This window comes from Diaphorobacter sp. LR2014-1, assembly GCF_002916785.1.
Lineage (GTDB): Bacteria > Pseudomonadota > Gammaproteobacteria > Burkholderiales > Burkholderiaceae_C > Diaphorobacter > Diaphorobacter nitroreducens.
In genome coordinates this window covers 169979-280162 of sequence record NZ_MTBE01000003.1, presented here as the reverse complement: position 1 = coordinate 280162, position 110184 = coordinate 169979, and the positions used below count along the sequence as shown (strand labels likewise).

Genomic DNA, 110184 nt, shown 5'->3' with positions numbered 1-110184 from the left:
TGGGCACGGGCTTATGACAGCGCTCGTACGTCCACCGTACCCGAGGATCTGTTGGCCGCGTTGGAAATCGATCCAAAGGCAAAAGCCTTCTTTGCAACGATCAATGCGGCCAATCGTTACGCGGTACTGTGGCGTATCCAGACAGCCGTGAAAGCAGAAACGCGCGCCAGACGAATCGCCCAGTTGGTTGATATGCTCGCACGCGGCGAAACCATCCACCTTTTCAAAGCTCGTTCTCGCGCCGGACAGTGAATGCCACGCGCATGGCGCGACGGCTTGCTGTCGGCACCAGTCCTTCAAGCACTACCTGACCCCAATGTCACACCCCGCTATCGCGTTGATAGCGGGGTTTTGTCTTTTCGTCTGCGATCAACGTGACAGCGGTCGGCTGCGCGACTGCTTTGTTCGGAAATTGCATTACGCGCAAATAGGCCGTTGCCTACGGCGCGGGATCGGTCCGCCTCACACCATGGGCTTCTCTTGCATTCCAATCCCACAACCTGGAGAAGACCCATGCCCAAGCCACGTTATGACGAAGCCCAGCTCAAGGATCTGCTGTTGCAGATGATGGAAACCGAGCTGGGTGGTGAGCAGGTGTACCGCGCGGCGATCGACTGCGCGACCAATGAAGACCTCAAGAAGGAATGGGAGGGCTACCTCGACGAGACGCTATCGCACCAGAACGTGGTGCGCACGACCTGCGAAAACCTGGGAATCGACCCCGACGAGGTGGTGCCTTCGCGCCTGGTGGTCAAGCACATCGGTGATTCGCTGGTCAAGGCGATCGAGTTGGCCCGGCAGGCCGGCAATCCTGCGCAGGCCCAGTTGGTCGCCTGCGAATGCGTGGTGCATGCCGAGACCAAGGACCACGCTAACTGGGAACTGCTGGGCAAGGTGGCAGAGGTAGCGACCGGTGATGTCGGTCGCGCCTTGAAAGATGCCCACGAGCGCGTGGAGAAAGACGAGGACCACCACCTGTACCATACCAAGGGCTGGTGCCGCGAGCTGTGGATTGCAAGCCTGGGCATGCCGGCGGTGCTGCCTCCGCCGGAAGAGGTCAAACAGGTAGAGACGGCCATTGGCGCGTCGCGCGCGGAGCAGCAACGCGACGCGATGCTCTGAGGAGGCTGCGTGGCGCGCCCCGTTGCATTGCGCCGCACGCCGCTGCCGCGCAGCAAACACGTGCTGCTGTTGGTGGATGTGATCAATCCGTTGAATTTCCCTACAGCGGCAGACCTGCTGCCCGGAGCGGTACGCGCCGCGAACGCCATTGCGCGGCTGAAGACACGCCTGGCGCGGCGCGGGGTCACGGCGATCTATGCCAACGACAACTACGGCACGTGGCACAGCGACTTCCGTGACATTCTCACCGCCTGCCGCGCGCTGCCGGGGGCGCGCGGCGAAATGGCCTGCCTGCTCGCGCCCGCGCCGCAGGATCTGGTGATCCTCAAGCCACAGCATTCGGCGTTCCATTCGACTCCCTTGCAGCATTTGCTGGACAAGATGCAGACCGAGCAGCTGATCATCGTGGGCCTGGCCGCCGACATGTGCGTGATGCTGACGGCCACCGATGCGCGCATGCTGGGCTACAAGGTGTGGGTGCCGTCGGATTGCACCGCCGCGGAATCGGAACACCGCAAGACGGAGGCCCTGCGGCAATTGCATGAGGTGTTCAAGTGCGCCGTACGGCCTGCGGTACGGGCGGCTGCACGCTGACTGACCGGAGCGACCGCTATGTTCAACCTGGACTTACCCGCCGCGGAGCTGGTGCTGCGCGCCGCCATGGTCTACGGCCTGCTGCTGGCGCTCATGCGCGTCAGCGGCAAGCGCACCGTCGGGCAATTCACGCCGTTCGACCTGCTGGTGGTGATGCTGGTCAGCGAGGCCGCGGGTCCGTCCATGACGGGCAAGGACCAGTCGCTGTGGGGCGGTCTCATCGTCTGCCTGGTGCTGATCGGATTGAACATCCTGGTGGGGGTACTCACGGCGCGTTTTCGCATGGCCGAGAAACTGCTGGAGGGCGAGGCGATCCTGCTGGGGCGCAATGGGCATGTCTTTGACACGGTGCGCAAGCGGCATCGCGTATCGGAGAACGACGTGGAGCGGGCGTTGCGCGAGGCCGACTGCGACAGGAAGGACATGCGCTACCTCTTCCTGGAAGCCGACGGCAGCTTGAGCGTGCAAAAGCACCGCGAGGGCTAGCCCCGTCGCCGCCAGGTTACCGATGGTGACGGCCCGTGCACCGCGGCTGCGGTATGGTGCTGCATTTTTCGGAGCAGGAGGCAACAGGCATGCGTTATTTCTTAAAGGCAGGCGGCGCCGTGGCCGTGGTGGGGCTGATGATGGCAGGTTGTTCGTCGATCGGACCGGGCAGCAGCCCGGCGCCCGCGCCCATTGGCGCCAGCACGGCCCCGGTGGGCGGTGAATGCAACGCCCAGGGCGCGCAGGCGGCGGTGGGTAAAAATGCCACGGCCAAGGTGGTGGAGGACGCGCGCGTGCGCTCCGGCGCGCGATTGGCGCGCGTGCTGCGCCCGGGCCAAATGATCACCAAGGAGTTCGATGGTCAGCGTCTCAACCTGGAGGTGGACGCCAGCGGCAAGATCACTGCCGTGCGCTGCGGCTGATCAGCCGGAGGAATGTGGCGCCGATGAAGTGTGCGCGGCTGTGACCGGGCACGCTTCGTCGGTGTGCTTTCGGCGCCCGCTCAGTCCGCCAGGAAGAGCGCCTGCAGGTCGCTCAGAAAGTCAAAGCCCCGCTGCGTGGGACGCACGCGCTCCATGTCGCGCGTGATCAGGCCCTGCGCCTCGGCCTGCTGCAGGCCAGCGGCTATGGCCGTGATCGCCAGGCCCGTACGGGCGGTGAAGTCCTGCAGCGCAAAACCCTCCTGCAGCCTTAGCGCATTGAGCATGAACTCGAACGGCAGGTCCGCGCGGCGCACGTCGTCGTCTTGCGCGATGGCGCGCCCTGCGAGTGCTCCGGCCATGTAGAGCTGCGGATCGCGCAGGCGCACCTGGCGCACCACCCGGTGCGCAAAGCTGAGCTTGCTGTGCGCGCCCGCGCCAATGCCCAGATAGTCGCCAAACTGCCAATAGTTGCGGTTGTGCACGCATTGGTGGCCCTCGCGTGCATAGGCCGATACCTCGTAGCGTGCAAGGCCTGCCGCGCCCGTCAGTTCGGTGATGCGGTCGAGCATGGCATAGGCGGCATCGTCCTCGGGCAGCGGTGGGGGGTACTTGGCGAAGTAGGTGTTGGGCTCGATGGTCAGGTGGTAGATGGAGATGTGCGGCGGCTGCAGCGCGAGCGCGGTGCGCATGTCCTCGTCCAGCTCGGCCGGCGTCTGGCCGGGCAGGGCGTACATGATGTCGAGGTTGAAGGTGTCGAAGGCCTGTGCGGCCTCTTCCACCGCGGCCAGCGCCTGTGCGCGGTTGTGCACGCGGCCCAGCGCCTGCAGGTGCCGGTCGTTGAAGCTCTGCACGCCGATGGACAGCCGCGTGACCCCCGCGCCGCGGTAAGCGCGAAAGCGCTCCTTCTCGAACGTGCCGGGGTTGGCCTCCAGCGTGATCTCGCACCCCGCGTCCAACCGCAGGCGCGCGCGGATGTCGCCCAGCAGCCGGTCGATGGACTCGGGCGCAAACAGGCTGGGCGTGCCGCCGCCGATGAAGATGCTGTGCACCGTGCGGCCCCAGATCAGCGGCAGGGCGGCCTCCAGGTCGGCCAGCAGGGCGTCGATGTAGCGCGCTTCGGGCACGCCGCCATCGCCGCCCATGCCGCCGCGCGCCTCGTGCGAGTTGAAGTCGCAGTACGGGCATTTGCGCAGGCACCACGGCAGGTGCACGTACAGCGACAGCGGCGGCAGGCTGGGCAGCTGCAGCAGGCCGGGGCGCATGTAGTGCTGCACGTCGCGCAGCGGCGCGCCGGACTGCGCGGCAGGGAGGATGGGGATGGTCATACGAGTCTAAAAACCATAGCTGCTGGCGCTTGCCTGACAACCGTTTCAGTATCAAAAGACATTGAAACCCTTATCTGGCAAGCGCTAACCGCTCACCTTTCTGAGGTTCCGGCAAACCAGTGCTCGCGCATCAGCTCCAGCATCTGGCGCGATGAGCGGCCGCGGTGGCTGTGGGCGTTCTTCACCTCGGGCGGCAGCTCGGCAAAGGTCTTGCCGAAGGCGGGCAGCACCATCACCGGGTCAAAGCCGAAGCCGCCCGTGCCGCGCGGCGCGCGTGCAATCTCGCCGGCCACGCGGCCCACGGCGATCAGTGGCTCGGGGTCCTGCGGGCTGCGCACGGCCACCAGCGTGCTGACCATCGCGGCGCGGCGGTCGTCGATGCCCTGCATCTGCTCCAGCAGCGCGCGCACGTTGTTGGCGTCGCCCTTGTCGTAGCCGAACTGCGTGGCGTAGTAGGCCGTCTGCACGCCGGGCTGACCGCCAAAGGCCTGCACGCACAGGCCGGCGTCGTCCGCCAGCGCGGGCAGGCCGGTGTGGGCGCTGGCAAAGCGGGCCTTGGCCAGTGCGTTCTCGACGAAGGTGTGGAACGGCTCCTCGGCCTCGCCCACGCCCAGTTCGGCCTGGGGAATGAGCTGCACGCCCAGCGGGGCCAGCATGGCCTGCAGTTCGGCGAGCTTGCCGCGGTTGTTGGAGGCGAGTACGAGTTTCATGGTCAAAAAGATCTTTAGCGCATATCAGTCAAGCGCAAACAGCTATCAATTGCGTAGCGACTGCCGTTGCAGGGCGACCAGCTCGGCAATGCCCTTCTCGGCCAGCGCCAGCAGTTGGTCCATTTCCTGGCGCGAAAAGGCCGCGCCCTCGGCCGTGCCTTGTACCTCCACATAGTGGCCGGCGCCGGTCATCACCACGTTCATGTCGGTGTCGCAGGCCACGTCCTCCACATATTCCAAGTCCAGCAGCGGTTGGCCCCGCACGATGCCCACGGACACGGCGGCCACCGCCCCGGTGAGCGGCGATGCGCTGATCTTGCCCGCAGCCAGCAGGGTGTTGACCGCGTCCTGCGCCGCCACCCAGGCGCCCGTGATCGCGGCGGTGCGTGTGCCGCCGTCGGCTTGGATCACGTCGCAGTCGATCTGGATCGTGCGCTCACCCAAGGCTTTGAGGTCAAAGACTGCCCGCAGGCTGCGGCCGATGAGGCGCTGGATCTCCTGCGTGCGTCCGCTTTGCTTGCCGCGCGCGGCCTCGCGGTCGCTGCGGGTGTGGGTGGAGCGGGGCAGCATGCCGTACTCGGCCGTCACCCAGCCTTCGCCGCTGCCGCGCTTGTGCGGCGGCACCTTTTCCTCGACCGACGCGGTGCACAGCACGCGCGTGTTGCCGAACTCGATGAGTACCGCGCCCTCGGCATGCATGGTGTAGTGGCGCGTGATGCGGATGGGGCGCAGCTGGTCCAGGGCGCGGCCGCCGCTGCGGGCAAAGGGGGTGGTGGTCATGGCAGGTCCAGGTCAAAGAAGGGGCTCCCCGCGCTCCTGGCGGAGAGCGGAGGAGGCGGTGCGCCCGGGCCGCGGCCTACAGCTTGCGCGCGGCAGAGCGCCGGATGGCTTCGTTGATTTCGGCGATCGAGCGTTCGATGGTCTCGTCGTCCAGGTCGTCCGCAAAGCTCTCCAGCGGGCCAGCCTGGATGGTGGAGGCGAACACGTCGTCACTGATGCTGTCGGTGGAAATGCCCTGGGTGGACTCGAACGTGTCGGGTGTTTCCCACTCCATGGCCACCACGGTCACGTTGTCGCTGCCGTCCCCGGCCTTGCGCAGGGCGTCCTCGACCAGGTCGGGCACGGCGTTGGAGACGGTCTGGCGGCCCAGCTGGCGTGCGATGGTCTCGTCGTCCAGCGCGCCCCACAGGCCGTCGGAGCACAGCAGGATGCGGTCACCCTGCTCCAGCAGCACGGGGCCGGCCACGTCGTACAGCGGCTTGGTGGGAGAGCCCAGGCAGGTGAACAGCACGTTGCGGTTCACGCGCTCCAGCCCGGCGATGGCGGCGTTGCGCAACTCCAGGTAGGAGTGGTCACGCGTGCGCATGAGCAGCTCGCCCCCGCGCACGAGGTACAGGCGCGAATCGCCGCAGTGGATCCAGCTGGCGCGCCCGTCTTGCACCACGGCGATCACCAGCGTGGTGCGCGGCGTGTCGAGCATGTCCTTGGTGGTGCCATAGCGCAGGATCTGGTGGTGCGCGCCCAGCAGTGCGGTGGAGAGGAACTCCTGCACATCCTTCAGCGTGGGCTTGGCCTGGCGCTGGAACATCGCGGAGACCGTCTGGATGGCGATCTGCGCGGCGATCTCGCCCTCCGGGTGGCCGCCCATGCCGTCAGCCAGCACGAACAGCACCGACTCGCGCGTGTAGCAGTACCCCATGCGGTCTTCGTTCTTCTCGCGCCCGCCGCGGCGGCTGATCTGAAAGACAGAGAACTTCATTTAGGCCGCGCTCCCAGACCGGTGGCTTCGCCCACCTTTTGCACGTTTTTCTTGGTGTCCGACACCAGGGTGTCGAGCTGCATGCGCATCTTCTCGGCCACCGACAGCTTGGTATAGCGGCGTTCGCCCTCGCGGCTCAGCTCCTTTTGCAGCGCGAACACCGATTGCGGGCGCGACAGCGGATCGAGCGCCATGCACCATTCGACCACCTCGATCAGGTTGTCCGAATACACGCCGCGCAGCTTGTTCAGCGCCAGCGACAGGCGGTCCTTCTCCTGGCGCTGCGGCGCCTCGTTGGGCGGAAATCCCTGCATGCACGCATAGATGCAGGCGCCAACGGCGTAGATGTCCGTCCAGGGGCCCATCTGCGAGTCGCGGCGGTACATCTCGGGCGCAGCAAAGCCGGGGGTGTACATCGGGCGGATGAAGTTGCCCTCTTTGGAGAGTACCTCGCGCGCGGCGCCGAAGTCGATCATCACCGCGCGGTTGTCGTCGGTGATGAAGATGTTGGCGGGCTTGATGTCCAGGTGCAGCATCTTGTGCTGGTGCACGATGCGCAGGCCGCGCAGCACCTCATCGAACAGTGAGCGGATGGTGGACTCGCGGAACACCTTCTGCGTCTTGAGGTCGCGTGCGGTGATGATGAAGTCCTGCAGGGTCGCGCCCTCCAGGTAGTTCATCACCATGTAGACGGTCTCGTTCTCGCGGAAGAAGTTGAGCACGCTCACCACGGAGGCGTGCGAGATCTGCGCGAGCGAACGGCCTTCCTCGAAGAAGCTCTTGAGGCCCAGGCGGTAGAGCGAGAGCTTCTCGGGCGGCACCTTGGGCAGCAGTTCGCCCGGTGCACGCGTGGCCAGAGAAGCGGGGAGGTATTCCTTGATGGCCACCTGCTGGCCTTCGGCGTCAATGGCGAGGTACACCACGCCAAAACCACCGGAGGACAGCCGTCGCACCACGCGGTAGCCGCCAATGGCGGTATCGGGGGGCAGGGGGGCCGGCTTGATTTTTGACATAGGAAGCGAAGGCAGTCGTGGGCGCGGGTGGGGAACCCGGATAATCGCTGGATCGCAAGCAACCAACCACCGAAAAGTCCAATGGCAGTTTACAGCATGACCGGATATGCCAGCGTGCAGCGCGGCGTGGCTACTGCAGGGGACGACAAGGACGGGCCCGTACGGCGCCTGGGCCTGGAAATACGTGCGGTCAACAGCCGCTTTCTGGACCTGTCTTTCCGCCTGTCCGATGAACTGCGCGCCCAGGAGCCGGCGCTGCGCGCCCTGCTCACGCAGCGCCTCAAGCGCGGCAAGGTCGAGGTGCGCGCTTTCGTGGACAACGACGACTCCGCCGCGCTCGCCGAGCCATCCCCGCGCATCTTGCAACGGGTAGGCGCGGTGCAGGATGCAGTGCGTTCGTGGCTGCCCGACGCCAGGCCGCTGTCGGTGGCCGACGCGCTGCGCTTGTGCGCCAATGCCGGTGCTCCTGCGCTGGACTGGAGCGAAACGGCAGCGCGCGCGGCCGAGCAGGCGCTGGACGACCTGGTGGCCGCGCGCCAACGCGAGGGCGAACGCCTGGCCGCCATGCTGCAGGAGCGCATCGCGCAGTTGCGCGAGCTGGCCCGCCAGGCGGTGCCGCTGGTTCCGCAGCTCGTGGAGCAGCAGCGCCAGCGCTTCATGGAGCGCTGGAAGGAGGCCATGTCGCTGGCCGAAGGCGCGGTGGTGCCCGAGGCGGCCCAGGACCGCGCCCTGACCGAGGCCACGGCCTTTGCCATCCGCATCGACGTCGCGGAGGAAGTCACGCGGCTGCAGTCGCACCTGGACGAGATTGCCCGCCTGCTCAAAAAAGGCGGCGAGGTCGGCAAGCGGCTGGACTTTCTGATCCAGGAACTGCACCGTGAAGCCAACACGCTGGGCTCCAAGTCGGCCGCCATGGACCTCACGCGCATCAGCGTGGACATGAAGGTGCTGATCGAGCAGATGCGCGAGCAAGTGCAGAACATTGAGTAGTGATTCAGGACGGTTCAGGACGTTCCACAAAGACGGCCATCACCCTGTAAAGCCCCGAAATACGGGGCTTTTTTCATTTCATGAGCTACCATAAGACACCACAACATCAAGCGATTTTCTCGTACCCCCTGTTGTACCCGTAAAGGAAACTTCGGAAAAGTACGGGTACAAGGAATTGAGGGCCGACATGGGCAAACTGTCAGACGTGCAAATACGGGCCTGGATCAAGGCCGGAGAACGATTCGAGGGGCGTGCCGACGGCGACGGCCTGTACCTGCGCTGGCGCCCCAGCGTGCCGACGCCAGAGTGGAGGTTCCGCTACCAGTTCGACCGCAAGCCCCGCGTGATGAGCCTGGGCACCTACGGCGTGCTGTCCCTGGCCGAGGCACGCCGCACCGCCAAGGAACTCTCTGCCCGCGTAGCCCTGGGGTACGACGTTGCCAGTGAAAAGCAAGACCGTATCCGCGAAACCGCCGAGCGGATAGAGGCCGACCGCAGCGCCTGGACGGTGGCCGACATGGCCGACGCCTATTTCCGCGACAAGATCATGGGACACTGGAAGCACCCCAACATCGTCCGCTCGCGCATCGAGAACGACATCAAGCCGCGCATCGGCAAAATGAAGATCGAGGACGTGACGACCACGGACATTGATGACGTGCTGAAGTCCATCATCAAGCGCGGCGCGCCGACCGTCGCCAGCGACGTGCTGCGCTGGCTGAAGCGGATGTTCAACTACGCGATCAAGCAACGGCCCAAACAGCTCCAGCGCAATCCGGCTCTTCCCTTCGATATCAACGACGCCGGCGGCAAGGAAGAAAGCCGCGACCGTTGGCTGAGCCGGGATGAACTGTGCCGGCTGTTCGAGGCAATGAGGGAAGCCGCTGGCCGGTTCACCATCGAGAACCACTGCGCCATACGTCTGCTTCTGCTGCTGGCTGTTCGCAAGGAAGAATTGCTCGCCGCCCCTTGGGCCGAGTTCGACTTGGACACCGGGGTATGGCACCTGCCCGCCGGGCGCACGAAAACCGGCGCAGCCACCGACATCCCCTTGTCTCCCTATGCCTTGGAAATCCTGCGCGAGCTGCAACGGCTGGCCGCCGGTAGCGCCTGGGTATTCCCTGCCGTGAAAATGCAAACCCGGATGACGCCGCACCGCGACCCCAACACATTGAACGCGGCCTTCTCCAAGCACATCCGCCCCTTGCTGCCTGACGTGCCGCACTTCGTCATCCATGACCTGCGGCGCACGGCCCGCACGCACCTGTCGGCGCTTGGCGTAGAGCCGCATATTGCCGAGCGATGCCTCAACCACAAGCAGAGGGGCGTGAAAGGCATCTATGACCGGCACGCCTACTTTGACGAACGCAAGGCGGCACTGAACGCATGGGCTTCCCTGCTTCAGCAGATCGAAATGGGCAACGTGCAGCCTAACGTGCTTCCCTTGCGAAAGGCTGCGGCATGATTCCCGCAGCCCTGATCGCCCACTACCAGCAGTTGATCGCCGGCACATCGCGCCGCGTAGTCAAGCAAGGCATCAGTGTGGGCATGTCAACAGCATGGGAATTCGGCACAGGCGACCTGGAAACGATGAAGCGCTTGATGGACAGGGACGTTACCGGGCAGAGCTGGCGCGACCTCGAAGCCGAGATTGGGGCAGATTGGTTGCCTCGCGTCTTCGATGCCTTGTGGACTTCAAACCACGATTGGCTATGGGTACGCAATGACGGGCAAAAGACCCGGAAGGCCCTCGCCGCTGCCAAGATTACTCAGATCAAGAGTGCAACGGAGAAGCTGGGACGGCTCTTGGATGAGTTTCGCAGCATCGTTGCCCCTACTGGCGCCGGCCCAGGTCAAAACCTAGACGCTTGGCCCGATAGCCCTGCACTGCGCAACGCGCTCTCATCATTGACCGAAAGATGCGAACGTTTCGATTTGGCGGGCATGCGACACAACCCTGCTGCCAACGCAGTCCTGTCCGCGAGGGAGTCCGGGCGGGAGTACCTGCGCGCACTCGTGGCAACACTCGATGGTATGGAATTTCGGTTCGGGGAGAAACGAACTCCCAGCAAGGCGCTGATCGACTTGGCTGACATTGCGGCCGGCACTGAGGGCGCAATAGATTACGACGCCTTCTATGCAGTCTTGCAACCCGAGAAGAAAAGCAGACGCCAGTAGCAAGTACAACGGGATTTCGGCTCTATAGCCTTTGCCATGTTTCATAAATCACCAAGAGGGTGCATGACATGGCGAAAGCGAGCGATGGAAAAGAAAAACGCATCCCTGATGCGCTGAGGAATTTTGACCAACTGCCCGACTCGGCCAACGTCGGGTTCGATATTGCCGCCGCGCTTTGCGGCGTGTCCGTCACCACTGCGTGGCGCATGGCCCGCGACGGGAATCTCCCCAAGCCCAAGCGCATTTCCCCTCGCCGTACCGTTTTCAACGTGGGCGAGCTGCGCGCGCACTTGGCAACCCTGTAACCGGGGCTGCCATGTCCACCAACCGCACTCCCGCATCGTACGCCCGCGCCAAGCTCGCCGGCGAACGCCAGCAGGCGTTTACCACGGCGATGACTTACGCACGCGCGTTGCGCGACCTGACGCGCCCCGGCTCTGTGAGTCCTCCGCCGCCCCGCCGGCAGCTCGCTCCGCTGGTTCACGCCTGGGCCGAGGCAATGAAGCACGTCCTGAACGCTGAGGAATAGCGCGCCATGCAGCAGCCTCCCTATCCCTCCACCACCAGAGCCGGCGGCTTCCGGTTCGAGCTGGATTGCGAACGCATCGCCCAATCCGATACCTGGGCGCTTGCCGACGCGCGCCAGCGCCCCCTGCTGCTGATGCTCTGGTTCATTGCCTGGCAGCAAACGCCTTGCGGTTCCCTGCCCGGTGAAGACGCCATCATCGCGGCTCGCCTGGGCCTGTCGCTGGACGAGTTCCTGACGGCCAAACCGATTTTGCTGCGTGGCTGGTCGCAAGCTAACGACGGGCGCCTGTACCACCCTGTGCTGACCGAGCTGGTGCTGGACATGATCGGCCGCAAGACCCGTGAAACCCAGCGCAAGGCCGCCTACCGCCAGAAGCAGCGGGAAGCCCGTGATGTCGAGTTGTCCCGTGGGACACATGCGGGACAGTCCGGGGACGGACAAGGGAACGACACGGAAGCGACGCGGGAATCCGGTGGGAGTGACGACACTACCACCACCACTACCACCATTAAAAAGAAACCCATTCCTGACGGAATGGGAGGGCATCAGGCCGAGCCTGACGCCCCTGCGTGCCCGCACCAGGAAATCCTGGCCTTGTACGCCAAGCACCTGCCTGGGCTGCCCCAACCCCGTGTGTGGGACGGCCAGCGGGTCAGCAGCCTGAAGGCGCGTTGGCGCTGGGTGCTCACCGCCAAGAAGCCCAACGGCGGGCGCTACGCCACCGACACGGCCAGCGGGCTGGACTTCTTCGACCGCTTCTTCGGCTACGTGGCCGAGTCCGACTTCCTGATGGGCCGTGATGGGAAGTGGAGCGGCTGCAACCTCGCATGGCTGGTCAAGGCCGAAAACTTCGCCAAGGTGCTGGAAGGCCAGTACGAGAACCGGAGCGTCGCATGAACGCCTACGACGACATGAGCGGCCTGCGCCTGCCGCCGCACAGCATCGAGTCCGAGCAATCCGTCCTGGGCGGCCTGCTGCTGGACAATGGCGCCTGGGAGCGCCTGGACGGGCAGCTCACCGAGGGCGATTTCTACCACGCCGACCACCGCCGCATCTTTTCCTGCATCGCGGCCATGCTCGACCGAGGGCAGCCCGCCGACGTGGTGACGGTGTACGAGGCCCTGCGCGCAGCCGGCGAAGCCGAGCAGGTGGGCGGCCTGGCCTACCTCAATGCGATGGCGCAGAACACGCCTTCGGCGGCCAACATCCGCCGCTACGCGGAAATCGTGCGCGGCTGCCGTGTGCGCCGTGACGTGATGGCGCTGGGCCAGGACATTGCCGCGCTGGCTGCCGAACCCTCGCGCGCCAATGACACCGCGGGCTTGGTGGAGCAGGTCACGGGCATGGTCATGGCCTTGGCCGACACCCGCCATGCTGGCCGAGAACCCCAGACCATCGGCGAGCTGCTGCCCGGCGTGCTGGACGCCATAGACCAGCGCATGAACGACGGCGGCGCCGTGTCCGGCCTGGCCACCGGCTTCCGCTTGCTGGACGAACTCACCTGCGGCCTGCAAGCCGGCGACCTCATCATCGTGGCGGGCAGGCCAGGCATGGGCAAGACCACGCTGGCAGTGAACATCGCCGAGAACGTGGCCTTGGCCGGGGGCGCGGCCTTCGTTGTGTCGCTGGAAATGTCCGCAGCCCAGCTTGCCGAGCGCAGCGTCGCGCGCTTCGGCGCCATCGACACGCAGGCCCTGCGCTCCGGGCGCATCAGCCAGGACGGCTTTACGCGCTTGTCGGCCGCCCTGGATCGCCTGCGCAATCAGCGTCTAGTCATTGCCGATGATCCGGCACTTGCCAGCGTGGCACGTATCCGGCTTGCCGCGCGCAAACAGAGCCAGCGCCTGGGGGCGCTCGACCTCATCGTGATCGACTACCTGCAACTGATGCGTGGCGACGGCGCCAACCGCAACGACGAACTGGGCGGCATCACGCGCGCGCTGAAGCTGCTGGCGCGGGAGCTGGCTTGCCCGATCATCCTGCTGTCTCAGCTCTCCCGCGCCGTGGAGGCCCGCCCGGACAAGCGGCCCATCTTGTCCGACCTGCGCGAATCCGGTGCCATTGAACAGGATGCCGACGTGGTGATGATGGCCTACCGCGATGGCTACTACCGCCCGGACGGCCCGTTGCAGGGGTTCGCCGAAATCCTGGTGCGCAAGCAGCGCATGGGGCCGACGGGCGACGTGCCGCTGATCTTCCAGGGCTGGCACTCCCGCTTTCTCGATGCCGACGTGCGCGACTTCGCTGCCGCCAAGGCCAAGGGCGAAGCACCTGCACGCGAAACCCGGAGGGGATTTGGTGACTGACCTTCCGCCCCTGTTGCCCCTGCTGCGGGCGCTCTCCCAAATCCCGGTGGCCTGCTGGCGACTTCAGCCCGCCCCCCAACCACAAAGCAAGGACGAACCGATGGCCGATGCCACGACCGAAACCGAGATGCCGAACGCCACGCACAGCGACTGGCTGGAAAACGTGCTCATGGCTGAAGACGGCCCGCTGCCGGCGCCCGTTCTGTTCGCCAGCAGCCCGAAGGTGGAGCAACTGGAATTGGTGCGCGTGATCGGAGACAGGCTGCGCCAGGCCCGCGAGCTGTGCAACCTCTCCCAGAGCGTGGCCGCGCAGCGCCTGGGCTACTCGAACTCGTCCAAGCTCTCCAAGGTCGAGGGAGCGACGGACACCAACAGCGTGCCCCTGTGGCTCATCCTGCGCGCGGCCAAGGTGTACGAGGTCAGCATCGACTTCCTGTTCGGCGTCACCGATGACTGGGAAGTCGGCGCGCCGCGCGGCACGCAGGAATGGTTGCTCAACGTCTGGCAGAAGCTGCGCGAGCGCGACATGGCAGCCCTCGATCACCTGCACCGCGAGGTTCTGGCCGTCAGCCGGCATACGGCGGCGCTGGTCGCCGGCGTGCGCGAGGTCGCCGAGGGCTTGAGCACCTACCGCGCGCGCAATCCGGGGTTCGATGAAACGCCGGCGTCCGCCACCCTTGCCGGCCGGCTCGAACGGTTGCAGGCTGGCGCCCGCGATGCAGACACGGCGCTGAAGCGGCTTCACCTGGGGGTGGCCGGCGGTGCAAGCGAGGCTGCCCGATGAACACGAAGAATCGCCCGCTCGGCAACGTTCGGGGGCACATCGGCGAAGCCGCGAAGCTCGCCAAGCAGGACGCGGCCCAGCGGAAGGCGGCAGAAAAGGCCGCCAACAGCATCATCCTTTCCAAGCAGGATGTGCAGGGACAGTACGACGCCTATCGCGCGTTGAAAACGACCCTTGGGGGCGTGCGCCGCGACATCACGGCCGCCGACCTCGGCACGTTCCGCCGCAACATGCAGACGGTGCAATCGCGCATCACTGCCGCAGGCATTACCGCCCAGCAGGTGATCGACCTGGCGGCCAGCAACCCGCTCAAAAACCCCCGGAACCCCGGCGACGAAGGTGACCTGGGCCGCGCCCGCAAGGAAATCCGCATGGCCGTTCCCGTCAGCAGCATGGTGTCGGCACGAGAGCGAGATAGCCTTGATGTCCGCTTCCTGACCGATGCCAGCCCGGACTCCGACGCAACGCGGCATCACGTCCTTGTGCGGTTCCGTGCATATGGCGAGATGGCGCGCCAAATGATGGTGACGCCCACGACCACGGAGGGGAAGAAGACGCCGAAAGCCCTCACCCCGAAACAGGCGGCCACCAGGATGCGCGAGGGCTACCTTGCCTTCGATTGCGATTGCGGAAGGACGCAATTTTTCCTGCGCTACCTGGCGACCATCGGCGGGTACAACGCCGGGCGCGATGAGCATGGCTATCCGAAGATTCGCAACCCCGGATTGCAGGGGGTGGCCTGCAAGCACGTCCTGCGCGTGATGATGGAAATCGTGCAATCTGCGGCCGTGCTCGGTTTTCTTGAGCGCGTCATGGCAAAGGCGCTTGCCAGCGCCGACAACAAGGTGCGGCACCAAGCCACGCAGGCCGAGGCTGATGCGTTGGCAGCCAAGCAGGCCAAGCGGCCGCGCGCTATCAAGACCAGCGAGCAGCGCGGCGCCGAAGCTCGAAAGGCTCAGGAGAAAGCCGCGCTCGCCCGCGCAGCGAAGGTGGCCGCCACCAAGCCGCCCAAGAAGGTCGCGGCGGCATCGCGCCGGGCCGCCAAGACGGCCGCCGAGACGCTGGGCAAGCAATTCAACCTTTCGCCGGATCAGGTTTCGGCGATTCGGGACATTCTGGCCCAGGCCGGCCAAGGAGGGGCGGCATGAAAGCGATTGTCCAAGACATCAAGATCAACCGCCTTGCCGCCAGGTGCGAGGCCCTGGCGCGGGAAATCGGCGCTTATCGCCCTGCGGCAACCTTCGTTCATGCTGCGATCTTTGCCGCGCAGGGGGAAGACCGGCTGCGCGATGAGGATGGCAAACCACTTGTCGGCGCCGTCGAGCTTGAGCTGCTGGGCCAGCGTGACGCCTTGCTGATGGCCGCATGCAAGGCTCGCGGCGTCAATCTGAAAGACCGCCACCTCGACCGCATCGCGCGGGAATATGGCAACGACCTCGCCCCCTGAACCCATCACCAACCGAAAGGAACCAGACCATGCCCAACAACACCCCGAGAGAATCCACCTACGCCCTGGAAACGGACGGCATCGTTCACGGTATCGCCTTGGCGTGCGTCAACACCCTGGCCGAAGCGGCCGCCGTCGCCACGCCGGAGAAGTTCATCCACTTGGCCGCTCGCCAGTTGGTCGAGGCCGGCCAGAAACCGACCGCCGCGCGTGTGGCGGAGCACCTTCACCAGACGCTCCGGGCCTTCGATGCAACCGTGAAAGAACTGACCGCAATCTAGGCACCAAAGCCGGAAAAACGTGCATTTATCCCGGTTATGCCGTGCAGACAATGCCGTATCGACTTTGGAGAAACCCATGACCTGCCCGCCCTTGCCCAACCTGGAAGACCTGATGGCCTTTCGCAATGACCCCGACGCCGTGCGCATCGCTCGGAAGCTGAAGGCCGACATTCGGCGCGCGGCGGATTCTGTCGCACTGGAAGCTCTGTACGCTGCGGCGGCGCACCGCTTCCCCAACGATGCGCCGATGCAGGCCCTTCAGAAGCTGGGCCTGGAAACCACGGCCTTGCTGCGCGACCTGGGCCGCCTGGGCGAAGATGCCCGTTCCGTGCAGGACGCCGAGCGCGCCAGGCTGGAGCCGCTGACGCGAGCGGCGACGAAGCGCATGTTCGCGGCCATTGAGCGGCTGGGTAGCATTCCGCGCATCGTCGCTGCGTATGAAGGCACTGCGCGGGAAAAGCGCCGGGAACTGAAGCTGCTGGGTGTCGAAGATCAGGCCATCATCGAGCGCGTGGCCCCCATGCCTGACCGCGAGCAGTTCGAGGCTGAAGAGAATGCGCTGAAAGCGGAGATTGCCGCGCTGGAGCGGTTCATCCGCACCGGCGACGAATCCGACCTGCCGCCCGGTATCGAGCCGGAACCCATGCGGGTGGCGGAGATGCGCCACATCGAGCAGAAATCGCGGCTTGCTCAGTTGGCGGAAGAAGTCGCCGCGCTACTGGCGGCGCCTGCCCGCCGCTGACCGATCAATGGCCGGGCGCAGAGGGGTCAATGCAACACCGATTCCAGTCTCGGAAATAGCCCCCGCGTCCCAACGCGGAACGCTCATTGAGGCCCGGCCGCCCTTTTTTTGGAGATAGCGATGCAATCGACTTCCAACACTCCTGTGAAACGCGCCCCCAGCATCGTAGGCATTCGAGCCAGTGCCGCCCGACACGCCCGCATTGCCGTGGAAACCCTGGCCGAGGTGGCGCGTGATGCCAGCGCCCCGACCGCCGAGCGAGTGAAGGCCGCCGAAACGCTGCTGGCGTATTCGACCGTGCCGAAGGTGGAATGATGGTGACCACCCTCGCACCCATCACCGTCACGGCCAGCGCCGACACCAATGCATTGACATCGCTCTGGAATGGCCTTTCTCCGCATCTGATTGCCAGCTTCTGGGAAGTCAAGCGGGATGGTTCTTCCAAGGATGGCTACTGGAGCCAGGTTGATGGCAGCCCCATCGTGCGCGCACCCTTGAGCGATGCGAATTTGGAAATGCTGCTCAACTGGCAAAGCCCGTTCGAGAACGCCGGGCCGGAAACGCGGGCACCGACGATCTTCGCCATGCTGCAATCGGGCACGCTCCAGCCCGTCATCGACGCGCTAAATCCGTTCAAGAGCGACAAGCAGACCTCCGGCAAGTTTGAAGCCGGGGCGGGTACGCTCAAGCAGTTCGAGGGGCGCACCGGCATCACGAAGCTGAACAGCACGCAGGTTTTCAACGGAATGCCGCCCGTCAAGATCACGGTGACGGCGCTGTTCCGGGCCTGGCGCGATTCGGCCAGCGAGGTCGAAGCGCCCGTCAACCAGTTGATGCAATGGGCGCTGCCCGTGCATTTGGACGAGAACAGCACCATCCTTTCCCGTGCCGCAGAAGCCGCCAAGGGCAGTCGGGAATGGGTGGATGCCTTACTGCCGTCCACGTCGCCCGTGAAGATCGCCATGATGTACAAAAACCGCATCTTCTCGCCGATGGTGATTGAGGCTATCGGCGTGCCCCTCAGTTCCCCCGTGGATGCCAAGGGGCGGTTCATTGAGCTGACCGTCCCCCTGACCTTGTGCTCGCTCACGGGCATCGACCGCAAAGACTGGGTGAACGCTGGGGATTCGTTGTCTGGCTTTGAGGGGTTCCGGACGTGAGCCTGTACAACAACGTGGCGGAAAGCCTCTCCAGTCAAGGGTTGCTCGGCTCCATTCGCTCCGGCCTGAACGCGGCCTTGGGCGGCGTGTCGGACTCGGCCACGCAGATGCTGGGCGGTGGCAAGCTCGCCCAGACCGTGGTGAGCATGGGCAAGAGCGCAGCCGAGAACGCGGGCCTGGGCTTGGTGAACAAGTACATCCCCATCCAGGCGCAGCGTGCGATCAACGTGGGCGCGGGCGCCGTGGGCGACCTCATGAACGGAGATTGGAACTCGGCGGGCCTGCGCGTGCTGGATTCCGGCCTGCTCAACGAGCTGCTGCCCGGCTTCGGCGGCGGCGTCGCCTCGCAGGTGGCGTACTGGGGCGCGGCCACGCCGCTGCTGGGCGGCATCAGCGCACGCGAGGCCAAGCGTATCTACGACCAGGTGCGCGGTGAGCGCCTCGCCAAGAAAAACCTCTGGCTGCTGGAGGTGACAAGCGCACTGAACAACGGCAGCATGAATATGCCTGACCGCTTCAACCTGTTCGCCACCGAGGTCGAGTATTCGCCGTTCATCATCGCCGGCGACAAGCGGCGAGTGGGCGGCGCCGTGGTTGATGCCGTGCAGGGGGCGGAGCCAATCGAGCTGCGCATGACGACGCTGGATGACCAGGCCGGTTCCCTGAAGATGTGGTTTGAGCATCATGCGGCAGCCGTGGCGGCCAAAGATGGCACTGTCGGTGTGCCTGCCAATTACGCCATCAGAATCAAGCTGGTGCATTCGTTCATCACGCCCGAAAGCAACCGGGGCGGGTACCAGAGCATCGGCCTGTTCCGCCCGATCAGCCTCGACGTGAGCCTTTCCCGCCGCGAAGACGGCTTGCAGGAGTTGGCGATGGCCTTTTCGCAGCTCGACACCTTCATGATGCCCTGACCAGGAGGAGCCATGCCGACCAGCAATCAGCAACCGGGCAAGCCGGACACCATGACCCGCGTTCTCTACATGCTGGAAACCATTGGGCGCGCGCATCTGCGTGGCGGCTTGCACATTTCTGAGACGCTGCCGCTCGTTCAGCAAAGCGAAGTCGGGGCCATCTTGGATCACTTGGCCGAGTTCGCCGCCAAGATCGACATCGTCCGGCAAGAACGTCATGAGCGCCCCGAATAAGCCGCCCCGCCCTCGCAAGTCCGGCAAGGCCCAGGCCACACCGGCACCGGCGCGCGGCCGCCCGACTCTCTACCGGGCCACCTACGCCGAGCAGGCCCGTAGGCTGGCGCTGCTGGGCCAGACCGATGCCGAAATGGCCGCGTTCTTCGGCGTGTCCGAGGCGACCTTTCACCGCTGGAAGAAGGCTCACAAGGATTTTTGCGAGTCCATAAAAGAGGGAAAGGCCGATGCCGATGCGAAAGTGGCCGCCGCTTTGTACCAGCGCGCCGTCGGCTACTCGCACCCGGACGTGCATGTCAGCAACTACCAAGGCGAAATCACGGTGACGCCGCTCACCAAGCACTACCCACCGGACACGGGGGCGGCCTTCATCTGGCTGAAGAACCGCCAGCCCGACAAGTGGCGCGACCGCATCGAGCACCAGGCCGACGTGACGGTAAACGGGCCGGACGGCGCCGCACTGGCGCGCCTGTTCGATGACCGGATGCGGCAGTCGCGGGAGCGGCAGGCGGCCGTGATGCGTGAGCGTGAGCTGAAAGATGAGTGCGATGACCAAAGCTAGGGGTGACAGCGGCCACCGGGAGCAGTCAGGCGTCATGATCGACGCGGCGGCCGATACCGAGTAGATCAGCTCCCGCCCCGCCTGCTACGATAGCCCCGTGCCTTGTGACCCAGCCGGAAGGGGGCTGGGGAACGTGGTTCCTCGGAACTGCACGGCCGTGGGCGGCTTGCTCCGTGCCCGGCTCAGTGCGCGAAGCCGTGACCCGCCCCCGGCGCTCTAGGCGCTGCCACGGCGGAGAGCAACCCTGGACGTTCGCTCCAGGCGCAGGGCACCCCCGATCAGGTGGCATCCATCTGGCCGCTGCTTTTCTGGCCCAGCCGATGGCGCCCGCCCCGCGCCAGGGCGCCAATACCGCGCCGTGGCCGAGCTGCGTGCCACGCGCCAAGCCGTCACGCGCGCGCCGGCGCAGCCGATGGGCCGCGACAGCCGGGGCCGGTTCGTGCGCGGCGCTGCTGCTGCCCGGCCTGCCGGCGGCGGACGTGACGCTGGCCTACGGATGCTACGATGCCTCTACGCCTCGGGAGAACCGCCGGAGGGTGGGACAGCACGCAGTGACCCGTTGCCCAGCGCCGCAAGGTGATCGCTAGCGGAGAGCGAACCTGGGAGAAGGCTACCCAGACCGAGGCGCCCCATTCCCCAGAAATGACAAACCCGGCGCGCGGCCGGGCATGTGGAATTTCTGGGTGGGGCAGGTGCCTACCTCATAACAGCCTACCCCCCTCCATTCACGACCTTGAGGCCCCTCCAGTCTTTGGCCTTTTTGGCACGCGCACGCGCCTTGCGCTGGGCCTGGATATATTTTTGGGCACGCTCTTTGAGCAACCCGATGAGCTTCATTCCCATGTCGTCCAGCCACGGCGGAGGCTCCGACCCATCGGGCAGCAATGCGGCTTCGACCACGGCTACCGTCACTTCGTCGGCATCCCAGACTGTCGCACCGGCATTCCGGATTGCCCGGCAACGTGCATCTTCGTCTTCAACCAGCGCCGAAGGCTGATCCTTGGCTGGCAACAGTGCGAGCGCATCATTGCCCGTCGTCGTCATGCTCTTTCCTTTCGTATTTCGCATAGATGTCCACGCCGAAGTATTCGCCGGCGGTCTTCTGGTGCTCGTTCTCTCCCGCGCGCAGCCACGCCATTTCGAGTAGGCGCGTGGTGGTCAGGTCGCTGCCGTTGTCACGGTCACGGATTGCCGACAGAAGCGCGAACACGTCCCTCTCTTGCTCAAGCAGGCACTCAAAGGCGAGGCGTGCTTCCAACATCGTGACCGCCGGGGCGTCGGGAGTGGATTGCGTCACGCTCACGCCGCACCTCCTTCCCTGGCCGCCAGAATGCACGCCTGCAACTCGTCGGCCGGCTCGCCGATGATGCTCACCTGGTAGTCGGCAGCGACGTAGGCCCCGAGCGACGACAGGGATTGGATAAGCGCGGTGCTTTGGGCACGGTCGCCGCTGTTGTTTGCTTCCTCGATGCACTGGAACAACGCCCCCAGCCAGTTGAACGCCTCGACGGAACGGTGCAGCGGCTGGACGATGTTCTCCGGGGAGCGGCCGAAGAACGCCTGAACGCCCTGTTCGGCATGGGTGACGGCTTGGCTCGCCGACCCTGCTTGTTCCAGCGCCTGAGCGCCTTCTGAAATGCTCTTGCTTCGCGCCATGTCAGGCTCCTTTGTGGTTGATGTATGTCTATGGTAGGAACTGGCATATATTGTTGTCAAGCACTTCCTAGAACTGCCATACTTCAGCCTACGAACAGTGATGGCGAAACCAATGACGAAATCGAAGACACAAGGTGCCCTGGAGTTGATCGAGAAGGGCACGACCCCCTATGCGGCCGCTCAGAAGATGGGGATTTCTCCCAGCACGGTGTATCGGGCGATGGGCCGCCGGCAGGACAAGAACGTGTGTCCTTGCTGCGGCCAGGTGGTGCGCGAGGGGTTCGAGATCGACCGCGCCGTGCTGAAGACTCAAGACTGAGCGGGGGCGCTGGCATGAAATACCTGTCCTTCGCACTCAACATCATGTCGGCCGTCTTCGCCTTTGCGGCGGCTATCCTCTGGTGGCTGGCCTCTGTTCGAGTGGTGCGTTCGGACTATGACGGCCCGATGGAAAGCGCGTATCAGGGCTTCATGGGCGGTCGGGATTCCGTCGGCATGACGCCCGATGGCGAGCGTTTCGACCTCATCGCTACCCTGAACGCGCAATCGAGGCTCAACTCCTGGGCGGCCAGGGCGGCAGCGGTGGCCGCCGTGCTCCAGAGCCTCAACGTGCTGATTGCCGGGTATGGTTCGCCTTGAATAAGGTAATCCATTGGATTAGAATAGGCCATGAATGAAGCCCTGCACGGCATCGCCGAGCTGCCCACCTATACCCGACTGGCCGACAAGCTACTGAGCGCGGAAGAGCGCCAAGACCTGATCGACTACTTGGCCGAACACCCCAAGGCCGGGGACATCATGGAAGGCACGGGTGGCGTGCGCAAGCTGCGCTGGCGCCGTGGCGGACAAGGCAAGAGCGGCGGTGTGCGTGTCATCTACTACTACCACGACGACCTCATGCCGCTGTACCTGCTGACGCTGTTTGCCAAGGGCGACAAGGCCAACCTGACCAAGGCCGAGCGCAACGACCTGGCCGACCTGGTTGATGTGCTGGTCGGAATCTGGAGAGGAAAGACATCATGAGCACCGCATTCGAGAGCATCAAGCAGGGCCTGCAAGAGGCCATCGCCCACGCCAGGGGCGACGAGAGGGGCGTGCGCGTGCATCGCCCGCGCGCCATCGACGTGAAGGCCGTGCGCGCCAAGGTGGGCATGACCCAGGAACAGTTCGCGGCCCGCTTCGGGTTCTCTACCGCGACGTTGCGGCACTGGGAGCGTGGCGACCGTACCCCGCACGGCCCGGCGCTGGTGCTGCTCAACGTGATCGAGCGCAACCCGCAAGCCGTCATCGAGGCTCTGGCCTGACACCGGGCACCTCGAAAAATCTTGTACCCGCTGCTGTACCCGCTGAAAGATCGCATTGGCTCAGAGCCTTGTTCCATGCGGGTTCCAGCGACGTACTAAAGATTCAAGTGCAACATCGAGTGATAATCCTGTTTTGATAGCGGCTCACGCACACTCCATATGGACTATCCCGGAAATTTGTTTGTAGTCTCTGCCCCCAGCGGGGCGGGTAAATCCAGCTTGGTCAAGGCCCTGCTGGAGCTGGACTCACATGTGCAGCCCTCCGTGTCGCACACGACCCGCGCGCCGCGCGGGCAGGAAAAGCACGGCCGCGAGTACTTCTTCGCTTCCGAGCAGGAGTTCGACGCGATGGTGGCGGCTAACGGCTTCGTCGAGTGGGCGAACGTCCATGGACGCCGTTATGGAACCTCCCGCAAGGTGATCGAGGAGCGCGTGGCCCAGGGGGCGGACGTGGTCTTGGAAATCGACTTTCAGGGCGCGCTGCAGATCAAGCAGGCCTTCGCGAACGCCGTGCTGGTCTTTGTGCTGCCGCCCAGCTGGGACGAGTTGCGCGCCCGGCTGGAACGCCGGGGCGAAGATGCGCCTGACGTGATCGACCTGCGCCTGGAGAACGCGGCAGAGGAAATGGCGCAGGCCAGCAAATTCGACTTCGTTATAATCAATGAGGTCTTTGAGCGAGCGCTTTTCGACCTGAAAACCATCGTTCATGCCCAGCGTCTCAAGTACGCAGCCCAGCGCCGCGCCCGGGCCGAAACCTTCGAGTCGCTCAATATTCCCTGATCCCTGGAGAACACCATGGCCCGCATTACCGTGGAAGACTGCCTCGAGCAGATTCCCAACCGTTTTCAACTGGTGCTCGCCGCCACCTACCGTGCCCGCATGCTCAGCCAGGGCCACGCCCCCAAGATCGAGAGCCGCAACAAGCCAGCCGTGACGGCTCTGCGCGAAATCGCCGCCGGCAAGGTCGGCCTGGAAATGCTCAAGAAGGTTCCGGGCTGAGCGATCGTCAGCCTCCGGTGATCCCGGTAAAAGAGCACCGCGTGGCGGTGCTTTTTTTTGCCTGCGCTTGCCGCTCGGGCGGGGCGCGCTACATTTAAGCCATGAACGTCGTGTTGAACAAGGCAGCTGTTGACAATCCGCAGGCCGTCCCTGTGGCGGTTGACAGTTCTTCTGCTGCGGCCGCCAACGCCGCGGCGGCGAGCTTTGCTGCGCTGCTGGAAAAACTCGACTACCTTGACGAAGCCAGCGTCGAGCAGGTGCGCCAGGCGTACCGTTACGCCGATGAAGCGCACTTGGGGCAGTTGCGCAGCAGTGGCGAGCCCTACATCACGCACCCGATTGCCGTGGCGGCGCTGTGCGCGAGCTGGAAGTTGGATGTCCAGGCCCTCATGGCAGCCTTGCTGCACGACGCCATGGAAGATTGCGGCATCACCAAGTCCGATCTCATCGACCGGTTTGGTGCGCCTGTGGCGGAACTGGTGGATGGTCTCACCAAACTCGATAAGCTGCAGTTCAATACCCGTGAGGAGAACCAGGCCGAGTCGTTTCGCAAGATGCTGCTGGCCATGGCACGCGACGTGCGCGTCATCCTCATCAAGCTGGCGGACCGCACGCACAACATGCGCACGCTCTCCGACATGCCGCGCAGCAAGTGGGGCCGCATTTCGTCGGAGACGCTGGAGATCTATGCGCCCATCGCGCATCGATTGGGGCTGAACCAGACCTACCGCGAACTGCAGGACCTCGCCTTTCGCCACCTGCATCCATGGCGCTATGCCACGCTGTCCAAAGCGGTCACGAAGTCGCGCAACCGACGCCGCGACATCGTGCAGAAGGTGCAGACGGAAGTGGATGCCGCATTTGCGCGGCTGGGCATGCACGTGCGGCTGGCGGGACGTGAGAAGACACTCTTTGCGATCTACCAGAAGATGATCACCAAGCACCTGAGCTTTGCGCAGGTGACGGATCTCTATGGCTTCCGTGTCATCGTGCATTCGGTGACGGACTGCTATACCGCCTTGGGCGTATTGCACCAGATGTACAAGCCGGTGCCGGGCAAGTTCAAGGATCACATCGCCATTGGCAAGCTCAACGGCTATCAGTCGCTGCACACGACGCTGGTGGGACCTGCTGGCCTGAATATCGAGTTTCAGGTTCGCACCGAGGAAATGCACATCGTGGCGGAAGCGGGTGTGGCGGCGCACTGGCTCTACAAGGCGAAAGATGCGGATGGCGCGGTGGCAGAACGCCTGGGCACCAAATGGCTGCAGTCCTTGCTCGACATCCAGAATGAAACGCGCGACGCGGCCGAATTCTGGGACCACGTCAAGGTGGACCTATTCCCAGATGCAGTCTATGTCTTCACGCCCAAGAGCCAGATCATGGCCTTGCCCCGCGGAGCCACTGCGGTGGACTTTGCCTATGCGATCCACAGCGACGTGGGCGACCGCACCACGGCGGCGCGCATCAACAACGAACAGGTGCCCCTGCGCACCGAACTCAAGAACGGGGATGTGGTGGAAATCGTTACCACCCAGGGCGCCCGGCCCAACCCGGCTTGGCTGGGGTTCGTGCGCACAGGGCGCGCGCGTTCCAAGATTCGCCACTATCTCAAGACGCTGGCGCAGAACGAGTCGGCGGGCCTGGGCGAGAAACTGCTGACCCAGGCGCTGCGCGCCGAGGGCATCGAACAACTGCCTGACGTGCAGACCCAAGCGCCCATTTGGGAAAAACTGCTGCGCTTTACGGGCAATCGCAGCCGCGCGGAACTCATGACCGATGTGGGACTGGGCAAGCGCATTGCCGGCATCGTGGCCAAGCGCCTGGTCGTGTTGCTATCGGAAGATGGCCAGCGGCCTGATGCATTGCTGCTGACCCGCGAGCGCTACAGCTCCCATGAAACAGTCTCGCAAGGGAGTATCACCCTCGACGGCGGCGAGAATGCATCTGTTCAATATGCAGCGTGTTGCCGCCCGGTGCCGGGCGATCCCATCGTGGGATACCTGGGCCGCGGCGAGGGCCTGGTGGTCCATCACGCGCAATGCGGTGTAGCCAAGAAACTGCAGCACAAAGATGGCGAGCGTTTCATTGCCGTCGACTGGTCCGATGAGCCTACCCGCCAATTCGAGACCGGTATCACCGTGACCGTGACCAATGGCAAGGGGGTACTGGCTCGCATCGCATCCGAATTTGCCAACTCAGAGGCAGATATCGTCCGTGTGGACATGGACGATGCGATGGACACCACTGATCTGCGTTTTGTGGCAGCTGTGCGTGATCAACACCATGTAGAGGCCGTGTTGCGCAATCTGCGCCGCACGCATTCCGTATTGCGAGCGTTCCGCGTGCTTCCCCAGCCCGCTTGAGGGCCTGGGTTCGTCACCGAGGCGCCGCGACAGGGTATTCGACACGCTGGATTTCCAAGGTACGTAGGCCGGCGGGAGTCTGCAGGGTCACTTCGTCTCCCTCCCGGGCTTTGAGCAGCGCGCGCGCCACGGGAGAAATCCAGCTGATCTGCTGCAGGCTGTTGTCGGCTTCGTCAATGCCCAGAATCGTCACCGTGCGCTCCATGCCGTCCTCCTCGGCGTAGGTGACCGTGGCGCCGAAGAAGACTTGGTCACTGCCCGCGTGTACCGATGGGTCCACGACATCCGCGATTTCCAGCCGTTTCGTCAGGAAACGGATGCGCCTGTCGATCTCGCGCAGCCTTTTCTTGCCGTACAGGTAGTCGCCGTTCTCCGAACGGTCTCCGTTGCTGGCAGCCCAATGGACAATTTCCACCACCTTGGGGCGCTCATCATCGATAAGGTCCAGCAACTCGCGGCGAAGGCGCGCATATCCCTGGGGTGTGATGTAGTTCTTGCCGGGCCCCACCGGCGCCTGCGGGGGGAGGGACGGTTCGTCGTCGGTATCGGTTTCTTTGGTGAATGCCTTGCTCATATGCTTATCGTGCCTGAAAGGGAGCAAATGCCAAAAACGAAAAAGCCCTGGAACCTTGCAGTTCCAGGGCTTACCGTTTGGTGCGGCTGGCAGGAATCGAACCCACGACCCCTTGGTTCGTAGCCAAGTACTCTATCCAGCTGAGCTACAGCCGCTAAGCTTTGAATTATAGCACGAAGTTTTCAAGCTATTTCAAAAAATCGTCACTGGTTAATTAACTAACTCAGTCGATCAGCGCATTGTGACGATGGCGTGATTGTAGCGGAGTTTTCGCCCGGTTTTGCGAAATCGCTCGATGTTGCTCACTTGCGTGTGTAGCCCAGGCAGGCGCCTGCGTTGGGCATGCCCTTGCACTCCCGGTAGAGGCGCCGGTCGCGCTCTGCCTGGCTTTCGCCGGAATGGTTCTGCGTGTGCTTGATCCGGATGGCTTTGGACCTCTTTGAAGCGCTGGCTGCCTTCTCGGGTGTGGCTGCGGCATGGCTGTGAAGTGACGTAAAGGACAACAAGAGCGCGGTCACGCCGACACCCACTGGCAGGGAAAGAGACCGGCGGACAAACGTATCCATGAAGCGCATAGTGGTCTTTCAGAAAGGGCGTTGCAACGTTTTGCAGTACGGTTTGCATCATGCCCGAAAGCCTGCTGCACAGGGGTTGGGCGGCGGCGAAGAAGTGGGGAAAAGCGCAGCGGTATAATCTCAAGGTTTTGCATGGTGCAAGACGCACGCTGTCGACCCTTCCAGTCGCGGCGCAAGTACAACCAGAGCCATAGGCAGTTGGTGCAGCAATGCGGCTGCCTGCTTGGGCTCTTCTATCAAGGAAAAAACATGATCGCATCATCCGTCAAGGCCGAAGTCGTCAAGGCCAATGCCCGTTCCGCCAACGATACGGGTAGCCCGGAAGTCCAGGTGGCACTGCTCACCGCCCGCATCAACGAGCTGACTCCTCACTTCAAGCAGCATGCCAAGGACCATCATGGCCGCCGTGGTCTGCTGCGCATGGTGAGCCGTCGTCGCAAGCTGCTGGACTACCTCAAGGCCAAGGACGCCGACCGTTATACGGCACTGATCGCCAAGCTGGGCCTGCGCAAGTAAGCGCGCCGGCATGCCGAGACGCCTGGGTTAGCTCTGTCTAGCTCAGGCGTTTTTTACTTCGGAGACGCAACTGCAGAGCGAAGCTGTGTCATTCCAGGGGCCTTGCCTTCCGATGGGCAGGGCAGGGCCGCTGGAATGGCATCGTGTTCTGAATTGCGCTCCAAGCCTTGCTGGTACAGCGTTGCCAGCTATTATTTTGAGAGCAAGGAGTCATTATGAGCATTTTTAACAAGGTCACCAAGTCGTTCCAGTGGGGTGACAAGACCGTTGTCATGGAAACGGGTGAGATCGCCCGGCAGGCCTCAGGCGCCGTGCTGGTGAACATTGACGACACCGTGGTGCTCGCTACCGTGGTGGGGTCCAAGCAGGCCAAGCCTGGCCAGGACTTCTTCCCGCTGACGGTGGACTACATCGAGAAGACCTACGCCGCCGGCAAGATCCCCGGCAGCTTCTTCAAGCGCGAGGCCAAGCCCAGCGAGTTGGAGACGCTGACCAGCCGCCTGATCGATCGCCCGATCCGCCCGCTGTTCCCCGAGGGCTTCTACAACGAGGTGCATGTGGTCATCCACACCATCTCGCTGAACCCCGAAGTGGACGCTGACATCGCCGCCATGATCGCCGTGAGCGCAGCGCTGTCCGTTTCCGGTATTCCGTTCAATGGCCCCATCGGCGCCGCACGCGTGGGCTACGTCAATGGCGAATACGTGCTGAACCCCGGGCAGACCGCGCGCAAGAGCTCGCAACTGGACCTGGTGGTGGCGGGCACCGAGGCCGCTGTGCTGATGGTGGAGTCCGAAGCGCAGCAGTTGTCCGAAGAGATCATGCTGGGCGCCGTGGTGTTCGGCCACGAGCAGGGCAAGGTGGCGATCAACGCCATCCATGAGCTGGTGCGCGACGCTGGCAAGCCCGTGTGGGACTGGCAGCCGCCTGCCAAGGACGAGACTTTCATTGCCAAGGTCACGGCCCTGGCAGAGGACAAGCTGCGCGCGGCTTACCAGATCCGCAGCAAGCAGGCCCGCACCCAGGCCTTGCGCGAGGCGTCGGCCTCGGTGCTGGAATCGCTGAAGGGCGAGGGCGTGGAGTTCGACGCCGTGAAGGTCGAGGCCCTGCTGTTCGACATCGAAGCCAAGATCGTGCGCAGCCAGATCCTGGCCGGCGAGCCCCGCATCGACGGCCGCGACACGCGCACCGTGCGCCCCATCGAGATCCGCAACTCCGTGCTGCCGCGCACCCACGGCTCCGCCCTGTTCACGCGTGGCGAGACCCAGGCGCTGGTGGTGTCCACGCTGGGCACCGAGCGCGATGCGCAGCGCATCGACGCACTGGCCGGCGAGTTCGAAGACCGTTTCATCTTCCACTACAACATGCCTCCCTTCGCCACGGGTGAAGTGGGCCGCATGGGCTCGACCAAGCGCCGCGAAATCGGCCACGGCCGCCTGGCCAAGCGCGCCCTGGTGGCTTGCCTGCCGAGCAAGGACGAGTTCCCCTACACCATCCGCGTGGTGTCGGAGATCACCGAATCCAACGGCTCCTCGTCCATGGCATCGGTCTGCGGCGGCTGCCTGTCGCTGATGGATGCCGGCGTGCCCATGAAAGCGCACGTGGCCGGCATCGCCATGGGCCTGATCAAGGAAGACAACCGCTTCGCCGTGCTGACCGACATCCTGGGCGATGAGGACCACCTGGGCGACATGGACTTCAAGGTGGCTGGTACGACCAACGGCATCACCGCCCTGCAGATGGACATCAAGATCCAGGGCATCACCAAGGAAATCATGCAGGTCGCCCTGGCGCAGGCCAAGGAAGCACGTATGCACATCCTGGGCAAGATGCAGGAAGCCATGGGTGAAGCCAAGACCGAGATCTCGTCCTTCGCGCCCAAGCTCTACACGATGAAGATCAACCCCGAGAAGATCCGCGACGTGATCGGCAAGGGCGGCGCCACGATCCGTGCCCTGACGGACGAGACCGGGTGCCAGATCAATATCGAGGAAGACGGCACCATCACCATCGCAGCCACCGAGGCTGCCAAGGCTGATGAAGCCAAGCGCCGCATCGAAGAGATCACGGCCGAGGTTGAAGTGGGCAAGGTCTACGAAGGCCCGATCACCAAGATCCTGGACTTCGGCGCGTTGATCAACCTGCTGCCCGGCAAGGACGGCCTGCTGCACATCAGCCAGATCGCCCACGAGCGTGTGGAAAAGGTGGGCGACTACCTGCAGGAAGGTCAGATCGTGAAGGTCAAGGTGCTGGAGACCGACGACAAGGGCCGCGTCAAGCTGTCCATGAAGGCGCTGGCTGACCGCCCCGCTGGCGACAGCGGCCGTCCCGCCCCTGCGGAGCGGGGCGAGCGTCGTGAGCGCCGTGATGGCGGTGCTTCCGAGCAACAGCAGCAGTAAGCCGGGGGTGTTTCTTCGGGAACGCCTGTTTGCTATTGAAATGAGAGCTGCTAACGCCCGGTGGACGGGTGCTAGCGGCTCAAATGATTCAAAACTGCCATGAATGACGTGATGCAGGCCGTAGAGATTGCGGCGTTTGGCCCGCCTGAGGGGCTGCGTCTCGCCGAGCGCCCGGTGCCGCAGCCGGGAGACGGCGAGTTGTTGATCCGCGTGGCGGCCAGCGGGGTGAACCGCCCCGACGTGCTGCAGCGCAAGGGCAACTACGCGCCGCCCGCGGGCGTCTCCGATCTGCCCGGGCTGGAAGTGGCGGGCGTTGTCGAGTCCGGCGATGCCGCCGCCATGGCGCAGGCGGGCCTTCGCGTGGGCGACCGGGTGTGCGCTTTGGTTGCGGGCGGCGGTTATGCGCAGTGGTGCGTCGCGCCTGTTGCGCAATGCCTGCCGGTGCCGCAGGGCTTGAGCGACGTGGAGGCGGCCTCGCTGCCGGAAACCTTCTTTACCGTCTGGAGCAATGTGTTCGACCGCGGCCGCCTGCAGGCGGGAGAGGTCCTGCTGGTGCAGGGCGGCAGTAGCGGCATTGGCGTTACGGCTATTCAGTTGGCGCGTGCACGCGGCGCCACGGTCATCGTCACGGCGGGTTCGGACGAAAAGTGCGCAGCCTGCCTGGCGCTGGGTGCGCACTACGCGATCAACTACAAGACACAGGACTTCGTGGCCGAGGCGCGGCGCCTTACCGATGGGCGTGGCGTGGACGTAGTGCTGGACATGGTGGCCGGCTCCTACGTGGCGCGCGAGGTTGAGTGCCTAGCCGAGGACGGCCGCGTGGTCATCATCGCGGTGCAGGGCGGGCTGGATGCGCAGTTCAATGCGGGGCTGGTGCTGCGCAGGCGGCTGACCATCACGGGCTCCACGCTGAGGCCGCGTCCCGTGGCGTTCAAGGGCGCCATTGCGCAGGCATTGCGTGAGCATGTCTGGCCGCTGCTGGCGTCGGGCGCGGTGAAGCCGGTCATCCATGCCACCTTCCCGGCCGCGCAGGCCGCGCGGGCGCATGCGCTGATGGAATCCAACCAGCACGTGGGCAAGATTGTTTTGACATGGACGACATGACACAGAAAAAGAAACTCATTGCCGGCAACTGGAAGATGAACGGCAGCCTGCAGGCGAATGCGGCGCTGCTGCAGGCGTTGCGTGATGGCTTGGGCGCGCCCGGTTGCGGCGTGGCGGTGGCCGTGCCGGCGCCCTACCTGGCGCAGGTGCAGGCCTTGGTCGCGGGCAGCGAAATCGCTCTGGCCGCCCAGGATGTGTCGCAGCATGAAAGGGGCGCGTTCACCGGCGAGGTCTCCGTGGGAATGTTGCGCGACTTTGATGCACGCTACGCGCTTGTGGGGCACTCCGAGCGTCGCCAATACCATGGCGAAACCGATGCCGTGGTCGCGGCCAAGGCCCAGCGGGCGCTCTCGGGCGGCGTCACGCCGATCGTATGCGTGGGGGAAACCCTGGCGGAGCGCGAGGCGGGCCAGACCGAGACCGTCGTCAAGCGCCAACTGGCGGCTGTGATCCATGCCGTGGGGCACTGCGTGAGCGAGATCGTGGTGGCCTACGAGCCTGTCTGGGCCATCGGCACCGGCCGCACGGCAACGCCAGAGCAGGCGCAGCAGGTGCATGCGGTGCTGCGCGCTCAGCTCGCCGCCGCGACCGAGAGCGCGGATCGCGTGCTCATCCTGTATGGCGGCAGCTTGAATGCTGCCAACGCAGCCGAACTGCTGGCGCAGCCGGATATCGATGGGGGCCTGGTGGGCGGTGCGTCGCTCAAGGCCGCGGATTTCTTGAAAATTATCGCTGCAGCGCATAGCTGACAAGCGCTGGTAGCTATTAAATTAGGAGTGATGGGATTATGGGACTGGTTGTGAACGTGATTCTGGCGGTGCAGATGCTGACCGCCCTCGGGATGATTGGGTTGATCCTGATCCAGCACGGTAAGGGTGCGGACATGGGGGCAGCCTTCGGTAGTGGCAGTTCCGGCAGCTTGTTTGGGGCCAGCGGCAGCGCCAACTTCCTTTCGCGCACCACGGCGGTCCTGGCGACGGTGTTCTTCGTGGCAACCCTGGCATTGGCATACTTTGGCAACCAGCGTCCGGTGAGCACTGGCAGTGTTCTGGAGACGCCCGCAGCAGCTGTCCCCGCCTCGACGGCGCCTGCGGTCGATGCCTCTGCGGCAGCTCCAGCGCCGGCGGTGGAGCCTGCCTCCGGCGCCGCTCAGATCCCGACCAAGTGAACGTTTGAGGCGTCGCAAAAAAACGCCTCATCCGTTTGTGACAGGGTTTTTCCGGGGTAGAATCCCGAATTGTCTGGAAAGCCAAAACCGTTATTTCCGGTCCTCATGCCATCCAGATGCATACAGCAGCCGTCGTGGTGAAATTGGTAGACACGCTATCTTGAGGGGGTAGTGGCGAAAGCTGTGCGAGTTCGAGTCTCGCCGACGGCACCAATCACAAGAAGCCGCCTCCCTGGTCCGCGTTGCGGGGCATGCGAGGCGGTTTTTCAGCGGTGAGCACATCTGCCAGATGAACCTCGATCAATACCTCCCTGTCCTATTGTTCATTCTGGTCGGCATCGGTGTCGGTGTGGTGCCGCTTCTTCTGGGCTATGTGCTTGGCCCCAATCGCCCGGATCCGGCGAAAAACTCCCCCTATGAGTGCGGCTTCGAGGCATTTGAAGACGCGCGTATGAAGTTCGACGTGCGCTACTATCTGGTGGCCATCCTCTTCATCCTGTTCGACCTGGAAATTGCCTTCCTCTTCCCTTGGGCGGTGACTCTGCAAGAGGTGGGGGTGACGGGCTTTGTCGCTGTGCTGGTTTTCCTGGCCATCCTCGTGGTGGGCTTTGCCTACGAATGGAAAAAAGGCGCCCTCAACTGGGAATGAGCCGCCGCTCAAAGGAATGACGCAATGATTGAAGGTGTGATGAAGGAAGGTTTCATCACCACGAGCTATGACTCGGTGGTGAATTGGGCCAAGACCGGATCCCTTTGGCCCATGACCTTCGGACTGGCCTGCTGCGCTGTCGAGATGATGCATGCTGCCGCCGCACGTTATGACCTGGGGCGTTTTGGCGCGGAAGTGTTCCGGGCGAGCCCGCGACAGTCGGACCTGATGATCGTGGCCGGCACGCTGTGCAACAAGATGGCGCCCGCTCTGCGCAAGGTGTACGACCAAATGGCCGAGCCGCGCTGGGTCATCTCCATGGGCTCTTGTGCCAACGGCGGGGGCTACTACCACTACAGCTATTCGGTGGTGCGTGGCTGTGATCGCATCGTCCCTGTGGATGTGTACGTTCCGGGTTGTCCTCCGACGGCCGAGGCGCTGATCTACGGGATCATCCAGCTGCAGCAGAAGATCCGCCGCACCCACACCATTGCGCGCGCCTGAAGGGACGAAGATGACTGCTATTGCCATTCACCCCGAGAGCCTGCGGGACGTGGTTGCCTCCGCTCTGGGTGACCGCGTGCGCCAGATCTCGGTGGCGCTGGATGAGGTGACCGTGGTGGTGTCCGCTGCGCGCTATCTCGAAGCCATGCAAATCCTGCGCGATGCGCCCGATTGCAAGTTCGAGCAATTGATTGATCTGTGCGGCGTCGACTATTCTGCCTATGGCGCCACGGGCTCGGAAGGACCGCGCTACGCCGTGGTTTCCCATTTGCTCTCCGTTTCCCTCAACCAGCGGTTGCGCGTGAAGGTGTTCTGCTCCGACGACGACTTCCCCATCGTCGCCTCGGTTACCGACATCTGGAACTCGGCCAACTGGTTTGAGCGCGAGGCATTCGATCTGTTCGGCATCGTGTTTGATGGGCACAACGATCTGCGCCGCATCCTGACCGATTACGGATTCATCGGCCACCCGTTCCGCAAGGACTTCCCCTTGTCCGGCTATGTCGAGATGCGCTATGACGCCGACCAGCGTCGCGTGATCTATGAGCCCGTGACCATCGAGCCGCGCGAAGTGACGCCGCGCGTCATCCGCGAAGACAAGTACGGAGGCCTGCACTGAGGCGGCATGCCGCTGGGTGATCGACCATGGCTGAAATCAAGAACTACTCCCTGAACTTCGGACCGCAGCACCCGGCAGCACACGGCGTGCTGCGCTTGGTGCTGGAACTGGATGGCGAGGTCGTACAACGTGCCGACCCGCACATCGGGCTGCTGCACCGTGCCACCGAAAAGCTGGCAGAGCACAAGACCTACATCCAGTCCTTGCCCTACATGGACCGTCTCGATTACGTGTCCATGATGTGCAACGAGCAGGCCTACTGCTTGGCCATCGAGAAGATGCTGGGCATCGAGGTGCCGCTGCGCGCGAAGTACATCCGAACGATGTTCGGCGAAATCACGCGCCTGCTGAACCACCTGATGTGGCTGGGTTCGCACGGCAACGACTGCGGCAGCTCCACGATCCTCATCTATACCTTCCGTGAGCGGGAGGACTTGTTCGACATGTACGAGGCCGTTTCTGGCGCTCGCATGCACGCGGCCTACTTCCGTCCGGGAGGCGTGTACCGGGACCTGCCGGACAGCATGGCCCAGTACAAGGTCAGCAAGATCAAGAACGCCAAGGCTATCGAGGAGCTCAACCGTAACCGCCAGGGTTCGCTGCTGGATTTCATCGACGATTTCACGCAGCGCTTCCCCAAGTGCGTAGACGAGTATGAGACCCTGCTGACAGACAACCGGATCTGGAAGCAGCGTACGGTGGGTATCGGCGTGGTGCCGGCTGAGCGCGCGTTGAACCTGGGCATGACCGGCCCGATGCTGCGCGGCTCGGGCATTGCATGGGACCTGCGCAAGAAGCAGCCGTATGACGCTTATGACCGTGTGGACTTCGATGTGCCGGTCGGGGTGACGGGCGATAGCTATGACCGCTATCTCGTTCGCGTGCAAGAGATGCGCGAGTCCAATCGCATCATCAAGCAGTGCGTCGATTGGCTCAGGGCCAACCCCGGCCCCGTCATCACGGACAACCACAAGATCGCGCCGCCCTCGCGCGAGGCCATGAAGTCCAACATGGAAGAGCTGATCCACCATTTCAAGCTCTTCACGGAAGGCTTCCGCGTGCCGGCCGGCGAGGCTTACGCGGCCGTTGAGCATCCCAAGGGGGAGTTCGGTATCTACATGGTGAGCGACGGTGCGAACAAGCCCTACCGCCTGAAGATCCGCGCACCCGGGTTCGCGCATCTGGCCACACTCGACGAAATGGCGCGGGGCCACATGCTGGCCGATGCCGTGGCCATCATCGGCACCATGGATATCGTGTTCGGAGAGATTGACCGATGATTACCGAAGCGACCAAGCAACGTTTTGCCCGCGAAGTGGCGAAATACCCCGCAGACCAGAAACAGTCTGCGGTGATGGCGTGCCTGTCCATCGTCCAGCAGGAACAGGGCTGGGTCAGCGCCGAGAGCGAGGCCGTGATCGCCGAGTACCTGGGCATGCCCCAGATCGCCGTGCATGAGGTCACCACGTTCTACAACATGTACAACCAGCAGCCGGTGGGCAAGTACAAGCTGGCCGTCTGCACCAATTTGCCGTGCCAGCTGCGCCGTGGGCAGGATGCGCTGCACCACCTTGAGAAGAAGCTGGGCATTTCCATGGGCGAAACCACCGCCGATGGCCTTTTCACCTTGCAGCAATGCGAATGCCTGGGGGCCTGCGCTGACGCGCCCGTGATGCTGGTCAATGACCGCAACATGTGCAGTTTCATGGACGACGACAAGCTCGACCAGATGGTGGATGGCCTGCGCGCTGCGGAGGGCAAACAATGACCACGGCTGCACAAGTGCTGTCGCAGTTTCAGGCGACGGGCGTACAGACCTGCTTCCATGACCGCCATATCAATCCGCAGATCTATGCGGGCTTGAACGGCAGCAACTGGAGCCTCAAGGATTACGAGGCCCGGGGAGGCTACCAGGCCCTGCGCAAGCTGCTGGGCAAGGATGGTGGTGAAGGCCTGACCCAGGACCAGGTGATCGCCACCATGAAGGAATCCGGTCTGCGCGGCCGTGGTGGTGCGGGCTTCCCGACTGGCCTGAAGTGGAGCTTCATGCCGCGTCAGTTCCCTGGCCAGAAATACTTGGTCTGCAATTCCGACGAGGGGGAGCCGGGCACGTGCAAGGATCGCGACATCCTGATGTACAACCCGCACATCGTGATCGAGGGCATGATCATCGCGGCCTACGCGATGGGCATCTCTGTGGGCTACAACTACATCCACGGCGAGATCTTCCAGGTCTACGAGCGCTTTGAAGCGGCGCTGGAAGAGGCGCGCGCTGCGGGCTATCTGGGTGACAACATCCTGGGCAGCAGCTTCAGCTTTCAGCTGCATGCGCACCATGGCTTTGGGGCGTATATCTGCGGCGAGGAAACGGCGTTGCTGGAATCGCTGGAAGGCAAGAAGGGCCAGCCGCGTTTCAAGCCCCCATTCCCGGCCAGCTTTGGCCTGTACGGTAAACCCACCACGATCAACAACACCGAGACGTTCGCCGCGGTGCCGTGGATCATCCGCAATGGCGGTCAGGCATACCTCGAGTGTGGCAAGCCCAACAACGGTGGCACCAAGATCTTCTCGGTGTCCGGCGACGTAGAGCGTCCAGGCAACTATGAAGTGCCCCTGGGCACGCCATTTGCCAAGCTGCTGGAACTGGCGGGTGGCGTGCGCAAGGGTCGCCAGCTCAAGGCGGTGATTCCGGGCGGTTCTTCCGCTCCCGTGTTGCCGGCGTCCATCATCATGGAATGCACGATGGACTACGACTCCATCGCCAAGGCCGGCTCCATGCTGGGCTCGGGCGCCGTGATCGTGATGGATGACTCCCGCAGCATGGTCGAGAGTCTGCTGCGCCTGTCGTACTTCTACCAGCACGAGTCCTGCGGCCAATGCACCCCTTGTCGCGAAGGCACGGGTTGGCTATGGCGGCTGGTTCACCGCATCCAGCACGGCGAAGGCCGAGCCGACGACATTGCCTTGCTGGATGATGTGTCTGTGAACATCATGGGGCGCACCATCTGCGCACTCGGCGACGCGGCGGCCATGCCGGTGCGCGCCATGATCAAGCATTTCAGGCCCGAGTTCGAAGCGAAGATCCAAGCCAAGAACCAAGCTGTTTCCCAGAAGGCCTCTGGCTGATCGAGAGAAGACAATATGGTTGAAATTGAACTCGACGGACAGAAGGTGGAAGTTGCCGAAGGCTGCATGGTGATGCACGCAGCCGAGAAGGCAGGCACCTACATTCCGCATTTCTGTTACCACAAGAAGCTGTCCATCGCCGCCAACTGCCGCATGTGCCTGGTGGACGTCGAAAAGGCGCCCAAGCCCATGCCGGCCTGCGCCACTCCGGTCACGCAGGGCATGATCGTGCGCACCAAGAGCGACAAGGCCATCAAGGCCCAGAAGTCGGTCATGGAGTTCCTGCTCATCAATCACCCGCTGGACTGCCCCATCTGCGATCAGGGCGGCGAGTGCCAGTTGCAAGACCTGGCCGTGGGCTATGGCGGTGACTCCTCGCGCTACGGCGAGGAAAAGCGCGTCGTCGCGCACAAGGACGTTGGCCCGCTGATCTCGATGGAAGAGATGAGCCGCTGCATCCATTGCACCCGCTGCGTACGCTTCGGCCAGGAAATCGCCGGCGTGATGGAGCTGGGCATGGTCAACCGCGGCGAGCACTCGGAGATCACCACGGTGATCGGCGACACGGTCGATTCGGAGCTTTCCGGCAACATGATCGACCTGTGCCCGGTGGGCGCACTCACCAGCAAGCCCTTCCGCTACAGCGCCCGCACCTGGGAGCTGTCGCGCCGCAAGTCCGTGAGCCCGCATGACTCCACGGGTGCCAACCTCATCGTCCAGGTCAAGAACCACAAGGTGATGCGCGTCGTTCCGTTCGAGAACGAGGACGTCAACGAATGCTGGCTCGCCGACCGCGACCGCTTCTCCTACGAAGCCCTCAATTCGCCCGACCGCCTGACCCGTCCCATGCTCAAGCAGGGCGGGCAGTGGAAGGAAGTTGACTGGCAGACCGCGCTGGAGTACGTGGCCAACGGCCTGCGGGGCATTCAGGCCGAGCACGGCGCGCACGCCATCGGCGCGCTCGTCAGTCCGCACAGCACCGTGGAAGAACTATTCCTGGCGGGTGCGCTGGTGCGCGGGCTGGGTAGCGACAACATCGACCATCGCCTGCGCAACGCCGAATTCGGCAGCGCGGAAGGCGTGCGGTGGCTGGGCACCTCGATTGCCTCTTTGAGCAAGCTGCAGTCCGTGCTGGTCGTGGGGTCGAACCTGCGTAAGGATCATCCGCTGTTTGCACAGCGAATTCGGCAGGCAGCCCGCCATGGCTGTGCGGTGAGTGCTATCAATTCAATAGTATCCGATTGGGCCATGCCCGTGGTCCATACCCGCGTCGCGCCTGCCAGCGGCTGGGGCACGGCGCTGGCCGAGGTGGCTGCGGCCGTTGCCGGGCACAAGGGCGTGTCCGCGCCCGTGCCAACGGCGGCCATCGGTGACGATGCGCGTGCCATTGCGGCGTCGCTGCTGGCCGGGGAGCGCAAGGCCATCCTGCTGGGCAACGGCGCGGCTCACCACGCCCAGGCGTCGGGTTTGCTGGCACTGGCGCAGTGGATCGGCGCGCAGACGGGGGCCACGGTCGGTTACCTGACCGAAGCGGCCAATACGGTCGGCGCGCAGTTCGTCGGCGCGCAGCCGCAAAAAGACGGCCTGAACGCAGCCCAGATGCTGGGCGGCAAGCTCAAGGCGGCGCTGCTGCTCAATGTGGAGCCGGTGCATGACTCGGCCTTGGGTGTCGCGGCCGCGCAGGCTTTGTCCAAGACCGACATGGTCGTCACCCTGAGTCCCTTCAAAGCCAATCTCGAATTCAGCGACGTGCTGCTGCCTATTGCACCGTTCTCCGAGACATCCGGCAGTTTCGTCAATGCGGAAGGCCGACTGCAGAGCTTTCATGCCGTCGTCAAACCTGCCGCTGACGCCCGCCCTGCATGGAAGGTGCTGCGTGTGCTTGGCAACCTGCTGGGATTGCAGGGCATGGACTACGAAACCTCGCAGGACGTGCTGTCCAGCGCCATGGGCAAGCCTGCGGGCGAATCGGCGTGCGATGGCACGCAGCTGCCAGCCGAACGCCTGAGCAACGCCACCAAGGCCGAGGCCGGGTTGTCTGCGGGCGAGTGCGGTGAACCCGTCGTGGCCGCCATCTACCAGCTCGACAGCCTGGTGCGCCGCTCACCCTCGCTGCAACTGACGGCCGACGCGCGTGCGGCACGTGAAGGAGTCGCCGCATGATCGACGCAATCTACAACGGCGGCCTGAATCTGGTGGCTGCCCCATGGTGGACGGGCGCAGCCTGGCCCGTTATCTGGAACCTCATCAAGATCGTCTGCGTTGTGTTGCCGCTGCTGGGCGCCGTGGCCTACCTGACGCTGTGGGAGCGCAAGCTGCTGGGCTTCATGCAGGTGCGGCTCGGCCCCAATCGCGTGGGCCCTTTCGGCTTGCTGCAGCCTATTGCTGATGCGCTCAAGCTGTTGACCAAAGAGCTGATTCAGCCCACGGCGGCTGCGAAGGGCCTGTTCTATCTCGGACCGGTCATGGCCATCATGCCGGCGCTGGCCGCCTGGGTGGTGATTCCCTTCGGCCCGGACGTTGCACTGGCCAATGTCAACGCAGGCTTACTGCTGGTCATGGCGATTACCTCCATCGAGGTGTATGGCGTGATCATTGCGGGCTGGGCGTCCAACTCGAAGTACGCTTTTCTGGGTGCCTTGCGGGCTTCGGCCCAGATGGTCAGCTACGAGATCGCCATGGGCTTTTGCTTCCTGGTCGTCATCATGGTTTCGGGCAGCATGAACCTGACCGAGATCGTGTTGAGCCAGGGTAGGGGCATGATGGCGGGCATGGGGCTGGACTTCCTGTCATGGAATTGGCTGCCCTTGCTGCCCATCTTCATGGTTTATCTGATTTCGGGTGTGGCCGAAGTGAACCGTCACCCGTTCGACGTGGTGGAAGGCGAAGCGGAAATCGTGGCCGGCCACATGGTCGAATACTCTGGTATGGGCTTTGCCATCTTCTTCCTGGCCGAATACGCCAGCATGTGGTTGGTGTCCATTCTGGCGGTGGTGATGTTCCTGGGAGGCTGGCTGCCGCCCGTCGATGCCCTGAGCTTCATCCCCGGATGGATCTGGCTGGGGCTCAAGACCTTCCTGGTGGTCTCCATGTTCATCTGGATTCGCGCGACATTCCCGCGCTTCCGTTACGACCAGATCATGCGTCTGGGCTGGAAGATCTTCATTCCGGTCACTCTGGTGTGGCTGGTGATCGTGGGCGGCTGGTTGCTGTCGCCCTGGAACATCTGGAAATAAGCGGGGACATCCATGGCTGCTGTTGCTGCTTCTGCATCCTTTTCCATCAAGGATTTCATCAAGAGCTTCATGCTCTGGGAACTGGTCAAGGGCATGGCCCTGACGGGTCGTTACGCCTTTCGCCGCAAGGTGACTGTGCAGTTCCCTGAAGAAAAGACACCGCTGTCACCACGTTTTCGCGGCCTGCATGCTTTGCGTCGTTATGAAAACGGCGAAGAGCGCTGCATTGCCTGCAAGCTGTGCGAGGCGGTTTGCCCGGCGCTGGCGATCACCATCGAGTCCGACGTGCGTGACGATGGCTCCCGCCGCACCACGCGCTACGACATCGATCTGACGAAGTGCATTTTTTGCGGTTTCTGCGAAGAAAGCTGTCCTGTGGACTCCATTGTTGAAACGCAGATCTTTGAGTATCACGGCGAGAAGCGCGGTGATCTGTATTTCACCAAGGACATGCTGCTGGCTGTTGGTGACCGCTACGAGCCCGAGATTGCTGCCGCCAAAGCGGCAGATGCCAAGTACCGTTGATCGGGTACCAGTACAACGTCTGAACTTTTGAAAAGACCCGATTCATGGACGCCAAGACCGGTTTCTTCTACTTATTCTCGGCAGTGCTGCTTTATGCAGCCTTCCGGGTGATTACGGCGCGCAACCCTGTGCATGCCGTGCTGCATTTGATTCTTGCCTTTTCGCAAGCTGCCGGTATCTGGCTCTTGCTGAAGGCGGAGTTTTTGGCCATCACATTGATCCTGGTTTATCTGGGGGCCGTGATGGTGCTGTTCCTGTTCGTCGTGATGATGCTGGACATACGCATAGACGCGGTGCGCAGGGGCTTCTGGAAGCATTTCCCGGTGGCCGCCCTCATTGGCGCCATCGTGACGTTTGAAATGGCGGCTGTGCTGATGACGGGCTTTCGTGGCATGGAGGAGCCCAAGGCCATCGCGGACGTGATGGTCAATGCGGCGGGGCAAACCGTGCCGTACTCCAACACCAAGGCTTTGGGCAAGCTGCTCTATTCCGAATACCTGTACCCGGTCGAGGTGGCAGCCGTCATTCTGCTGGTGGCGATGATCGCGGCCATTGCCCTGACGCTGCGCCAACGCAAGGACTCCAAGGCCATCGACCCCGCCGAGCAGATTCGCGTGCGCGCCGCTGATCGCGTTGTCATGATGAAACTACCGGTGACCGAGCAACCGGCCGCAGAGGCCGTACCCGCACCCGCTGCCGAGGAGAAGAAGCAATGACACCGACGCTGGGCCACTTTCTTTCACTGGGCGCCATGCTGTTTGCGATGGCGGTGATCGGCATCTTCCTGAACCGCAAGAATCTCATCGTCTTGCTGATGGCGATTGAGTTGATGCTGCTCGCGGTGAATTTCAACTTCGTCGCGTTCTCGCATTACCTGGGGGATATGCACGGACAGGTATTCGTGTTCTTCATTCTCACCGTGGCGGCCGCTGAGTCCGCCATCGGCCTGGCCATCCTGGTGCTGCTGTTCCGTAACAAGTCCAGCATTGACGCGGAAGACCTCAACACCCTCAAGGGTTGACGGGTCACCGGTATTTGCAAGGTTCTCAAGAATGAGTCAAACCCTTTCTGCTTCGATGCTGCTTGCGGTGCCCCTGGCGCCTCTGGCTGGCTCCGTGCTCGTCGGCGTGTTCGGTACCGCATTCGGCGGTAACTGGATCGGCCGCCGCCTTTCCCACTCCCTGACCATTCTGGGGGTGCTGGTCGCCTTCGTGCTGTCCGCCATGACGCTCAAGAGCGTCATGCTGGATGGCGCGGGTTTCAACGAGACGATCTACACCTGGATGGTCGTGGGTGGCCTGAAGATGGAGGTCGGTTTCCTGATCGACAGCCTCACGGCCATGATGATGTGCGTGGTGACCTTCGTGTCCCTGATGGTTCACATCTACACCATTGGCTATATGGAAGAAGACGACGGCTACAACCGCTTCTTCTCCTATATCTCCTTGTTCACCTTCTCCATGCTCATGCTGGTCATGAGCAATAACCTGCTGCAGCTGTTCTTCGGCTGGGAAGCCGTGGGCCTGGTGTCGTACCTGCTGATTGGCTTCTGGTACAACAAGCAGACGGCGATCTTCGCGAACATGAAGGCATTCCTGGTGAACCGGGTGGGGGACTTCGGGTTCATCCTTGGCATCGGTCTGATTGGCGCCTACGCGGGTTCTTTCAACTACGCAGAGATCTTCGCCAAGGCCAATGAACTCGCGGCAATCGGCTTCCCCGGCACCGACTGGATGTTGATCACCGTGATCTGCATCTGCCTGTTCATCGGCGCCATGGGCAAGTCGGCCCAGTTTCCGCTGCACGTCTGGCTGCCGGATTCGATGGAAGGCCCCACGCCCATTTCGGCGCTGATCCACGCAGCGACCATGGTGACCGCCGGCATCTTCATGGTGGCGCGCATGTCGCCGTTGTTCGAGCTGTCCGATACGGCCCTGAACTTCATCCTCGTCATTGGCGCCATCACCGCGCTGTTCATGGGCTTCCTGGGCATCATCCAGAACGACATCAAGCGGGTGATCGCGTACTCCACGCTGTCCCAGCTGGGTTACATGACGGTGGCCCTGGGCGCGTCGGCCTACTCCGTGGCTGTGTTTCACCTGATGACCCACGCCTTCTTCAAGGCGCTGTTGTTCCTTGGCGCGGGCTCGGTCATCATCGGCATGCATCACAACCAGGACATCCGCTGGATGGGTGGCGTGCGCAAGTACATGCCGATTACCTGGATCACCTTCCTGCTGGGTTCGCTGGCGCTGGTCGGTACGCCGTTCTTCTCGGGCTTCTATTCCAAGGATGCCATCATCGAGGCGGTGCACTTCAGCCAGCTGCCGGCCGCCGGTTTCGCACATTTCGCCGTGCTGGCCGGTGTGTTCGTGACGGCGTTCTATTCATTCCGCGTGTATTTCCTGGTTTTCCATGGCAAGGAACGCTACGACCAGAATCCCGACGCCCACCACGACGATCATGGCCATGGGCATGGTCACGATGCCAAGCCGCACGAGTCGCCTTGGGTGGTCTGGCTGCCATTGGTGCTGTTGGCCGTTCCGTCCGTAGTGATTGGTGCCATGACGCTGATGCCCATGCTGTTCGGTGACTTCTTCAAGGGCGTGATCCACGTCGATGCCGCGCGCCACCCCGCCATGGCGGAGCTGGCCAAGACCATCCACGGCTGGATGGAAATGGGCATGCACGGATTCGTTGCCGCGCCGTTCTGGTTGGGGCTGGCGGGAGTTGCTCTGGCCTACTACATGTACATGGTCAATCCGGCCCTGCCGACCGCCATCAAGCGGGCTTTCCAGCCGGTCTATACGTTGTTGGAGAACAAGTATTACCTCGACTGGCTCAATGAGAATGTCATTGCCCGGGGCGCACGCTGCCTGGGTACCGCCTTGTGGAAGGGCGGTGACCAGGGAGTGATCGACGGCGCTATCGTGAATGGTTCGTGGAAGCTCGTCGGTCGCATTGCCGGACTGGTGCGCTGGTTCCAGTCGGGTTACATCTACCACTATGCGCTGGTCATGATCCTGGGTGTGTTCGCACTCATGACGTACTTCGTCTGGCTCAACAAGTAGAGGGAAAACAAAAATGGGTTTGTTGAGTCTTGCCATCTGGGTACCCATCGCATTCGGTGCCCTGTTGCTGGCGTTGGGGCGCGATGAGCATGTGAGGGTGGTGCGCTGGCTGGCGCTCATTGGTGCGTTGGCGGGATTTGCCGTCACCCTTCCGCTCATCAGCGGTTTCGACAATGGCAGCGCTGCCGCGCAGTTCGTCGAAAAGGCCATGTGGATTGAACGATTCAACGTTCATTACCATCTTGGCGTGGATGGGATTGCATTCTGGTTCGTGCCGCTGACGGCCTTCATCACGGTGATCGTCGTGATTGCCTCCTGGGAGGCGATCACGGAGCGGGTGAACCAGTACATGGGTGCATTCCTGATTCTGTCGGGGTTCATGGTTGGCGTGTTCAGCGCCATGGACGGCTTGCTGTTCTATGTGTTCTTCGAGGCCACGCTCATCCCCATGTACCTGATCATTGGTATCTGGGGCGGGCCGAACAAGATCTATGCGGCCTTCAAGTTCTTCCTGTACACGCTGCTGGGCTCGCTGCTGACGCTGGTGGCTTTCATCTATCTGTACAACCAGTCGGGCGGCAGTTTCGATATTGCCACCTGGCACAAGCTGCCCCTGTCCAGCACGGCGCAGACCTTGCTCTTCTTCGCATTCTTTGCGGCGTTTGCCGTGAAGGTGCCGATGTGGCCCGTGCATACCTGGTTGCCCGATGTGCACGTCGAAGCCCCGACCGGTGGCTCGGCAGTGCTGGCGGCCATCATGCTGAAGCTGGGGGCCTATGGCTTCCTGCGCTTCTCGCTGCCGATTGCTCCCGATGCCTCCCATGAATGGGCATGGCTGATGATCGTCCTGTCGCTGGTGGCCGTCATCTACGTGGGGCTGGTGGCGATGGTGCAAAAGGACATGAAGAAGCTGGTGGCCTATTCATCGGTTGCGCACATGGGTTTGGTCACCCTCGGGTTCTTTGTGTTCAATGACATGGGCGTATCTGGCGGCCTGGTGCAGATGATTGCCCACGGGTTCGTCTCTGCCGCCATGTTCCTGTGCATTGGAGTGCTGTATGACCGCGTGCACTCCCGTGAGATCGCGGCCTACGGTGGCGTGGTCAACACCATGCCCAAGTTCGCGGCCTTTGCGCTGTTGTTTGCCATGGCCAACTGCGGCTTGCCGGCGACGGCAGGGTTTGTGGGTGAGTGGATGGTGATCATCGGCGCCGTGAAGTTTGATTTCTGGGTGGGCCTGGGCGCTGCCACGAGCCTGATTCTGGGGGCAAGCTACACCTTGTGGATGTACAAGCGCGTCTATCTCGGCCCCGTCACCAATGACAACGTGCGTGGTCTTGTGGACATTAACGGGCGTGAATTCCTTGTCCTGGGCCTGCTGGCGATTGCCGTGCTGTACATGGGCATCTATCCCAAGCCCTTCACGGATGTGATGGATGCCTCCGTGGCCGACCTGCTCAGGCATGTGGCGCAATCCAAGCTCAACTGACCAGACTGAATTGAGAGAAACGAGATGATTGACAACATCAGCTGGCTGGCGATTTACCCTGAGATCGTGTTGCTGGTCATGGCTTGCGTGATAGCACTGGTGGATCTTGGCGTAACCAGCACGCGTCGCACCGGCACTTATGTGCTCACCATGCTGACCCTGGCGGTGGTAGCCGCCTTGCAGGCCATGTATGCCACCAGCGGCAATACCTTTTATGCCTGGGGCAACATGGTGGTCAGCGACGCCATGGGTAACTGGCTCAAGTGCTTTGCCACCGTGGCCGTGATGGTCGTGCTGGTTTACGGCCGCCCCTATGCTGCGGATCGTGACATGTTGCGCGGTGGTGAATTGTTCACGTTGACCATGCTGGCCCTGCTGGGCATGTTCGTGCTGATTTCGGCCAACAATTTCCTGCTGATCTACCTGGGTCTGGAGCTGATGACGCTTTCCAGCTACGCGCTGGTAGCCATGCGCCGCGACAACACCACGGCGACCGAAGCCGCCATGAAATATTTTGTGCTGGGTGCGATGGCCAGCGGCTTCCTGTTGTATGGCTTGTCGATGCTCTACGGTGCCACAGGTTCGCTGGACATCGGCCAGGTGTTCAAAGCCATCAACGCAGGGCAGATTCGCCACCAAGTGCTGGTTTTCGGGCTGGTTTTTGTGGTGGCTGGCCTGGCCTTCAAGCTGGGTGCCGTTCCTTTCCACATGTGGGTGCCTGACGTTTACCAGGGTGCGCCCACTGCCGTAACGCTGTTCATCGGCAGTGCTCCCAAGCTGGCGGCCTTTGCCATGGTGATGCGCCTGCTGGTGGACGGCCTGCTACCGCTTGCTATCGACTGGCAGCAGATGCTGGCAGTGCTGGCCATCGGGTCGCTGCTGGTGGGCAACCTTGCGGCGATCATGCAGACCAACCTCAAGCGCATGTTGGCGTACTCCACCATCTCTCAGATGGGCTTCGTGCTGCTGGGCCTGATGTCGGGTGTGGTGCATGGCAACGTGGACGCCACCGCTGTGGAGAACGCCTACAGCTCCGCCATGTTCTACGTGGTGACCTATGTGCTCACCACGTTGGCGGCCTTCGGTGTGATCCTGCTGTTGGCGCGCGAAGGTTTTGAAAGCGAAGAAATTTCCGACCTGGCCGGTCTGAACCAGCGCAGCCCGCTGTACGCAGGCGTGATGGCCGTGTGTCTGTTCTCGATGGCCGGTATTCCGCCGCTGGTCGGTTTCTATGCCAAGCTGGCCGTGCTGCAAGCGCTGGTTGCGTCCGGGCAGGTACTGCACATCGCCTTGGCGGTATTCGCCGTCATGATGTCGTTGATCGGCGCGTTCTACTACCTGCGCGTGGTGAAGGTGATGTACTTCGACGCACCATTGACTGCTACCAGCGTGTCCGCACCGTTGGACGTGCGTGTGGTGCTGACCATCAATGGCGCTCTGGTCCTGGTCCTGGGACTGCTGCCGGGTGGGCTCATGGCCCTGTGCGCCGATGCCATCGTGCGCGCCCTCGCCACCTGACCGGGCGTCGCGGCTGCCATGACCCAGACGGGGGCCATCTGGCTGGTAATTTTGGCCGCCCTTGTGGCGGCCAATCTCCCTTTCATCAATGACCGGTGGCTGGTCGTCGGCGCACGTGCCCGGGAAGGCAAACCCTTCTTCGTCCGCGCGCTGGAATTGGTGTTGCTGTACTTCCTGGTCGGTGGTCTGGCGTTGGCGTTCGAGAAACGGGCAGGGCAGATTGCGCCCCAGGGCTGGGAGTTCTACGCGGTCACCGGGGCGTTGTTCGTGACGCTGGCATTTCCGGGGTTCGTCTACCGCTACCTGATGCGTCGCCGCGACCGCAGTGCCGCCGAGGACTGATGAGGGTTGGCCTTGAAGGTACTCGACCTGCTGTGTTCGCTCGACCACACGTTTGAAGGCTGGTTTGCGAGTGAGGGCGACTTTCACAGCCAGCAGGCGCGTGGCCTGGTGCAGTGTCCGATGTGCGGGGACTCGCAGGTGCGCAAGGGGGTCAGCGCTCCCCGCTTGAACCTGAGCACCGGAGCTTCCACATCGCGGGAAGCCACTGCGACGGTTCCCGCTCCCGTTCCGCCAGAGGGGGTATCTGCCGCCTTTCAGACCGCATGGCTTGCCATGGCGCGCCGGGTCATGGCGCAGACCGAGGACGTGGGAGACCGCTTCGCATCCGAGGCACGCCGCATGCACTACGGCGAGACGGAAGAGCGCGGCATACGCGGCCAAGCGACGCCCCAGGAAACCGCCGAGCTGCTGGATGAGGGTATTGCAGTGTTGCCGCTGGCGTTGCCGCAGGCAGCGAAAGAGCCTCTGCACTAGGGTTCTGGCTCTGGCTGGCTCTAGCGCGTCGGCGCCGCCCCCCCACTTTCCCTTCAACGCGAGAACTGCAGCGCTGCCAAGCGGGCATAGACGCCGCCCTGATGCAGCAAGTCCTCGTGCCGCCCCTGCTCGACGATGCTTCCATGGTCCATGACCACGATGCGGTCCGCATGCTGGACGGTGGCCAGCCGGTGGGCGATGACCAGGGTAATACGTTGGCGGGAATGCTGGCGAAGCGCGGTGTCCAGCGCAAGCTGCACGGCACGCTCGCTGTGCGCGTCCAGGGCGCTTGTGGCCTCGTCCAGGAGCAGTACGGGGGCGTTCTTCAGCAGCGCGCGGGCTATGGCAATGCGCTGGCGTTGGCCTCCTGAGAGGCGCACGCCATGCTCGCCGAGAAAGGTGTCGTACCCCTGCGGCAGCGCGTCGATGAATTCATGGGCAAATGCGGCGCGTGCTGCCGCTTCCACGGCGTGCCGGCTCGCCTGCGGATCGCCATAGCGGATATTGTCCAGGGCCGATGCGGAAAAAATCTCGGCGTCTTGCGGAACCACGCCAATGTGGCTTCGCAGCACCTGCGGGTCCATGTCGCGCAAATCCACGCCACCCAACGTGATGCGGCCCTCGCTCACGTCGTAGAAGCGTTGCAGCAATTGAAAGACGGTGGACTTGCCGGCGCCGCTGCTGCCCACCAACGCAACGGTTTCTCCTGGCAGCAGGCGCAGGTCGAAGTGGCGCAGCGCGGGTGGCACGGGGCGCGAGGGATAGGAGAAGCCTACGCCCGTGAACTCGATCGAAAGGTCTGTGGCCCGCGGCATGGCGGGCCGGGATGGTGCGGCAAGCGTGGGGCGTGTTGCGAGCAGTTCCATCAGCCGCTCCATCGCACCCGCGGCGCGCAATAGGTCGCCATAGACCTCGCCCAGCACGGCTACGGCACCCGCGAGAAACATCGCATAGAGAATGGTCTGCCCCAGTTGCCCGGCCGACAGCGTCCCTGCAAGGACCGCCTGGGCCCCGAGATACAACCCCCACAGCAACAGCGCGGCGCTGGCAATGATGATGAAGGCCATCAGCGCTGCACGGGCGCCGCTGCGGCGCAGGGCTGCACGCAGCGCACTCTCCGTAGCCGCCGCGAAGCGGGCGGCCTCGCGCGCTTCTGCGGTGTAGCTTTGCACCACGGGAATGGCGCCCAACACCTCTGCGGCGATGGCGCTGGCATCTGCCACGCGGTCCTGGCTTGCGCGTGACAGACGCCGTACACGCCGTCCGATCCACATCGACGGCAGCACGATGGCGACGATGGCCCCGAAGGCGAGCGCCATCACGTAGGGCGTGCTCCAGATCAGCATGCCCAGCGCGCCGGCGCCCAGCACGGCATTGCGCAGCCCCATGGACAGCGATGAGCCCACGACGGTCTGCACCAGTGTCGTGTCGGCCGTGAGGCGCGACAGCACTTCCCCCGTTTGCGTGGTTTCAAAGAACTCCGGGCTCTGCCGCAGCACGTGTGCGTAGACGGCGTTGCGCAGATCTGCCGTGACGCGTTCGCCCAGCCAGCTCATGAGGTAGTAGCGTGCGGCCGACGCCAATCCAAGTGCCACGGCGACCGCGAACAGCACTGCAAAGTGCGTGCGCAAGGCCGGTGCGCCGACGCCTTTTCCCCCGGGGGTGGCTGCGCTAATCGCGCCATCGATCAATTGACGCAGGGCCGTGGGAAAGGCCAGCGTTGCCAAGGCGGCGAGCAGCAGAAACGCCATCGCGCCAGCGAGGTGTATCCGGTAGGGACGCAGGAACGGCGCCAGTTCCCTCATCAGGTGGCGCATGTCCTGGGGTCTTTTCTGGGCGTTGGTGGACCTTGCCATGCGCCTCAGTGTAGGGCGGAAGAGTCGCTGGGTTACGTGGCGCCGAAGCGGTCCATGAACGCCGCTGCAAAGGCCGGGCCGCCACTGAGGGTCAGCGTCAAGGTCACCCATGCCTGGGGCTGGGATTGTGGTCGTGGATGAATTTGCCGTTCGTGGATGTCGAACCCCAGCGCCAGCAAGGGCAACCCGTCGCGCTCGCACTGCAGGTCGTAGTCCCACAGTCCTCCCATCTCGACCGGGCCGCGCAGAGCGCCGAACTCGGTGTGCGCCCAGTCCAGCAGCGCTGTAATCTCCGCCAGCAGCTCGGGCAGGCGTGCCGTGGGCACGCTGGCCACGGCATCCCAGGTGGCCGTGCCTTCCTCATCCTCGCTGTAGTCAAAATCCAGAAAATGCAAAGTCATGCGACAACCCAGCCCTGTGATGCGGGCGCTGTTTCCTCAGGAGAAATCATGCTGAAGGGCCCCGAGCCTATTGCATCCCCGCCCGCGTTGCGGGCCGACGGGATCTGCTTCGGCTTTGCGCAACGGCCCTTGTTCCAGCATTGGAGCGCGGATTTTCCCGCAGGCCTGGTGCTGGTGCAGGGTGGGGATGGGGCGGGCAAGACCAGCCTGTTGCGCCTGATGGCCGGAGAGTGGACGCCGCAGGCCGGGCGGATGCTGCTGCATGGCACGAGCGCGACGCAGCATCCGGCGCAATACCGGGCACAGGTCTTTTGGCGCGACCCGCGTGCGCCGTGGCCGCAGGCGATGACGGCGCAGGACTGGGCCGCCGGGCAGCGCACGCTCCATGCGCGCTGGTCCGAGGAGGACTGGCGCGCCCACGCCGCGGGCTGGGGCATTGCCGGGCATTTGCACAAGGCCATGCACCAGCTTTCCGCAGGCAGCCAGCGCAAGGTGCTGATGGCCGGCCTGGACAAGGCGTCCATCACCTACCTGCTGCAGGCGCTGCAGCGGGAGGCAAGTGCACCCCGCACCCCTGGGCGCGTGTTGGTGGTGGCGCATTACGATGCGTTGGGCGATCTGCCCTGGCGCCACCGGGTGGTACTGCCGGAATAAACTGACGCACCTTTTTCCGCGCCCGCTGGCGCAAGGAGTTGTCGTGGAAGCCCTGCTGTTTGCCCCCGCCGCCGTTGCCATTGCGCTCACGCCCGGCCCCAACAATTTCTGCGGGCTCAACAACGGCATCCGCGCCGGTGTCGCAGCCGCGCTGATCGCGACCGTGGGGCGGGTGGCCGCATTCGCCATTTTCCTCAGTGTCTCGGCCGTGGGATTGGGGGCCATGCTGCTGGCTTCGGAGGCCGCATTCACGGCCGTCAAATGGGCCGGCGCCGTTTATCTGTTCTGGATTGGCTGGCGCGCATGGCGCAGCCGGGAGTTCGGTGGCGCGGCGCTGGTCGAGGGAGATGAGGCACCCGCACCCGCGCGCGCCTCGGTGCGCGCCCTGATGGCACAGGAGTTCCTGCTGGGTATCACCAACCCCAAGGCCATCATCCTCTTTGCGGCCGTCTTCCCGCAGTTCATCGATCCGGCACAGCCCGCGGCGCGGCAGTTCCTGGTACTGGGCAGCATCTACCTGATGGCGGAATTCGTGGCCACAGCGGTGTATGCCACGTGCGGGCGGCAGATCCGCCGCGTGATTCGCACGCAGCGCGGCGTGGTGCGGCTGAACCGTGCCACAGGTGGCTTCTTCATGGGAGCTGGCGGCTTGTTGCTGACGGCCAACCGCTAAAAAAAAGCCGGCCCAGGGGCCGGCTTGCGCGGTGTGCCGCAGGCGCGGGGCCTGCGCAGAGATATCAGACCACGCCTTGCGCCAGCATGGCGTCGGCCACCTTCACGAAGCCAGCCACGTTGGCACCGTTGATGTAGCTCACGCTGCCATCGGCGCGCTTGCCGTATTGCAGGCAGGCGGCGTGAATGCCCTGCATGATCTGGAGCAGGCGCGCATCCACTTCGTCGCGGGTCCACGACAGGCGCATGGCGTTCTGGCTCATTTCCAGGCCCGAGGTGGCCACGCCACCGGCGTTGCTGGCCTTGCCCGGTGCGTACAGCACGCCCGCCTGCTCGAACAGTTTGGCTGCCTCGTTGGTCGAGGGCATGTTGGCGCCTTCGGCCACGCACAGCACGCCGTTCTTGATGAGGGTGCGGGCGTCGTCTTCATGAAGCTCGTTTTGCGTGGCGCAGGGCAGGGCCACGTCCACCTTGACATGCCAGGGACGCACGCCGGCTTCGAACTTCACGCCGGTACGGGCGGCGTAGTCGCTCACGCGGCCGTAATGGTGGTTCTTCACGTCCATCAGGATGGCCAGCTTCTCGGGGGTGAAGCCGTCTTCGTCGATGATGGTGCCGCTGGAGTCCGACACGGTGATGACCTTGGCACCGAGTTGCATGGCCTTTTCCACGGCGTACTGGGCCACGTTGCCCGAGCCGGACACGGACACGCGCAGGCCGTCGAAGCTGCGGCCGCGGGTCTTGAGCATCTCGTCGGCGAAGTACACCGTGCCGTAGCCGGTGGCCTCGGGGCGGATCAGCGAGCCGCCGAAGGCCAGGCCCTTGCCCGTGAACACGCTGGCGGCGTTGTTGGCCAGCTTCTTGTACATGCCCGCCATGAAGCCGACCTCACGGCCGCCCACGCCGATATCACCCGCGGGCACGTCGGTGTCGGGACCCACGTGGCGGAACAGCTCCGTCACGAAGGCCTGGCAAAAGCGCATGACTTCGGCCGGGCTCTTGCCCTTGGGGTCGAAGTCCGAGCCACCCTTGCCGCCGCCCATGGGCAGCGTGGTCAGCGCGTTCTTGAAGGTCTGCTCGAAGGCCAGGAACTTCAGCACCGACAGGTTTACCGAGGGGTGAAAGCGCAGGCCGCCCTTGTAAGGGCCGATCGCCATGCTGTGCTGGATGCGATAGCCGCGGTTGATATGCACATTGCCGTGATCGTCGAACCAGGACACGCGGAACATCACCACCCGCTCGGGCTCCACCAGGCGCTCCAGCAGGCCTTGCTCGGCATAGCGCGGGTTCTTTTCGATGAACGGCCACAGGCTTTCCATGACCTCGGTCACGGCTTGCAGGTATTCGGGCTGGCCGGGGTTGCGCTGTGCAACCTGTTCAAGGAAATGGCCCACGGATTGGTGCTTCATAAGGACTTTCTGCTCAAGGGAAATTTAGCGATGCGGCAATGCAGCATCGAATTATGTCAAAACGACATGTGGTTATGCACCATTTTGGATTTGATGCCCCGCAATGGGACAGGTTTTCGGGGTTGTCGCGCGTTGCTGGTGCGTTTTCTTGCGCGCTTTTGGTGCGAAGTCGACGGCGAATGCCCTGTTGCGCGGGATTGCGCAACGGTTTGACAGGGGCACGGCTGCGCCGCCCTGGGCACCGCCAAAGCAGCGCTGGCAGTGCAAGGCAGTCGGGGAAGAAAGGAATGCCGCTGGGTGGTAGCGGCGTGAGAGGGTGTGTGGATGCGCTCAGCGCCCGCGCAGGAACAGCGCGTCCAGCTCTTTCATGCTGAGTTGGCGCCAGGTGGGGCGGCCGTGGTTGCACTGGTCGGAGCGATCGGTGACTTCCATCTGGCGCAGCAGGGCGTTCATCTCGTCCAGCGTCAACCGACGATTGGCCCGCACGGCGCCATGGCAGGCCATGGTGGCAAGGATCTCGCTCTGCGCGCGCTGCACCACGGTGCTGGCGTCATGGGTGGCCAGCTCGGCCAGCACGCTGCGCGCCAGCTCCACGGGGTTGCCCTGGGCCAGCGTCGTGGGCACGGCGCGCACGGCCAGGGTGCGCGGCGAGAACGGCACGACCTCCAGTCCCAGCTGGGCCAACGTGTCGGCATGCGCCTCGGCGGTCGCCACCTCTTCGGGGGTAGCGGCAAAGGTGGCGGGGATGAGCAGTGGCTGGCTGGCGATGCGTGCACCTTGGTCCACCTGGGCCTTGAGCCGCTCGTACACGATGCGTTCGTGCGCCGCATGCATGTCCACCACCACCAAGCCCTGCGCGCTTTCGGCCAGGATATACACGCCATGGACCTGCGCCACGGCGCGGCCCAGCGGCCAGGTGTGTGCATCCTCGACGGGCGCAGTCGCCATGTCGACGGCAGCCAGTGGAGCCGCGCTGGCGGGCGAGAAGGACGGCGCCGTGGGCGCGCCTGGAGCGACCGGTGCCATGGCGGTGGTTGCCGGCATACCGGGCGGTGGCGCAGCCGTGGATGTGCCCCAGAGTGCTTGTAGGTCAGAGACCTTGTGGCCCGCGCGCTCTTCAAATTTGATAGCTGCTTGCGCTTGCCAATAGGGGGGATGAGCCGGGTTTCTATCTGAATCGCCCACGGATGGAGCGGCAGGCGCTACAGAAGTTGAAGCGGCGGCAGCCGCCAGCGCCTGCGCGCGCGGCGCCGCCAGAGCGTTCTCCACCGCGTGGCGCACGGCCTGGTGCACCTCCCGGCTGTCGCGAAAGCGCACCTCGATCTTGGTCGGGTGCACGTTCACGTCCACACGCTGCGGGTCGATCTGTACGTACAGCGCGTATACCGGCTGCTTGTGGCCGTGCAGCACGTCCTCGTAGGCGCTGCGCGCGGCATGCGTGAGCACCTTGTCGCGCACGAAGCGGCCGTTCACGTAGCAGAACTGCTGGTCTGCACGCGAACGGGCGGCATCGGGCAGCCCGGCGCGGCCCGTCACCGTGACCGCGCCCAGGCGCAGGTGCACAGGAACGGAGTCGCGGATGAAGTCCTCGCCCAGCACGTCGCTCAGGCGCTGCTGCAGGGCCTGCTGGCGTTTGCCCTCGTCCGCTGTGGCAGCGGGGGTCAGGGTGGCGCGCCATTGCTCCACCAGCTTGCCTTCGTGCCAGATGGCAAAGCCCACGTCGGGCCGCGCCAGCGCATGGCGGCGCACGGCCTCGATGCAGTGGGCGAGCTCGGTCGCGTCGGTCTTGAGGAACTTGCGCCGCGCGGGGGTAGAGAAGAACAACTCCTTGACCTCCACGGTCGTGCCACGGCTGCGTGCCGCGGGGCGCAGTTCGCCGCTGCGCGCATCCAGCAGAAAGGCGCTGGCCTGCTGCGCGGTGCGCGACAGCAGTGCCATCTCGGACACCGACGCGATGGCGGCCAGCGCCTCGCCGCGAAAACCCATGGTGGCGACCGACTCCAGGTCGTGCAGGTTGGTGATCTTGCTGGTGGCGTGGCGGCGCAGGGCCACCGGCAGCTCATCCTGCGGGATGCCGCTGCCGTCGTCCTCCACGGCGATCAGGCGTACGCCGCCGGCCAGCAGGCGCACGGTGATCTGGGTGGCGCCCGCATCCAGGGCGTTGTCCACCAGCTCGCGCACGGCAGACGCGGGGCGCTCCACCACTTCGCCGGCCGCGATCTGGCTGATGAGCTCGTCGGGCAGGTCGCGAATGGGGCGCCGGGGCGCGGGGGCGAGGGCGGTGTCGGAAGGCTGTGCGGTCACGCGGGGATTTTAGGTGGCGATGCGACCGCGGGTGCTGTAAGGGTCAGTGGCGGTGGCGGTAGCCGCGGTCGTTGTTGCGGCCGACCTCGTTGCCGATCAGCGCGCCGGCGGCGGCGCCGCCCACGGTACCCAGCGTGGAGCCGAACACCGCGCTGCCCACCAGGCCACCGGCCACGGCGCCGACGCCCGTGCCGATCTGTGCGTTGCTGGGCCGGTGGGCGCAGCCGCCCAGTGCAAGGGCGCCCGTGAGCAGTGCGGCAGTGGCGATCAGGCGGCTGTGGCGGAGGACGGTCATGGCGGTTCCTTTCGGGAAAATGGTCTTGTAATGAGGTGCGGCGCGGTGCTCACGCCGTGGGTGCACTATGGCGCGGCCGTGTGAAGTGTGCCCCGCGGCTTGTTTGCCAATTGCCAACAAGTGTGAGCAATTGCCAATGGTGGTGTGGTGCAACCAGGGGCATTGGGGGCGCGGGTACATTACGGCGCACTTCGCCAACGGGAGGTTTGTGTTTTGGAAGTCTTTGCGTTCCTGATCGATTTCATCCTGCATGTGGACAAGCATCTCGCCGCCTTCGTGGCCAGCTATGGCCCCTGGGTGTACGCGCTGCTGTTCATCATCGTGTTCGTGGAGACGGGCGTGGTGGTGATGCCCTTTTTGCCGGGTGACTCGCTGCTGTTCGTGGTGGGGGCGCTCAGCGGTGCAGGGTTGATGAACTTCCCGCTGGCCTGCGCGGTTCTGCTGGCTGCGGCGATCCTGGGCGACCAGTGCAACTACAGCATCGGGCGCTATTTCGGACCCAAGGTATTCCAGTGGGAAAGCTCGCGCTGGTTCAACAAGAAGGCCTTCGACCAGGCCCATGCGTTCTATGAGCGCTATGGCGGCATCACCATCGTGCTGGCGCGCTTCATGCCCTTCATCCGCACGTTCGCTCCCTTCGTGGGCGGCGTGGCGGCCATGGGGCGGGGCAAGTTCACGGCCTACAACGTCGGTGGTGCGGTACTGTGGGTCGTGGGCATCTGCACGGCGGGGTACTTCTTTGGAAACATGGCCTGGGTGCAGCGGCATCTGGACAAGATCATCTGGGCCATGATCTTCATCCCCGGCCTGATTGCCATCTTTGGCGCATGGCGCGCCGGGCGCAAGGCACAGGGAACTGCGGTTGCTATTGAATAGATAGCTAGTCGCGCTTGCTAGAAGCGCGTTAAGGCCATATTCCATATAAAACGCCACCGCCTCGCGAGAGGGGTGGCGTTCTGCATGGTGAGGCTCTCAGGCGGGCCGTCAACGGCGGCGATCGCGGTCCCGGTCCTCACCCAGTTCGTGGCCGATCAGCGCGCCAGCGGCGGCGCCGCCAATGGTGGCGGCCGTGCCGCCCACGGCGCTACCGAGTGCGCCGCCAGCCACGGCGCCGACACCGGTGCCGATCTGGGCGTTGGTGGGATTGGACGAGCAGCCCACCAGGCCCAGGGCGGCTGCGCAGGCGGCGGCGGAGAGAAGGTGGCGGTATTGCATGGTGGCTCCTTATGGTCAACAGACCCCGGTGTGGGGCCGTGACTCAACTGTCACCCCGCAGGCCCCGCGCCGGTGTAGGCCCGTCTTGCCGGCGCGTGTAGGACGCGGCGGCCCCAGGCCCTAACCCGGTGCGAGACAGATCGTCACCAGCAGCGAGGCGTCCTGCAGCGCCCGCAGCACATGCGGAATGCGCGGCACCAGGTGCAGGAAGTCGCCTTCGCGCAGGGTATGCGACTGCGCGCCGGCCTGGAAAAGCACCTCGCCCTCCAGGCACAGCAGCGTGACCTCACCCGGTGCGTCGTGCTGGTGCTGCTCTTTACCGGCGGGCAGCACCACGCGGATCACTTCCAGCTGGCCGGCCTTGATGAGGGCGCTGGTGGGGGTGTCGTGCAGGCGCGGCCCCAGGGGCCGGAGGCTGACGACTTCGCAGGACTGGGCGTGGGGCAGTGCCATGGCGGTCTCCTGGCCGCCGGCACGGCCGCGCTGCTCAGACGGTGCGGCTGCGCGCCAGCGGCGGGTTTTTCGCGAAGTATCGGACGATGCCGCGCATCAGCGCGTCGGCCAACTGCTCTTGATACGCGGCGGACCGCAGCTTGGACTCTTCCTCGGGGTTGCTGATGAAGGCCGTCTCCACCAGCACGCTGGGAATGTCGGGCGCCTTGAGCACGGCAAAGCCCGCCTGCTCCACGCGCGGCTTGTGCAGCTTGGCCATGCCGCCGATCTCGCCCAGCAGCACGCTGCCGAGCTTCAGGCTGTCGTTGATCTGCGCCGTGGTGCTCATGTCCAGCAGCGCGCGCTGCACATGGCGGTCCTGCTGGGCGCCCAGGTTCACGCCGCCGATCAGGTCGGCCTCGTTCTCCTTGTTGGCCAGCCAGCGCGCGGCCGAGCTGGACGCGCCGCCCTGGCTCAGCGCGAACACGCTGGCGCCGCGTGCCGACGGGGTGGTGAAGGCGTCGGCGTGGATGGACACGAACAGGTCCGCCTGCACGCGCCGCGCCTTGTCCACGCGCGCCGCCAGCGGCACGAAGAAGTCACCGTCGCGCGTGAGGAAGGCGCGCATGGGGTTGCCGCCCACCTGCGTGGCATTGATGCGGTCGCGCAGCAGGTGCGCCACTTTCAGCACCACGTCCTTTTCGCGCGTGCCGCGCGGGCCGATGGCGCCCGGGTCTTCGCCGCCGTGGCCGGGGTCCAGCGCGATGATGATGAGGCGGTCGGTGGAATACGCCGCTCGGGCCGTCGTAGGCGGGGTGGCGGGCGCGGCAGGGCGCGCCGGGGCGGCGGGTGCCGGCGCCACGGGTGCGGTTGCCACCGCCGTGCCCGGCACGGGCAGGGCAGGGGGCATGGCCTGCGGTGCGGAATGCCGTGCAATCAGGTCACCCAGAGGGTCCGTCAATGGGGTGACTGCCATGGCGCGCCCCGTACCCGCGCTGCCGGGCAGCGGCGCGGTGGCGTCGCGCAGCCGCTCGGCGATCAGTGCCTCCAGCGGGTCGGGCGGCTGCGCGGGATACAGGTCGAACACCAGCCGGTGCTGGTACGCGGCCACGGGCTGCAGCGTGAAGACCTGCGGCCGCGCCGCCTGCTTCAGGTCCACCACCAGGCGCACCACGCCGGGCGCGTTCTGGCCCACGCGGATGCCGGCGATGTTGGGATCGTCTGCGCGCACCTTGGCGACCAGTTCGCGCAGCGAGGGGTTGAGGTCGATACCCTCGATGTCCACGGCCAGGCGCGGCGGCGTGTCCACGAAGGTCTGGCGGGCCGTGAGCGCGCGGTCCGATTCGATGGTCACCCGTGAATAGTCGGGCGCGGGCCAGACACGCACCGCGACGATGGTGGCGCCGCGTGCGATCTGCTGCGTGCCCAGCAGCAGCACCAGGCTACCCGCGCGCAGCAGGGTGCGGCGGCTGTGAAGGGGGGAAGGGCGGCGGGCATCGCTCATGGGGTGTCCAGTCCTTGCAGTATGGCGCTGCCATGGGGCGTGTGGGCTCGCAGCGTCACGTGCCGGGCTGAATCATCCTCCGCTTCAATGTGAATAGCAATATCCGCAGGCGGGATGAGGGTTCCTGCATGGCCAGGCCACTCGGCCAGCTTCAGGCCGGGGCTGGCGAAGATGTCGCGAAAGCCTGCGTCTTCCCACTCGCGCGGGTCGCTGAAACGGTAGAAGTCGAAGTGCCAGATGTTCAGTCCTGGTGCCTGGTGCGGCTCGACCACGGCGTAGGTGGGGCTCTTGACGCGCCCCTGCACGCCCAGGGCGCGCAGCAGGTGGCGCACCAGCGTGGTCTTGCCTGCACCCAGGTCGCCATGCAGGGCGATGAAGGCATTGCGCAGGCCGGGCTGCGCGGCCAGGCGCACGGCGAAGCGTGCCGTGTCCTCCTCGTCCTTCCATTGCAGCGACAGGCAGTGCGGCGTTTCTACAATCGGGTGTTGATGGTGTGCAGCAGTCAACTCGTTCCTCAAATACAAGGCTGGGCCCGCGAGCTGGGATTTTCCCAAATCAAGGTGGCCGGCGTGGACTTGTCCTCCGCCGAGCCCGGATTGATGCAATGGCTGGCCCAAGGGTTCCATGGCGAGATGCATTACATGGCGGCGCATGGCCTGAAGCGTGCCCGCCCGGCGGAGCTGGTGCCCGGCACCGTGAGCGTGATCACTGCGCGCATGGACTACCTGCCGCGCGCGATGGCGCTGGAAGCCTCCGAAGGCTGGCAGGCCATTGAACTTGGCCGGCTGGCGCGACCCACCGAGGCGGTGGTTTCCGTCTACGCCCGGGGACGCGATTACCACAAGGTGCTGCGCGCGCGGCTGCAAAAGCTCAGCGACCGCGTTGCTGAGGCAGTAGGGCCCTTTGGCCACCGCGTGTTCACCGACTCGGCGCCGGTGCTGGAGGCCGAGCTTGCGCGCCGCAGCGGCCAGGGCTGGCGCGGCAAGCACACACTGGTGCTGAGCCGCGAGGCCGGCTCGATGTTCTTTCTGGGCGAGATCTATGTGGATATGCCCCTTGAACCCACCGAGCCCGTCACGCACCACTGCGGCAGTTGCCAGGCATGTATCGATGTCTGCCCCACGCAGGCCATCATCGCGCCGTACCGCCTGGATGCGCGCCGCTGCATCTCCTACCTCACCATCGAGCACGCCGGGCACATTCCGCTGGAGTTGCGCCCGCTCATGGGCAACCGCATCTATGGCTGCGACGATTGCCAGCTCATCTGCCCGTGGAACAAGTTCGCGCAGACCAGCAGCCTGCCCGATTTCGATGTGCGCGCGGGGCTGGTGGGGCAGCAGCTCGTGCATCTGTTTACGTGGGACGAGGAGACCTTCCTGCGCATGACCGAGGGCGGCCCGATCCGTCGCATCGGCCATGAGCGCTGGCTGCGCAACATCGCCGTGGCGCTGGGCAATGCGTTGCGCGCGACCCGCGACCCTGTCGTTCGCGCCGCTCTGGCCGCACGCGCTGATGACCCGAGCCCGCTGGTGCGCGAGCATGTGGCCTGGGCGCTGGCACAGGAAAACTGAATAAAAATGGCCTGCAACGCATGCAGGGTAAGCGCGAGTAGCTATTAATTAAATAGCATCAACGCAACAAGCCCAGAGCGAAGGGCAGGCTCACCACCCCCAGCACCGTGGAGAGCGTGACCAAGCCCGCGACATACGCGCCGTTGTAGCCCATGCGCGCGGCGAGTACATAACAGGTTGATGCCGTGGACACGGCGCAGAACGCCATCAGCACCGAGGTCTGCGTGGCGTCCAGCCCCAGCAGATGCGCGAACCCCCAGGCGATCAGCGGCTGTGCCAGGTGGCGAATGGTCAGCACCGATGCAGACAGCAGCTTGCTGCGCGTGAGCAGGCCGAACTGCATGCCCGCGCCTGCCGCCATGAGCCCCAGCGCCAGCGACGCGGCGCTGATGCGACCCACCGTGGGCTCCAGCCACGGCGGGATGCGAAAGCCCAGCAGGTTGGCCGCCAGCCCCGTCGCCGTGGCGATGATCAGCGGGTTGCGCAGCAGTTCGCGCACGAAGCCCTGCTGGCCGCCGCGCGCCATGGGCCACACGGCGGCCACGTTCAGCAGCGGTACGCACACGCCAATCAGCACCGCCACCATGAGCAGGCCCTGCGCACCCGCCAGGCGCTCGGCCAGGGCCAGCACGATGAAGGAGTTGAAGCGGAAGGCCACCTGCGCCGCCGCCGCGTGGTCGCGCCGGTCGATGTGCCTGCCCAGCCAGGGCAGGTGCGGCAGGCTGTAGGCCAGCACCACGCCGCACAGGCCCGTGCCCACGCCGGCCACCACCAGGCCGGTGGCCTCGCCCACGTTGATGGGGCTCTTGACGATGGACTGGAACAGCAGCACCGGGAACAGCAGGTAATACACCAGGCTTTCCACCGGCTGCCAGACGGAGCGGTTGAGGGGCGTGTAGCGGCACAGCAGGTAGCCGAACAGGATCAGCGAGAAATCCGGGAGAAGAAGCTGCACGTAACTCACGGCGCGCAGCATACCGTGGCGCTGTAGGCCGGCGGCGCGAATGATTGGGGAAACTCCCAACAAATCAGCGCGGCGCCCGCGGTGGTCAAAGCGGCATGGCACCGTAGGATCGCCGCCTACCCCCTGTTTTTTCCACCAAACACAATTTGATGAGGAGATTTCGCATGCAACGTCGCAACCTGCTGGCTTTGGCGCTGGCGGCCACCGCGGGCACCGCCTTCGCCCAGGGCTACCCCAACAAGCCCGTCAAGCTGCTGGTGCCCTTCGCGCCCGGCGGCACCACCGACATCATCGCCCGCGTGATCGCCGACCCACTGTCGCGCGCGCTCGGCCAGTCGGTGGTGGTGGAGAACCGGGGCGGCGGCGGCGGCGTGATTGGCGCGCAGGAAACGGCGCGCGCAGCGCCCGATGGGTACAACCTGGGCGTGGCCACCGTGTCCACCACGGCGACCAATCCGGCCATCAACTCCAAGATCCCGTACAACCCGATCACGGACTTCACGCCCATCATCAACATCGCGGCCACGCCCAACATCATCGCGGTGCATCCCAGCTTCCCGGCCAAGGACTACAAGTCCTTCCTGGCGGAGATCCAGAAGAACCCCGGCAAGTACTCGTACGCGTCCTCGGGCACAGGCGGCATCGGCCACCTGCTGATGGAGCTGTACAAGAGCCTCACCAACAGCTTCGTCACGCACATTCCCTACCGCGGCGCGGGTCCGGCACTCAACGACACCGTGGCGGGTCAGGTGCCCATCATCTTCGACAACCTGCCCTCGGCGTTGCCCTTCATCAAGAGCGGCAAGCTTGTGCCCATCGTGGTGTCCGCGCCGCAGCGCGTGGCGGCGCTGCCCAATGTGCCCACCTTCAAGGAAGTGGGCCTGGAGCCGGTGAACCGCATGGCCTACTACGGCATCCTGGGCCCCAAGAACCTGCCCAAGGACGTGGTGGACAAGATCAACGGCGGCGTGAAGAAGGCGCTGGAAGATGCCGCCGTGCGCAAGCGCATCGAGGACACCGACTCGATCATCGTCGCCAACACGCCCGAGCAGTTCGCCGAGCAGATCAAGGCCGAGTTCGGCGTGTACAAGCAGGTGGTGCAAAAGCAGAAGCTCACGCTGGAATAAGCGCGCCCCCCAGCCCTCTGAAAAACGCCCGCCTGCCGCGGGCGTTTTTTTGATGCTATGGTTTTCGCCATGTTGCCCGACAGCCAGAACGCCATAGACCCCTTCATCGACGCCCTGTGGCTGGAGGACGGCCTGTCGCGCAACACGCTGGCCGCCTACCGCCGGGACCTCACGCTGTATGCCCAATGGCTGGCGCAGCAGAACCCTCCGCTGGCGCTGGATGCCACGGCCGAGCACCACCTGCAGGGCTACTTCGCTGCCCGCCACGCGCAGACGCGCGCCACGTCGGCCAACCGCCGCCTCACCGTGCTGCGGCGCTACTTCCACTGGGCATTGCGCGAGCGGCGCATCGCAGCCGACCCCACAGTGCGCCTGCAAGCCGCGCGCCAGCCGCTGCGCGTGCCCAAGACGCTGACGCAGGCGCAGGTGGAGGCCCTGCTGCATGCGCCGGACGATGCCACGCCGCTGGGCCTGCGCGACCGCACCATGTTGGAGCTGATGTACGCGAGCGGCCTGCGCGTGAGCGAGCTGGTCACGCTGAAAACCTTCCACCTGGGGCTGGCCGAAGGCGTGCTGCGCGTCATGGGCAAGGGCGGCAAGGAGCGGCTGGTGCCCTTTGGCGAAGAGGCGCACCGCTGGCTGCAGCGCTACCTGGCCGAGGGGCGTGGCGCCATCCTGGGCGGTCAGCAAACGGATGACCTGTTCGTCACGCAGCGCGGCGCGGCCATGTCGCGCGTGATGTTCTGGGTCATCGTCAAGAAATGCGCGCAGGCTGCAGGCATCACCGCGCCGCTGTCGCCCCACACGCTGCGCCATGCCTTTGCCACGCACCTGTTGAACCACGGTGCGGACCTGCGCGTGGTGCAACTGCTGCTGGGCCACGCCGACATTTCCACCACCACCATCTACACCCACGTGGCGCGCGAGCGGCTGAAGGCGCTGCATGCGCAGCACCATCCGCGCGGTTGAAGGGGCATGGCGCGGAGTGCCGGCGGACAGCGGCAAACGGGTGAAAAATCGCGCTCTTTCTTGAAACTCTGGAGTTGCAATGACAGATTCCGTGCGCCGTCGCGTGCTGGCCTCCCTCGCGCTGGCTGCCGCGCTGCCCCTGGGCGCGCAGGCCCAGACTTGGCCCGCCAAGCCCATCCGCATCATCGTGGCCTATCCCGCGGGCGGCGTCAGCGACGTGGTCGCCCGCGCGTTGGGCGACAAACTGTCCGAACGCCTGGGCACGCCCGTGGTGGTGGAGAACAAGGCCGGCGCGGGCGGCACCATCGGCATGGACGCGGTGGCCAAGGCGGCGCCGGATGGTTACACGCTGGGCTTCTCGGCGATCAGCCCGCTGGTGCTCAACCCGCACCTGGGCACGCCGCCGTACGACGCAACGCGCGACATCGTGCCCGTGGCCAGCGTGATGTACTCGCCCGTGCTGTTGTTGGGCACGCAGGCCGCCAAGGAGCGTGACTTCCGCAACCTGCTGGCGACCGCCAAGGCGCAGCCGGGCCAGGTGCGATGGGCCACATCGGGGCTGGCGTCGCTGGGCCACATCATGCTGGAACACATCATGCAGGGCAGCGGCGTGCAGATCACGCACGTGCCCTACAAGGGCGGCGGGCAACAACTGAACGATGCGCTTTCGGGTCAGTTCGAGGTGCTGTCCACCAACGCCGGCCCGGCAGTGATGCAGCAGATCAAGGCGGGCAAGCTGCACCCGCTGGCCGTGGGTGCGCCCGCGCGGCTGACCACCCTGCCGAACGTGCCCACGCTGGGCGAACTGGGCCTGCCCGCGGCCAACCTGAATTCGGTGTTCGGCATGTTCGCGCCAGCGGGCGTGCCGGCCGCGGTGCTGGAGCGCTTGAATGCCGAGATCAACCGTGCGCTGGCGCTGCCCGACATCCAGGCGCGCCTGGAGGCTTCGGACAACGTGCCCACGGGCGGCAGCGCCGAGGCATTTCGCCGGCAGATCGCGGCGGAGTCGCAGCGCAACGCGCGCATCATCCGCGCCGCCAACATCCGCCTGAACTGACGGCTGCCCCCGTGCGCGCGCCGGCCGGCCCGCGCACAGGGGGCATCGGGTTTATTCGTCGGCCGTCAGGCTCTCGGCCCAGGCCAGTGCCTGCAGGTGGGCCCAGTTGACCTGGCGGTTGGACAGGTGCAGCGCTTCGGCCGTGCGCGCGAAAGCCTCGTCGTCACCGCTTTCGCAGGCCTTGGTGAGCTCCAGGAAGGGGGCGAACACGCCCTTGTTGTGCAGCAGTGCGTCAAGCACCGGCTGGGGCAGGGCCACCGTTTCCAGGGCGCGCTCCAGCGGCACGCCCAGCATCGCATCCAGCAGTGAGAAGACCCCCACCACGAAGGCGTTGTCGCATTCCTCGGGGGGCAGCAGCTCGGCGGCCAGCAGTTCCATGAGGCGGCCGCGCACCACGGCCGTCTGGCCCACGGCGGGCGGCGAGCCGCTGGCGCGCGAGGTGGTCATCAACAGTGCCGCCCAGCGGAACAGCTTCTTCAGGCCCAGGATCATCACCGCGTGACGGAACGAGGTCACCTCGCACGACAGGCCGAAGCCCGAGGAATTGATGAAACGCAGCAGGTTGAAGGACAGCGTGGGGTCCTTCTTGAGCAGCTCCTCGATCTCTCCGGTGCTGGCCTGCTGGCGCACCAGGTTGATGAGCTGGATGATGGTCGCCTGCGAGGGACGGATGGTTTGCGCCTTGACCAGCGAGGGCTGTGCGAACCAGTAGCCCTGGAACAGCTTCACGCCCAGCGAAGCCATGCGCTGGTACTGTTCGGCCGTTTCTACCTTCTCGGCCACCAGGGTGGCCTGCGAGTGGGCTTGGGCGAACTTCACGAGCGGCTCGGCGAGCTCCGGCTTGAAGGCCTGCATGTCCAGCTTGATGAACGAGGCCAGAGGCACCCAGCTGCTGTAGGCGCGCCGCAGCACGTCCTGGCTGAAGGCCAGCCGAAAGCCGCGCGTGCGCACCGCTTGCAGCGTGGGGATGTACTGCTCGATCTGCTCGGCCGTGGCCTGGGCGCCGAGTGTGGGTACTTCCAGCACCACTTTTTCAGGGTGGATCAGCTCCAGGTGTCCGCCGGCCAGGCTGTCGTGCGTGCAATTGATGAAGACGGTTTTCTTGCCCACCAGCGCCTCGGAGCCCGCATACGACAGCGCGTTGAACAGCAGCGCCGCATCGCTGGCGGCGGTGTGCGCGTCCGCGGCGGTGGACCGGTCGAACAGTTCGTAGCCAAAGACGGTGCGCTGTTCGTCCAGGATGGCCTGTCGTGCGATGACGACCTGGTTCTGCGCCTCGGTGGCCTCGGGTGACGGCTGGGCGGAATCGGCGGGGAGCTGTGCGGCGGTGTCTGGAAGGCTCGACATGGATGGCGTGGGAAGTTCGTTGGATTCTAGGAGGTCGGCGCGGCAGTGGCTCAGGCGGGCGCCATCTGGTCCGCCCAGGCCAGGGCTTGCAAGTGGGCCCAGTTGATCTGCTGGTTCGTCAGGTGGAGCGATTGGGCGATCTGGTCGAAGGTGTGGTCGTCGCTGGTCTCGCAGGCTTCGGCCAGTGTCAGCAGCTGGCCGTACACGTTGCTGCGTTGTAGCAGGGCAGTGGACAGCTCTTCGGGCAGGTTGAGCAGCCCCACGGCGGAGGCCAGCGGCATGCCGAGCATCTGGTCCAGCATGGAGAAGATGCCGATCACGAACGCCTGGTCGGCTTCTTCGGCGGGCAGAAATTCCTGGGCCAGCAGTTCCATGAGGCGGCCGCGCACCACGGCCGTCTGTCCCACGGCCGGGGGCGTACCGCCGCTGCGCACCGCCGTGAGCAGCAGGGCGGCCCAGCGGAACAGCTTCTTGAGTCCCAGCAGCAGCACCGCCTGGCGAAAGGAGGTGATCTCGCGCGTCATGCCCAGCCCCGCGGAGTTGATCAGGCGCATCAGGTTGAAGGCCAGCCCAGCATCCTTTTTGAGGACCTCTTCGATCTCGTCGGTACTGGCCTGGCTGCGCACCAGGTTGAGCAGCTGCACGATGCTCGCCTGGCCGGGGGTGAGCAGTTTGGCCTCCACCAGCGTGGGACGCGAGAACCAGTAGCCCTGGAACATTTCCACGCCCATGGACGACACCATGTCGTACTGTTGCGCGGTTTCGAGCTTTTCCGCGATCAGTTCGGCCTGGGAATGGCGCCCCGCGTAGTTGATCAGCACCGCGAGCTGGTCGCGCGCAAGCACCGACATGTCGAGTTTGATGTAGTCGGCCAGCGGCAGCCAGGGCGCGTAGGTGGACTCCAGCACCGTGTGGTTGAAGGCGAGGTGAAAGCCGCGGCTGCGCAGCGCCTGCAGGATGGGAAGCCGCGCATGCACCTCGGCCGCGGCCACGTGGCCCAGCGGAGGGATCTCCAGCACCACCTTGTCGGGGTTCACCAGTTCCAGGTGCCCGCCCGTCAGGCTTTCGTGGGTGCAGTTCACGAAAATCAGCATCTTGCCCACCAGCTCTTCGGTGCCCGCATGCGACAGCGCGGTGAAGACCAGGATCACATCGCTGGCGGCCGTGTGGCCGACGGTGGAGCGCGAGCGGTTGAAGAGTTCGTAGCCGACGACCGCCTGTTGGCCGTTCATGATGGCCTGCCGGGCGATCATGGAGCCGGTGCTGCCAGCCTGGGAGGCGCCGGCCGCCGAGGGAGAAGCGGGAGGTGTGGGGTTCGTCATGGAATGCCTGGGCGTGTGCGGGATACCGGGCGATGCGGATGCCCGCCGCAGGCGCGAGGGCTGGCGGCAGCGGCGTGGCGTATCGCTGCTGGCATTGTAGGGAAGAACCCCCGATGGCTGGGGGATGGCAGTGCGGCTGGAGGCGATTCAGCCGTGCTGCAGCCAGCGCATCTCCGCCTCGCTGAAACCGGCTGCGCGGCGTGCCGCCTCGTTCAGCGGCGGCTTCGGGCGGGGGGCTTCGTAACGCTGGACCAGCGCGGCGTAGTGCGCCACGGGGTCCAGTCCGGCGCGCGTGCACAGCCAGCCGTACCAGTGGTTGCCGATGGCCACGTGGCCCACTTCCTCGCGCAGGATGGTGTCCAGGATCGCCACGGCGGCCAGCGCGTCCGGTGTACCGACCTGGCGCAGCTTGTGCTGGATCAGCGGCGTGGCGTCCAGTCCGCGCGCCTCCAGGGTGCGCGGCACCAGGGCCATGCGCGCCACGATGTCGTCGGCCGTCTTCTCGCACATGCTCCACAGGCCCTGGTGCGCGGGAAAGTCGCCATAGTCATGGTGCAGTTGCCGGCGCAGGTGGTCACGCAGCAGGAAAAAATGCTTCGCCTCCTCGGCCGCCACGCGCAGCCAGTCGCGGTAGAACGTCTCGGGCATGCCGGCAAAGCGCCAGATGGCGTCCAGCGCGAGGTTGATGGCGTTGAACTCGATATGGGCGATGGCGTGGATCAGCACCGCGCGCCCCTCGGGCGTGGCGGGCGAGCGGCGTGCCACGGCGGTGTGGTGCAGCAGCTGCGGCCGCGCGGGGCGGCCGGGCAGGGTGTCGGCGGGCGGGGCGGTGAGACGCGTTTCTGTCGCTATTGAAATGCGAGCTGCTTGCGCATACATATCCAGCGCTGCGGCCGATTTTTCTTCAGGGTCGCAGAGGCGCAAGACCTCCAGGGCACGTTGGCGAAGCTCCATCCCTACAATTCTAGGTTCCCCCTACACAAACAACGGAGACAGACAAGCGATGGCGATCTATGAACTCGACGGCGTGGCGCCGCAGGTGGCCGCATCGGCCTGGGTGGCCGACAGTGGCCAGGTGATGGGCGACGTGGTGCTGGGCGAGGACGCCAGCGTGTGGTTCGGCACCGTGGTGCGTGGCGACACGGCGCGCATCACCATCGGCGCGGGCACCAACGTGCAGGACGCGAGCGTGCTGCACGCCGACATCGGCCAGCCGCTGGTGATCGGTGAGCGCGTCACCGTGGGCCACCAGGTCATGCTGCATGGCTGCACCGTCGGGGATGAATCACTGATCGGCATTGGCGCCATCGTGCTCAACGGCGCGAAGATAGGCCGCAACTGCCTGGTGGGCGCCGGCTCGCTGGTCACCGAGGGCAAGGAGTTTCCCGACGGATCGATGATCCTGGGCAGTCCGGCCAAGGTGGTGCGCCAGCTCACGCCCGAGCAGATCGAAGGGCTGCGCCAGAGTGCGCGGCATTACATGGAAAACGCGCGCCGCTTCAAGGCGGGTCTGCGCAAGCTGGGGTAATAGCCCGGCCGTTGATTGAATGGAAATACTGCGTGTCCGAACTGCACAAGTTTTTGTTTGATGGCCTGCCCGTGCGCGGCATGATCGTGCGCCTGACCGACGCCTGGACAGAGCTGCTGCGCCGCCGCGCGGCCAACACCGAAACGGGGCCATACCCCGCGCCCGTGAGCGAGCTGCTGGGTGAGATGGCCGCCGCCGGCGTGCTGATGCAGTCGAACATCAAGTTCAACGGCGCGCTGGTGCTGCAGGTCTTTGGTGACGGCCCGGTCAAGCTGGCCGTGGCCGAGGTGCAGTCCGACCTGAGCCTGCGCGCCACCGCGTCGGTGTCGGGCGAACTGCCCGCGAACGCGGGCCTGCCGGACATGGTGAACGTGGGCGGCGGCGGGCGCTGCGCCATCACGCTGGACCCCAAGGACCGTCTGCCCGGCCAGCAGCCCTACCAGGGTGTGGTGCCGCTGTATGGCGACCACCAGGAAAAGCTGCACAAGCTCAGCGACGTGCTGCAGCACTACATGCTGCAGTCCGAGCAGCTCGATACCACCCTGGTGCTGGCTGCCAACGACCAGGTGGCCGCGGGCGTGCTGATCCAGCGCATGCCCCTGAAGGGCGAGGCCAACCTGGCCGGCGGCCATGGGCGCGAGGACGAGGACCAGATCGGCCGCAACGAGGACTACAACCGTATCGCTACGCTGGCGAGCAGCCTCACGCGAGAGGAGCTGCTCACGCTGGACGTGGACACCATCCTGCGCCGCTTGTTCTGGGAGGAAAAACTGCTGCGCTTCGCGCCTCAGCAGGGCGATAGCGGCCCGCGCTTCGCGTGTTCCTGCAGCCGCGAGCGTGTGGGCAACATGCTGCGCAGCCTGGGCACGGAAGAGGTCGAGAGCATCCTGGAGGAGCGTGGCAACATCGAGGTGGGCTGCGAATACTGCGGCCAGCAGTACCACTTCGACCCGGTGGATGCTGCGCAGCTGTTCACCGATCCGCACAAGCAGCCGCCCGCGCCGTCGCGCATGCAGTGATCCAGGCGGCCGCTCTGGGCGGCTTTCGCGAGCCAGCCTGCGCGCCGTGGCGCTGCAGGCGGTCGCGCTTCAACGAGCGTGAAGCGTCCGCCTCACGCCCCCGCACCCAGGCCGCGCAGCGCGGTGAACAGCCGGTGCTCGCACTGGGGCTCCACGCATTCTTCGCAACCCCAAGCGCGCAGCCGAGGACGGCTGGGTTCAGGTTTCAATTCGACTTCTGCGCTTGATGGGAAAGCGCGAGTAGCTATTAAATCAATAGCGTTTAGTGCATTGCGAAGTTGCGCCGCTGGCGGCCCGTACAGCACCTGGTAGGCCGTGCCGGCCTGGGCCAGCGCGCCGCGCAGTTGCAGCTCGTGTGCATCGGGAAGGTCCAGTGCGCACAGCAGCGTGAGGTCCGCCGGCAGGGCTGGCAGATCGGGGCCGGCCACCGTGACTGCGAGCGCGGGACAGTGCTGTGCGATGCCGTCGCGCAAGGCGGTGCAGGCGGGCGCGTGCGCGCCCAGGATGGCGATGCGCACCGCCGCAGCGCCGGGCACGGGGCCGGGCGAGGGGCTCACTTGCGGGCCGGGGTGACGTGCACGTAGATCTCGCCGGGCTTGACCATGCCCAGTTCGCTGCGCGCCTTTTCCTCGACCATCTCCAGGCCGTCCTTCAGGTCCTGCACTTCGGCGGCCAGGCGCTCATTGGCCTGGCGCGCCTGCGCATTCGCCGCCTGCTGGGCGGCGATCTGCCGGCGCATGTCCTCTACATGGCCGACACTGCCGCGCCCGGTCCACAGCTGCGCGTGGATCCCCACGAGGAGCAGCAGCAGGGCGAGCGGAACGATGCGTGTGCCCATGGCGGGGCGCAGCGGCGCGGGTGGGCTTAGCGCAGGTTGTAGAACGCGGCGCGGCCGGGATAGAAGGCGATGTCGCCCAGGTCTTCTTCGATGCGCAGCAGCTGGTTGTACTTGGCGATGCGGTCGGAGCGCGAGAGCGAGCCGGTCTTGATCTGGCCGGCGTTGGTGCCCACGGCGATGTCGGCGATCGTCGAGTCCTCGGTCTCGCCCGAGCGGTGGCTGATCACGGCGGTGTAGCCGGCGCGCTTGGCCATCTCGATGGCGGCGAAGGTCTCGGTCAACGTGCCGATCTGGTTGATCTTGATGAGGATCGAGTTGGCGATGCGCTTGTCGATGCCTTCCTTCAGGATCTTGGTGTTGGTCACGAACAGGTCGTCACCCACCAGCTGCACGTTCTGGCCCAGGCGCTCGGTCAGGGTCTTCCAGCCGTCCCAGTCGCCTTCGGCCATGCCGTCTTCGATGGAGATGATGGGGTACTTGTCGCACCAGGTGGCGAGCATGTCGGTCCACTGCTGGGCGGTCAGGCGCAGGCCGCCTTCGCCTTCCAGCACGTACTGGCCGTCCTTGTAGAACTCGCTGGCGGCGCAGTCCAGGCCCAGGGCGATCTGCTCGCCCGCGGTGTAGCCGGCGGCCTCAATCGCCTGCAGGATCAGCTGGATGGCGGCTTCGTGGTTTTCCACGGAAGGCGCAAAACCGCCTTCGTCGCCCACGGCGGTGCTCATGCCCTTGTCGTGGATGATCTTCTTGAGCGCGTGGAACACCTCGGCGCCCCAGCGCACGGCCTCGCGGAAGCTCGGTGCGCCCACGGGGATGATCATGAACTCCTGCAGGTCCAGGCTGTTGTTGGCGTGCGCGCCGCCGTTGATGACGTTCATCATCGGCACGGGCAGCTGCATGCCGCCCATGCCGCCGAGGTAGCGGTACAGGGGCAGGCCGGACTCTTCGGCGGCGGCGCGGGCCACGGCCATGGAGACGGCCAGCATGGCGTTGGCGCCCAGGCGGCTCTTGTTGTCGGTGCCGTCCAGGTCGATCAGGGTCTTGTCCAGGAAGGCCTGCTCGGAGGCGTCCAGGCCCAGTACGGCCTCGCTGATCTCGGTGTTGATGTGCTCCACGGCCTTAAGCACGCCCTTGCCCAGGTAGCGGGCCTTGTCGCCGTCGCGCAGCTCGATGGCTTCGCGCGAGCCGGTGGACGCGCCCGAGGGCACGGCCGCGCGGCCCATCACGCCCGATTCCAGCAGCACGTCGCATTCGACGGTGGGATTGCCGCGGCTGTCCAGCACTTCGCGGCCTACGATGTCAACGATGGCACTCATGGGTTTCCTTTTGCGGAAGTTTTTAATCAAATTGGCCGCTAGCGCTTTTCCATCAAGCGCTGGCAGCTATCAAATGGGTAGCATCAAAGGCCTTCGACGCACACCAGCCGCATGATGGCTGCGCCCTCGCGCGCCGCACGGGCCTTGCCGTATTCGGGCGAATGGTAGAACGCCTTGGCCGCCTCGAAGCTGGGGAACTTGGCGATCACCACACGCTCGGGCTGCCAGTCGCCCTCCATCACCTCCACCTGGCCGCCACGCACGCAGATCTCGGCGTTGTGCGCCGCGAAGGCGGCGGTGGACCACTTCTTGTATTCCTCGTACTGCGCGGGGTTGGTCACGCGGACGTTGGCGATGATGTAGCCGCTGGGCATGGTGTCAGGCTCCAAAGTTGTTTTCGAGAAAACCGTTCTTCTTGGTCACGTCGTCGAGCGCCACCAGCGTTTCAAGCAACGCGCGCATGTGCTTGAGCGGCACGGCGTTGGGGCCGTCCGACCAGGCCTCGGCGGGCTTGGGGTGCGTTTCCATGAACAGGCCCGCCACGCCGACGGCCACGCCGGCACGGGCCAGCACGGGCACCATGTCGCGCGCGCCGCCGCTCACGGCGCCCAGGCCGCCGGGCTTCTGTACCGAGTGGGTTACGTCGAACACCACGGGCGCGCCGGAATTGCGCATCTCGGCCAGGCTGGTCATGTCGGCCACGAGGTTGTTGTAGCCAAAGCTCACGCCGCGCTCGCAGGCCAGGAAGCGGTCTTCCGACAGGCCCACCTCGCGCGCGGCGGCGCGGGCCTTGTCGATGACGTTCTTCATGTCCCAGGGTGCAAGGAACTGGCCCTTCTTGATGTTCACCGGCTTGCCGCTTTGCGCCACGGCACGGATGAAATCCGTCTGGCGGCACAGGAAGGCCGGGGTCTGCAGCACGTCGACCACGCTGGCCACTTCGGCCACGTGCGAGGTGTCGTGCACATCGGTCAGGATGGGCAACTGCAGCTGGCGGCGCACTTCGTCCAGGATCTTCAAACCGGCATCCAGGCCGACACCGCGCTTGCTGGTGCCGGACGAGCGGTTGGCCTTGTCGAACGAGCCCTTGTAGATCAGCGGGATGCCCAGCGGCGCGCAGGCCTCCTTGAGTTGGCCGGCCACGTCGAGCGACATCTCCAGGCCTTCAATGGAGCAGGTGCCTGCGATCAGGAAGAAGCGATGTTGAAGGCCGACGTTGAATCCGCACAGCTGCATGGGCTTTCCTTCCAATCAGGCTTTCGCCGCTGGCTTCTGGTGTTCCACGGCCGCCTTGATGAAGGCGTTGAACAGCGGGTGGCCGCTCCAGGGCGTGGACTTGAACTCGGGGTGGAACTGCACGCCGATATACCAGGGGTGAACGCTCTTGGGCAGCTCGACGATCTCGGTCAGGTGCTCACGTTGCGTGAGCGCCGAGATCACCAAGCCGGCGGTGCGCAGCTTGTCCAGGTACTGCACGTTGGCCTCGTAGCGGTGGCGGTGGCGCTCGGTCACCACGTCGCCGTAGATGCTGTGGGCCAGCGTGCCCGGCTGCACGTCGGAGGACTGCGCGCCCAGGCGCATGGTGCCGCCCAGGTCGGAGTTGGCATCGCGCGTCTTGATGGTGCCGTCCTCGTCCTTCCACTCGGTGATGAGGGCGATCACGGGGTGCTTGCAGTGTGCGTCGAACTCGGTGGAGTTGGCGCCCGCCAGGCCCGCCACATGGCGCGCATATTCGATGGTGGCCACCTGCATGCCCAGACAGATGCCCAGGTAGGGCACCTTGTGCTCGCGGGCATAGCGGGCGGTGGAGATCTTGCCCTCCACACCGCGGCTGCCGAAGCCGCCGGGCACCAGGATCGCGTCGTACTGCGCCAGCTGTTGCGCGGCGCTGTCGTCGGTGATGGTCTCGGAATCCAGGTGGGTGATCTTCACGCGCACATGGCTTTGCATGCCTGCATGCTTGAGCGCTTCGTTGACGGACTTGTAGGCGTCCGACAGTTCCACGTACTTGCCCACCATGGCGATCTGCACCTCGCCGCGCGGGTGCTCGGTCTCATACACCAGGTCGTCCCAGCGTTTGAGGTTGGCGGGCGGTGTGTTCAGGCGCAGCTTGTCGCAGATCAGGCCGTCCAGGCCCTGCTCGTGCAGCATGCGCGGCACCTTGTAGATGGTGTCCACGTCCCACATGGAGATCACGCCCCATTCGGCCACGTTGGTGAAAAGGGAGATCTTCTCTTTCTCTTCCTCGGGCACGGCGTGCAGCGCGCGGCACAGCAGTGCGTCGGGCTGGATGCCGATCTCGCGCAACTTCTGCACGGTGTGCTGCGTGGGCTTGGTCTTGAGTTCGCCGGCCGCGGCGATCCACGGCAGGTAGGTCAGGTGCACGAAGGCCGAATTGTTCGGGCCCAGCTTCAGCGAGAGCTGGCGCACCGCCTCCAGGAAGGGCAGCGACTCGATGTCGCCCACCGTGCCGCCCACCTCGCAGATGGCCACGTCCACGGCGTCTGGCGTGCCGATGCCGGCGCCGCGCTTGATGAACTCCTGGATTTCATTGGTCACGTGCGGGATCACCTGCACGGTTTTGCCAAGGTAGTCGCCGCGGCGCTCCTTCTCCAGCACGGACTGGTAGATGCGGCCGGTGGTGAAGTTGTTGGCCTGCTTCATGCGCGTTTCGATGAAGCGCTCGTAGTGGCCGAGGTCCAGGTCGGTTTCGGCGCCGTCGTCGGTCACGAAGACCTCACCATGCTGGAAGGGCGACATGGTGCCCGGGTCCACGTTGATGTACGGGTCGAGCTTGATGAGGGTGACTTTGAGACCCCGCGATTCGAGGATCGCGGCAAGGGAGGCTGAGGCGATTCCCTTGCCCAGGGAAGACACCACACCGCCGGTGACGAAGACGAATTTGGTCATGTCTTTGATGGTGGTGGGAAATTGGGATTGTAATCAGCCCACTGCAGGGATGCAGTGGCAGGGGCCATGCCCTCTGCTAAATTGCGCCCCCATGAACGAACAGTTGGCTGGCAAACACATTGTCCTGGGCTTGAGCGGCGGCGTGGCCTGCTACAAATCGGCGGAACTGTGCCGGCTGCTGGTGAAGGCCGGCGCCACGGTGCAGGTGGTCATGACCGAGGCGGCTGCGCAGTTCATCACGCCCGTGACCATGCAGGCGCTGTCGGGACGCAGCGTCTACACCTCGCAGTGGGACGCGCGCGAGGCGAACAACATGCCCCATATCAACCTGAGCCGCGAGGCGGACGCGATCCTCATTGCGCCGTGCAGCGCGGACTTCATCGCGCGGCTGGTGCAGGGGCGGGCCGACGAGTTATTGAGCCTGCTGTGTCTGGCACGGCCCCGGGATCGGGTGCCGTTGCTGCTGGCCCCCGCCATGAACCGCGAGATGTGGGGCCACCCGGCCACTCAGCGCAACCTGGCCCAGGTGGCGCGCGACGGCGCGACGGTGCTGGGCGTGGGCTTTGGTGACCAGGCCTGTGGCGAGACGGGCGACGGCCGCATGCTGGAGGCCGCGGAGATTCTGGAGGAACTGGAGGCCTTCTTCACCCCCCAGTTGCTTACGGGCCAGCACGTGCTGATTACCGCTGGCCCCACCTTCGAGGCCATTGACCCGGTGCGCGGCATCACCAACCTGTCCAGCGGCAAGATGGGCTTTGCGATTGCCCGCGCGGCGCGTGCCGCTGGCGCACAGGTCACATTGGTCGCCGGGCCGGTGCATCTGCCCACCCCGCGGGGCGTGCGGCGCATCGACGTGCGTTCAGCACAAAACATGCTTGCAATCGTTGAGGAGCAAGCGCGAGAAGCTACTATTTTCATAGCTACGGCCGCGGTGGCGGACTGGCGTCCCGCCACTGCTGCGCTGCACAAGATCAAGAAGGACGGCACGGGCGACGTGCCGGCGCTGGAGTTTGTGGAGAACCCCGACATCCTGGCCACGGTGGCGCGCACCGAGCGCGCGCGCGCTGGCCGTCTGTACTGTGTGGGGTTTGCCGCCGAGAGCGAGAACCTGCTGGAGCATGCCAGCGCCAAGCGCGAGCGCAAGGACGTGCCGTTGCTGGTGGGCAATATCGGCCCGGCCACGTTCGGGCAGGACGACAATGCGCTGCTGCTGGTGGACGCGCAGGGCCATCGTGAACTGCCCCGTGCTTCCAAGGAGGCGCTGGGCCATCAGCTCGTGGCGGAGATCGCGCGGCGCCTTGCCGCCGTTTGAGCGGGTAGGGGTGCACCGGTTGGGCGATGATCGCGGGCTCGGCTCGCGGTGCTGCCGGCGTGACGCCGCTCGACCATTCCTTTGAACCTCTGCTCCCATGAAAATCGACGTCAAGATTCTCGACCCCCGCATGGCGGATCAATTGCCAACGTATGCCACGCCCGGCAGCGCGGGGCTGGACCTGCGCGCGTGCCTGGATGCGCCGCTCACGCTGGAGCCCAACGCCTGGCAATTGGTGCCCACGGGCATCGCCATCTACCTTCAGGACCCGGGCTATGCCGCGCTGATCCTGCCGCGCTCGGGGCTGGGTCACAAGCACGGCATCGTGCTGGGCAACCTGGTGGGCCTGATCGACAGCGACTACCAGGGGCAACTCATGGTCAGCGCGTGGAACCGCAGCCCCCAGGCCTTCACCCTGCAACCCATGGAGCGCCTGGCGCAGTTGGTCATCGTGCCGGTGGTGCAAGCCCAGTTCAACGTGGTGCAGGAGTTTCCGGCCAGCGAGCGCGGTGAGGGCGGCTACGGCTCCACGGGCAAGCACTGAGCGCCAGCGCCGCTGTCGGCCCCTGCCTACATGGCGGGTGCGCACTTCACTACGAGGCCCGCCGGGCGTGGCCGGCAGTGTGCAGGATGCTGTGGTGCTTCAATCTCCCAATGGGTGGCCGCTTTCATGTAGCCATGCTTGCATTGTTGAACCAAGGAGATTTCCATGCGTCCTCATTCCCGCTTCATCGCCTTGGCCGGCTCCGCGCTGGTGGCTGGCGCACTGGTCGCCTGCGCCGAACAGCCGCGCTATTCTGACTACCATCCGACGCCCGGCTACACCAGCCAACCGGCGCCGGGATACACCACCTACCCCAACCAGCAAGGTACCGAGTACGGCACCGTGGCCTACATCGAGGGACTGCAGGCGCGCAACCGCACGTCCGGCGCTGGCGCGATCCTGGGTGCCGTCGTGGGCGGCGTGCTGGGCAATCAAATTGGCTCGGGCTCCGGCCGCACGGCGGCCACTGCCATCGGGGCCGTGGGTGGCGCGGTGGCGGGCAACGCCATCGAAGGCCGCAATAACACCGGCGATTACGAGGCCTATCGCATCACGGTGAACCTGGACCGGGGCGGCCAGCGGGTGTACGAAGTGCCGTCGCCAGGCGATTTGCGCACCGGAGACCGCGTGCGGCTGTATGGCGGACAGATATCACGCATGTAAGACGATTGACGCGCCGATGGCGGCGCCGCGCACACACAACGGGCTCCCGAGGGGAGCCCGTTTTTTTGGGGCTGCTGTGTGTCGAAAGGTGCGTGGTTCAGTGGATCAGGTCGCTGCCCGGCGCCTGCGGCTGAATGCGGAAGAACCCCGTGCCCGCTGTGCCACGGCCGATTTCTTCCTCCGTGGCTTCGCGCACCGCGTGCACCTTGAGCTGCAGCCGCAGTGCGATGCCTGCCAGCGGATGGTTGCCGTCCAGCACCACGTGCTCAGGGTAGATCTGCGCCACGGTGTACAGCGCGTCGCGCGGTGCATCGGGGTTGACGCCTTGGGGCAAAGCCGTTCCCTCGAACGTCATGCCTTCTTCGATATCCGCGGGAAACAGTTGGCGGGGCTCCAGGAAGAGCAGCTTGTCCTGGTAGTCCCCAAAAGCTTCCTCGGGCTCCAGGTGCAGCGAGAGTTCGGCGCCGACGCCATGGCCCTGCAGGGCCTGGTCGATGCGGCCCAGCAGGTCGTCGCCCCCCACGAGGAATTCCACGGGATCGTCGAGCACATCCAGTTCCTCGCCCAGCGTGTCTTTCAGGACCCAGGTCAAGGCGACCACACATTGTTCGGTAATTTCCATAGGAGAATTGTCGCAGTTCACTGCCCTGCCGCGCGCGCGGCCATTTCGATTCCATGGACGTTCAACAACCGCTGGCCCTGCTCGGGGGCCTGAGCCCGGCGCAGTTCATGCGCCGCCACTGGCACAAGAAGCCGCTGCTGGTGCGCCAGGCCATCCCCGGCTTCAAGCCGCTGCTGAGCCGCGCCGAACTGCTGGAGCTGGCGGGGCAGGACGGTGTGGAGTCGCGCTTCATCCAGGACAAGGCCGGCCAATGGGTGCTGCGCCACGGGCCGTTGGCACGCCGCTCCCTGCCGTCCCTGGCCACGCCGCGCTGGACCGCGCTGGTGCAAGGCGTGGATCTGCACAACGATGCCGTGCACGCGCTGCTACAGCAGTTCCGTTTCGTGCCCGAGGCGCGGCTTGATGACCTGATGATCAGCTACGCCACCGACGGCGGAGGCGTGGGGCCGCATTTCGACAACTACGACGTCTTCCTGCTGCAGGCCCATGGGCGGCGGCGCTGGCGCATTGGCCGGCAAAAGGACAAGACGCTGCGCCCCGGCTTGCCGCTGAAGATCCTGGCGGCTTTCGAGCCCGAAGAAGAGCATGTGCTCGAGCCCGGCGACATGCTCTACCTGCCCCCGGGCTGGGCCCACGATGGCATTGCCGAGGGGGAATGCATGACCTATTCCATCGGCTTTCGCTCGCCCAATGGTGCCCAGTTGGCGCATGAGGTGCTGCAGCGCATGGCGGAGGCGGCGGCCGACGAGGAGGGGGCCATCTACCGTGACGCACAGCAGTCCGCTGTTGCGAACCCGGGAGCCATCCCGGCCGCGTTGCAAGACTTCGCACGCAAGGTGGTGCAGCGCGCGTTGCAGCAGCCTCAGGCGCTGGAGTGCGCGCTGGGCGAGGCTCTGACCGAACCCAAGCCCAACGTGTGGTTCGAGCCGTCTCCGGCGGGCATGCTGGAGAGCGTGGTGCTGGACCGGCGCACGCGCATGATGTATGACGACAGGCATGTGTTCATCAACGGCGAAAGCTATCGCGCGGCCGGTCGCGATGCGGTACTGATGCGTCGCTTGGCCGACGAGCGTCTCCTGGACTCGCGGGACCTCGCGCGGGCGAGCGATGAAGCATTGGAGCTGCTGTCCGCCTGGTGCGAGGCAGGCTGGGCCCATGCGGGCGCGCAGGCCTGACGTGTCGCCGCCGGAGACAAACCATGGAAGACGCCATCTCGCACGCACAGTCATCGCTGCCCGCTGGCCGGTTTGAAGGGCGGGTGGCATTTCAGCAACTGGTGCGCGATGCCCTGGCATGCGCTGCGCGCGAAGGTTGGCCCGAGCTCATCCTGTCGGACGCCAGCTTCCACGATTGGCCGTTGGGGGAGCGCTCCGTGGCCGATTCCCTGCAGGACTGGGCGCGGGCGGGGCGGCGCTTCGTGCTGGTGGCGGCGGGGTTCGATGAAATCGTGCGGCGGCACGCGCGCTTTGTGCAGTGGCGCGTGCGCTGGGACCACATCATTGTCTGCCGCAAGGCGTCCGTCGCAGATCCGCAGGATGTGCCCAGTGCACTGTGGTCGCCGCTGTGGGCGCTGCAGCGGCACGACCCGGTGCGGTGCAACGGCGTCGCCGGCGCCGAGCCGGAGCGCCGCATCATCCTGCGCGAATCGCTGCAGGAGTGGGTAGACCGCAAGAGCACTCCTGGATTCCCTGCATCCGTACTTGGCCTGTGACGGATTCACCCTCTTTGTAACAAGGGTAGCCAGTTATTCGTGTTATCTACTATTGACGAAATCTTTCTATAATTCCGAACTGGTTTTGCCCCCCGGCGTTTGCTTCGCAAAGCGTAGCGCCACTGCCTGACTAGCCGCGTGGATGGCGGCATTGGGCTGTTTGATAACAATCGTTCCGCTTGATAGGACACCAAATGAAGAACTCCGTCGTTCTGGCTGCTTTGATCGCTGCTGCCGCTCTCGCCGCTTGCGGCAAGAAGGAAGAGCCCGCACCTGCTCCCGCTCCTGTGGAAGCTCCTGCTCCCGCACCGGCTGTTGAGCCCGCACCTGCTCCCGCGCCCGCAGCGTCTGTCGAGGCACCTGCTGCTGCCGCTACCGACGCAGCTTCCGATGCCGCCAAGGCAGCTGCTGATGCTGCTGCTGCCGCCGCTACCGGCGCTGCCGCTTCCGAAGCCAAGTAAGAACACTCTGATGCCCGGCCCCTTCAGGGGCCGGGCTTGCTGCAAACCCCGTACCGCAAGGTCGGGGTTTTCTTTTTTGGGCAATGGCTCAGTAGCTGGCCTCGATCCAGGGAGTGCCCTCGCGCGGATCGGCCACTACGATGTCACTTGCATGCCACCCCACAGCTTGCGCCAGAGCGGATTGCGCGAGTTCCGGTCGGTTGTTGCGTGCGCTCAGGTGTGCAGCCACCACGTGTCGCAGATTCGGGTGATGTACGGCGTGCAGGATGTCCGCGCTGACATGGTTGGGAAGGTGCCCACGCGGACCTGCGATGCGCCGTTTCAGGAACACGGGATAGTCGCCCGACGCCAAAAGGTCGGCGTCGTGGTTGGCTTCGAGCAGCAGCGCGTGACAGCCCTGTAGCCGTTCCACCACCGTTTCTGCCGCATGGCCCAGGTCGGTCAGTAGGCCGATGTGCGTCGCGCCATCGCTGCAGCGCAAGTGCAATGGTTCACGTGCGTCATGCGGCACGCTGAAAGGATGTGCGCAAAAGCTGCCCATATCGACGGGTACGCCATCGCACGCCACATGCAGCAGGCCGTCAAGGTCGGGTGACCCTAGGGCATCGTAGGTGCCCTCGCTCATCCAAACGGGGATGCGTTCGCGCAGGACGAGCTTCAGCACGCAGCCCACATGATCGGAATGCTCATGTGTGATAAAGACGGCATCCAACTGCGCCGGGGCCGTACCGGCAGCCTGCAGGCGCCATTGCAGTTGCCGGATGCCCAGCCCGCAATCCACGAGCAGGCGCCGGGTATGCGCGCCGCTGCGCCCTTCAACCAGCGTGGCGTTGCCGGTGCTGCCGCTGGCCAGATTGCGAAAGCGCAGCATCGTGTAGGCGCAAGCGGCGCGGCGCCGCCCCTTTTACTTCAGATCATCCGCGAGCACGCGCACGATGCGCTGTGCATTGGCGGAGGTTTCGGGCGCGCCTGCGGCGTTGAGCACAGACACGGTGCTTCGGTTGCCCTCGCTGCGCACCACGATGCGGTACTTCAGCGGCGGCACCGCGTCGGGCGAGCGGCTGAACAGCTTGCTGAAGAAGCCTTGCTCCTTCTTCTCGGTCGGGGCGACGTAGCGTACGAAGTACACACCCTGGCTGCGGTCTCGGTCCTCCACGGTGAAGCCGGTGCGGTCCAGCGACACGCCCACGCGGCGCCACGCGCGGTCGAAGCCTTCATCAAGCTGCACCACCGGCACGTTGTCCACCGTGGCCATGCGCGCGGACGGGGCGGAGGGTACGGGCGCTGCGGCGGCGGCCTTGGATTGCTCCTCGCTCACGCCCAGCTTGACCATCAGCCGGCGCAGGAATTCGGTTTCCAGTTCCGGATCAGCCGGGCGGGGCTGCCAGACGGTGTTGTCCTTCTGGGTGTTGGTGTAGACCTCCACCATGCCGCGGTGGCTGATGTAGATCTCCGTGCCGCCGCTGGCGTTGCGCTCCAGGCGGGTCCGGAACTTGTCGCGTTCGCCCGTGGAATACAGCGAATCGAAGACCTTGCCAATCGTGGAGCGGATGATGTCCTGCGGCAGCTTGGCGCGGTTTTCGGCCCAGTCGGTCTCCAGCAGGCCGAGCTTGGGTTGTTCCAGCACGTACACGAAGCCGTTTTCGATCCAGAAGTCACGCACCGGGTCCCACAGTTGGTCGGCAGGGCGGTCCACCACCAGCCATCGTTGGTTGCCGTCGCGCTCGATGCGTACGTCTCCAATGGACTTCGGGGCTGCGCTCGCCGCGCCGCGGGGCTGTTGCGCCTGGCCGGCTTCGAAAGCGGCAGCAGACACGACGCCGCCAGGCACCGTGTAGCGTGTGTCGCGCGAGAGCTGCGTCAGGTCCGGAGGCACCTCCAGCGTTGCCCCCTTGGTGGCGCTTTTGTAATCGATCTTGTCGTTCTCCAGCACGGAGCAAGCGGACAGGGTCACGGCAAGGCCCAGCAGGCCCAAACGGGTGGTAGCGTTCACGCGAAAATCCTCATTGATCCAGATTCGGCCGGGAGCGTTCCAAATACGCTGCAAGCTGGCAACAGGCTGGGTGAAATTAGAGCTTAGAGCAGCCCCGCGGCGCGCAGGGCGGCCTCGACCACGGCTTCGTTGCCCTGGCTCAGGGGCGTCATGGGCAGGCGCAGAGCGCCGCCGCACAGGCCCATGCGCTGCACAGCCCACTTCACGGGGATGGGGTTGGCCTCTACGAACAGTTGCTTGTGCACGGGCATCAGGCGGAACTGGATCTCCATGGCACGGCGGGTGTCGCCGGCCAGCGCGGCTACGCACAGCTCGTGCATCAGGCGGGGCGCCACGTTGGCCGTCACGCTGATGTTGCCCTGGCCGCCGCACAGCATGAGCGCCACGGCCGTGGGGTCATCGCCGGAATACACGGCGAAGCCCTTGGGCACGTCGCGGATGAGCCATTGCGCGCGTTCGATGTTGCCTGTGGCTTCCTTGATGCCCACGATGCCCGGCACCTGCGTGAGGCGCAGCACGGTTTCGTGCTGCATGTCCGCCACCGACCGGCCGGGCACGTTGTACAGCACCATCGGCAGGTCGCCCACGGCCTCGGCGATCGCCTTGAAGTGGCGGTACTGGCCTTCCTGTGTGGGCTTGTTGTAATAGGGCACGACCTGCAACTGGCTGTCGGCGCCGACCTTCTTGGCGAACCTGGCCAGCTCGATGGCCTCGGCCGTGGAATTGGCGCCGCAGCCCGCCATGATGGGTACGCGCTTGGCGGCTTGTTCCACGGACACGCGAATGATTTCGCAGTGCTCCTCCACGTTCACCGTGGGCGATTCGCCGGTCGTGCCCACCACGCCGATGCAGTCGGTGCCTTCTGCGATGTGCCAGTCGATGAGTTTGCGCAGCGCGGGGTAGTCCACACTGCCGTCGTCATGCATGGGCGTGACGAGGGCGACGATGCTGCCGGTCAGGGGGGCGCTGGGAGAAGTCATGTCCGCGTTCAAAAACGGTAAAAACACATTCTAACTAGACGGGGCCCTGCAGCGGCGTGCGCAGCGGCGCGCGCAGCGGCCCGTCCATGGACGGCGCAGGCCGCACGGCGGCGATGCGCTGCACGAAGCGCGCGGGCGCGTCGAGGAAGCCTTCCTCGTAAGCCACGATGCGCAGGTCCCGGCAGGCCTGCAGCAGTTCGCCCGGCTTCAGCAGGAATTCGGCCCGCGCGGGCCGGCCGACAGTTTCGTTGCCCACGGCGAAGGTCTCATAGAGCAGCACGCCACCGGGCGCCACGCTGTCCACGATGGTGGGCAGCAAAGGACGCCACAGGTAATTGGTGACCACCACGCCGGCAAAGCGCTGCCCGGGCAGGGGCCAGGGGCCAGCCTCGATATCCGCAACGATCGTCGCGCCCCATGGTGCTATGCTTTCAATAGCTTCTGGCGCTTTATCTATGCCCGTTACCGGGTGTTTTCTTTCATGGAACCAGCGCATGTGACGGCCGTGACCGCAAGCCACGTCCAGCACACTGCCGCCTGCAGGCACCAGGTGGGACCAGCGCTGTATCCATTCCGAGGCCGCGGGCAGCGGCGCATGGGCGGTGCCGTGCGGGGCCATCGTCAGAAGCAGGCCCAGATCTGGTCCGCCAGCGTCAGCATGAAGTCGGGCTGCAGGTACAGCGCGAACACCCCCAGCAGCACCGCGAGCAGCGCAGCTGCGACGATCGACCGCTTGTACAGGGTGCGCATGGTCAGGCCGCCTGAGGGGTGGCGCGCACGATGGCGCCCTCGCGTACGGGCAGGTTCACCAAGCCGGCGAGGATGCCCAACACAATCGCCAGGTACCACACGATGTCGTAGCTGCCCGTGCGGTCATACAGATAGCCGCCCAGCCACACGCCCAGGAAGCTGCCGATCTGGTGGCTGAAGAACACGAAGCCGCTGAGCATGGACAGGTGCTGCACCCCGAAGATCTGCGCAACGGTGGCATTGGTGGGGGGCACCGTGGACAGCCACAGTGCGCCGATCACGGCCGAGAACACGTAGACCGACAACGGCGACAGCGGCACCAGCAGGAAGATGGTGATGGCCACGGCGCGGGCGAAATAGATGAACGCCAGGATGTGGCGCTTCGGGATCCGTTGGCCCAGCGAGCCCGCGATATAGGTGCCGAATACGTTGAACAGCCCGATCAGCGCCAGCGCATAGCTGGCCACCTGGGGCGTGAGGCCCTGGTCGCGCAGATAGCTGGGCATGTGCACGCCGATGAACACCACCTGGAAGCCGCACACGAAGTAGCCGGCGGTGAGCAGCAGGAAGCTGCGGTAGCGCAGCGCCTCGGCAAAGGCCTCGCCCACGGACTGGGTACGTTTGATGGGGGCGCTGCCATGAAAGCCCGGCTCGCGCAGGCCGAAGGCCAGCGGAACGATCAGGATCACCATGGCCGAGAGCACCAGCAGGGCCTCTTGCCAGCCCAGGCGCAGGATCAGTTGCCCCTCCAGCGGCACCATGAGGAACTGGCCGAACGAGCCCGCCGCAGCGGCCACGCCCATGGCCCAGGAGCGCTTGTCGGCCGGGATCTGCCGGCCCAGCACCCCGTAGATGATGGCGTAGGTGGTGCCCGCCTGTGCAGCGCCGATCAGCACGCCCGTGGTCAGCGAAAACAGCAGCGGCGTGGGAGACAGCGCCATGCCGGCCAGGCCCATGGCGTAGAGCGCTGCGCCGCCGATCAGCACGCGGAAGGCGCCCAGGCGGTCGGCCAGCATGCCGCCAAAGATGCCGAACAGACCCCAGGACAGGTTCTGAATGGCCATGGCCAGGGCAAAGGTCTGGCGTGTCCAGCCCATGTCCTGGGTGATGGGCTGCAGCCACAGGCCGAAGCCGTGCCGGATGCCCATGGACAGAGTGACGATGGCGGCGCCGCAGATCAGCACCTGGGCCATGGACAGTTTTCGGGTTGCGTCGTGCATCCGGCGAATGTAGCGAAAACCCGTGTCGCCTGCTTGGCGCCCCCCTGTGCAGCACGCTGGCGGGGCAAGAAAGCGTCACCATCCTGGTTTTATATCCAGCACTACAATCCGCCGCCATGGCAGTCAAACCCGCATCCACCTCCGCCAGCGACTACTCCGAAGGCTCGATCCGCGTCCTCAAGGGACTGGAGCCCGTCAAGCAGCGGCCGGGCATGTACACCCGCACCGACAACCCCCTGCACATCATCCAGGAGGTGCTGGACAACGCGGCCGACGAGGCACTGGCGGGCTTTGGCAAGAAGATCAAGGTGACCTTGCACACCGACGGCTCGGTGAGCGTGGAGGACGACGGCCGGGGCATTCCGTTCGGCCTGCATCCCGAGGAGAACGCACCGGTGGTGGAGCTGGTGTTCACCCGCCTGCACGCGGGCGGCAAGTTCGACAAGGGCAAGGGCGGGGCCTACAGCTTCTCGGGCGGCCTGCATGGTGTGGGCGTAAGCGTCACCAACGCCCTGGCCACCCGGCTGGAGGTGGCCACCCACCGCGAGGGCCAGGTGGCGCGCCTGGTGTTTGCGGGCGGCGATGTGACCGAGCCGCTGGCGGTGCGCCCGCTGCAGGCGGGCGAGCGCAAGCAGGGCACCACCGTGCGCGTCTGGCCCGACGCCAAATACTTTGAGTCCAGCAACCTTCCGATGGGCGAGCTGACGCACCTGCTGCGCAGCAAGGCGGTGCTCATGCCCGGCGTTACGGTGCAGCTGGTCAATGAAAAGACGCGCGACACCCAGACCTGGCAGTACAAGGGCGGCCTGCGCGACTACCTGGCGCAGACGCTGAGCGCTGACCCGGTGATCCCGCTGTTCGAGGGCGAGGGCTTCGCCGACCGCCACAACGAGAGCTTTGCCGAGGGCGAGGGCGCCGCATGGTGTGTGGCCTTCACCGAGGAAGGCCAGCCGGTGCGCGAGAGCTACGTGAACCTGATCCCCACCAGCGCCGGCGGCACCCATGAAAGCGGCCTGCGTGACGGCCTGTTCAACGCGGTCAAGAGCTTCATCGAGCTGCACTCGCTCCTGCCCAAGGGCGTGAAGCTGCTGCCCGAGGACGTGTTTGCGCGCGCCAGCTATGTGCTGGCGGCCAAGGTGCTGGACCCGCAGTTCCAGGGGCAGATCAAGGAGCGGCTGAACTCGCGCGACGCTGTGCGGCTGGTGTCCAGCTTCGTGCGCCCGGCGCTGGAGTTGTGGCTGAACCAGCACGTGGAATACGGCAAGAAGCTGGCAGAGCTGGCCATCAAGGCCGCGCAGACACGGCAAAAGGCCGGCCAGAAGGTCGAAAAGCGCAAGGGCTCGGGCGTGGCCGTGCTGCCCGGCAAGCTCACCGACTGCGAAAGCCGTGACCTGGCCTACAACGAGGTCTTCCTGGTCGAGGGCGACTCGGCCGGCGGCAGCGCCAAGATGGGCCGCGACAAGGAAAGCCAGGCCATCCTGCCGCTGCGCGGCAAGGTGCTCAACACCTGGGAGGTCGACCGCGACCGCCTGTTTGCCAACACCGAGGTGCATGACATCTCGGTAGCCATCGGCGTGGACCCGCACGGCCCGAGCGACACCCCCGACCTGTCCGGCCTGCGCTACGGCAAGATCTGCATCCTTTCGGACGCGGACGTGGACGGCTCGCACATCCAGGTGCTGCTGCTCACGCTGTTCTTCCGCCACTTCCCCAAGCTCATCGAGGCTGGCCATATCTTTGTCGCCCGGCCACCGCTGTTTCGCGTGGACGTGCCGGCGCGCGGCAAGAAGCCCGCGGCCAAGGTGTATGCGCTGGACGAATCCGAGCTGGAAAGCATCCTCGACAAGTGCGCCAAGGACGGCGTGCCGCGCGAGAAATGCCAGATCAGCCGCTTCAAGGGCCTGGGCGAAATGAACGCCGAGCAGCTGTGGGAGACCACGCTCAACCCCGACACGCGCCGCCTGCTGCCGGTGCAGTTGGGCACGTTCGACTTCTCCGCCACCGAGGGCCTGATCACCAAGCTCATGGGCAAGGGCGAGGCCGCCGCGCGCCGCGAGCTCATGGAGCTGCACGGCGACCTGGTGGATGTGGACATCTGACGAAGGCACTCGCCATGACTGCGCGCCTGGGATACCGTATGCGTAACAGCCTTTTGGGGCTTTTGCGCACGACTGGCATGTGCTGCGCGCTCCTGTTTTTGCAGCAAACCGCGCATGCGGACCTGTGGGCCTTCGTGGACGAGCGCGGCGTGACGCACTTCGCCGCGCAGCAGCTGGACGAGCGTTACGCGCTGTTCTTCCGCGGCAACGACTTCGACTCCGAGCGCGACGGCTCCAACACCGGACGTCAGGGTGCGGCCGATGTCTCCACCGGGCCGGCCAGTCCCTCGGGGGTGCGGCTGCTGGCCTTCTTCGAGGTGTCGCACGACTACAAGCTCGTGCGCCAGCACCTGCGCTCGGCGTCGGCGCGCCATGGCGTGGACTACGCGCTGCTGCAGGCGGTGATCGCCACCGAGTCGGGTTTCAACACCCGTGCGGTCTCGCCGCGCGGCGCCGTGGGGCTGATGCAGCTCATGCCCGCCACCGCCAGCCGTTTCGGCGTGAGCGGCGACGCCAGGCGCTCGGTGGAGCAAAAGCTGGTGGACCCCGCCACCAACGTGGCCGCGGGCACGCGCTACCTGCGCTACCTCATGGATCTCTTCGAGGGCCGCCTGGACTTGGCGCTGGCGGCCTACAACGCGGGCGAGGGCGCCGTGCAGCGCGCCGGCAACCGCGTGCCCGCCTACCGCGAGACGCGCAACTACGTACAGAGCGTGATGGGCCTGTATGCGCTGCTCAAGCCGCCGCTACCGACGCGCAATCAGCGCGCGAACCCGGGGCGCGTGCGCATGGAACTGCCCGCCACGCCCCATTCCCTATCCGATGCCGGTGAGCGCGGCGACACGCAGCGCATGTCCACGCCTGCGCCCACGCGCCTGGCCCGGCAGTCATCGACCGAGTCTGTCTTCACTGAATGAGCGACCAACCCACTCTCGACTTCTCCGCGCCCGCCGACCACGGCGACAGCCTGGAACTGGCCGGCTATGCCCAGCGCGCCTATCTGGAATACGCCCTCTCGGTCGTCAAGGGCCGCGCGCTGCCCGACGTGTGCGACGGTCTCAAGCCCGTGCAGCGGCGCATCCTCTACGCCATGGACCGCATGGGTCTGGGCTACAGCGGGCCAAACCGCAATGTGGCGGCCAAGCCCGTCAAAAGCGCCCGCGTGGTGGGCGACGTGCTGGGCCGCTTTCACCCGCACGGCGACCAGTCGGCCTACGACGCACTGGTGCGCCTGGCGCAGGACTTCAACCAGCGTTACCCGCTGATCGACGGCCAGGGCAACTTCGGCAGCCGCGATGGCGACGGCGCGGCGGCCATGCGCTACACCGAGGCGCGCCTGACCCGCATCGCCGGCCTGCTGCTGGACGAGATCGACATGGGCACGGTGGATTTCGTGCCCAACTACGACGGCAGCACGCAGGAGCCGCGCCAGCTGCCCGCGCGGTTGCCATTCGCGCTGCTCAATGGCGCCAGCGGCATCGCCGTGGGCCTGGCCACCGAGATCCCCAGCCACAACCTGCGCGAGGTGGCCGACGCCTGCGTGGCCCTGGTCAAGAAGCCGCAGTTGAGCGACGAGGAACTGTTCGCGCTGGTCCCCGGCCCTGACTACCCGGGCGGCGGCCAGATCATCAGCACTGATGCTGACATCCAGGACGCCTACCGCACGGGCCGCGGCAGCCTCAAGGTGCGCGCGCGCTGGAAGATCGAGGACCTGGCGCGCGGCCAGTGGCAGATGGTGGTGACCGAGCTGCCGCCCGGCGTTTCCGCGCAGAAGGTGCTGGAGGAGATCGAGGAACTCACCAACCCCAAGGTCAAGACCGGCAAGAAGGCGCTCACGCAGGAGCAGACGCAGCTCAAGGCTGCCTTGCTGGCGCTGCTGGACGGCGTGCGCGACGAGTCCAGCAAGGACGCGCCGGTGCGCCTGGTCATCGAACCCAAGACCGGCAAGGTGCCGCAGCAGGACCTCATCACCGCGCTGCTGGCGCACACCAGCCTGGAGACTTCCGCGCCCATCAACCTGACCATGGTGGGGCTGGACGGCAGGCCCGTGCAGAAGTCGCTGCGCGAGATGCTGCAGGAGTGGATCGACTTCCGCCAGACCACCATCACGCGGCGCAGCCAGCACCGGCTGGACAAGGTGCTGGACCGCATCCACATCCTGGAGGGGCGGCAGCTGGTGCTGCTGAACATCGACGAGGTGATCGCCATCATCCGCCAGGCCGACGAGCCGAAGGCGGCGCTGATCGCGCGCTTTCACCTGTCGGACCGCCAGGCCGAGGACATTCTGGAAATCCGCCTGCGCCAACTGGCGCGGCTGGAAGCCATCAAGATCGAGCAGGAGCTGAAAGAGCTGCGCGAAGAGCAGGGCAAGCTGGAGGACATCCTCGCCAACCCCGCCTCGCTGCGCCGCCTGATGGCCAAGGAGATCGAGGCAGACGCCAAGCTGTTCGGCGACGCGCGCCGCACGCTGATCCAGGCCGAAAAGAAGGCCGTGGCCGAGGTCAAGGTGCTGGACGAACCCGTCACCGTGGTGGTGTCCGAAAAGGGCTGGGTGCGTGCGCGCCAGGGCCACGGGCACGAGGCGGGCAGCTTCGCCTTCAAGTCGGGCGACGGCCTGTACGGCACCTTTGAGTGCCGCACGGTGGACACGCTCATCGTCTTCGGCAGCAACGGGCGGGTGTACTCGGTGGCCGTGTCCAGCCTGCCGGGCGGGCGTGGCGACGGCCAGCCCATCACCACGCTGATCGAGCTGGAGGCCGGCACGCAGCCGGTGCACTACTTCGCCGGACCGGCCAACGCAGCGCTGCTGCTTGCGGGCTCGGGCGGCTATGGTTTCCTGTCCACCGTGGAGCACATGACCGCACGCAACCGCGGCGGCAAGGCCTTTGTGAACCTGGGTGAGGGCGAACGCCTGTGCCGCCCCTCGCATGCGGCGTTCACCAGCGGCAGCCAGCCGCTGGCGCCCGCCACCCATGTGTGCTGCGCATCCGTGGGTGGGCGAGTGCTCACGTTTGAGATCGCCGAACTCAAGCTCATGGAAAAGGGCGGCCGCGGGCTGATGCTCATCGACCTGGAGCCCAAGGACCAACTGGCCGGCGCGGCGGCCTACACGCGCAGCGTGCGCTTCGTGGGCGTGGGCCGTGGCGGCAAGCCGCGCGAGGAGCAACTGGAGATCCGCTCGCTCAACAATGCGCGCGCGGCGCGCGGGCGCAAGGGCAAGGCGGCCGACCTGGGTTTCAAGCCGTCCGACGTGCTGCGCGTGGAGTGATTCAAAAACAATAGCTGGTCGCGCTTGCCGGTACAAGCTTTTACGGATAAAGGCCGTTGAAGTCCCGGCGTAGAAAGCGCGAACAGCTATTTTTTTGATAGCGATAGTATGTCGCGTGGGCGGCGGGGCTTCTTTGTTGCGTTTGGTAGCATTCTCGCAACCCCGCCATAACGAATTCCAGGAGCCCACCTCATGAGATCGCTGCGCATTTCCCACAAACTCTGGCTCGCCGTGGGCTGCATCGTGCTGGCCCAATTGACCGTCGTGGGCGTGGCTGGTGTGCGCTCTACCAGGGCGCAGGCCGAATCCGACGCCTTGAGCCGCGAGATGACGCAGCGCGTGCAGACGGCCACACGCTGGGCCGGCCTGACCGAGACCAATGCGGCCCGCACGCTGGCGCTGGTGCTCAGCACCGACGCCGTGGTGGAGCAGGCGTTCAAGGGCGACATTGCCGCCACCTCGGCGCGCATCAGCGAATTGCAAAAGGGGCTGGAAGCCATGGCCCTCACGCCCGCCGACCGCGAGCAGATGGGGCGCATCGCCACCGCGCGCAAGGCCATGATCGATCTGCGCAACCAGGCCCGCCAGCTCAAGGACGCCGGCAGCCATGATGAGGCGGTGCGCCTGGCGCAGCAGTCCTACGTGCCCGCAGTGACCGCCTACCTGGGCACGCTGCAGGAATTCGTGCGCATGCAGGAGCAGACCGCCCAGGCGCGCCAGGCGGAGATGGCCGCCACGCGCATGCTCACGGTGAAGCTGGCGGCCGCGGCCGCAGCCGTGATGCTCGCGGCCATCGTGCTGGGGGCGTATTTCCTGATCCGCAGCATCCAGCGCCCGCTGGCCGAGGCCAACGCGCTCGCGGCGCGCGTGGCGGACGGCGACCTGCGCGAGCAGGCGGTAGATGTGCAGCGTGGCGATGAATTTGGCGAGCTGCTGCGCTCGCTGGCAGGCATGCGCGACTCGCTGGCGCGCATGGTGCAGGAGGTGCGCCACACCACCGACAGCATTGCTGTGGCCAGCGCGCAGATCGCCACCGGCAACCAGGACCTGTCTGCGCGCACCGAATCCACCTCCAGCAACCTGCAGCAAACCGCCGCGGCCATGGAGGAGTTCACCAGCACCGTCCAGCACAGCGCGGCGACGGCGGGCCAGGCCAGCCAGTTGGCCGGCGGCGCGAGCGACGTAGCGCGCCGCGGCGGCAGCGTGGTGGGAGAGGTGGTGTCCACCATGGACGACATCCAGCACAGCAGCCGCAAGATCGCCGACATCATCGGCGTCATCGACGGGATCGCCTTCCAGACCAACATCCTGGCGCTGAATGCGGCCGTGGAGGCAGCGCGCGCCGGTGAGCAAGGCCGGGGCTTTGCCGTGGTGGCGGGCGAAGTGCGCAACCTGGCGCAGCGTTCGGCATCGGCCGCCAAGGAGATCAAGGACCTGATCAGCGACTCGGTGGGCCGCGTGGAAAGCGGCTCGCGCCTGGTGCACAGCGCCGGCTCCACCATGCAAGAGGTGGTGCAGTCGGTGCAGCGCGTGGCCGACATGATGGGCGAGATCACCGCCGCCGCCACCGAGCAAAGCGCGGGCATCTCGCAGGTGAACCAGGCCGTGGGTCAACTGGACCAGATGACGCAACAGAACGCGGCGCTGGTGGAGGAGAGCGCCGCCGCGGCGCAAAGCCTGCGCGAGCAGGCCGATCACCTCACGCGCGTGGTGGCAGCATTCCGCATCGATGGCGCGGTAGCTGCTGTGCCGTCAGCCGCACGCCCCGTGCCGGCCGCTCCACAGGCACGTCCCATGCCGGTGGCACCTGTGGGCAAGGCACCCGCCGCGCCCCGCGCGGCGGCAGCGCCGGCACGGGCGCCGGCGCAGCGTGTGGCGGCCCCCCTGCGTGCGGCTGCTGCACCTGCCGCCGCCGCAAGGCCTGCGGCCCTGGCCCAAGGTGGTGAGGACGATTGGGAGTCCTTCTGATCCGCGTGCGGTCGCACGCCTTGCGCTGACGGGGCGCCTTGCTTGCCACGCGGGCGCGCGGGGCTGGCTCCTTCACCTTCCGCATGCCGCGACGAGCGCACGCGGGAGGCTGGGAAAGAACGCGGTGCGCGGCTCAGGCCAGCTCGGCGATCAACTCGATCTCCACGCAGGCACCCAGGGGGATCTGTGCCACCCCAAAGGCGCTGCGCGCGTGCTTGCCCTTGTCGCCGAACACTTCGCCCAGCAGTTCGCTGGCGCCGTTGGTCACCAGGTGCTGCTCGGTGTAGTCGCCCGTGGAGTTCACCAGGCTCATCACCTTCACGATGCGCTGCACGCGGTTCAGGTCGCCGCCGGTGGCGGCATGCAGCGTGCCCAGCAGGTCGACGGCCACGGCGCGTGCGGCGGCCTTGCCTTCCTCGGTGGTGATGTCGCGGCCGAACTGCGCGGCCCAGGGCTTGCCGTCCTTGCGGGCAATGTGGCCGCTCAGGAACACCAGGTTGCCGGTCTGCACATAGGGCACGTAGGCGGCGGCGGGCACGGCCACGGGGGGCAGGGTGATGTTGAGTTCCTTCAGCTTGTCGTAAACGCTCATGGCAATCCTTGAAAACGAGGGCGGGCGCGGCACGGCCCGGGAAACGCGCCCACGGCCGCCGATGCGGCGTGGGACCGGGCGAGTGTTGCACATCGCCACGCCGGCGGAGCGTCCACCGCGTGCGTTCGCATAGCATGCGGCCATGGACCAGTGGGCGCCCGAAGGGCCACAGCACCAGCAGGGAGGGAGCACCGCCGCGCGGGTGGCGACGGCGTCCGCTCGCGTGCCGGTCGCTCGCGTGCCTGTGGTGCGGGCCTGGCATCTGCCCGTTGCGCTGGCTGCGGGGGTGCTGGGCGTGGCGCTGCAACTGCAGCAGCCTGCGCTGTGGCCCTGGCCGTCCTATGCGGGGTTGATGGTTGGTGCGTTGCTGGCGGCCGGGGGGTTCGCCTGGTGGGCCGGTGTGCGCGGCCCGCGCCGCTGGCACGGCAGCGGCGTGGCGATTCTGGCCGCGGTGCTGATGTACGGGCTGTGCGGTATGCGCGCTGCGGTCTTCCTGGAGCAGTCTCTGGCGCCGGCGCTGGAGGGGCGTGATCTGCGCGTAACGGGCGTGGTTGCCGCCATGCCGCAGCCGCGCGAGACCGGGTTGCGCCTGCGGCTGGAAGTGGAGGCGGCGCAACTGGACGGTGCGACCGTGCGCGTGCCGCCGCTCATCGACCTGACCTGGTATGCCGGCGGGCTGGGTGGTGAGGCAGGCGCGGACAGTCCACCGCCCGCTGTGCGCGCCGGTGAACGCTGGCGCCTGACCGTGCGCCTGAAGGCGCCGCACGGCGGGCGCAATCCGAACGGCTTCGATTACGAGCTGTGGCTGTGGGAGCAAGGGGTGCAGGCCACGGGCTACGTGCGCACCAGCGCGCGGCTGGATGCGCTGCACGGCCCGCCTGAGCGGCTGGGCGCCACCTGGCGCCACCCCGTAGAGCAACTGCGCCAGCGGGTGCGCGACGCCATCGTGCGCACGCTGGTGGACCCTGCGCAGGATGCAGCCCGCCAGCGTGCGGCCGGGGTGGTGGCGGCGCTGGTCACGGGCGACCAGCGCGCCATCGAGCGGGCGGACTGGGATGTGTTCCGCGCCACGGGCGTGGCCCACCTCATGAGCATCTCGGGGCTGCACATCACGCTGTTTGCCTGGCTTGCGGCCGCACTGCTGGACCGGGCCTGGCGCCGCTCGCAACGCCTGTGCCTGGCCGTGCCCGCGCCCACGGCGGCGTTGGTGGGCGGTGTGCTGCTGGCCGCTGCCTATGCGCTCTTCAGCGGATGGGGCGTGCCCGCGCAGCGCACGGTGTGCATGTTGGCCACGGTGGCGCTGCTGCGCCTGTCGGGGCGGCGCTGGCCCTGGCCGCAGGTGTGGCTGCTGGCCTGCGCGGTGGTGCTGGCGGTCGATCCGTGGGCGCTGCTGCAGCCGGGCTTCTGGCTGAGCTTTGTGGCCGTGGCTGTGCTGTTTGCTACCGATTTGGGAGCTGCTAGCGCTTATCCAGTGGGTATTACAGGCCGTTTTTATGCATTGCTGCGTGAACAGTGGGTGGTGACGCTGGCGCTCACGCCCCTCACGCTATTGCTGTTCGGGCAGGTTTCGCTGGTGGGGCTGCTGGCCAATCTGGTGGCGATTCCGTGGACCACGCTGGTGGTCACGCCGCTGGCGCTGCTGGGGGTGCTGTGGGCGCCGCTGTGGCAGGCGGCGGCGTGGTGCGTGCAGGCGTTGTCGGTGTTGCTGCAGTGGCTGGCAGCCTGGCCCTGGGCGCAGGTCGCTTTGCCCATGGCCCCGCTGTGGGCCGGCGCGGCAGCCGTGACCGGCGGCGTATTGCTGGCGCTGCGCCTGCCGTGGGGCGTACGTGCCCTGGGCCTTGCGCTGCTGCTGCCGGCGCTGTGGTGGCAGCCCGCGCGCCCGCAGCCGGGGCAGTTCGAGCTGCTGGCCGCCGACGTGGGCCAGGGCCAGGCCGTGCTGGTGCGCACGGCGCGCCATGCGCTGCTGTACGACGCCGGCCCGCGCTACCACCAGGACAGCGACGCGGGCGAGCGCGTGCTGGTGCCCCTGCTGCGCGCGCTGGGCGAACGGCTGGACCTGCTGGTATTGAGCCACCGCGATACCGACCACACCGGCGGCGCCGCGGCAGTGCTGGCGCAACAGCCGCAGGCACGCCTGCTGGGGTCGATTGAGGCCGACCATGCACTGCAGGCCCTGCGGCCCGCCGAGCCTTGCCTGGCAGGCCAGCACTGGAACTGGGACGGCGTGCTTTTCGAAGTGCTGCACCCGCCGCGCGATGCGGGCGATGGGCCGGGCGCACGTGCGCCGAAGTCCAATGCCACGAGCTGTGTGCTGCGCATCGCAGCCGCGCGGACCAGTGACAACACCGGCGGTGCGGTGGCCCTGCTGGTGGGCGACATCGAGCGCGCGCAGGAACAGGCGCTGGTAGATGGCGGTGCCGCGCTGGCGGCAGACCTGCTGCTGGTGCCGCACCATGGCAGCAAGAGCTCGTCCAGCGCGCCATTCCTGGATGCCGTGCAGCCGCGCACCGCGCTGGTGCAGGCCGGCTACCGCAACCGCTTCGGCCACCCCGCGCCCGACGTGGCGGCGCGCTACCAGCAGCGCGGCGTCTTGCTCGTGCAGTCGCCGCCCTGCGGTGCGGCGCGTTGGGTATCCGATGCGCCGCTGGCCGTGCACTGTGAACGAGAGGCCACGCGGCGCTATTGGCACCACCGCGTGCCCGAGGCGTCACCTTTGCCGCAGCCGTAGCGTTGCCGGGCCTGCAACTTGCTATCCTGGGTGCAGGAGGCACGCCGCATGCAGCAGTTCGACGAGATGTACACCGTGCTGCCCTTCGGGGGCAGCGACGTGCGGGCGCACTACCGGCATTACGGCCAGTGGCTGGCGCAGCAGCCGGCCGATGCCATGCAGGCCCGCCGCGCGCAGGCCGAGGTGATCTTCCGCCGCGTGGGCATCACCTTCGCCGTGTATGGCGACAAGGACGAGGAGGGCGCCGGGACCGAGCGGCTGATCCCCTTCGACCTGATTCCCCGCATCATCCCCGCGCAGGAATGGCGCCGCATGCGGCGCGGCCTGGTGCAGCGCGTCACGGCGCTCAACCGTTTCATCCACGACATCTACCACGGCCAGGACATCCTGCGCGCAGGCATCGTGCCTGCCGACCTGATCCTGGCCAATGCGCAGTTCCGTCCCGAGATGGTGGGCCTGGACGTCCCGCAGGACGTGTACGCGCACATCGCGGGCATCGACCTCGTGCGCGCGCCGGGCGCGGATGGCGAGGGCATCCACTACGTGCTGGAGGACAACCTGCGCGTGCCGTCCGGCGTGTCATACATGCTGGAAAACCGCAAGATGATGATGCGGCTGTTTCCCGAGCTGTTTGCGCTGCACAAGGTGGCCCCCGTGGCGCACTACCCCGACCTGCTGCTGGACACGCTGCGTGCCAGCGCGCCGGCCTGGAGCAGCGCCGACCCCACCGTGGTGGTGCTCACGCCCGGCATGCACAACAGCGCCTATTTCGAGCACGCCTTCCTCGCGCAGCAGATGGGCGTGGAGCTGGTCGAGGGCCAGGACCTGGTCGTCAAGGACAACGTCGTCTACATGCGCACCACGCGCGGCCTGCAGCGCGTGCATGTCATCTACCGGCGCGTGGATGACGACTTCCTCGACCCACAGGTGTTCCGGCCCACCTCCACACTGGGCTGCGCGGGGCTCATGCAGGCCTACCGCGCGGGCAACGTGGCCATCTGCAACGCCGTGGGTACGGGCATTGCGGACGACAAGTCGGTGTACCCGTACGTGCCCGAGATGATCCGCTTTTACCTGGGCGAGCAGCCCATCCTGGCCAACGTGCCCACCTGGATGTGCCGCCGCCCTGAAGACCTGCAGTACGTGCTGGGGCATCTGCCGGAGCTGGTGGTCAAGGAGGTGCATGGCGCGGGCGGCTACGGAATGCTCATCGGACCCGCGGCCACGCGCGCCGAGATCGAGGCCTTCCGCGCCGCGCTCATCGCCAATCCCGCGGGCTACATCGCCCAGCCCACGCTCTCGCTCTCGACCTGTCCCACCTACGTGGAGGCGGGCATCGCGCCGCGCCACATCGATCTGCGGCCCTTCGTACTCAGTGGACAGAAAGTGCAAATGGTGGCCGGCGGGCTCACGCGCGTGGCGCTCAAGGAAGGCTCGCTCGTCGTCAACTCGTCGCAGGGCGGCGGCACCAAGGACACCTGGGTGCTGGGGGATGAGGATGGAGGTCAATGAGATGCTGAGCCGCACTGCCGATCACCTGTTCTGGATGTCCCGTTACACCGAGCGGGCAGAAAACACCGCCCGCATGCTCAACGACAGTTACGAGACCTCCCTGCTGCCGCAGTCCGATGCGCAGGCGCAGGAGGGCTGGCGCGGGCTGCTGTCGATCAGTGAGCTGATTCCCGCCTACACCGCGCGGCAGGGTGCGATCACGGCCACGGGTGTGCTGCGGTTCATGGTGTGCGACGAGGGCAACCCGTCGTCCATCGCCGCGTGCCTGCGCGCGGCGCGCGAGAACGCGCGCGCCGTGCGCGGTGCCCTCACCACGGAGGTGTGGGAGACGCTGAACCAGACTTGGCTGGAGCTGTCACGCCAGCTGCGCGAGGGGGCCTTCGAGCGCGACCCCGGGCAGTTCTTCGAATGGGTCAAGTACCGCTCGCACCTGTCGCGCGGGGTCACGCTGGGCACCATGCTGCAGGACGAGGCGTTTCACTTCCTGCGCCTGGGCACCTTCCTGGAGCGCGCCGACAACACGGCGCGGCTGCTGGACGTGAAGTTCCATGCGGTGCAGAGCGATTTTCATGGGTTGGCGGGTGATGCCCGCCGTTCCACGCCCGAGGCCGACTTCTACCACTGGAGCGCCATCCTGCGCAGCGTTTCGGCGTTTGAGGTCTACCGCAAGGTGTACCGCGACGTGATCACGCCCGAGCGCGTGGCCGACCTGCTCATGCTGCGGCGGGACATGCCGCGTTCGCTGCATGCCAGCATGCACGAGGTGGTGGACAACCTGGCCGCCGTCGCGCATGAGCATTCGGGGGAGACCGAGCGGCGGGCCGGACGCCTGCTGTCCGATCTGCGTTACGGCCGCATCGACGAAATCCTGGCCACCGGCCTGCATGCCTACCTCACGCAGTTCCTGGACCGCGTGAACGAACTCGGCGGCTGCATCAGCAGGGACTTTCTCGCGCCCGCGGCGGACTGACCGGCACTTCCGGGCCCGGGCTCCGGGGGGTGTTTATTGGCCCTGTGCCATCTGGCGGCTCTGGGCGTCTTGCGCGCAGTTCGCGCGCGCGCCCTGGCGGGCAGGGGGCACCAGGCCGTACTGGGCCAGCACGCTGGCCTCCAGCTCGCCCGACTCGCGCGCGCATTGCAGTTCGGCAATCACTTCAGCGCGTGTGCGGCCGACAGCGTTGGTGCGGTCGTGGGTGGAATGGGGCATGGCGGCCACCTGCGTCTGTGCCGCCGAGGGCGCGGGGGCGTGCTGCGGCACCTGGGCCAGCGCGCCCGTGGTGGCGGTGCCGGCCAGCGCCAGTACGGCACTGGCGATGGCGCCGCGCAGCAAGGGGCGGCGCGTGGAAGGGACCTGCGAGGTCAGCGTATGCAAGGCGTTCATGAGGGCTCCTGTGGGGACACTGCCGGCGGCACCATGCCGTCCGTGGAGCCACTGTGCCGGCCCGCCCGTCGGCGTTCCAGCGCATTGCGACGAACCGCGCGCCGGCGTGCGCCAGCTGCCGTGCACGTTCGCCAGTGCGACCGTCCCCGCGGTCAACGCGATGCGTTGCGCCGCTGCTCGCGCAGCATGAACAGGTACAGGCCCTCGACCTTTTCGCGCGCCCATGGCGTCTTGCGCAGGAACTTGAGGCTGGAGGCGACGCTGGGGTCGCTCTGGAAGCAGCGCACGGGAATGCGGCTGGCCAGACCCTCCCAGCCGAAGTATTGCTGCAGCGCCACGACCATCGACTCCAGCGTGATGCCGTGCAGCGGATTGCGGGGCTGTGCGGGTGGTTGTGGGGCGGGCGCTGCAGGTTGGTCGGTCATGGACGGCGAGCATACGCGCTTGCCGCCCACGAACGCTGATTTGAAGGAAATTGCCCTATAGCGCTTATTTGGTAAGCGCTAACAGCTATTAAAAATATAGCAATTGCCTCTACTGGTGGTGCAGCAGCGGCTCGTTGGCAAACAGCTCCGCAGCCCAGTCGACGAAGGCGCGTACCTTGGCGCTCAGATGGCGGTTGGGCGGATACACCACGTACACGGGCAGCAGGGGGTGGGACCAGTCCGGCAGCACGCGCACGAGTTCGCCGCGCTCGAAGTGCTGCTGGGCCTGGAAGGTAGTGATCTGCCCCACGCCCTGGCCGGCGACGAGGGCGTTCAGATAGGCGTTGCTCTCGTTCACGGCCAGGTGAGAGGGGCCCGAGGTTTCGATCACCTCGCCGTCCTTGTGAAACTCCAGCGGATAGCGGCGCGCCGAGACGGGCGAGAAGTAGATCACGGTGCGGTGGCTGCGCTCCAGGTCCAGCGGGTGCGCGGGCACGCCAAAGCGCTCCAGGTAGGCGGGCGCGGCCACGGTGATGAATTCCAGGTTGCCGATGCGCCGCGCCACCCGGGACTGGTCGGCCAGCTCGCCGCCGCGGATCACGCAGTCGACGTTGTCGCCGATGAGGTCCACGGTGCGGTCGCTCACGCCCAGGTCGATCTGGATGTCGGGGTAGCGCTCCTGGAACTGCGCCAGGTTTGGCACGATGAGCAGCCGCGCCACCGACGATCCCACGTCCACGCGCAGACGCCCGCGCGGGTTGGCGCGCGCCTGGCTCATGCTGGCTTCGAGGTCGTCGAAGTCGGCCAACAGGCGCACGGTGCGGTCGTAGAACGCGGCGCCGTCGGCCGTCACGGTGACGCGGCGCGTGGTGCGGTTGAGCAGCTTCACGCGCAGGCGCTCTTCCAGCGCCTGGACGTGCTTGGTCACGGTGCCCTTGGGCAGTTGCAGTGAATCGGCGGCGCGTGAAGGTGCCAGCTTCGACCACCCGCGCGAATATGCGCATGGCCTGTATCTGGTCCATGTGCTTCTCCTTCTCGCTGGTGAATGAGAGTCTGGAAGCCTACCGCGGCACGCTGTACCTCACGCAGCGCCGCTACCAGGCGGGCGACGTGGCGGAACTGGACGTGGCGCGCGTGCAGACGGAGGTGGCGGCCACCGAGTCCGAGGCACTGGCGCTGGAGCGCCAGCAGGCGCAGCTGCGGCATGCATTGGCCGTGCTGGTGGGCGACGTGGCCACGGGCTTCTCGCTGCCACCGGCGGCGGTCGAGGCCGCGCTGCCGGTGATTCCGCCCGGCGTGCCCAGCACGGTCCTGGCGCGCAGGCCCGATGTGTCTGCGGCCCAGGCCGCGGTGCTGGCGGCGCAGGCACGCGTCGGCGTGGCGCAGGCGGCGTGGTTTCCCGCGCTGGCACTCACGGGCAGTGCGGGCTTTGCATCGCCCGAGCTGGGCGATCTGTTCAAGTGGTCGGCGCGTTCCTGGGGCATTGGCATGCTGCTGTCGCTGCCGCTCTTCGATGGCGGCCAGCGCGCCGCCCAGGAGGAGGGTGCGCGCGCCCGGCTGGAAGGGGCGCTCGCCGCCCACCGCGGCCAGGTGCTCACAGCCTTTCGCGAGGTGGAAGACCAGCTCAGCGCGCTGCGTCTGCTGGCCGACCAGGCGCAGGCACAGGACCGCGCCGTGCAGTCCGCCGCGCGCGCTACGCAGCTGTCCGATTCGCGCTACCGCAACGGTCTGGTGAGCCAATTGGAGTTGCTGGATGCGCGCCGCAGCGAGCTGCGCAACCGCCGCCAGGCGCTGCAGGTGCGCACAGCGCAGTACGTGGCCACGGTGGGGTTGGTGCGCGCGCTGGGCGGGGGTTGGGATACCACCAGCTGAGCGCGTGGGGATTCGCGCCCACGCGACTGCGCCGCGGGGCGTTGCACTCTATAGTGACCGGTTGCGGCCGGCGCGGGTCTTGCCCCTGCGCCTGGCGCCCGATTTTTCTTGACATGACACCCAGGAGCCCATTGCATGACCTATCCCGACACGCGCCTTTTCATCGCCGGCCAATGGCAGGACGCCGAGAGCGGCAAGACCATCGCCGTGCACAACCCGGCCACGGGCCAGGAAATCGGGCGGGTGGCGCATGCGGGCATTGCCGACCTGGACCGTGCGCTGGAGGCTGCGCAAAAGGGCTTCGAGGTGTGGCGCGACACGCCCGCCATCGAGCGCGCCAAGACCATGCGCCGGGCGGCCGCGCTGATGCGCGAGCGCGCCGATGCCATTGCAGCCATCCTCACGCAGGAGCAGGGCAAGCCCCGGGCCGAGGCGCGTGTCGAGGCCATGGCCGCGGCCGACATCATCGAGTGGTTTGCCGATGAGGGCATGCGCGTGTACGGCCGCATCGTGCCGTCGCGCAACCTGGCCGTGCGCCAGATGGTGGTGAAGGACCCGGTGGGGGTGGTGGCCGCGTTCACGCCCTGGAACTTCCCCATCAACCAGGTGGTGCGCAAACTGGGCGCGGCGCTGGCCGCGGGCTGCGCGGTGCTGGTCAAGGCGCCCGAGGAGACGCCCGCCAGCCCGGCCGAGTTGATCCGTGCGTTTGCCGATGCCGGCGTGCCCGCCGGTGCGGTGGGCCTGGTGTACGGCAACCCGGCCGAGATCTCCAACTACCTGATCCCGCACCCCATCGTGCGCAAAGTCACATTCACCGGCTCCACCCCCGTGGGCAAGCAACTGGCGGGGCTGGCGGGCCAGCACATGAAGCGTGTGACCATGGAGTTGGGCGGCCACGCGCCGGTGATTGTCTGCGAGGACGCGGATATCGAGCTGGCGGTCAAGGCCTCGGGCGGCGCCAAGTTCCGCAACGCGGGGCAGGTCTGCATCTCGCCCACGCGCTTTTTGGTGCACGAGAGCGTGCGCGCCGACTTCGTGGCCGCGCTCACGCGTCATGCCCAGGGCCTGAAGGTGGGTGACGGCCTGGCCGAGGGCACGCAGATGGGCCCGCTGGCCAACCCGCGCCGCGTGGCGGCCATGGCCGACCTGCTGGGCGATGCCGTGCAGCAGGGCGCCACGGTACGCACGGGTGGCGAGCGGCTGGGCGAGGTGGGCAACTTCTTTGCGCCCACGGTGCTCGACAACGTACCCACCCATGCACGCATCTTCAACGAGGAACCCTTCGGACCCGTCGCGGCCGTGCAGGGTTTCACGCAGCTCGAAGCGGCCATCGCCGAGGCCAACCGCCTCGCCTACGGCCTGGCGGGCTACGCGTTCACGCGCTCGCTCAAGAATGCCCACCTGCTGAGCCAGCGCGTCGAGGTGGGCATGCTGTGGGTCAACCAACCCGCGACGCCCTCGGCCGAGCTGCCGTTTGGCGGCATCAAGGATTCGGGCTACGGTTCCGAGGGCGGCCCCGAGGCGCTGGAGGCGTGCCTGAACACGCGCGCGATCTCCATCACCCACGTCTGACGCAGCCCTTCAGCACCACCAGCCCCGGCCTGCCGGGGCTTTTTTTACACCGCGCTCAGAAGCGGTAGGTGCCCGTCAGCAGCACGTTGCGGCGCTCGCCGTAGAAGCAGTCGCCGCGCGCCAGGCACTGGGTGATGTTGACCTTGTCCGTCAGGTTGTTGATGTTCAGCGCCAGGCGCCAATCGCCCGCGTCGTAGGCCACCATGGCATCGGCCAGCAGCACCGACGGGGTATCGATGGCCGGTGTGCCGGTCCACTGCGATCCGGTGTAGCGCACGCCGGCGCCTACCGTCCAGCCGCCCCGGCCCTGGGCCGCGAAGCGGTGCATGAGCCAGCTGGACGCCGTGTGCCGCGGCACGCCCGCCACGCGCTGGCCCTGGTCGCCCGCGTTGCTGCGGCTGATGGTGGCGTCGGCATAGGCATAGCCCAGCGTCCAGTCCCAATGGCGCGCCAGGCTGGCGGTCATCTCGGCTTCGAGACCCTTGATGGTGACCTCGCCGATCTGCAGGCTGTTGAGCGGGTTGCTCGGGTCGGTGGTCTTGCGGTTCTTCTCGCGCAGGTGGTAGAGCGCCGCAAAGGCCGAGATGCCGCGCCCTTCGGGCATCCACTTCACGCCGGCCTCCCACTGCTGGCCGCGCTGGGGTTTGTAGGCCGTGCCGTACACGTTGACGCCGCCCAGCGGTTGGAACGACTCTGAATAACCGACATACGGTGCCCAGCCCCCGCCGGCCTGGTAGGTCAGGCCCAGGCGCTTGGTCCAGGCCTTGTCGTCCACCGCCGCGGCGGGGCGGCCTTCGGTGTCGGTCTTGGCGCGGTCATGGCGCAGGCCCAGCGTGGCGGTCCACGCACCCCAGCGCATCTGGTCCTGCAGGTACAGGCCCAGCTGGCGCTGCGTCACGTCGGGCAGGGCCGTCAGGGCGGCGCTGCTGGGCGGGGTGAAGTTGCCGTACACCGGTACATACACGTCGATGGCGGGCGCCACGGCGCGCCAACTGGACTGGCTGGTGTGGTTGCGCTGACCGTCCACGCCGACCAGCAGCGTGTGCTCTACCGCGCCCGCGCGCAGGTGGCCTTCCAGCTGCGTGTCGATGAGCAGCAGGCGGCTGGCGTTGCGTTGCCAGGCGGCGTCGCGCAGCACGGTGCGACCATTGGCGTCGAACACCGGACGCGCGGGTCGGCCGCTGGCGGCATTGGCAGTGAAGCTGGTGTAGAGCGTGCGGTAGTCCACGTCGCTCACGGTGCGGCGCAGGTTCTGGCGCAGCGTCCAGTCGCCGTTCAGGCGGTGGCTGAAGAGGTAGCCCCAGGAGGCGTTCTCGGTGTCGTAGGCGTCCCAGCCCGGCTCGCTGATGAAGGTGTTGGTGGGAATACGCCCGTAGGCACTCGGCAGCCGCGTGCCCTGCCAGGGGAAGAAGCCGATCAGCGAGCCGCTCTGGTCCTTCTGGTAGTGCGCCTGCAGCGTGAGCGAGGTGTCCGCGCTCGGCCGCCAGGTGAGCGATGGCGCGAACACCACGCGGTCATCGTCCACGTGGTCCACCTGCGTGCCGCTGTCGCGGCCCACGGCCACCAGGCGGTAGAGCCACCGGCCCTCGGCATCCAGCGGGCCGGTCAGGTCGGCGGCGATCTGCTTGCGCGCATGGCTGCCTATCTGCACCTGCACCTCGCGCTGGCGCTCGGCCAGCGGACGCTTGGACGTGAGGTTGAGCACGCCGCCCACGCTGCCCTGGCCGTAGAGCACCGAAGAGGGGCCGCGCAGGAATTCCACGCGCTCCAGCGTGTAGGGCTCTGCCTTGACATTGTTGTACGTGCCATAGGTGCGCAGCAGGCCGTCCAGGTACTGCGTCACATCGCCGCCGCGCGCCTTGAAGCTGTCCACGCGGCTGTCGAAGTAGCTCGACACGATGCCCGCGCTGTAGCGCGTGGTCTCGCGCAGCGTCCCTACTCCCTGGGCTTCCATCTGGTCGCGCGTGACCACGCTGATGGCCTGGGGTGTCTCGATGAGCGGCGTGTCGGTCTTGGTGGCCGACAGCGCGCGGCGGGCCACGAAGCCCCGTACCGGTTCGGTGGCGCTTTGCTGCGCCGGGTCGGCGCTGATGGTGACCGCGGGCAGGGCGGCTTCGGTGGTTTGGGCCTGCGCGGCGGCGCCGCACAGCAGCGCCACGGCGGCCTGTGCGGCGGCAGTGCGCGTGACGGGGAAAGGGCGAAAGATCATGGTGCTATGAATGGTGAAGCTGGTTGCGCAGGATGGACGGACGCTGCAGCGTGTTTTGATAGAAATTGAGGGGCTCAGAACGTGTAGTCCAGCGTGACGTAGAGCGAGCGCGGCTCGCCCGGTGTGACGGCCGCAAAGCCCGCGGCCGTGGTGGATGCGTCCACGTAGTAGCGCCGGTTGGCGGCGTTCTTCAGGTTGGCTTGCAGTCGCACGCCACCGCCGAACTGGTAGCCCAGCGCGAGGTCCGCCACGGTGTAGCCGGGCAGGCGCCACCGGTTGTCGTTGGCGGTGAACTTGTCGCCCTGGTGGACCAGCCCGCCGCCGACCCACAGGCCGGGCACCCCGGGCAGGCGGTACTGGGTCCACAGCGAGGCGGTGCGCCGCGGGGCGAGCGCGACGCGGTGGCCCACGTTGGCGCCGGGCACGGTGTCGGCCAGCACCTTGGGGTCGAGGAAGGTGGCCTGCGCGGTGACGCTCCAGCCCGGGGTGATGCGGCCTTGTGCCTCCACTTCCAGCCCCTTGATGCGCTGGCGGCCTGTCAGCACCGAGTAGCCGGGGTGCTCGGGGTCGTTGGCCGGTGCGTTGGTCAGTTCCAGCGCGAAGGCCGATACGGTGGTGAGCAGGCGCTGGCCCAGCCATTCCTGCTTCCAGCCCACCTCCAGCTGCTTGCCCTCGGAGGGTGGCGCCGCGCGGTCGCCCCACAGCAGCGTGCCCGAGTTCGCCTGGAACGAGCGCGCATGGCTCACATAGAACATGCTGGCGGGCAGGGGCTGCCAGCTCAGCGCGGCGCTGGGCTGGGTCTTGCTCAGATCCGTGGCGGGCTTGGTGTAAGCGTCCTTGAGCCGGTCGTGGCGCAGGCCCAGCAGCAGGCTGAAGTCGCCCAGGGCGAGCCGGTCCTGCACGAACAGGCCCGTGTTGCGCGTGTCCGAGGCCACGGCGGCCCTGCCGCCCGAAGCCGCGGGCGGCACCAGGCCCGTCACGGGCTGGTACAGGTCCACTGCACCCAGGTTGCCCGTGCCACGCGCACCGTACACGCCCTCGATGGCACGCCAATCCAGCCCGGCGAGCAGCGTGTGGCGCACGGGACCCGTCCGCACTTGTGCGCGCAGTTCGGCCAGCGCGGTGTCCGACGTGTAGTTCTGCCCCGGTGCCAGCCAGTAGCTGCGCGCGACCTGGCCGCCCGTCACCGGGCCGATGGGGTAGACCATGTTCACGTTGCGAAAGGTCTCGTTGCGCGACAGGTGCACCCGCCCTTCAAGGCGATCGGTGAAGCGGTGCTGCAGCTCGGTGGAATAAAAGCGCAGGTGCCCGTCGGTGCGCAGCCAGGGCTCGCCATAGAAGGTGCCCACCGGGAGCACGTCCGCGCTGCGCGGGTTCTGCGGGTCGGGCACCGCCAGCCCTACGGTGGATACGCCTTCCAGGCTTTGGTACTCGGCCTGTGCGCGCCAGCGCGTGTCCGGCGTGAGCTGCCATTCCAGGCTGCCGGCCAGGCCCTGCTTGCGCGGCGTGTTGCCGTCCACGAAGCTGCCGCCGCGGCTCGCGCCGCCGTCCAGCCGGTAGCGCAGCGTGCCGTCGGCATTCAGGGGGCCGGTGAGGTCGAATTCGGCATTGCGCCAGCCGTGGCTGCCGGCGCCGATCTTCACGCTGCGCAGCGGATCGGCCTGGGGCCGTTTGCTCACGTAATTGACGAGGCCGCCCGGCGCCACCTGGCCGAACTCCAGCGCCGCCGGGCCCTTGATGACCTCGACGCGTTCGATGTTGAACAGCGGTGGATCGAGCAGGTGCACGAACTTGGCACCGTCGCGCAGGTAGTTGTAGGTGTTGTTGGCCCACAACCCGCGGATGGCGAACTGCGAGTACGAGCCTGCGTACTCGCTGCGCGAGGACACGCCGGCCGCGTTGCGCAGCACGTCGCGCTCGGTGGTGGCCAACTGCTGCTCCAGCAGCGCGCTGTCGATCACGCTCACGGCGCGCGGCGTCTCCAGCACTGGCAGGCCCAGGCGCGAGCTGCTTTGCGCGCGGCGCGCGGGCGTGGCGGCGGCGCCCGCCGTGGAGTCGACCACGTCTACCTGGCGCAGGGTGGCGGTTGCCGCCGGCGCGCCCGGCGGGGCCTCGGCGGTCTGTGCGATCGCGCTGCCGCACAGCAGCCACAGCGCGGCCTGCGCGGCCAGAGCCACGGCCGTGCGCCGCGGGCGGGGAACAAGGGGAGGTTTCATGGCGGTGGGGGATGCAAGGGGCGGGATACCGCTCAGCGCGCCTTGGCGGGCGGTGCGGGCAGGGCGGGCAGGGTGGGCGATACGGCAACGTGCGTCTGCACGAAGCTCAGCGTGGTCACGTAGCTCGCTTCGCCATAGGGCTGGCCCAGGTGTTCGCCGGGGGTCTTGTCGGTGTGTTGGACCTCGGCCACGTACTGGCCCTGCCATGGCAGGGCAAAGCGCACCGTGCCGTCTTCGCCGGTGATGGCCTCGCGCGACCAGCCGGAGGGCGCCACCAGCGTCACCTTGGCCTGGGGCAGCGGGGCGCCCTGGAACACCACGCGCAGCGTGCCGTCCTGCCCCGTGGGCACGAGGTCCAGGGGCGTGGCGGCGTCCACCGGCTGCGCCAGGCTGGACACCCAGCGCGCCGCGGGGCGCCACAGCAGCGGTGGACGCTGCGTCTTGCTGCGGTCGATGAGCGGGTACGGAGCTTCCGCCCAGAGCGTGTCCGCGGCGCTTTGCGGCGCATAGACGAAGGCGGTGGGCGTGCGGCGGCCTTCGGTCGACCGCGCGCCGGCCTGGCGTAGCACAGGCACTGCGGTGAATTTGTCCAACAGGCCCGGCGAGGTCTCGCGCAGGTTATCGGCGTATTCACCGAAGTGCAGGCGCGTCTCGTTCGGTGCCTGCTCCAGCCAGACCTGGTGGGCCTGCGCAGCGCCGCCGGCCAGCAGCAGCGCACCGGCCAGCCGCGCGAGGGGGTGTCGAGGGATGAGGGACATGGGCGTGTTCTCCTGTGAATGGATGGATGTATGCGAGGAATGGCGTTTGCTATTGAATGAATAGCTGTCAGCGCTTTACAGATAAGCGCTGTGGCCGGTTTTGATGCGAAGATCAGGCAGGCGCATGAAGGCTCTCGCAAGGGCGCCCCAGGGCGCCTTGTGGATAACGCTGGCTGCCTGCGCCAGCCGGGCGGCTGGCGTGGGTGGCTCTGAAAGAAGTGCGTGTGCGTCGGCACACCGGCCCGCGATGCGGGCCATGCGGGCTCAGCCCGGCCCGGCGCCGGCGCAGCCCGTGGCCGCGGCCCCTACGAACAGCGCGGCCAGCAAGGCCGCCACGCCGGCGGTGGGCAGCCAGCGTGGCCGCCAGGTGGCCAGCGCCGTGGCGGCCAGCGCTGCCAGCGAGAGGGCTACGCTCCACCACACCAGGCCCATGGGCACGGTCGGGGCCGGCCGTCCCACGGCATGGGCCAGGGCCGCTGCCAGCAGTACCCAGCCCACGCCACGCAGGCGCTGCAGCGTGGGGGCGGTGGCGGATCGGCGCAGCGCGTCCTCGTGGTGCCGATCCATGCCCAGGGCCATGGCGCACCAGCCGGCCAGGCACAACAACAGTTCCGTCATCTCAGGCTCCCGCGCGGTGGCCGCGCGTGGCCGACAGATGTGCCGGCACGGCCGCTGGGGGCCTTGCGCCAGCGGTCGCCCGCAGGGGTCGCAGCCGGTAGGCCAGCGCCAGCAGCAACGCGCCGGTGGCGAGGAATGCCAGGTCCATGCCCGCCAAAACCCAGTCGCGGGCTGGCAGGCTGACGCCCAGGTGCGCGTGCGTGGTGGCTGCGTTCAACAGCGGCAGCAGCGCCCAGAGCGCCCCGGCCAGTGCCAGCAGGGCGCACCAGCCGCGCCGGCCCGGTGAGGCGGCCGCGAGCAGCAGCGCTAGCGCCCATGCGCTGAAGAAACAGGCCAGCTCCGCATCGGCCCGCGCCGCCCAGTGCAGCGGCAGCAGCCGGTTGGCAGCGAGGTAGACCGCCAAAGCCAGCGGCAGGCCGGCCAGCGCCGCCAGGTTGAGGCTGGCCACCAGCCGCTCGCCGAAGGGCAGGCGCTGGGGCTGCCCGGCATGGGGACGCCGTGCCTGCGCTTGGCGTTTGACAGTCCACAGCACCAGGCCGGTGGCGATCATCAGGCTGCCCAGCACGCCGAAGCCGAACAGGGCCCAGCGCAGGCCGGGACCTGCGAACCGTGCAAGGTGCAGGCCGTAGAGCACGCCATAGGTCTGCCGTGCCGCGCCGGCGGGGGCGGCTTCGTGCAGCAACTGGCCACTGGCGCCATCGAACCACAGGCGTTCGGGACCGTACTGCAGGCGGTCGCCGTCATGGCGCGTGACCTCCAGGCGCACATCGCCGCCGGGGTCGCGCTGCGCGCGCAGGCGCTGCACGCGCCCTCCCTGCCAGTGGGCCTGGGCCTGCTGCATGGCAGCGGCCACGGCCAGCGGTGGCAGGGGCGCGGGCGGACCGGCCTGGGCGGTGCCCGCGCTGCGCGGGGCGTCCCCCTGCAGTTCTGCGAAGTAGCTGGCCGTGTCGGTGCCGCGTGCGCCGGGATACACGGCGGCAATGCCCGCCGGCAGGTACAGCGAGTGAAAGATCATGAGTCCGCTGAAGGTGATCACCAGGTAGAACGGCAGCGCCAGCACGCCGCTGACGTTGTGCGCATCCAGCCATGCACGCTGGCCGCCCTTGGCGGGGCGAAAGGTGAAGAAGTCCTTGAAGATGCGCCGGTGCGTGACCACGCCGGTGAGCAGCGCCACGAACATCAGCAGCGTGGCCGCGCCCACGATCCAGCGCCCTTGCAGCACCCAGCGGCCCTGGTGCGCGGTGCGCAACTCGAAATGGAAGCGGTAGAAGAAGTCTCCCCCCGCCGTGGCCCGTGGCGTGAGGATGTCGCCGGTGGCGGGGTGCACCAGCAGGGGCTGGAAGCGCTCGCGCGGCCCCGCGTGCCACAGCAGCGACACCTCGGGCTGGCGCTCGTCGGGCAGGCGCATGATCCACTGGGTGGCCTGCGGTGCGTGCTGCCGCAGGGCGGCCAGGGCGCGCTCGGCGACGGCTGCCGCGTCATCTGCCTTGGCGGGCGGCAGGGCCTGGAGTTCGGGGCGCATCCAGTGGTTGAACTCGGGCTTGAAATACGACAGCGTGCCCGTCACGAAGATGGCAAACAGCAGCCAGCCCAGCAGCAGTCCCGCCCAGGTGTGCAGCCAGGCCATGGCCTGGCGAAAGCCCTCGCGTGCGGGGGCGCGGGATGCATCGGCGGGCGGGCTCATGCGGCACCCGCCAGCCATTGCGGCACCTGGGCGGCCAGCCCCAGCAGCATCGCAGGGCCCAGCACGCCGCACCAGGCCTGCCAGGCCGTGCGCGCAAAGAAAACCCAGGCGATGGCCAACACATAGACCAGCCACGCCAGCAAGGTGGCGGCCAGCACGGCGTCCACGCGGGAGCTGCGTTGTGCCAGGGCCAGCGCGGCCGCAGCCGTGAAGGCCGCCGTGAGCGCATAGCCTCCCGCCACCGCGGCCAGTGTGCGCGAGGCCACGGCGAGCCGGTAGCGCCACAACGGTTGCGTGGGCCTCATCGGACTCCCTCCTGTGCCGCGAGGGAGCGGGACGGCCGCACGGCGGTCGAGGCCTCGCCGTTGAACAGGGGCGGGGCGGCGTCGAGGCGCAACGTCAAGGCGGAGCAGGCGCGGATCACGGGTTACTTAGGATATGTCATGAGAACGATTCGCATTTAAGTATAGGTGAGAAATGTCTGCGCACGTGAAGGCCGTCCGCCGTTGCGATGCGTGCGCGCGACAGGTGCCGCTGCGCCGGCACC

General features: G+C 66.0%; 118 protein-coding genes, 2 tRNA genes and 2 pseudogenes (1 of these 122 running past the window's edge). 75 read left to right on the top strand and 47 right to left on the bottom strand.

Going from position 1 to position 110184, the window contains the following annotated elements; translation table 11 throughout:
* From BV908_RS04705 to BV908_RS04685, 5 genes are all read left to right on the top strand, one after another.
* Window positions 1–252, top strand: the 3' end of a protein-coding gene (locus BV908_RS04705; RefSeq protein WP_103737359.1) for a YdeI/OmpD-associated family protein. The gene continues 351 nt to the left of window position 1, outside the view; only the last 252 of its 603 coding nucleotides appear in the window; the start codon falls outside the window, past its left edge; it ends in the stop codon at window positions 250–252.
* Between the two features lie 261 nt (window positions 253–513).
* Window positions 514–1122 (top strand): hypothetical protein, encoded by a 609-nt coding sequence (locus BV908_RS04700; protein WP_047350008.1) that lies wholly within the window; start codon window positions 514–516, stop codon window positions 1120–1122.
* Between the two features lie 9 nt (window positions 1123–1131).
* Window positions 1132–1716 carry an isochorismatase family cysteine hydrolase gene (locus tag BV908_RS04695; protein WP_103737358.1) on the top strand — a complete coding sequence of 195 codons (585 nt, stop codon included), beginning with the start codon at window positions 1132–1134 and terminating at the stop codon, window positions 1714–1716.
* Window positions 1717–1734: 18 nt separating this feature from the next.
* The gene (locus BV908_RS04690; RefSeq protein ID WP_011804360.1) at window positions 1735–2202 is read left to right on the top strand and encodes a YetF domain-containing protein; all 468 of its coding nucleotides are present in this window, start codon (window positions 1735–1737) and stop codon (window positions 2200–2202) included.
* An 89-nt stretch (window positions 2203–2291) separates the two neighbouring features.
* Window positions 2292–2624, top strand: a complete 333-nt coding sequence (locus BV908_RS04685) for an I78 family peptidase inhibitor (protein WP_103737365.1) — start codon at window positions 2292–2294, stop codon at window positions 2622–2624.
* Window positions 2625–2704: 80 nt separating this feature from the next.
* Here BV908_RS04685 and hemW read toward each other — a convergent pair whose 3' ends face one another.
* From hemW to BV908_RS04660, 5 genes are all read right to left on the bottom strand, one after another.
* Window positions 2705–3949: a radical SAM family heme chaperone HemW gene (hemW, locus tag BV908_RS04680; protein ID WP_011804362.1), complete on the bottom strand. Its 1245-nt coding sequence runs from the start codon at window positions 3947–3949 to the stop codon at window positions 2705–2707.
* 92 nt (window positions 3950–4041) lie between these two features.
* Window positions 4042–4659 (bottom strand): RdgB/HAM1 family non-canonical purine NTP pyrophosphatase, encoded by a 618-nt coding sequence (gene rdgB, locus BV908_RS04675; protein WP_011804363.1) that lies wholly within the window; start codon window positions 4657–4659, stop codon window positions 4042–4044.
* A gap of 45 nt (window positions 4660–4704) precedes the next feature.
* Window positions 4705–5439, bottom strand: a complete 735-nt coding sequence (gene rph, locus BV908_RS04670) for a ribonuclease PH (protein WP_103737357.1) — start codon at window positions 5437–5439, stop codon at window positions 4705–4707.
* A gap of 76 nt (window positions 5440–5515) precedes the next feature.
* Window positions 5516–6418, bottom strand: a complete 903-nt coding sequence (locus BV908_RS04665) for a PP2C family serine/threonine-protein phosphatase (protein WP_103737356.1) — start codon at window positions 6416–6418, stop codon at window positions 5516–5518.
* Entirely contained in the window at window positions 6415–7431 is a 1017-nt protein-coding gene (locus BV908_RS04660) for a serine/threonine-protein kinase (RefSeq protein WP_103737355.1), read from the bottom strand. The genes BV908_RS04665 and BV908_RS04660 overlap by 4 nt, the downstream gene beginning before the upstream one ends.
* A 96-nt stretch (window positions 7432–7527) precedes the next feature.
* Between BV908_RS04660 and BV908_RS04655 the strand changes: the two genes are divergently transcribed.
* The 17 genes from BV908_RS04655 to BV908_RS22605 all read left to right on the top strand — a co-directional run bounded on the left by BV908_RS04655 (window position 7528) and on the right by BV908_RS22605 (window position 19558).
* Window positions 7528–8421 carry a YicC/YloC family endoribonuclease gene (locus tag BV908_RS04655; RefSeq protein ID WP_041835906.1) on the top strand — a complete coding sequence of 298 codons (894 nt, stop codon included), beginning with the start codon at window positions 7528–7530 and terminating at the stop codon, window positions 8419–8421.
* Window positions 8422–8608: 187 nt separating this feature from the next.
* Window positions 8609–9886 (top strand): site-specific integrase, encoded by a 1278-nt coding sequence (locus BV908_RS04650; protein ID WP_011804368.1) that lies wholly within the window; start codon window positions 8609–8611, stop codon window positions 9884–9886.
* Window positions 9883–10599 (top strand): hypothetical protein, encoded by a 717-nt coding sequence (locus BV908_RS04645; RefSeq protein ID WP_011804369.1) that lies wholly within the window; start codon window positions 9883–9885, stop codon window positions 10597–10599. Before BV908_RS04650 ends, BV908_RS04645 begins: the two co-directional genes overlap by 4 nt.
* Window positions 10600–10667: 68 nt before the next feature.
* Window positions 10668–10904, top strand: coding sequence for a phage transcriptional regulator AlpA (locus tag BV908_RS04640; RefSeq protein WP_011804370.1), 237 nt, complete (start codon window positions 10668–10670; stop codon window positions 10902–10904).
* 11 nt (window positions 10905–10915) lie between these two features.
* The gene (locus BV908_RS04635; protein ID WP_041835907.1) at window positions 10916–11128 is read left to right on the top strand and encodes a hypothetical protein; all 213 of its coding nucleotides are present in this window, start codon (window positions 10916–10918) and stop codon (window positions 11126–11128) included.
* 6 nt (window positions 11129–11134) lie between these two features.
* Window positions 11135–12025, top strand: a complete 891-nt coding sequence (locus BV908_RS04630) for a DUF1376 domain-containing protein (protein ID WP_011804371.1) — start codon at window positions 11135–11137, stop codon at window positions 12023–12025.
* Window positions 12022–13434: a replicative DNA helicase gene (gene dnaB, locus BV908_RS04625; RefSeq protein WP_103737354.1), complete on the top strand. Its 1413-nt coding sequence runs from the start codon at window positions 12022–12024 to the stop codon at window positions 13432–13434. Before BV908_RS04630 ends, dnaB begins: the two co-directional genes overlap by 4 nt.
* Before the next feature lie 100 nt (window positions 13435–13534).
* Complete coding sequence (locus BV908_RS04620) at window positions 13535–14218, top strand: helix-turn-helix transcriptional regulator (RefSeq protein WP_041835908.1); 684 nt, start codon at window positions 13535–13537, stop codon at window positions 14216–14218.
* Window positions 14215–15366, top strand: a complete 1152-nt coding sequence (locus BV908_RS04615; protein ID WP_011804374.1) for a hypothetical protein — start codon at window positions 14215–14217, stop codon at window positions 15364–15366. Before BV908_RS04620 ends, BV908_RS04615 begins: the two co-directional genes overlap by 4 nt.
* Window positions 15363–15665: a hypothetical protein gene (locus tag BV908_RS04610; RefSeq protein WP_041835911.1), complete on the top strand. Its 303-nt coding sequence runs from the start codon at window positions 15363–15365 to the stop codon at window positions 15663–15665. Before BV908_RS04615 ends, BV908_RS04610 begins: the two co-directional genes overlap by 4 nt.
* Before the next feature lie 29 nt (window positions 15666–15694).
* On the top strand, window positions 15695–15946 hold the full coding sequence (locus tag BV908_RS04605; protein WP_011804376.1) for a hypothetical protein: 252 nt from the start codon (window positions 15695–15697) through the stop codon (window positions 15944–15946).
* A 76-nt stretch (window positions 15947–16022) separates the two neighbouring features.
* Complete coding sequence (locus tag BV908_RS04600; RefSeq protein WP_011804377.1) at window positions 16023–16688, top strand: hypothetical protein; 666 nt, start codon at window positions 16023–16025, stop codon at window positions 16686–16688.
* 120 nt (window positions 16689–16808) lie between these two features.
* On the top strand, window positions 16809–17003 hold the full coding sequence (locus tag BV908_RS22045; RefSeq protein ID WP_041835912.1) for a hypothetical protein: 195 nt from the start codon (window positions 16809–16811) through the stop codon (window positions 17001–17003).
* Entirely contained in the window at window positions 17000–17848 is an 849-nt protein-coding gene (locus BV908_RS04595) for a hypothetical protein (RefSeq protein ID WP_196995050.1), read from the top strand. Before BV908_RS22045 ends, BV908_RS04595 begins: the two co-directional genes overlap by 4 nt.
* Window positions 17845–18762: a hypothetical protein gene (locus BV908_RS04590; protein ID WP_011804379.1), complete on the top strand. Its 918-nt coding sequence runs from the start codon at window positions 17845–17847 to the stop codon at window positions 18760–18762. The genes BV908_RS04595 and BV908_RS04590 overlap by 4 nt, the downstream gene beginning before the upstream one ends.
* A gap of 12 nt (window positions 18763–18774) precedes the next feature.
* Complete coding sequence (locus BV908_RS04585; protein ID WP_041835913.1) at window positions 18775–18996, top strand: hypothetical protein; 222 nt, start codon at window positions 18775–18777, stop codon at window positions 18994–18996.
* Window positions 18980–19558 carry a hypothetical protein gene (locus tag BV908_RS22605; RefSeq protein ID WP_011804380.1) on the top strand — a complete coding sequence of 193 codons (579 nt, stop codon included), beginning with the start codon at window positions 18980–18982 and terminating at the stop codon, window positions 19556–19558. Before BV908_RS04585 ends, BV908_RS22605 begins: the two co-directional genes overlap by 17 nt.
* Before the next feature lie 711 nt (window positions 19559–20269).
* Here BV908_RS22605 and BV908_RS04575 read toward each other — a convergent pair.
* The 3 genes from BV908_RS04575 to BV908_RS04565 are packed head-to-tail and all read right to left on the bottom strand — an operon-like array spanning window position 20270 to window position 21214.
* The gene (locus BV908_RS04575) at window positions 20270–20602 is read right to left on the bottom strand and encodes a hypothetical protein (protein ID WP_011804381.1); all 333 of its coding nucleotides are present in this window, start codon (window positions 20600–20602) and stop codon (window positions 20270–20272) included.
* A complete protein-coding gene (locus tag BV908_RS04570; protein ID WP_011804382.1) occupies window positions 20583–20861 on the bottom strand; it encodes a hypothetical protein in 279 nt (92 codons plus the stop codon). Before BV908_RS04570 ends, BV908_RS04575 begins: the two co-directional genes overlap by 20 nt.
* Window positions 20858–21214, bottom strand: coding sequence for a hypothetical protein (locus tag BV908_RS04565; protein ID WP_011804383.1), 357 nt, complete (start codon window positions 21212–21214; stop codon window positions 20858–20860). Before BV908_RS04565 ends, BV908_RS04570 begins: the two co-directional genes overlap by 4 nt.
* A gap of 112 nt (window positions 21215–21326) precedes the next feature.
* On the opposite strand from BV908_RS04565, the gene BV908_RS04560 reads away from it, so the two are divergent.
* The 7 genes from BV908_RS04560 (at window position 21327) to BV908_RS04530 (ending at window position 25883) form a co-directional block, all read left to right on the top strand.
* Window positions 21327–21533, top strand: coding sequence for a hypothetical protein (locus BV908_RS04560; protein WP_011804384.1), 207 nt, complete (start codon window positions 21327–21329; stop codon window positions 21531–21533).
* Between the two features lie 14 nt (window positions 21534–21547).
* Entirely contained in the window at window positions 21548–21853 is a 306-nt protein-coding gene (locus BV908_RS04555) for a hypothetical protein (RefSeq protein WP_011804385.1), read from the top strand.
* Window positions 21854–21883: 30 nt separating this feature from the next.
* Window positions 21884–22237, top strand: a complete 354-nt coding sequence (locus tag BV908_RS22710; RefSeq protein ID WP_011804386.1) for a type II toxin-antitoxin system RelE/ParE family toxin — start codon at window positions 21884–21886, stop codon at window positions 22235–22237.
* On the top strand, window positions 22234–22518 hold the full coding sequence (locus BV908_RS04545; RefSeq protein WP_011804387.1) for a helix-turn-helix domain-containing protein: 285 nt from the start codon (window positions 22234–22236) through the stop codon (window positions 22516–22518). The genes BV908_RS22710 and BV908_RS04545 overlap by 4 nt, the downstream gene beginning before the upstream one ends.
* Before the next feature lie 159 nt (window positions 22519–22677).
* Window positions 22678–23298, top strand: coding sequence for a guanylate kinase (gmk, locus tag BV908_RS04540; protein ID WP_011804388.1), 621 nt, complete (start codon window positions 22678–22680; stop codon window positions 23296–23298).
* Window positions 23299–23313: 15 nt separating this feature from the next.
* Entirely contained in the window at window positions 23314–23517 is a 204-nt protein-coding gene (rpoZ, locus tag BV908_RS04535; protein WP_011804389.1) for a DNA-directed RNA polymerase subunit omega, read from the top strand.
* Between the two features lie 101 nt (window positions 23518–23618).
* Complete coding sequence (locus tag BV908_RS04530; RefSeq protein WP_103737353.1) at window positions 23619–25883, top strand: bifunctional (p)ppGpp synthetase/guanosine-3',5'-bis(diphosphate) 3'-pyrophosphohydrolase; 2265 nt, start codon at window positions 23619–23621, stop codon at window positions 25881–25883.
* A gap of 13 nt (window positions 25884–25896) precedes the next feature.
* Here BV908_RS04530 and greB read toward each other — a convergent pair whose 3' ends face one another.
* The 3 genes from greB to BV908_RS04515 form a co-directional block, all read right to left on the bottom strand.
* The gene (greB, locus tag BV908_RS04525; RefSeq protein WP_103737352.1) at window positions 25897–26457 is read right to left on the bottom strand and encodes a transcription elongation factor GreB; all 561 of its coding nucleotides are present in this window, start codon (window positions 26455–26457) and stop codon (window positions 25897–25899) included.
* Between the two features lie 78 nt (window positions 26458–26535).
* A tRNA-Arg gene (locus tag BV908_RS04520) sits at window positions 26536–26612 on the bottom strand.
* 147 nt (window positions 26613–26759) lie between these two features.
* Complete coding sequence (locus BV908_RS04515) at window positions 26760–27023, bottom strand: hypothetical protein (protein ID WP_246867440.1); 264 nt, start codon at window positions 27021–27023, stop codon at window positions 26760–26762.
* Between the two features lie 258 nt (window positions 27024–27281).
* Here BV908_RS04515 and rpsO point away from each other — a divergent pair, with 258 nt between their 5' ends.
* The 22 genes from rpsO to BV908_RS04405 all read left to right on the top strand — a co-directional run bounded on the left by rpsO (window position 27282) and on the right by BV908_RS04405 (window position 47772).
* A complete protein-coding gene (rpsO, locus tag BV908_RS04510; protein ID WP_011804393.1) occupies window positions 27282–27548 on the top strand; it encodes a 30S ribosomal protein S15 in 267 nt (88 codons plus the stop codon).
* A gap of 215 nt (window positions 27549–27763) precedes the next feature.
* On the top strand, window positions 27764–29947 hold the full coding sequence (gene pnp, locus BV908_RS04505; RefSeq protein ID WP_103737351.1) for a polyribonucleotide nucleotidyltransferase: 2184 nt from the start codon (window positions 27764–27766) through the stop codon (window positions 29945–29947).
* A gap of 99 nt (window positions 29948–30046) precedes the next feature.
* Window positions 30047–31051, top strand: a complete 1005-nt coding sequence (locus tag BV908_RS04500; protein ID WP_103737350.1) for an NAD(P)H-quinone oxidoreductase — start codon at window positions 30047–30049, stop codon at window positions 31049–31051.
* Window positions 31048–31800, top strand: a complete 753-nt coding sequence (tpiA, locus tag BV908_RS04495) for a triose-phosphate isomerase (RefSeq protein ID WP_011804396.1) — start codon at window positions 31048–31050, stop codon at window positions 31798–31800. The genes BV908_RS04500 and tpiA overlap by 4 nt, the downstream gene beginning before the upstream one ends.
* Before the next feature lie 38 nt (window positions 31801–31838).
* Window positions 31839–32219 (top strand): preprotein translocase subunit SecG, encoded by a 381-nt coding sequence (gene secG, locus BV908_RS04490; protein WP_015912609.1) that lies wholly within the window; start codon window positions 31839–31841, stop codon window positions 32217–32219.
* 128 nt (window positions 32220–32347) lie between these two features.
* Window positions 32348–32432 (top strand) — tRNA-Leu (locus BV908_RS04485).
* Between the two features lie 76 nt (window positions 32433–32508).
* Entirely contained in the window at window positions 32509–32868 is a 360-nt protein-coding gene (locus tag BV908_RS04480) for an NADH-quinone oxidoreductase subunit A (protein ID WP_011804398.1), read from the top strand.
* Window positions 32869–32892: 24 nt separating this feature from the next.
* Window positions 32893–33372, top strand: a complete 480-nt coding sequence (locus BV908_RS04475) for an NADH-quinone oxidoreductase subunit B (RefSeq protein ID WP_011804399.1) — start codon at window positions 32893–32895, stop codon at window positions 33370–33372.
* Window positions 33373–33382: 10 nt separating this feature from the next.
* Complete coding sequence (locus BV908_RS04470) at window positions 33383–33991, top strand: NADH-quinone oxidoreductase subunit C (protein WP_103737349.1); 609 nt, start codon at window positions 33383–33385, stop codon at window positions 33989–33991.
* A 26-nt stretch (window positions 33992–34017) separates the two neighbouring features.
* Window positions 34018–35271, top strand: a complete 1254-nt coding sequence (locus BV908_RS04465) for an NADH-quinone oxidoreductase subunit D (RefSeq protein ID WP_011804401.1) — start codon at window positions 34018–34020, stop codon at window positions 35269–35271.
* Window positions 35268–35759 carry an NADH-quinone oxidoreductase subunit NuoE gene (nuoE, locus tag BV908_RS04460; protein WP_011804402.1) on the top strand — a complete coding sequence of 164 codons (492 nt, stop codon included), beginning with the start codon at window positions 35268–35270 and terminating at the stop codon, window positions 35757–35759. The genes BV908_RS04465 and nuoE overlap by 4 nt, the downstream gene beginning before the upstream one ends.
* The gene (gene nuoF, locus BV908_RS04455; RefSeq protein WP_103737348.1) at window positions 35756–37117 is read left to right on the top strand and encodes an NADH-quinone oxidoreductase subunit NuoF; all 1362 of its coding nucleotides are present in this window, start codon (window positions 35756–35758) and stop codon (window positions 37115–37117) included. The genes nuoE and nuoF overlap by 4 nt, the downstream gene beginning before the upstream one ends.
* Window positions 37118–37132: 15 nt before the next feature.
* Window positions 37133–39280 carry an NADH-quinone oxidoreductase subunit NuoG gene (nuoG, locus tag BV908_RS04450; protein WP_103737347.1) on the top strand — a complete coding sequence of 716 codons (2148 nt, stop codon included), beginning with the start codon at window positions 37133–37135 and terminating at the stop codon, window positions 39278–39280.
* Window positions 39277–40353, top strand: coding sequence for an NADH-quinone oxidoreductase subunit NuoH (gene nuoH / locus BV908_RS04445; protein WP_103737346.1), 1077 nt, complete (start codon window positions 39277–39279; stop codon window positions 40351–40353). The genes nuoG and nuoH overlap by 4 nt, the downstream gene beginning before the upstream one ends.
* Window positions 40354–40365: 12 nt before the next feature.
* On the top strand, window positions 40366–40878 hold the full coding sequence (nuoI, locus tag BV908_RS04440; RefSeq protein ID WP_103737345.1) for an NADH-quinone oxidoreductase subunit NuoI: 513 nt from the start codon (window positions 40366–40368) through the stop codon (window positions 40876–40878).
* Between the two features lie 44 nt (window positions 40879–40922).
* Window positions 40923–41594 carry an NADH-quinone oxidoreductase subunit J gene (locus BV908_RS04435; protein WP_103737344.1) on the top strand — a complete coding sequence of 224 codons (672 nt, stop codon included), beginning with the start codon at window positions 40923–40925 and terminating at the stop codon, window positions 41592–41594.
* Entirely contained in the window at window positions 41591–41899 is a 309-nt protein-coding gene (nuoK, locus tag BV908_RS04430) for an NADH-quinone oxidoreductase subunit NuoK (RefSeq protein WP_103737343.1), read from the top strand. Before BV908_RS04435 ends, nuoK begins: the two co-directional genes overlap by 4 nt.
* Before the next feature lie 31 nt (window positions 41900–41930).
* Window positions 41931–43949: an NADH-quinone oxidoreductase subunit L gene (nuoL, locus tag BV908_RS04425; protein WP_210433992.1), complete on the top strand. Its 2019-nt coding sequence runs from the start codon at window positions 41931–41933 to the stop codon at window positions 43947–43949.
* Between the two features lie 13 nt (window positions 43950–43962).
* The gene (locus BV908_RS04420) at window positions 43963–45438 is read left to right on the top strand and encodes an NADH-quinone oxidoreductase subunit M (RefSeq protein ID WP_103737341.1); all 1476 of its coding nucleotides are present in this window, start codon (window positions 43963–43965) and stop codon (window positions 45436–45438) included.
* Window positions 45439–45462: 24 nt separating this feature from the next.
* The gene (nuoN, locus tag BV908_RS04415; RefSeq protein WP_103737340.1) at window positions 45463–46956 is read left to right on the top strand and encodes an NADH-quinone oxidoreductase subunit NuoN; all 1494 of its coding nucleotides are present in this window, start codon (window positions 45463–45465) and stop codon (window positions 46954–46956) included.
* A gap of 18 nt (window positions 46957–46974) precedes the next feature.
* Window positions 46975–47298 (top strand): DUF2818 family protein, encoded by a 324-nt coding sequence (locus BV908_RS04410; protein ID WP_103737339.1) that lies wholly within the window; start codon window positions 46975–46977, stop codon window positions 47296–47298.
* A 12-nt stretch (window positions 47299–47310) separates the two neighbouring features.
* On the top strand, window positions 47311–47772 hold the full coding sequence (locus tag BV908_RS04405; RefSeq protein WP_210433991.1) for a DUF1178 family protein: 462 nt from the start codon (window positions 47311–47313) through the stop codon (window positions 47770–47772).
* Window positions 47773–47825: 53 nt separating this feature from the next.
* Here the strand turns inward: BV908_RS04405 and BV908_RS04400 are convergent, their stop codons facing one another.
* The gene (locus BV908_RS04400) at window positions 47826–49628 is read right to left on the bottom strand and encodes an ABC transporter transmembrane domain-containing protein (RefSeq protein ID WP_103737337.1); all 1803 of its coding nucleotides are present in this window, start codon (window positions 49626–49628) and stop codon (window positions 47826–47828) included.
* Between the two features lie 32 nt (window positions 49629–49660).
* Window positions 49661–50029 (bottom strand): hypothetical protein, encoded by a 369-nt coding sequence (locus BV908_RS04395; protein ID WP_103737336.1) that lies wholly within the window; start codon window positions 50027–50029, stop codon window positions 49661–49663.
* A 48-nt stretch (window positions 50030–50077) separates the two neighbouring features.
* Between BV908_RS04395 and BV908_RS04390 the strand changes: the two genes are divergently transcribed.
* Window positions 50078–50683, top strand: a complete 606-nt coding sequence (locus BV908_RS04390; protein ID WP_103737335.1) for an ATP-binding cassette domain-containing protein — start codon at window positions 50078–50080, stop codon at window positions 50681–50683.
* A gap of 43 nt (window positions 50684–50726) precedes the next feature.
* Window positions 50727–51356 carry a LysE family transporter gene (locus BV908_RS04385; RefSeq protein ID WP_103737334.1) on the top strand — a complete coding sequence of 210 codons (630 nt, stop codon included), beginning with the start codon at window positions 50727–50729 and terminating at the stop codon, window positions 51354–51356.
* A 64-nt stretch (window positions 51357–51420) separates the two neighbouring features.
* Here the strand turns inward: BV908_RS04385 and gdhA are convergent, their stop codons facing one another.
* The 3 genes from gdhA to BV908_RS04370 all read right to left on the bottom strand — a co-directional run bounded on the left by gdhA (window position 51421) and on the right by BV908_RS04370 (window position 55363).
* Window positions 51421–52764 carry an NADP-specific glutamate dehydrogenase gene (gdhA, locus tag BV908_RS04380; RefSeq protein WP_103737333.1) on the bottom strand — a complete coding sequence of 448 codons (1344 nt, stop codon included), beginning with the start codon at window positions 52762–52764 and terminating at the stop codon, window positions 51421–51423.
* A 330-nt stretch (window positions 52765–53094) separates the two neighbouring features.
* The gene (gene mutL / locus BV908_RS04375) at window positions 53095–55068 is read right to left on the bottom strand and encodes a DNA mismatch repair endonuclease MutL (protein WP_103737332.1); all 1974 of its coding nucleotides are present in this window, start codon (window positions 55066–55068) and stop codon (window positions 53095–53097) included.
* A 43-nt stretch (window positions 55069–55111) separates the two neighbouring features.
* Window positions 55112–55363 carry a glycine zipper 2TM domain-containing protein gene (locus BV908_RS04370; protein ID WP_011804420.1) on the bottom strand — a complete coding sequence of 84 codons (252 nt, stop codon included), beginning with the start codon at window positions 55361–55363 and terminating at the stop codon, window positions 55112–55114.
* A 213-nt stretch (window positions 55364–55576) separates the two neighbouring features.
* Between BV908_RS04370 and BV908_RS04365 the strand changes: the two genes are divergently transcribed.
* On the top strand, window positions 55577–56239 hold the full coding sequence (locus tag BV908_RS04365) for a DedA family protein (protein WP_015912629.1): 663 nt from the start codon (window positions 55577–55579) through the stop codon (window positions 56237–56239).
* Window positions 56240–56347: 108 nt separating this feature from the next.
* Here the strand turns inward: BV908_RS04365 and BV908_RS04360 are convergent, their stop codons facing one another.
* The 4 genes from BV908_RS04360 to tsaE all read right to left on the bottom strand — a co-directional run bounded on the left by BV908_RS04360 (window position 56348) and on the right by tsaE (window position 58993).
* Window positions 56348–56578, bottom strand: coding sequence for a glycine zipper domain-containing protein (locus BV908_RS04360; protein ID WP_015912630.1), 231 nt, complete (start codon window positions 56576–56578; stop codon window positions 56348–56350).
* A gap of 120 nt (window positions 56579–56698) precedes the next feature.
* A complete protein-coding gene (locus BV908_RS04355; protein ID WP_103737331.1) occupies window positions 56699–57031 on the bottom strand; it encodes a cupin domain-containing protein in 333 nt (110 codons plus the stop codon).
* A 34-nt stretch (window positions 57032–57065) separates the two neighbouring features.
* Window positions 57066–58514 (bottom strand): N-acetylmuramoyl-L-alanine amidase, encoded by a 1449-nt coding sequence (locus BV908_RS04350; protein ID WP_011804424.1) that lies wholly within the window; start codon window positions 58512–58514, stop codon window positions 57066–57068.
* Window positions 58511–58993 carry a tRNA (adenosine(37)-N6)-threonylcarbamoyltransferase complex ATPase subunit type 1 TsaE gene (gene tsaE / locus BV908_RS04345; protein ID WP_231403484.1) on the bottom strand — a complete coding sequence of 161 codons (483 nt, stop codon included), beginning with the start codon at window positions 58991–58993 and terminating at the stop codon, window positions 58511–58513. Before tsaE ends, BV908_RS04350 begins: the two co-directional genes overlap by 4 nt.
* 39 nt (window positions 58994–59032) lie before the next feature.
* Here tsaE and queG point away from each other — a divergent pair, with 39 nt between their 5' ends.
* Window positions 59033–60085: a tRNA epoxyqueuosine(34) reductase QueG gene (queG, locus tag BV908_RS04340; protein WP_172751347.1), complete on the top strand. Its 1053-nt coding sequence runs from the start codon at window positions 59033–59035 to the stop codon at window positions 60083–60085.
* 58 nt (window positions 60086–60143) lie between these two features.
* On the opposite strand, the gene BV908_RS04335 is transcribed toward queG, so the two are convergent.
* Window positions 60144–61061 carry an AEC family transporter gene (locus BV908_RS04335; protein ID WP_103737330.1) on the bottom strand — a complete coding sequence of 306 codons (918 nt, stop codon included), beginning with the start codon at window positions 61059–61061 and terminating at the stop codon, window positions 60144–60146.
* A gap of 152 nt (window positions 61062–61213) precedes the next feature.
* Between BV908_RS04335 and BV908_RS04330 the strand changes: the two genes are divergently transcribed.
* The 3 genes from BV908_RS04330 to BV908_RS04320 all read left to right on the top strand — a co-directional run bounded on the left by BV908_RS04330 (window position 61214) and on the right by BV908_RS04320 (window position 64202).
* On the top strand, window positions 61214–62176 hold the full coding sequence (locus tag BV908_RS04330) for a tripartite tricarboxylate transporter substrate binding protein BugE (RefSeq protein ID WP_103737329.1): 963 nt from the start codon (window positions 61214–61216) through the stop codon (window positions 62174–62176).
* Window positions 62177–62245: 69 nt separating this feature from the next.
* A complete protein-coding gene (gene xerD / locus BV908_RS04325; protein ID WP_041836206.1) occupies window positions 62246–63145 on the top strand; it encodes a site-specific tyrosine recombinase XerD in 900 nt (299 codons plus the stop codon).
* 79 nt (window positions 63146–63224) lie between these two features.
* The gene (locus BV908_RS04320) at window positions 63225–64202 is read left to right on the top strand and encodes a tripartite tricarboxylate transporter substrate binding protein (RefSeq protein ID WP_103737328.1); all 978 of its coding nucleotides are present in this window, start codon (window positions 63225–63227) and stop codon (window positions 64200–64202) included.
* Window positions 64203–64253: 51 nt separating this feature from the next.
* Here BV908_RS04320 and BV908_RS04315 read toward each other — a convergent pair whose 3' ends face one another.
* The 3 genes from BV908_RS04315 to BV908_RS04305 all read right to left on the bottom strand — a co-directional run bounded on the left by BV908_RS04315 (window position 64254) and on the right by BV908_RS04305 (window position 67825).
* Window positions 64254–65549: an HDOD domain-containing protein gene (locus tag BV908_RS04315; RefSeq protein ID WP_088887471.1), complete on the bottom strand. Its 1296-nt coding sequence runs from the start codon at window positions 65547–65549 to the stop codon at window positions 64254–64256.
* 50 nt (window positions 65550–65599) lie between these two features.
* Complete coding sequence (locus BV908_RS04310) at window positions 65600–66871, bottom strand: HDOD domain-containing protein (protein WP_103737327.1); 1272 nt, start codon at window positions 66869–66871, stop codon at window positions 65600–65602.
* A 147-nt stretch (window positions 66872–67018) separates the two neighbouring features.
* Window positions 67019–67825: a ferritin-like domain-containing protein gene (locus BV908_RS04305; RefSeq protein ID WP_103737326.1), complete on the bottom strand. Its 807-nt coding sequence runs from the start codon at window positions 67823–67825 to the stop codon at window positions 67019–67021.
* 49 nt (window positions 67826–67874) lie between these two features.
* Here BV908_RS04305 and BV908_RS04300 point away from each other — a divergent pair, with 49 nt between their 5' ends.
* Together BV908_RS04300 and BV908_RS04295 are read left to right on the top strand one after the other, a co-directional pair.
* Entirely contained in the window at window positions 67875–68399 is a 525-nt protein-coding gene (locus tag BV908_RS04300) for a gamma carbonic anhydrase family protein (protein ID WP_011804433.1), read from the top strand.
* Window positions 68400–68431: 32 nt separating this feature from the next.
* Window positions 68432–69418, top strand: a complete 987-nt coding sequence (locus BV908_RS04295; RefSeq protein ID WP_088887469.1) for an Hsp33 family molecular chaperone HslO — start codon at window positions 68432–68434, stop codon at window positions 69416–69418.
* A gap of 92 nt (window positions 69419–69510) precedes the next feature.
* Here BV908_RS04295 and BV908_RS04290 read toward each other — a convergent pair whose 3' ends face one another.
* From BV908_RS04290 to BV908_RS04265, 6 genes are all read right to left on the bottom strand, one after another.
* Window positions 69511–69975 carry a hypothetical protein gene (locus tag BV908_RS04290; protein ID WP_103737325.1) on the bottom strand — a complete coding sequence of 155 codons (465 nt, stop codon included), beginning with the start codon at window positions 69973–69975 and terminating at the stop codon, window positions 69511–69513.
* On the bottom strand, window positions 69972–70256 hold the full coding sequence (locus tag BV908_RS04285; RefSeq protein ID WP_011804436.1) for a septum formation initiator family protein: 285 nt from the start codon (window positions 70254–70256) through the stop codon (window positions 69972–69974). The genes BV908_RS04290 and BV908_RS04285 overlap by 4 nt, the downstream gene beginning before the upstream one ends.
* A 26-nt stretch (window positions 70257–70282) precedes the next feature.
* Window positions 70283–71569 carry a phosphopyruvate hydratase gene (gene eno / locus BV908_RS04280; RefSeq protein ID WP_015912643.1) on the bottom strand — a complete coding sequence of 429 codons (1287 nt, stop codon included), beginning with the start codon at window positions 71567–71569 and terminating at the stop codon, window positions 70283–70285.
* Between the two features lie 83 nt (window positions 71570–71652).
* Window positions 71653–71943: a DUF1330 domain-containing protein gene (locus BV908_RS04275; RefSeq protein ID WP_103737324.1), complete on the bottom strand. Its 291-nt coding sequence runs from the start codon at window positions 71941–71943 to the stop codon at window positions 71653–71655.
* A 4-nt stretch (window positions 71944–71947) separates the two neighbouring features.
* On the bottom strand, window positions 71948–72805 hold the full coding sequence (kdsA, locus tag BV908_RS04270) for a 3-deoxy-8-phosphooctulonate synthase (RefSeq protein ID WP_103737323.1): 858 nt from the start codon (window positions 72803–72805) through the stop codon (window positions 71948–71950).
* Between the two features lie 15 nt (window positions 72806–72820).
* Window positions 72821–74479, bottom strand: coding sequence for a CTP synthase (locus BV908_RS04265; RefSeq protein WP_103737322.1), 1659 nt, complete (start codon window positions 74477–74479; stop codon window positions 72821–72823).
* A 91-nt stretch (window positions 74480–74570) separates the two neighbouring features.
* Here BV908_RS04265 and coaBC point away from each other — a divergent pair, with 91 nt between their 5' ends.
* From coaBC to BV908_RS04250, 3 genes are all read left to right on the top strand, one after another.
* Window positions 74571–75791: a bifunctional phosphopantothenoylcysteine decarboxylase/phosphopantothenate--cysteine ligase CoaBC gene (gene coaBC, locus BV908_RS04260; RefSeq protein ID WP_103737321.1), complete on the top strand. Its 1221-nt coding sequence runs from the start codon at window positions 74571–74573 to the stop codon at window positions 75789–75791.
* Between the two features lie 97 nt (window positions 75792–75888).
* Window positions 75889–76335: a dUTP diphosphatase gene (gene dut / locus BV908_RS04255; protein ID WP_015912648.1), complete on the top strand. Its 447-nt coding sequence runs from the start codon at window positions 75889–75891 to the stop codon at window positions 76333–76335.
* Window positions 76336–76500: 165 nt separating this feature from the next.
* On the top strand, window positions 76501–76998 hold the full coding sequence (locus BV908_RS04250; RefSeq protein WP_015912649.1) for a glycine zipper 2TM domain-containing protein: 498 nt from the start codon (window positions 76501–76503) through the stop codon (window positions 76996–76998).
* Window positions 76999–77095: 97 nt separating this feature from the next.
* Here BV908_RS04250 and BV908_RS04245 read toward each other — a convergent pair whose 3' ends face one another.
* Entirely contained in the window at window positions 77096–77620 is a 525-nt protein-coding gene (locus BV908_RS04245; protein ID WP_015912650.1) for a peptidylprolyl isomerase, read from the bottom strand.
* 53 nt (window positions 77621–77673) lie between these two features.
* On the opposite strand from BV908_RS04245, the gene BV908_RS04240 reads away from it, so the two are divergent.
* The 3 genes from BV908_RS04240 to BV908_RS04230 all read left to right on the top strand — a co-directional run bounded on the left by BV908_RS04240 (window position 77674) and on the right by BV908_RS04230 (window position 79792).
* Complete coding sequence (locus BV908_RS04240; protein ID WP_103737320.1) at window positions 77674–78795, top strand: cupin domain-containing protein; 1122 nt, start codon at window positions 77674–77676, stop codon at window positions 78793–78795.
* 23 nt (window positions 78796–78818) lie between these two features.
* Window positions 78819–79331: a hypothetical protein gene (locus tag BV908_RS04235; protein ID WP_015912652.1), complete on the top strand. Its 513-nt coding sequence runs from the start codon at window positions 78819–78821 to the stop codon at window positions 79329–79331.
* 194 nt (window positions 79332–79525) lie between these two features.
* Window positions 79526–79792 (top strand): hypothetical protein, encoded by a 267-nt coding sequence (locus BV908_RS04230; protein ID WP_041835919.1) that lies wholly within the window; start codon window positions 79526–79528, stop codon window positions 79790–79792.
* Window positions 79793–79880: 88 nt separating this feature from the next.
* Here the strand turns inward: BV908_RS04230 and BV908_RS04225 are convergent, their stop codons facing one another.
* The 6 genes from BV908_RS04225 to BV908_RS04205 all read right to left on the bottom strand — a co-directional run bounded on the left by BV908_RS04225 (window position 79881) and on the right by BV908_RS04205 (window position 84735).
* Window positions 79881–80663 (bottom strand): MBL fold metallo-hydrolase, encoded by a 783-nt coding sequence (locus tag BV908_RS04225; RefSeq protein WP_047349588.1) that lies wholly within the window; start codon window positions 80661–80663, stop codon window positions 79881–79883.
* Between the two features lie 33 nt (window positions 80664–80696).
* Window positions 80697–81785, bottom strand: a complete 1089-nt coding sequence (gene bamC / locus BV908_RS04220; RefSeq protein ID WP_015912654.1) for an outer membrane protein assembly factor BamC — start codon at window positions 81783–81785, stop codon at window positions 80697–80699.
* An 83-nt stretch (window positions 81786–81868) separates the two neighbouring features.
* A complete protein-coding gene (dapA, locus tag BV908_RS04215) occupies window positions 81869–82765 on the bottom strand; it encodes a 4-hydroxy-tetrahydrodipicolinate synthase (protein ID WP_011804449.1) in 897 nt (298 codons plus the stop codon).
* Between the two features lie 34 nt (window positions 82766–82799).
* Window positions 82800–83384: a class I SAM-dependent methyltransferase gene (locus BV908_RS04210; protein WP_103737319.1), complete on the bottom strand. Its 585-nt coding sequence runs from the start codon at window positions 83382–83384 to the stop codon at window positions 82800–82802.
* A 2-nt stretch (window positions 83385–83386) separates the two neighbouring features.
* Window positions 83387–83515 (bottom strand): hypothetical protein, encoded by a 129-nt coding sequence (locus tag BV908_RS22895; protein WP_011804451.1) that lies wholly within the window; start codon window positions 83513–83515, stop codon window positions 83387–83389.
* Between the two features lie 2 nt (window positions 83516–83517).
* Window positions 83518–84735 carry an MFS transporter gene (locus BV908_RS04205; protein ID WP_015912657.1) on the bottom strand — a complete coding sequence of 406 codons (1218 nt, stop codon included), beginning with the start codon at window positions 84733–84735 and terminating at the stop codon, window positions 83518–83520.
* A gap of 116 nt (window positions 84736–84851) precedes the next feature.
* Here BV908_RS04205 and BV908_RS04200 point away from each other — a divergent pair, with 116 nt between their 5' ends.
* The 4 genes from BV908_RS04200 to BV908_RS04185 all read left to right on the top strand — a co-directional run bounded on the left by BV908_RS04200 (window position 84852) and on the right by BV908_RS04185 (window position 92070).
* Complete coding sequence (locus BV908_RS04200) at window positions 84852–86834, top strand: DNA topoisomerase IV subunit B (RefSeq protein ID WP_011804453.1); 1983 nt, start codon at window positions 84852–84854, stop codon at window positions 86832–86834.
* 38 nt (window positions 86835–86872) lie between these two features.
* Window positions 86873–87751, top strand: coding sequence for a lytic transglycosylase domain-containing protein (locus BV908_RS04195; protein ID WP_103737318.1), 879 nt, complete (start codon window positions 86873–86875; stop codon window positions 87749–87751).
* On the top strand, window positions 87748–90102 hold the full coding sequence (gene parC / locus BV908_RS04190; protein ID WP_103737317.1) for a DNA topoisomerase IV subunit A: 2355 nt from the start codon (window positions 87748–87750) through the stop codon (window positions 90100–90102). Before BV908_RS04195 ends, parC begins: the two co-directional genes overlap by 4 nt.
* A gap of 192 nt (window positions 90103–90294) precedes the next feature.
* Window positions 90295–92070 carry a methyl-accepting chemotaxis protein gene (locus tag BV908_RS04185; protein ID WP_103737316.1) on the top strand — a complete coding sequence of 592 codons (1776 nt, stop codon included), beginning with the start codon at window positions 90295–90297 and terminating at the stop codon, window positions 92068–92070.
* A 133-nt stretch (window positions 92071–92203) separates the two neighbouring features.
* Here the strand turns inward: BV908_RS04185 and BV908_RS04180 are convergent, their stop codons facing one another.
* Entirely contained in the window at window positions 92204–92662 is a 459-nt protein-coding gene (locus BV908_RS04180) for a RidA family protein (protein WP_011804457.1), read from the bottom strand.
* Between the two features lie 142 nt (window positions 92663–92804).
* Here BV908_RS04180 and BV908_RS04175 point away from each other — a divergent pair, with 142 nt between their 5' ends.
* The 3 genes from BV908_RS04175 to BV908_RS04165 are packed head-to-tail and all read left to right on the top strand — an operon-like array spanning window position 92805 to window position 97872.
* On the top strand, window positions 92805–95390 hold the full coding sequence (locus BV908_RS04175) for a DNA internalization-related competence protein ComEC/Rec2 (RefSeq protein WP_246867439.1): 2586 nt from the start codon (window positions 92805–92807) through the stop codon (window positions 95388–95390).
* 48 nt (window positions 95391–95438) lie between these two features.
* Window positions 95439–96902 (top strand): circularly permuted type 2 ATP-grasp protein, encoded by a 1464-nt coding sequence (locus BV908_RS04170; RefSeq protein ID WP_103737361.1) that lies wholly within the window; start codon window positions 95439–95441, stop codon window positions 96900–96902.
* 1 nt (window position 96903) lies between these two features.
* Window positions 96904–97872 carry an alpha-E domain-containing protein gene (locus tag BV908_RS04165; RefSeq protein WP_047349599.1) on the top strand — a complete coding sequence of 323 codons (969 nt, stop codon included), beginning with the start codon at window positions 96904–96906 and terminating at the stop codon, window positions 97870–97872.
* Window positions 97873–97905: 33 nt separating this feature from the next.
* Here BV908_RS04165 and BV908_RS04160 read toward each other — a convergent pair whose 3' ends face one another.
* The 3 genes and pseudogenes from BV908_RS04160 to BV908_RS04150 all read right to left on the bottom strand — a co-directional run bounded on the left by BV908_RS04160 (window position 97906) and on the right by BV908_RS04150 (window position 99730).
* Complete coding sequence (locus tag BV908_RS04160; protein WP_011804460.1) at window positions 97906–98283, bottom strand: hypothetical protein; 378 nt, start codon at window positions 98281–98283, stop codon at window positions 97906–97908.
* Window positions 98284–98435: 152 nt separating this feature from the next.
* Complete coding sequence (locus BV908_RS04155; protein ID WP_103737315.1) at window positions 98436–98708, bottom strand: VF530 family protein; 273 nt, start codon at window positions 98706–98708, stop codon at window positions 98436–98438.
* Between the two features lie 109 nt (window positions 98709–98817).
* Window positions 98818–99730: pseudogene (locus BV908_RS04150) on the bottom strand (LysR family transcriptional regulator).
* 13 nt (window positions 99731–99743) lie between these two features.
* On the opposite strand from BV908_RS04150, the pseudogene BV908_RS04145 reads away from it, so the two are divergent.
* Together BV908_RS04145 and BV908_RS04140 are read left to right on the top strand one after the other, a co-directional pair.
* Window positions 99744–100580, top strand: a pseudogene (locus tag BV908_RS04145) (efflux transporter outer membrane subunit); the annotation flags it as partial.
* Between the two features lie 135 nt (window positions 100581–100715).
* Entirely contained in the window at window positions 100716–102152 is a 1437-nt protein-coding gene (locus BV908_RS04140; protein WP_088887446.1) for an NAD-dependent succinate-semialdehyde dehydrogenase, read from the top strand.
* Between the two features lie 55 nt (window positions 102153–102207).
* On the opposite strand, the gene BV908_RS04135 is transcribed toward BV908_RS04140, so the two are convergent.
* The 6 genes from BV908_RS04135 to BV908_RS04110 form a co-directional block, all read right to left on the bottom strand.
* Window positions 102208–104361: a TonB-dependent siderophore receptor gene (locus BV908_RS04135; RefSeq protein WP_103737314.1), complete on the bottom strand. Its 2154-nt coding sequence runs from the start codon at window positions 104359–104361 to the stop codon at window positions 102208–102210.
* Between the two features lie 74 nt (window positions 104362–104435).
* Entirely contained in the window at window positions 104436–106577 is a 2142-nt protein-coding gene (locus BV908_RS04130) for a TonB-dependent siderophore receptor (RefSeq protein WP_103737313.1), read from the bottom strand.
* Window positions 106578–106609: 32 nt separating this feature from the next.
* Entirely contained in the window at window positions 106610–107335 is a 726-nt protein-coding gene (locus BV908_RS04125; protein WP_103737312.1) for a DUF4198 domain-containing protein, read from the bottom strand.
* A 264-nt stretch (window positions 107336–107599) separates the two neighbouring features.
* A complete protein-coding gene (locus tag BV908_RS04120; protein WP_047349605.1) occupies window positions 107600–107953 on the bottom strand; it encodes a DUF3325 domain-containing protein in 354 nt (117 codons plus the stop codon).
* A 1-nt stretch (window position 107954) separates the two neighbouring features.
* The gene (locus tag BV908_RS04115) at window positions 107955–109637 is read right to left on the bottom strand and encodes a PepSY-associated TM helix domain-containing protein (protein ID WP_103737311.1); all 1683 of its coding nucleotides are present in this window, start codon (window positions 109635–109637) and stop codon (window positions 107955–107957) included.
* Complete coding sequence (locus BV908_RS04110) at window positions 109634–109942, bottom strand: DUF3649 domain-containing protein (protein WP_103737310.1); 309 nt, start codon at window positions 109940–109942, stop codon at window positions 109634–109636. The genes BV908_RS04115 and BV908_RS04110 overlap by 4 nt, the downstream gene beginning before the upstream one ends.
* Window positions 109943–110184: the final 242 nt, after the last annotated feature.

Coding starts and splice junctions, on each gene's coding strand:
- BV908_RS04700 (WP_047350008.1), top strand. CDS start 514: ATGCCCAAGCCACGTTATGACGAAGCCCAGCTCAAGGATCTGCTGTTG.
- BV908_RS04690 (WP_011804360.1), top strand. CDS start 1,735: ATGTTCAACCTGGACTTACCCGCCGCGGAGCTGGTGCTGCGCGCCGCC.
- BV908_RS04685 (WP_103737365.1), top strand. CDS start 2,292: ATGCGTTATTTCTTAAAGGCAGGCGGCGCCGTGGCCGTGGTGGGGCTG.
- hemW (WP_011804362.1), bottom strand. CDS start 3,949: ATGACCATCCCCATCCTCCCTGCCGCGCAGTCCGGCGCGCCGCTGCGC.
- rdgB (WP_011804363.1), bottom strand. CDS start 4,659: ATGAAACTCGTACTCGCCTCCAACAACCGCGGCAAGCTCGCCGAACTG.
- rph (WP_103737357.1), bottom strand. CDS start 5,439: ATGACCACCACCCCCTTTGCCCGCAGCGGCGGCCGCGCCCTGGACCAG.
- BV908_RS04665 (WP_103737356.1), bottom strand. CDS start 6,418: ATGAAGTTCTCTGTCTTTCAGATCAGCCGCCGCGGCGGGCGCGAGAAG.
- BV908_RS04660 (WP_103737355.1), bottom strand. CDS start 7,431: ATGTCAAAAATCAAGCCGGCCCCCCTGCCCCCCGATACCGCCATTGGC.
- BV908_RS04655 (WP_041835906.1), top strand. CDS start 7,528: ATGACCGGATATGCCAGCGTGCAGCGCGGCGTGGCTACTGCAGGGGAC.
- BV908_RS04650 (WP_011804368.1), top strand. CDS start 8,609: ATGGGCAAACTGTCAGACGTGCAAATACGGGCCTGGATCAAGGCCGGA.
- BV908_RS04645 (WP_011804369.1), top strand. CDS start 9,883: ATGATTCCCGCAGCCCTGATCGCCCACTACCAGCAGTTGATCGCCGGC.
- BV908_RS04640 (WP_011804370.1), top strand. CDS start 10,668: ATGGCGAAAGCGAGCGATGGAAAAGAAAAACGCATCCCTGATGCGCTG.
- BV908_RS04635 (WP_041835907.1), top strand. CDS start 10,916: ATGTCCACCAACCGCACTCCCGCATCGTACGCCCGCGCCAAGCTCGCC.
- BV908_RS04630 (WP_011804371.1), top strand. CDS start 11,135: ATGCAGCAGCCTCCCTATCCCTCCACCACCAGAGCCGGCGGCTTCCGG.
- dnaB (WP_103737354.1), top strand. CDS start 12,022: ATGAACGCCTACGACGACATGAGCGGCCTGCGCCTGCCGCCGCACAGC.
- BV908_RS04620 (WP_041835908.1), top strand. CDS start 13,535: ATGGCCGATGCCACGACCGAAACCGAGATGCCGAACGCCACGCACAGC.
- BV908_RS04615 (WP_011804374.1), top strand. CDS start 14,215: ATGAACACGAAGAATCGCCCGCTCGGCAACGTTCGGGGGCACATCGGC.
- BV908_RS04610 (WP_041835911.1), top strand. CDS start 15,363: ATGAAAGCGATTGTCCAAGACATCAAGATCAACCGCCTTGCCGCCAGG.
- BV908_RS04605 (WP_011804376.1), top strand. CDS start 15,695: ATGCCCAACAACACCCCGAGAGAATCCACCTACGCCCTGGAAACGGAC.
- BV908_RS04600 (WP_011804377.1), top strand. CDS start 16,023: ATGACCTGCCCGCCCTTGCCCAACCTGGAAGACCTGATGGCCTTTCGC.
- BV908_RS22045 (WP_041835912.1), top strand. CDS start 16,809: ATGCAATCGACTTCCAACACTCCTGTGAAACGCGCCCCCAGCATCGTA.
- BV908_RS04595 (WP_196995050.1), top strand. CDS start 17,000: ATGATGGTGACCACCCTCGCACCCATCACCGTCACGGCCAGCGCCGAC.
- BV908_RS04585 (WP_041835913.1), top strand. CDS start 18,775: ATGCCGACCAGCAATCAGCAACCGGGCAAGCCGGACACCATGACCCGC.
- BV908_RS22605 (WP_011804380.1), top strand. CDS start 18,980: ATGAGCGCCCCGAATAAGCCGCCCCGCCCTCGCAAGTCCGGCAAGGCC.
- BV908_RS04575 (WP_011804381.1), bottom strand. CDS start 20,602: ATGACGACGACGGGCAATGATGCGCTCGCACTGTTGCCAGCCAAGGAT.
- BV908_RS04565 (WP_011804383.1), bottom strand. CDS start 21,214: ATGGCGCGAAGCAAGAGCATTTCAGAAGGCGCTCAGGCGCTGGAACAA.
- BV908_RS04560 (WP_011804384.1), top strand. CDS start 21,327: ATGACGAAATCGAAGACACAAGGTGCCCTGGAGTTGATCGAGAAGGGC.
- BV908_RS04555 (WP_011804385.1), top strand. CDS start 21,548: ATGAAATACCTGTCCTTCGCACTCAACATCATGTCGGCCGTCTTCGCC.
- BV908_RS22710 (WP_011804386.1), top strand. CDS start 21,884: ATGAATGAAGCCCTGCACGGCATCGCCGAGCTGCCCACCTATACCCGA.
- BV908_RS04545 (WP_011804387.1), top strand. CDS start 22,234: ATGAGCACCGCATTCGAGAGCATCAAGCAGGGCCTGCAAGAGGCCATC.
- gmk (WP_011804388.1), top strand. CDS start 22,678: ATGGACTATCCCGGAAATTTGTTTGTAGTCTCTGCCCCCAGCGGGGCG.
- rpoZ (WP_011804389.1), top strand. CDS start 23,314: ATGGCCCGCATTACCGTGGAAGACTGCCTCGAGCAGATTCCCAACCGT.
- BV908_RS04530 (WP_103737353.1), top strand. CDS start 23,619: ATGAACGTCGTGTTGAACAAGGCAGCTGTTGACAATCCGCAGGCCGTC.
- greB (WP_103737352.1), bottom strand. CDS start 26,457: ATGAGCAAGGCATTCACCAAAGAAACCGATACCGACGACGAACCGTCC.
- BV908_RS04515 (WP_246867440.1), bottom strand. CDS start 27,023: ATGGATACGTTTGTCCGCCGGTCTCTTTCCCTGCCAGTGGGTGTCGGC.
- rpsO (WP_011804393.1), top strand. CDS start 27,282: ATGATCGCATCATCCGTCAAGGCCGAAGTCGTCAAGGCCAATGCCCGT.
- pnp (WP_103737351.1), top strand. CDS start 27,764: ATGAGCATTTTTAACAAGGTCACCAAGTCGTTCCAGTGGGGTGACAAG.
- BV908_RS04500 (WP_103737350.1), top strand. CDS start 30,047: ATGAATGACGTGATGCAGGCCGTAGAGATTGCGGCGTTTGGCCCGCCT.
- tpiA (WP_011804396.1), top strand. CDS start 31,048: ATGACACAGAAAAAGAAACTCATTGCCGGCAACTGGAAGATGAACGGC.
- secG (WP_015912609.1), top strand. CDS start 31,839: ATGGGACTGGTTGTGAACGTGATTCTGGCGGTGCAGATGCTGACCGCC.
- BV908_RS04480 (WP_011804398.1), top strand. CDS start 32,509: ATGAACCTCGATCAATACCTCCCTGTCCTATTGTTCATTCTGGTCGGC.
- BV908_RS04475 (WP_011804399.1), top strand. CDS start 32,893: ATGATTGAAGGTGTGATGAAGGAAGGTTTCATCACCACGAGCTATGAC.
- BV908_RS04470 (WP_103737349.1), top strand. CDS start 33,383: ATGACTGCTATTGCCATTCACCCCGAGAGCCTGCGGGACGTGGTTGCC.
- BV908_RS04465 (WP_011804401.1), top strand. CDS start 34,018: ATGGCTGAAATCAAGAACTACTCCCTGAACTTCGGACCGCAGCACCCG.
- nuoE (WP_011804402.1), top strand. CDS start 35,268: ATGATTACCGAAGCGACCAAGCAACGTTTTGCCCGCGAAGTGGCGAAA.
- nuoF (WP_103737348.1), top strand. CDS start 35,756: ATGACCACGGCTGCACAAGTGCTGTCGCAGTTTCAGGCGACGGGCGTA.
- nuoG (WP_103737347.1), top strand. CDS start 37,133: ATGGTTGAAATTGAACTCGACGGACAGAAGGTGGAAGTTGCCGAAGGC.
- nuoH (WP_103737346.1), top strand. CDS start 39,277: ATGATCGACGCAATCTACAACGGCGGCCTGAATCTGGTGGCTGCCCCA.
- nuoI (WP_103737345.1), top strand. CDS start 40,366: ATGGCTGCTGTTGCTGCTTCTGCATCCTTTTCCATCAAGGATTTCATC.
- BV908_RS04435 (WP_103737344.1), top strand. CDS start 40,923: ATGGACGCCAAGACCGGTTTCTTCTACTTATTCTCGGCAGTGCTGCTT.
- nuoK (WP_103737343.1), top strand. CDS start 41,591: ATGACACCGACGCTGGGCCACTTTCTTTCACTGGGCGCCATGCTGTTT.
- nuoL (WP_210433992.1), top strand. CDS start 41,931: ATGAGTCAAACCCTTTCTGCTTCGATGCTGCTTGCGGTGCCCCTGGCG.
- BV908_RS04420 (WP_103737341.1), top strand. CDS start 43,963: ATGGGTTTGTTGAGTCTTGCCATCTGGGTACCCATCGCATTCGGTGCC.
- nuoN (WP_103737340.1), top strand. CDS start 45,463: ATGATTGACAACATCAGCTGGCTGGCGATTTACCCTGAGATCGTGTTG.
- BV908_RS04410 (WP_103737339.1), top strand. CDS start 46,975: ATGACCCAGACGGGGGCCATCTGGCTGGTAATTTTGGCCGCCCTTGTG.
- BV908_RS04400 (WP_103737337.1), bottom strand. CDS start 49,628: ATGGCAAGGTCCACCAACGCCCAGAAAAGACCCCAGGACATGCGCCAC.
- BV908_RS04395 (WP_103737336.1), bottom strand. CDS start 50,029: ATGACTTTGCATTTTCTGGATTTTGACTACAGCGAGGATGAGGAAGGC.
- BV908_RS04390 (WP_103737335.1), top strand. CDS start 50,078: ATGCTGAAGGGCCCCGAGCCTATTGCATCCCCGCCCGCGTTGCGGGCC.
- gdhA (WP_103737333.1), bottom strand. CDS start 52,764: ATGAAGCACCAATCCGTGGGCCATTTCCTTGAACAGGTTGCACAGCGC.
- BV908_RS04370 (WP_011804420.1), bottom strand. CDS start 55,363: ATGACCGTCCTCCGCCACAGCCGCCTGATCGCCACTGCCGCACTGCTC.
- BV908_RS04360 (WP_015912630.1), bottom strand. CDS start 56,578: ATGCAATACCGCCACCTTCTCTCCGCCGCCGCCTGCGCAGCCGCCCTG.
- BV908_RS04355 (WP_103737331.1), bottom strand. CDS start 57,031: ATGGCACTGCCCCACGCCCAGTCCTGCGAAGTCGTCAGCCTCCGGCCC.
- BV908_RS04350 (WP_011804424.1), bottom strand. CDS start 58,514: ATGAGCGATGCCCGCCGCCCTTCCCCCCTTCACAGCCGCCGCACCCTG.
- BV908_RS04335 (WP_103737330.1), bottom strand. CDS start 61,061: ATGCTGCGCGCCGTGAGTTACGTGCAGCTTCTTCTCCCGGATTTCTCG.
- BV908_RS04330 (WP_103737329.1), top strand. CDS start 61,214: ATGCAACGTCGCAACCTGCTGGCTTTGGCGCTGGCGGCCACCGCGGGC.
- xerD (WP_041836206.1), top strand. CDS start 62,246: ATGTTGCCCGACAGCCAGAACGCCATAGACCCCTTCATCGACGCCCTG.
- BV908_RS04320 (WP_103737328.1), top strand. CDS start 63,225: ATGACAGATTCCGTGCGCCGTCGCGTGCTGGCCTCCCTCGCGCTGGCT.
- BV908_RS04315 (WP_088887471.1), bottom strand. CDS start 65,549: ATGTCGAGCCTTCCAGACACCGCCGCACAGCTCCCCGCCGATTCCGCC.
- BV908_RS04310 (WP_103737327.1), bottom strand. CDS start 66,871: ATGACGAACCCCACACCTCCCGCTTCTCCCTCGGCGGCCGGCGCCTCC.
- BV908_RS04305 (WP_103737326.1), bottom strand. CDS start 67,825: ATGGAGCTTCGCCAACGTGCCCTGGAGGTCTTGCGCCTCTGCGACCCT.
- BV908_RS04300 (WP_011804433.1), top strand. CDS start 67,875: ATGGCGATCTATGAACTCGACGGCGTGGCGCCGCAGGTGGCCGCATCG.
- BV908_RS04285 (WP_011804436.1), bottom strand. CDS start 70,256: ATGGGCACACGCATCGTTCCGCTCGCCCTGCTGCTGCTCCTCGTGGGG.
- eno (WP_015912643.1), bottom strand. CDS start 71,569: ATGAGTGCCATCGTTGACATCGTAGGCCGCGAAGTGCTGGACAGCCGC.
- BV908_RS04275 (WP_103737324.1), bottom strand. CDS start 71,943: ATGCCCAGCGGCTACATCATCGCCAACGTCCGCGTGACCAACCCCGCG.
- kdsA (WP_103737323.1), bottom strand. CDS start 72,805: ATGCAGCTGTGCGGATTCAACGTCGGCCTTCAACATCGCTTCTTCCTG.
- BV908_RS04265 (WP_103737322.1), bottom strand. CDS start 74,479: ATGACCAAATTCGTCTTCGTCACCGGCGGTGTGGTGTCTTCCCTGGGC.
- coaBC (WP_103737321.1), top strand. CDS start 74,571: ATGAACGAACAGTTGGCTGGCAAACACATTGTCCTGGGCTTGAGCGGC.
- dut (WP_015912648.1), top strand. CDS start 75,889: ATGAAAATCGACGTCAAGATTCTCGACCCCCGCATGGCGGATCAATTG.
- BV908_RS04250 (WP_015912649.1), top strand. CDS start 76,501: ATGCGTCCTCATTCCCGCTTCATCGCCTTGGCCGGCTCCGCGCTGGTG.
- BV908_RS04245 (WP_015912650.1), bottom strand. CDS start 77,620: ATGGAAATTACCGAACAATGTGTGGTCGCCTTGACCTGGGTCCTGAAA.
- BV908_RS04240 (WP_103737320.1), top strand. CDS start 77,674: ATGGACGTTCAACAACCGCTGGCCCTGCTCGGGGGCCTGAGCCCGGCG.
- BV908_RS04235 (WP_015912652.1), top strand. CDS start 78,819: ATGGAAGACGCCATCTCGCACGCACAGTCATCGCTGCCCGCTGGCCGG.
- BV908_RS04230 (WP_041835919.1), top strand. CDS start 79,526: ATGAAGAACTCCGTCGTTCTGGCTGCTTTGATCGCTGCTGCCGCTCTC.
- BV908_RS04225 (WP_047349588.1), bottom strand. CDS start 80,663: ATGCTGCGCTTTCGCAATCTGGCCAGCGGCAGCACCGGCAACGCCACG.
- dapA (WP_011804449.1), bottom strand. CDS start 82,765: ATGACTTCTCCCAGCGCCCCCCTGACCGGCAGCATCGTCGCCCTCGTC.
- BV908_RS04210 (WP_103737319.1), bottom strand. CDS start 83,384: ATGGCCCCGCACGGCACCGCCCATGCGCCGCTGCCCGCGGCCTCGGAA.
- BV908_RS22895 (WP_011804451.1), bottom strand. CDS start 83,515: ATGCGCACCCTGTACAAGCGGTCGATCGTCGCAGCTGCGCTGCTCGCG.
- BV908_RS04205 (WP_015912657.1), bottom strand. CDS start 84,735: ATGCACGACGCAACCCGAAAACTGTCCATGGCCCAGGTGCTGATCTGC.
- BV908_RS04200 (WP_011804453.1), top strand. CDS start 84,852: ATGGCAGTCAAACCCGCATCCACCTCCGCCAGCGACTACTCCGAAGGC.
- BV908_RS04195 (WP_103737318.1), top strand. CDS start 86,873: ATGCGTAACAGCCTTTTGGGGCTTTTGCGCACGACTGGCATGTGCTGC.
- parC (WP_103737317.1), top strand. CDS start 87,748: ATGAGCGACCAACCCACTCTCGACTTCTCCGCGCCCGCCGACCACGGC.
- BV908_RS04185 (WP_103737316.1), top strand. CDS start 90,295: ATGAGATCGCTGCGCATTTCCCACAAACTCTGGCTCGCCGTGGGCTGC.
- BV908_RS04180 (WP_011804457.1), bottom strand. CDS start 92,662: ATGAGCGTTTACGACAAGCTGAAGGAACTCAACATCACCCTGCCCCCC.
- BV908_RS04175 (WP_246867439.1), top strand. CDS start 92,805: ATGGACCAGTGGGCGCCCGAAGGGCCACAGCACCAGCAGGGAGGGAGC.
- BV908_RS04170 (WP_103737361.1), top strand. CDS start 95,439: ATGCAGCAGTTCGACGAGATGTACACCGTGCTGCCCTTCGGGGGCAGC.
- BV908_RS04165 (WP_047349599.1), top strand. CDS start 96,904: ATGCTGAGCCGCACTGCCGATCACCTGTTCTGGATGTCCCGTTACACC.
- BV908_RS04160 (WP_011804460.1), bottom strand. CDS start 98,283: ATGAACGCCTTGCATACGCTGACCTCGCAGGTCCCTTCCACGCGCCGC.
- BV908_RS04155 (WP_103737315.1), bottom strand. CDS start 98,708: ATGACCGACCAACCTGCAGCGCCCGCCCCACAACCACCCGCACAGCCC.
- BV908_RS04140 (WP_088887446.1), top strand. CDS start 100,716: ATGACCTATCCCGACACGCGCCTTTTCATCGCCGGCCAATGGCAGGAC.
- BV908_RS04135 (WP_103737314.1), bottom strand. CDS start 104,361: ATGATCTTTCGCCCTTTCCCCGTCACGCGCACTGCCGCCGCACAGGCC.
- BV908_RS04130 (WP_103737313.1), bottom strand. CDS start 106,577: ATGAAACCTCCCCTTGTTCCCCGCCCGCGGCGCACGGCCGTGGCTCTG.
- BV908_RS04125 (WP_103737312.1), bottom strand. CDS start 107,335: ATGTCCCTCATCCCTCGACACCCCCTCGCGCGGCTGGCCGGTGCGCTG.
- BV908_RS04120 (WP_047349605.1), bottom strand. CDS start 107,953: ATGACGGAACTGTTGTTGTGCCTGGCCGGCTGGTGCGCCATGGCCCTG.
- BV908_RS04115 (WP_103737311.1), bottom strand. CDS start 109,637: ATGAGCCCGCCCGCCGATGCATCCCGCGCCCCCGCACGCGAGGGCTTT.
- BV908_RS04110 (WP_103737310.1), bottom strand. CDS start 109,942: ATGAGGCCCACGCAACCGTTGTGGCGCTACCGGCTCGCCGTGGCCTCG.